Source organism: Vagococcus hydrophili (assembly GCF_011304195.1).
In the GTDB taxonomy this organism is placed as follows: Bacteria; Bacillota; Bacilli; order Lactobacillales; family Vagococcaceae; genus Vagococcus; species Vagococcus hydrophili.
Map to the genome: position 1 here is coordinate 1,153,426 of NZ_CP049887.1, position 115,343 is coordinate 1,268,768.

Below are 115,343 nucleotides of genomic sequence, written 5' to 3' on the forward strand. Positions count from 1 at the left end.
GAGAATCAGAGATTGAGAAGTTGGAACAAGGGCAGATTCATTATATTTTTACTGTGGATATTTTCAACGAGGGGATTGATATTCCTAAGGTGAACCAAGTTATTATGTTGAGGAATACAGAATCAAGTATTATTTTTATTCAGCAATTAGGACGTGGTTTACGTAAAGATGAGTCTAAGGACTTTGTGACTGTGATTGATTTTATTGGAAACTATAGAAATAATTACATGATACCTATGGCGTTATCGGGAGATCATTCTAGAAATAAAAATAATTTAAGACGAGATACGATTGACGCTTCATATATTTCGGGTTTATCGGCAATTAATTTTGAAAAAATCGCGAAGGAACGAATTTTTTCATCGATTGATCAAGCTAAATTGGATTCCATGGTTGAGTTAAAGAGGAATTTTTATTTATTGAAAAATCGTTTGAATCGAGTGCCGTACTTATTAGATTTTGAAGAAGCAGGAAGTGTTGATCCTTTACTGATTGCTGGGAAAACTAAAACCTTTTATCAATTTCTAGAAAAATTAGGAGAAACGGAAGGAAATATTTCTGATGAAGAATCACAGGCGTTAAGATTTGTTTCCTCAGAATTACTATCAGGTATCAGGCCACATGAGTTACTGATTTTAGCCAATTTTTTAAAAACCAAAAAAGAAGAGCTAACCATAAAGCAAATAGAAGCGCTGTTTGTTGAGCAATCAATTTTTTATACTCAGGATATATTAGAATCTTCTCTGAAAGTTTTGGATTTATCATTCTATGAATCAGGACTGAGAAAAAGATATTTACCTTCTCAGATGTTTACCTTTGAATCGGAAAAATTAGTGATAACTAATAATCTCAAAACATACTTGGAAAATCCTTATTTTGAAAAACTACTGGGAGATTCAGTTTTAACAGGCTTAAAAAAAGCAGAGAATTATGAAATCACTCAACCTCTGAACCTGTATAAAAAATATCGAAGAAAAGATGCCTTGCGTCAACTTAATATGATCTTTAATCAAAATGAACAGGGGATTGGTGGCTACACATCGAGTAACAATCACTTTACAATCTTTGTGACCTTAGATAAGGGAAAGGATTTTAAAGCGTCACTGATGGCATATGAAGATGAGTTTTTAGATGAGCGGACGTTTCGTTGGTTCACTAAAGCACCAAGAACATTAAATTCTAAGGAAGTAAAGGACATACGAGATTTAGACGATTTACATATCCATCTCTTTATTAAACGAAAGTACACTAATAAAGATAACGAAACCGATTTTTATTACATGGGTGAAATGAAACCAATTAAAGAATCGATTACTCAGAAGCAGAAAGCAACCTCTGATGGAAAAATGAAGAACGTTGTGGAGATAGATTTTAAATTGGGAACAGCAGTGGAATCTAATATGTATGAGTTTTTGACTAAGGTAGTGGAAGAGAAGAGGTCTTAAAAAATAGAATTTCTTATTCTATCGCATAGTTAATCAAAGTAGACTCAAAATTCGTATTGATAAAAAATAAAGATAGACTTGCCATCTTAGATAAAGTCTATCTTTATTTGGTGTGTATTCGGTGTATGTAAATATTAATTTTATTAAGTAATGGATTTAATTTGGAAAATAAGATAAAATGCTAGATATCAAGGTTTTAAGAGTTTTTAGATGCTGGAGGAATTTACTTGGAAAATAGGATGGATGAAAAAAGATTCCGAGAATTGTTAGCACAAAATGAATCGGAAGTTTTAGAATATAAAGGAAATAATAGCGATCCAGAAAAAATTGGCAAGTATATATCTGCCTTAGCAAATTCAGCAGCAATGTTAAGTAAACAATTTGCCTATATGATTTGGGGAGTATCAGATGAAAAAGAAGTCATAGGGACAAATTTTTATCCAGAATCGGAAAAAAAAGGTGGGGAACCTTTGATTTCATGGTTGGAAAGAATGATAGATCCTAGACTATTCATTGATTTTAAGAATTTAACTATTGATGGCAAACATATTGTAGCTTTAAGTATCCACATGACTGCAGGAAGACCAGTTGCATTTCGTGGTTCTAGATATATCAGAAGTGGATCATCATTAAAAAACTTAGGAGAGTATCCTGAAAAAGAACGAGAACTTTGGCGTTCTTTCGATGCAAAAACATTTGAACGAGAATTTGCCAAAACTTCTTGCTCACAAGAGGAAATTTTTAAGCTTTTGGATATACAAACATACATAGATATGTTGAACTATTCTAATATAAGTAGTACAGAGGAAATTCTCCTGAAAATGGAGGAAGATTTAATTATTGAAAAATCGAGTGATTGTTATAATATTACAAATTTAGGTGCTTATACTTTTGCGAAAGATTTAAAAATGTTTGAGGAATTAAGAACTCATGCTGTACGAGTTATTCGCTATAAAGGAGTAAATAAACTGTCGGCTTTATCAGATACTACAGCATCAAAAGGAGTTGTTGTTGGATTTGAAGGGCTACTTTCATATGTTAGACAATATTTACCAGTTCAAGAAGAGGAATATGAGGAGAGCGGAAGAAAGGTTCAAAAGACAGATTATCCTTCATTGGCTATTCGTGAATTGGTAGCAAATCAGATTGTTCACCAAGATTTTTCAGTTCGTGGTAGTAATCCTATGATTGAAATTTATGATAATCGGGTTGAAATTATTAATCCTGGAGCACCAATTAATGATGCTAATCGTTTATTAGATTTACCACCGATATCAAGAAATGAAGAATTAGCTAATTTATTTAAAAAAATGCATTTAGTTGAATCTAGGGGAAGTGGTATAGATAAGGTAGTAATTATTTTGGAAACAGAAAATTTACCTGCACCAACGATTGAAGCTAAAGAAAATAACACAATAGTTACACTTTATCAGCGAAAGTTAATTTCAGATATGAATGATCGTGAGCGAATTAATGCAATCTACTACCATGCTAGTAGACTATACTTAGAAAATTCTTTTATGACGAATAAGTCAGTGCGAGAACGCTTTGGATTAACACCAAAGCAATCAGGTATGGCTAGTAAAGTTATCACATTATCTGTCAAAAGTGGTATTGTAAAACCTTATGATGAGAATGCTGGTAATAAGTTTATGCAATACATACCATTTTGGGCTGATAGTTATAATGAACAATAATTTGTAAAATAAAAGTGTTACATTTTTGAATGGTATAAATTTTGCTAAAAAAGCACCAATCTAAAACTACTGGATTGGTGCTTTAACTTTTCCTATCTCCCTAAACCGCCATCTCAGCAGCCTTTTCTTGTTCTTCTTTCAGCAACTTATTATCATAAAACTTAATAAATGGTAACCAGATAAAGAAGGCTAGAATCGCACATAGCACTGCTAAAACTGCTGCTTTCCAGTCGCCACCACTACCAACGAAGGCACCAATTCCAACTGGGGAAGGCCAAGGCATTTGAGCGAGCATTGGTTTAACAATTTCTAACTTAATAGCAAAATAAGCAAGTGAAGCAGATGCCATTGGTGCTAAGAAGAAAGGTACTGCTAAGTAAGGGTTATAAACAATTGGCATACCGAAGATAATCGGTTCATTAATATTGAAAATACCAGGAACTAATGAAGCTTTTCCTAATACTTTGAGTTGATCTGATTTTGCCAAAAAGGCGATAAAGATGATTAAGCCAAGTGTGGCACCAGATCCACCAACTGTTACGTAAGAGTTATTAAATTCACCAGCAAGTGGAATTGAAGCACCATTCGCATTTGCTGCCATATTAGCTAAAACAATCGGTGTTAAGAATGAAGTAATGATATTAGCACCATGAATCCCAACAATCCAAAGGGCGTGAATTAAGAAGTAAATCACCATAACACCTAACCATGTGTTAGTTAAATTAGTAACGAAGCCAAAAGGAATAGAGATGATTTTGAAAATATCTGTTCCTAAAGCAACTAAAGTTCCATTGATGATCATCACCACAAAAGCAATGACAAAAGTTGGAATTAAGGCTGTAAATGAACGAGAAACACCTGGTGGCACAACGTCGGGCATTTTAATGACCCATTTTCTCTTAACACATAAAACGTAAAGTTCAACGGCAATATAAGACATGATAATACCAGTGAAGATTCCTGATGTTCCTAAACGTTCTACAAATCCACCCATTCGAATCCCGTTAACCACTGTTTCTGTGTCAGTGATACTTGAGATTAGAGAAATTTTACCGTCAGATAAAACAAGCTCTGGAATACACATAAAGAAGGCAAAAACAGCAAGTAGGGCACCAGTTAGTGGATTGACTGCCACTTCTTGTTCATCTCTTTCAATAGAAGTTAATTCATAAGCAAAAACAATAGCAAAATAAATCGATAAAATTCCCATAGTCATGGTGTTAACAATCATGTATAAATCGCTAACTTTAAAGAATGTGGCATTGAAAAAACCTTCAAGAGCTGGAAATGGTAAAGGTAAAATATTTAAAACTAAGAACATGGAACCAACAATGGTAAATGGAATAGACGCCATACCGGCTGCCATAACAGCTCTAACTATTTTTAACTGGGCAATTTTACTCATTGGTCCCATTAAATATTTTTGTAAAAAGTTAAACATTGTATTACTCCCTTCTTAAATCCCTAGTAATTTTTCGTATTTTTTAACGCGGTCATATTGTTTATCTTGGTTGTGTTTAATTTGATTTAAACGTTGAAGAATAAGTAAACATAAGATCATACCAACTAATAAAATAAAAATAATCGAAAATTTCCCTCCTTTGTCTTGATTCATAAAAAAGAATAGTTCTTTGAATAGCGGGGTGAAGCTGATCATCATTAAAACAAGGTTAGCTCCTAGTTGTATTTGGTAATATTTTTTAGTTAAGGGAGCTTTATTTGTCGGTTCTCGGTAGAGTTTGACTTGTTCAACGATTGGTAAAAGAGAAGTGCCTAATAATAATAAAGGAATCATAAATCCTGAACTCTTTTGGTAGAGTAAAAAAACGAGCCAATACAGATTAGAAAAGAAAAAGAGAGCAGTGGTATAACGAATCATCAAAAAGCGATTGTAAGCCATGACTTTAAGGCTCATTTTCTTTTTGTTAAGTTCAGCTGTGTTTTCCATAGTAGCTCCTCCTTTTAATGTCGATCTTGGTATAAAAATTCCATCTCTTTTGCGACTTCTAATAAAGTCATGGTTGTCATAAGATGATCTTGTGCATGAACCATGATGATTTCCATCTCAATTTTTTTCCCACCAGCATATTCTTTTAATAATTTAGTTTGGGATTGATGAGCGATTAGAATGCTGTCGTTAGCTTCGGTTAGTTTTTGGTCTGCTGTTTCAAAGTCTTTTAATCTCATAGCAGCAAAAGCCTCATGAATTAGTGTCCGGGCATTGCCACTGTTTAGTATAATTTCAAATGCTGTGACTTGCAGTTCTTCACTTGTGGTTATTTCTTCCATTTAATCTACCTCCTGTTGGTTCGCTATTTTTAGAAACTCAGTTTGAAAGTTATTGAAATTGGGATTATCTAAAATAGCTTGTTGTGTGTTTAAATCATCGACAAGTTTAACGATGGTTTTGGTTAAATAAGTAATTCCTTCGTTTTCGATATATGAGGGAGAAATCAGAAAAACAAACTGGATACGTTCGTTTTGTTCCCAAGTCATCCCTTCTGGAATAATTCCAACAGCCATTTTTGTTGTAATGCCTATGGGTTTGGCTGGATGAGGAACAACGATGCTATCACTAAAAATTGTTTGTCCCATATTTTCCCGTTGTTTCATTTGAATCGTCATTTGGTGAATATAATCAGGATCTTTTTCCTCATTCAATTGTTCTAATAAATCCAGTAATACCTGTTTTTTTGTAATCGGTTGTGTATAGACTTTAAAATGATCTTCTAAAAGATGTTCATTGATGTAATGAGTTCCTTTTTCGTTGATTAAAGTCGTTGAATTTTTTTCTTTGAGTGATGACTTAATATCGATTATCTTTGTTTCTTTTTTGATTTTTTCAATGTCTTGAGTGTTTAAAAAGACGCTAACATGGACGACTGGAACTTTGAATAAGACAGAAGATAGGTTGATTGAAGAGATAATTAAATCAATATTTGCCAAACTATCTTCATTGAGTTCGTAATATCCTAAAACATCCACAACATTGAGACTGTTACTAAATTCATTGTTGACGCGATTCCGTAAAAGTTGAGCACTTCCGTAACCAGTCGCACAAATGATGAGTACCTGTAATTTTCTAGTATTTCTATTTTTTTCAATGGCAGCCATCACATGGAGTGATAGATAGGCCCATTCGTCCTCATTAATCGCGTATACTTCGAAGATTTTCATTGATTGCATATGCTTTTTAGTTAAATCAAAAGCCTCTGAATAATTTTTTTTGATGTCTTCTTTTAACGGATTTTTTAAGCTGATATTTTTATCTAAGCGGACGAGCATTGGTTTGATATGTTCCAATAGTCCGTTATAAAGCTGATAGTCATCCATTAAATTAATACCAATGTCTAAAGATAATTCTTGAATCATTTGGATGAGTGCTTGATGAACTTTTTCATTCTTGTGGCTAGATGTTTGATTGGATTTTGCCATTAAATGGAGCGTGAGATAGCCAACTTCTTCTTTTGGGAATTGAATGTCTAAGTTGGCTTCGACTCGGTTCATAATTTTGGTTGCGACTTTATGTTCTTTTTGACTGGTTTCATCAACAACAATCCCTGAATGTTTGAGTTCAAACCCTTCCCTAATTCGTTTAATCGCAAGAGAGAGGTGGAGCACAAGATTTTGAATGATAATATCTGAGAGTTTCAATCGTTCCTCTCTGGCTTCATCTAGAATGATGATAGTGAGTTCTTCAAAAGAAATATCCTCAAATAAATTGCTACTACTTATCTGTTCTTTGAGTGGATTCCGATAGTTTTTACCAAAAAAATTATCCATAATGAAATGTCTTTTTTCTTGTTCAAGCCCTTCAACCCAAAAGCCAGTACCTGGTTTTGTTTGAATAATGAGATGGTAATCTTTTAGGCGTTCTCGAATTTCATTGACGTCTTTTGTGACACTAGATTGACTAATGAAGAGCCGTTCTGACAATCCTTCAAAAGTTAAAACGGCATCTTCAAGTAGTAATTTATTTAGAATATAATTTTGTCGGTCTTCAATTTCCATGACTTGAGGGCTATCGCCTCGAATAATAGAGCCGACTTCTTGTTGTTTTAGAAATAAATCAAAGGTTCCCCGGTGAGTTATTTCCAACTGATAACCATGACCTGTTTTTGAATGAATCCGCGCACCATGACTTACAAGTGTTGGTTTTAATTGATTGATATAGGTTCGAATGGTTCGATCAGATAGAGATAATTCTTCAGCGAGTTCTTGACTTGTGATATACGCCTCTTGGTTTTCCAATAAGTATTTGATAAGATGTTGTTCCTTTTGATTCATCAAATACACCATGTCTTCTACAGACTTTCTTCGATAAGTTCGGCCATTTTTTGAATGCCAGTTGGAATTGGCACGTAGGCTTGGAAAGGAATGCCGACTACAGGTTTATTGACAGCATCACCTAATTTTTTAAACTTATCGAAAAACATCGTTGTTTGAGGGCTGATTAAAAATAAATCAAAATCACTGGTTTTGATCATGTTATCACCTTCTGTTGCTGAAACGGCATCGACTTCAATCTCAAGTCCTTTATCCTTAAAGTAAGTCGTTGTTTTTGAAGCCATCATTGAAGATGACATTCCTGCGGCGCAAATAATTAATGCTTTTTTCATGTGTGTTTCCTCCTAGTTATAGTTGTTCGCCATTACTTTGAATGACTTGTTGATACCAATAAAATGAGTCTTTTCTACTACGTTCTAATGTTCCTTGTCCTTGATTGTCTTTATCAACAAAAATGAAACCATAGCGTTTTTCCATTTCTCCTGTTCCTGCTGAGACTAAGTCAATACAACCCCAAGGTGTGTAGCCTATTAAATCAACGCCATCTTCAATCACTGCTAGGCGCATTTGCTCGATATGAGCTTTTAGATAATTGATACGATAAGTGTCATGAACAGTACCATCAGCCTCCATTTTGTCATAGGCACCAAAACCATTTTCAACAATGAAGAGTGGCAAGCGGTAAACGTCAGTCAACCAATTTAAAATATATCTAAGACCGACTGGATCGATTTGCCAACCCCAATCTGATCTTTCCACAAACTCATTTTTAATCAAATCTTTTGTTTCATCGTAATCATAAAATGAATTTTCAGAGCGGTGTTTCGTGGCATGGGACATATAGTAACTAAGACCGATGTAATCAACTGTTCCTTTTTTTAGATCTGCCAAGTCTTCGTCTGTGATATCTAAAGCAATCTTATTTCTCTTCCAGTAATTGAGAATATGATTTGGGTAGCTTCCAAAACAATGAACATCTGCAAAATAATAACGTTTTTCCATAATTTTTAATGCCATTAAATTATTTTCAGGCTGACAACTTTCAGGATAAACAGGGGACATTGCCATCATACAACCAATTTCAAAATCAGGATTAATTGCTTTTCCGATTTGAACGGCTTTGGCACTGGCAACTAATTCATAATGAGCGGCTTGATACATGATGGCTTCGCGGTTTTCTCCTGATTGATAAAAAATACCTGAATTTGTAAAGGGTGCAAAATCTTCATTGAAGTTAGCCTGATTGTTAATTTCATTAAACGTCATCCAATATTTAACTTTTGATTGATAGCGTGTGAAACACGTTTCAGCAAACTTAACAAAGAAATCGATGAGTTTTCGATTTCTGAAACCACCATATTCTGTCACGAGATGATAAGGCATTTCAAAATGAGATAAGGTGACAATGGGTTCGATATTATGTTTTAGACACTCATCGAATAAGTCATCATAAAATTGTAAACCAGCTTCATTTGGTTTCTGTTCATCTCCTTTAGGAAAAATTCGTGTCCAAGCAATGGAAGTCCTAAAACATTTGAAGCCCATTTCAGCAAATAATTTGATATCTTCTTTATAGTGATGGTAAAAATCAATGGCTTCATGATTAGGATAATACTCGGAATCTAGAACACCTTCTGTAATAGATCGGTAACTAGTGGTACTACCAACAGTCATAACATCTGCCACACTGAGACCTTTTCCATCAACATTCCAAGCACCCTCTAGTTGATGAGCCGCCACAGCACCACCCCATAAAAAATTGTTTGGTAATTTATCAGTCATTTTATCACTCCTGTTTTTTATTTGACTTTATTATAGAATGTTAGCGTTTTCTTATCAAAAGTTAATTTTCCTTAAGATTAAGGAAATAAAGTGAAAGTTGCGTATATAAAAGTTATCTTTCACCGCCAAATACCCTCAAATGGCGGTGGAAAAATAAATTTGGCGGAGAAAAGTGAATAAATTTAAGAGTTTTTAACGAAATGTGTTAGAATAAACAAGAAATAAATGATGTTTAAGTTCAAAGAAAGCGAGTCAAACAATGGCAGAAAAAACTTCAAAAGAGAAAATGTTAGATTTAATTAAAAGTAAACAATCAGGCGGACGTTCTAAAACAATGGCTGATCCTAAAAATGACGTAAAAAACATGCGTAAAGGTCCAAAGATTTTTAATTAGAGATGAAATGAACTTCCAATTATTTGGGAGTTTTTTTATTTTAGCGAGTGATTTAATTATTATTTACGTATATTGTTAATGATATACTAGGAAAAGAGAAAAGCTAAGATGACATAATAAAAGAGGTGTGTGACAGTGCATGAAATACAATTTTTAATGTATGAGGCGGATAGGTCATCGATTTCACGTCATTTAAAACTATTTTTGAAACGCAGGAATTAGATAAAACAATGGTATGTGCAGAAATTGCACACACCACTCAACACGGAGCAATCGCAGGGAAAACTCAAACTAGTAAAGTTAAATACTACAATTTAGACGCAATTATTTCTATTGGCTACCAGGTTAACTCACAAAAAGCTACTAAATTCCGGATGTGGGCGACAGAAATTTTGAAAGAGTATATTCAAAAAGGTTACAAAATTGATGTTGGTCGAATGAAGCAAGGAGAAAAAATGTATAAAATATAGAATAAACTAGTTATTCGGTTTAAGAGATGTAAAGGCGCTTGAGAATAGCTGGCGGAACTGCACTAGTTTATTCATAAATATTCCTAACCAATGATGAACAAATTAAAATTGGAAACTTATTCAAACAACTTGATGAAATTATTATTCTTCAAGAGCACGAATTATCTTTATTGAGAAATCAACAGACAGTTTATTTAAGATACTGAGTGAGTTAGGAGGAACAACAGAAAAATCTACAAAATAATTAGAAGAGTTTATGCGGTTATTGGGGTAATAAATAAGTAGTTACACGAGTCCCTTTAATATTTTAAAATATGGATAGAATGTTAGTATGAGGAGTGTATGAATGAGAACATCAAAGTCATATTCAAAGTCAGTTTATTATTCAGGCACAGAAAAATTAAAAATGAAACAACGAGTTGAATTTGAAATATTGCCTAAAGTGAAGTTGAAGAAAGCTCTTACGGTGGATGAACAAATTAGTTATATGGAATATAAAGGCATCAAGTTTAATATGACGAGCAAGCAAGAAGCTAAGAAAATACTAGAAAATTTGAATTATTATTTTAAAGTATCTGTCTATAGAAAATTCTTTAATAAGAACAATGCTAGTGGATATGACTTGTTGGATTTCAAGATGCTGACGGATTTAGCTTCTATCGATATGGGAGTCAGGTACTTTTTATTGCAATTGACTTTGGATGTCGAACATGCTGCAAAGGTAGCTTTAATCAATGATTTAACTAAAAATTCTAGAGTAGATGAGTATTTAATTGTGACCCAGTTTAAAAATACGGACAAAAATTATTTTAAAATGATCTCAAAAAGATTTTCTGGAACGAAATATATGAAAGACTTTCATGATAAACGAAGAGATCAAATATCCTTTTGGGTTTTGATAGAGTTACTTGATATGGGTGGTTTAGTTAAATTTTTAAAATTCTATGTAAATAATCCAATATATAACACAAAGCCGATTGCGATAAATGTTAAAAATGCTAGTAGTCTATTGGTGTATACAAAAAATATAAGAAATTGTACAGCACATAGTAATCCTTTTATCTACAACATTTTTGAAAGACGAGTCCCTGCAAGTAATCAATTGGTATCCTATGCGAATGTGATGGGAATTGATAGTAATACAGTTAGATATGACAAGGTGAATGATTTGGTATCATTGTTTCATCTGCATAAGTATTTATGTAGTGAGGAGTTAAGTGGTAGAAGAAAAAGGGAAGGTTTAGAGTTAGTTAAACGAAGTAAACGACTAGGAGTCTATTATAAAGGAAATGTTAAACTAGAGAAAACAGTTGAAATTTTTAATATTTTACTTGATTGTTTAAATTGAGAGAGTTATGATTAGTAAACAATGAAACAACCTGTAATGGGTTGGCTCGCATAGTGATGTTTCACTGTGGGGTTAATAATTAACTAGTTAGATATACGTATTTAACAAAATGATCCCACTTCTAAGGAAGTGGGATTTATTTTTTGAGTCACTAAGTCGATATGAGTTAGAAATAGTGTGATAGATGAGAAACATCAGAAACACAAAAAAATTAGATATAATCAAAATGAGCACTATCTAAATTATTAGAGGTGCTTTTTATTGTGCTGTACATAATACTTAATGATTTGTTAGGAGAATAAAATAGAACATCTTTTAATAATTTGGAAGGTGTTTTTGTTTTATCTAGACTAAACTAGTCATCATTCACCTATCTTAGGTATGACACTAGTTAATTATCACATGTCAAAAGAACCAGTTGCCCTAAGTGATAGTCGCATCAAAAAGTTAAAAGGTGTCACAGATCCTATCCTATATAGTATTGCAGCAGAAATTAGTAAAACAGGAGAAGTTGCGTATCAAGAAGGTTTTTTAGAAGCATTGATTGAGGCGATTGAAATTAAATACTAATAAAAAAGAAGAAACCATAAAACTAATCACAGTTTTATGATTTCTCTTTTTTTGCGACATTAATGATGTTGTGGGTTTGTCAAGTTAAGTGTGTAAATTCCTTAAAAATAAAAATAGAAACTCAATTTGACAATGAGTCGTCCTGTGATAATCTCTAGGGATAAGAGGGTATTTTTAATAAACCTCTTGTCCCGATAAAAAATCGCAGGACGAGAGACTCGTTGTCAAATTTTATATGTCTCACTTATTTTGATTAGTAACGATTATATTTTTCGACACGTTTTGAAAAAGAGTCGTTGACCGTTAATTGGTTAAGCACCATAGCCCAATTATGAACATGCCCACCTTCCCATTTACTTTGAAGTTCTTTCACTCGAAGATATAATAGCTTAAGAAGGGCATTCTCATTAGGGAAAGCTCCTTTTTTAGTTACCTTGCGGAAACTAGAGTGAACACTTTCTACAGCATTTGTCGTGTACATTATTTTTCGAATAGCTGAGCCGTAATCAAATAATTGTTCGACATGGTGGAAATTTCTTTTCCAAACATCAATAGCTCCAGGATAGACTACCCACTTTGTTTGAAAGGTATCAAAAGCTGTTTGAGCCGCTTTTAAAGAGGAGGCACTGTAAAAAGACTTCATATCCTTACAAACCTCTTTATAACTTTTACTTGGCACATAACGAAGGGCATTTCTAACTAAATGGACCAGACAACGTTGAACAACAACACCTGGGAAAATAGCCTTGGCTCCATTCTCAAGCCCTGATACACCATCCATTGAAATAAAAAGAATATCTTCAACACCACGTTCTTTAATCTCATCAAAAATCTGCATCCATCTATTTTTCGATTCTGTTTGATTTAGCCAAATACCTAGAATTTCTTTATTTCCTTTTAAATCATAACCAAGAATTGTATACACCGCACATTCTTTCACTTCATAATTTTCTCTTAGAGTGACATACATACAATCGACGAACAAGAAAGCATAGCATTTGGCCAGAGGCCTGATTTGCCATTCCTCAAGTTCTGGTAATATTTGATCTGTGATATCCGACACCATATCATGAGAAATAGTAAAACCATAAATATCTTCAATTGTCGAGGCAATATCTCGTTGACTCATGCCTTTGGCATACATAGAAAGAACTTTTCCTTCAATACTTGAAACGTCTCTGCTTCTTTTAGGAATGATTTCTGGCTCAAAAGAAGCGTCTCTATCTCTAGGAACCTGAATGTCTAATTCACCAAAACTTGTTTTTAACTTTTTATTTCCATATCCATTCCGTCTGTTTTGAGTTTCTTTTTCTTGTCTTGACTGATTCTCATAACCTAAATGATTATCTAATTCTCCACGTAGCATTGCTTCAAACATCGGTCCGAAAACATCTTTTAGGGCTTCTTGCATGTCTTCAACCGATTCTGGTTGATAGGCATCAATAATTGATTGAGCTAACTTCGCTGATTTTTGATCTTTTTTCTTTTTCGTCACGACTTACCACTCCTTTAATCTATTGTAAAAAAAGAAAAACCGCGAAGCAACCCACTACCTAGGATGGTAGGTTACTTACACGGTTTATATTACACTCTCGATGTTGTTAAAAATAATCAACAGTTCGTCTTCATTAGCGACTAATGAGAGCTTGTTCATCAATTTCACTTTTTCATTTTCAGAACTATTAAAAGAAAAGAAAGTTATGTAATCAACATTTAATGACGTAATGATTTTATCTAATGTATCAACTTGTAAATTTGGATTTTGTCCTCTCTCAATACGCCCTAAAAAACTACTGTCAATTCCTGCCTTATTTGCTAGTGCTTCTTGTGTTATATTTTGTTGTATTCGCAACTCCCGTATTCGTTTTGCAATTTCTAAACCAAAGATCATAAATAATCCCCCTAATAAGTTTCACTCCCTTAATCGTACCGTTTACCATTAAAAAATATTAGTGCTTTTAATACCTGTTAAAAAATTAAGTAGGTATTGTGAGTCCTTACTCTCGGTGTTCCTACTCTGTATAATATAGGGTATATAAAAATAAAGTAGGAGGAGTTTTTTAATGAAAGAGACAAGAATGTCTAGACTGCACGGAACAGAAGAACCAAAGTATCGTGCTAAGATGTATAAATCAGGTAAGCACTGGGTTGTTAAAGGGATGTTATTTTCAGGGTTATTACTAGGTGGTTCAATGTTTGTTAACGCAGAAACTGTTAAGGCAGATGAATGGGTAGCAAACTCTGTGGAAACAATTCAAGCAAAATTAAAAGAAAATCAAACCTCATATACCTTTGAAGAAGGGGATACTTTTTATAATATTTCTTTAGCTGTTAATGTGAAATGGCAAACATTAATGGAAATCAATGGATTTGAAGAAGGTTCTCAATACAGCGTTCCTGTTGGGACAACAATTACGTTTGATGGGTCAAAAATTACCGTGACAGATAAAGATGGTAAAGTGGTTAACGAAGTTAAATTAACCAATGAAGATAAAGTTGATCAATCTAAAACATTTGCTAATCAAAAAAGTGATACACCGTCAAAAGAAGTAACTAATCAAAAAAATACAGCCACTAAACCAAACGTCAATCCTAACACAAACACTACTAACGGGAAAAAACCAGACAGTAAAGTGGATGACAAAGACGTAGAAAATGCTAAAAAAGAGAAAGAAAAAGCAGAAGAACAAAAGAGAAAAGAAGAAGAAGCTAAAAAAGAAGCAGAGCGCCAAAAAGTTGAAGCTGAAAAGAAATTAACAGCAGAATTGAATAAAACCAATTCAGACAAATTAAAAGATTTAGAAGCTAAAAGAGCTCAAACAGAGCAACAATTAGAAGAAGCTCAAAAAACAGTGGCAGATAAAACAGCAGCCATTGCGCCAGCTCAAGAAAAAGTGAATCAAGCACAAGTTGCTGTGAATCAAGCGCAAGATGCAGTGGATGCAGCAAATGGACGAGTGAGTAGCGCTCAAAGTAAAGTGGATGGGGCACAAGCTGAGTTAAATGCAGTAGATGCGGAGATTCAGGCACTGAAAACACAAGCAACAGAACTAGAAGACGCTACTTCCCAAGCTAAACTAGCAGAATTAAACACACGACGAGAACAAGCTCAAGCTAATTTAGGCACTTATCAAGCAGAATTAGATACAGCTAAAGCAGAATTTATGTCTTTATCAGCACAAGCGACAGCAGTAAATGCTAGTCTTGCCGCTTCTCAAGCGGAACTTAATCAAGTGTTACAAGACCTAGAAGCAGCGCAAGCTAATGTAAGCCAGGCTCAAAAAGATCTATCTAGTTTACCAACCAATGTAGAAGCCGCTAATAGTGAGGAAGCTAAAAAAATCCAAGCAGAATTAGCAGCACTTGATGCTAAAATCAAAAAAATTGATGCAGAAATTGCTAAATTAGAAGATAAGATTGAAGTATTAGATGCCCAAATTAAAGGTGTAGAAATAGACGCTGAAAACAGTCAAGAGTATGCAGAAAAGGTTAAAGAAAAAGCAGATAAAGTCGATGTTGACTCAAATGTTCCAGAAAAAACAAAAGAAGAAGCTAATGATATCAAAAATGAATTGCCAAAAGTAGAAGACAAACGTCCTGAAGTTCGTCGTGTGGAAAAAAATATTGATGAGGCAGGCAATGAATTAAATTCGTTAGATGGCTTTGTATTCGTATCAAAAGGTGAAGCTGTATTAGTTATTTCAGAAGAAAATGGGAAAACGATTCATACGTATACCACGACAAGTGTGTATCATAAAGTGATTAATACAGATAAAGAAGTGACGATTAATCAAGATACTGAAGGTAACGTGATTGAAGGCTCATTGAATAATTACGAGTTAGTTTCTACAAGTGAATCAGTTAAGACGGTAGAGACATTAGCAAATGGTGATACCGTAACGACTTACACAACAACGAACACTTACAAATTAAAAGAAGCAGTGAAACCAATTGAACGTCATGAAACAGTGAACAAAGATGAAGCAGGTAATGTGATAACAGGTTCGTTAGCTGGCTATACATTAGTAACACCAGGAACGCCAAACTTAGTTGTATCAGAAGAAAATGGCAAAGTCGTTCATACATATACAACAACCAATATTTACCATCAAAATGTTAATACAGACAAACACGTGACGATTAATAAAGATTCTGATGGCAATGTGATTGAAGGCTCATTGAATAGTTATGAGTTAGTCCATACAAATGAACCAGTTAAAACGGTTAAAACATTACCAAATGGAGATACCGTAACAACTTACACAACAGTCAAGACGTATAAACTAAAAGAAGCAGTGAAACCAATTGAACGTCATGAAACAATTAATAAAGATGAAGCAGGCAATGTGATAACAGGCTCGTTAACAGGCTATACGTTAGTAGAATCTGGAAATTCGGTCATAATTGTGTCAGAAGAAAACGGAAAAGTCGTTCATACGTATACAACAACCAATATTTATCACAAAAATGTTAATACAAATAAAGAAGTGACCGATAACAAAGATGAATCAGGAAATGTAATCACAGGTTCGTTGGATGGTTATAAATTAGTAACAAAAGGTGAAGCGGTAAAAACTATTGAAACGTTATCAAATGGAGATACTGTAACTACTTATACAACGACTAATGTATATCATAAATTGATGAATACAGATAAAGAAGTGACCGTTAACAAAGATGAATCAGGAAATGTTATAACAGGTTCGTTGAATGGTTATAAATTAGTTAAACAAGGTGAAGCGGTAAAAACTATTGAAACCTTAGCGAATGGAGATACTATAACAACGTATACCACGACTAATGTACACCACAAAATCGTTAATACAGATAAACAAGTAGTTATCAACAAAGACGATAAAGGAAACGTAATCACAGGTTCCTTAGCTGATTATGAATTAGTAACAAAAGGTCAGCCAGTAAAAACAGTAGAAACATTGGCAAATGGAGATACAGTTACAACTTACACAACAACCAATATTTACCGTAAAAAAGAAGTAACTGTAAAAGACCCAATCATTGAAAATATTAAAGGTAAAGATGATCAAGAAATTAAAGACATTAAAAATCAAGTTAAAGTAGATGATACTGGGGTGTCTATTGAACAAGGGGAACAATTAACAGATGCAGAATTGACGCAAAAGGTTGCTGATAATTTCATCCTTAAAGTACAAGCAGAACAAAACCAATATGGTGAGAATGAAATAAATATGACAAATGATGGTAAAGCTGGTGGCGTTTCAGGTGCTCGAGCAGTTGAAGTGATGTATTTATTTGACCATGAAACTCCAGGCGAAATGTTACTGGATGGTACATATGCTCCAATTTACAACGTAGGTGATGAACAAATGACATTCAATTCTGAAAATATCGCCCAACACAGAGTTTCAAAAAAACAAGTAGATGGTGATTCAGATAAACTAGCAGAATTAATTGCTGATCAAATGTTTGAACAATACATTGAAATGGAACGTGAAGCTGCTAGAAATGATGGACCTGGTCAATCAGAGCATTATGAAAATATCATCATGAGTGACTACTCTGATATGAGTATCGGTATCTTTGTTGTTGATATGGGATCACACTATGAAATTACATCTGTGGTTTATGTTGGTAATGCAACTGTCTACAGAGGATAAAACTTATAATTTAAATAATCCAACCATTAAAAAGAAGGGGAGAAACCTCCTTCTTTTTTAATGAGTTATCTTTATAAAGGAGTAGAAATTTATGGAATTTGAACCATGTGAAACACCCTTACTAGATGAAATTTGTAGTAAGTTTAGATATTTAGCCTTTTTAGAAGGTAGAAAAAATCATATTAATGAATTTGATCAGAAAATAGATAATAAAAAAAAGCAATACATGACATTTATGTTGAGTATGACAACCATTGTCCCATCAATTGTATTTGGATTTTTACTTTTTGGTATTGGAATTAATTTTCCAAATACACCTGAATTTTTATTTAATATTTTAGCAATATTATTTTTTGTTCCCTTTATCGTAACGTTTATTTTCTTCTGTCAATTTGTTTCGTATAATTCTAACAAAGGACATTTAAAATACAAAGGTTTTCCAGATTATAGTAACTCATTTTATTCAAAACTATTCGGTTTACAAAAAAGATGGGAAGCAAAATTAAAAAACGATCAGGAATTAAAATATTTAGTGGATGAAAGACAGTGTCTAGATTACATGCTATACACCGAAGAAGTCGTTAATAAAATTTATGATAACGGGGAGATTCATAAGAACTATGCCTCAGTATACACATTGACATGGTTATATATCTATTTAACAACTGGAAGAGCTAGCTCTGCTAAAGAAGCCATCAATTTATTTGAATCTGAAGAACAGCAAGCCAGGGCTAATGGCATGAAATCAAGAAATTATAAAAATTGGCAAAGTGTTCAGGAGACAATGAAAAAAACGTTAACTATGTATGATGAAATGTATCTATAAGGAGTAAAAATTAATGGATTATTTAAAAAGAATTTGGACAGCGTCAGGAGTATTAGAGAGAAAGGATTATTTGAAGCCTATCAGCATCATTTATTCAGTTATTTGGGGAAGTTTTATTTTGTATGGCACGTTTGAATTATTAACATATTTACTATTTAATATACCTCATATCTTTGATTCGTATACACGTTCATTTATTTTTTGGCGGCTAAAGAATGATTTGCCTATGATCATTTTTTTAATTGCTGGACTGTTATTGAATATTAGGTTTTATCCATTTGTCCAAGACTACTTGATGGTTAGAGTATTTAAAAAAGCAGACTTTAAAAAATCAATGACTCAGTTTAAAGAGAATTTTAAAGAAGCCTATAATCAACCAGCAAGAGTGACTAAAAAAACTTACAGTCGTACAGGAAATAAGAAAAATTTCTTTGGAGATGACGTGCAGGCGAGAAATAGGAATGGTATTAAAAAATATGATATTGAAGGTAAACCTATTTATGAGCAAGAAACAACTTTCCATGAAGTTTATGAAACAGAATCTAAGCTAGAAAAAGCTTTTTCTAATGAAAAAAATGAACGCTTGATAGAATCTGGTATTATTTATGTGTTTAAGCGTCTTGCGGGTATTCTGTTCTTTTTATTTGCTTGGAATATATCATTTATCATGGGTTGGTTTATCATAGGAAAATATATTGATTAAAAATAATGAAACACTCTCTAGTTATCTAGAGGGTGTTTTTTACACATAAAACAATAAAGTGTTATTAAATATCCTGTAATGATATAATAATTCATATAAAACAACAAAAAACGAAGAAATAAAAATAGCGTCAGTTATTTAAATGTCGCTTTAGAGGAGGGAAGAGATGATGAAAGATAACACATATAACAAAGAGGAAATGAAAAAATTAATCCAAAGAGCTCGCAATAAAGAACTTTTTACAATAGATGAGCAAATTACTTATTCCAGATACAAAGGAATTAAGATTTCACAAAAAGAAGAGCCAATTGTTCGTGACCTTTTAACCAATTGGACCTACTATTTTAAAGTGACGGCTTACCGCAAAAATTTTGGCAAGGACAGTTCAGGAAAATATGTGAACACCTCTTTTATTCAGTTAGCCGATTTAGCTTATATCGATCGCCATCTCAGGCAAATTCTCGGACGCATGATTTTTGAAATTGAGCATTTCCTAAAAACCTTGATTATCACCTCGATTACTAATTCCAAAGAAGAAGATGGCTATCAAATCGTGAAAGAATATGATGCGTACATGAAAGAAATATTTATTCAAAATGGGAAGAGACGATTTCCTCAAAAAACAGAAGCAGAGATCCTTACAGGTTATGTGAAGGCTTCAGAAAGAATCATGAGTAAACTCCAAGGGAAATTTAATTACGATCAAGAATTTTACGATTGTCATCACCAAAAATTATCCATTTGGGCTTTGTTGGAAGTGATGACCTTAGCAAATTTGGATCGCTTTATAGGATTTTACTGTAAAAAAATATTTTGGCTATCAAAAATTAAAGACAGCTTCCAATCTATTACGGTATGTAACTAATGTGAGGAATGCAGCAACCCATAGTCGACCACTTATTAGCAATGTGGTGGAACCATTTCAATATGGCAAAAAAAAGAACAGTTTAAAATATAAAAAATCGGCGATTCAGCTAACACAGTTTGCCGAACGGGCAGGAATTGATAGCGAGCTTAGAAATAAGGCCTTAACCAATATGAAAGTGAATGACATTGTCGCAACGATTTATCTTCATGAGCGTTACGTGAAGCACAAAGGTCTAAAAAATAGAAACGCTCAAGAATTGAAAAATTTACTTCAAGTGATTAAAAGAAATAAGCAAATGTATGCTAAAAACCATGAACTTAGAGAAATTTATTATTTCTTTGAGCTGATAATCGCTGAATATACCAGATAAAATTTGACGTCTAGAAACTTTTGGTGGTATTCTCAAATCAGATGAAATACCCCTTTGCCGAAAGGGTAGATAGGGATGGGTAAAAGCAAAACTATTTTAGGCAAAAAATGATGTTGAAAATGAGCACGGTATCTCGTGCCTGTTTTCAACATCATTTTTTTATTAATTATTTCTCAATCACAAAAATATCTGGATTTTTGTTAACTCGTTCTCCAGTATGAAGTTGATCGATAGCGTTCATCTCTTCAGGTGATAATTCAAAATCAAAAATATCAATGTTTGCAGCAATACGCTCGCTACTAACTGATTTCGGGATGACTGTGATTTTGTTTTGAATGTCCCAACGTAAAATGATTTGAGCCACTGATTTGTGGTGTTTTTTAGCTAATTCGATTAAAACAGGGTTTTCCAATGCGCCGCCGTGTCCTAATGGTGAATAAGCTGTAATGGCGATGTCCGTGTTATGACAATAAGCCACTAACTCTTTTTGATTTTGGTTTGGATGTAACTCGATTTGATTAATCATCGGTTTAATCTTCGCCGTTGTCATTAAATCTTCAATGTGTTGAGGGTGGAAGTTAGAAATACCGATAGCTTTAGCTTTTCCAGAAGCATAGATTTCTTCCATGGCGTGCCATGTGTCATGGTATTTTTCTGTAATTGGCCAGTGAATTAAATAAAGATCCACATAGTCTAATTGTAAACGTTCCAAACTTTCTTTAAATGATTGGTGTGTTTCTTCGTACCCTTGGCAATCATTGTAAACTTTTGTGGTAATAAATAAATCTTCTCGTTTAGTACCAGATTCTTTAATCCCTTTACCTACTGCTGCTTCGTTTTGATAAACAACCGCAGTGTCGATGGCTTTATAGCCTGCTTCAATGGCTGATTTTACTGCATTAATTCCCTCGGCTTCGTCTTTCACTTGCCAAGTACCTAAACCAACTAATGGCATCTTAACGCCATTACTTAGTGTGATTGTGTGAGTCATAAAAGTACCTCCTTATGTAATAAAATAAGTGTATCATAGGTTGCTTTATATAATGTAAGGAAAGGTTTCAGAGAATGAGAAAATACTAATGTCCAATCATTTGGGCATACATTCTCGGTGTCATGCCTTCAAATTTTTTAAAGACTTTAATAAAGTAGCTGACATCTGTAAAATTTAATAAGGAACTAATGGTACTCATGTCGTATTGATTGAAAGCCAGCAGTCGCTTACTTTCTTCAATTTTTTGCTTCATGACATAGTGATTGAGGGTCATGCCAACTTCTTCTTTAAAAAGAAGGGAGAGATGTGGTACGGAATAATTCACCGTTTCAGCAATCACGGGTACAGATAATTTACTATAGGTATTCTTTTGAATAAACTCACAGGTTTTTTTGATGGGAGTTGAGTAATTAAGATGTTGGTATTTAAGCACTTCATTGGTAAACAGCAGCATGATATCTAGTTCAGGTTGATCTGTTTTATTGAGAACAGTGGTTTTCTCAATTTTTTGAATCAGTTTATCGCTTAATGTATAAGCTCGCTCATTAGGAACACCGCCCCGAATGGCGTAACGAGTAGACACAGCCACGGTGACAATCAGGATGTTCTTTTGACTCCTCAACTCAGACTCAGTGGAAAGAGTTCCTGTCATAGAGTATTTTTGAAAGGCATAAAAACGGCGAAGTAAACCTTCTTTATTGCCATTCATTAATTCCAAGAAAAGAGCCTCTTCACTTTCGTAATCATGATGATAAATTTCTTGTTCTTTTTGCTGACTAATTGCTTCATCAATCACCGTTTCTTTCAAATAAAGAATGTTTTGATTAGTGGAAAGAACGTCTGCTTTACTTAAAGGTGCGCCTTTCAAAAAGAGATGAATCATCTCAGCAATTTTCAGTAGCTGATCATTATACGAAATAAATTGTTGAATATCATCATCGATAAATAAAAGTAAAAGCTGTTTTTCCTTTTCTAGAAGATAGCCAAAGACTAATAGCTTAGGTTCTTTTAGGTAGTAGGTGTGAATCAGTTTAGATTGGCTAGCTACATGTCGGATTTGTTTTTGAGTTAAATGGATATCGGTAATATTCTTCTGGGTAATGAACATCGTCTCTTGTTCCACCAAAAGATAAGAAAAATTAGTAATCGTCATTAAATGATCTAAAAAATTAATAAGTGGTTTCATTTTGTCACTTCTTTCATTGAAAAATACTATTAATCAGATAAATTTACTATAATATTTTTAACAAAAAAAGTAAACTGTTAATGAAAGCGCTATAATAATTATAGGGGGAATTACCATGACACAATCGACACATTATTTAAGTATTGATATTGGGGGAACCTTTATCAAACATGCCTTGATTAATCACAGTGGGCAAATTGTATTTGTAAAAAAAGAAGCGACACCTTCTAATTTATCTGAGTTTAAAGATGTTTTAAAAAATGTATTAAAAGAATATACGAATCAAGTGAAAGCTGTGGCAGTCAGTTGTCCAGGTAAAATTGATTCTGAAGCGGGAATTGTTTATCACGGAGGGGCTCTAACTTTTTTACACGAGTTTCCTTTAAAAGATTTTATTGAAAAAGAGATTAATTTACCTTGTGGTGTGATGAATGACGGAAAATCAGCAGCACTTGCTGAATTATGGTTAGGACAGTTAAAAGGTATTGAAAATGGTGGTGTCATGACACTTGGAACTGGTGTTGGTGGTGGTCTGATTTTAAATGGTAGCCTGCACTCAGGCGCTCATTTTCAAGCAGGTGAATTGAGTATGATGATGTTGACATCAGAAAGCCCAGTAGCGATGGACGCTATTGGTGGTGCGAGAGGATCAGCAGTTAATTTTGTGAAACAGGCGGCTGAGATGTTGGGACTAGATGACGTGTTAGATGGTCGTCATGTGTTCGAGGAATTAGAAAAGAAAAATGAGCTTATCTATCCACTATTTGAAAATTATTGCCAAGGGGTAGCCTTTATGATGATGAATGTTCAAGCGGTGGTGGATTTAGAGAAAATAGCAATTGGTGGGGGCATTAGCGCACAACCAATCTTAGTAGAAGAAATCAAACGTCAACATCAAAAAATTTTAGATGGTTTCCCAGTCTTTTCAAGTATGATGCCACCGATTGAAATCGTTGCTTGTCATTTTAGAAATGAAGCAGGACTTTTAGGGGCGCTCTATCATTTATTAGAAGAAATGGACCAACATTAATCAACGAGGAGGATTTTTTATGAAACGAAATTACGAAGCGGTATTAGCTGAAAAAATTAGAGAGCAACAATATCAAGTGACACATCGAGATGTGCCAGTGACGATTAAACCCATTCCAGATTGTGATATTACAGGTGCGATGGACCCAAGACTTTATCAGAATCAAAAGAAACTAAGTTTAATCATGAAATTTATGCCAAAGAGTTTGATGAAATTTGATGCGAGTCCCAAATCGATTAAACGCCTGAGAAAAATGTTTAATAGTGTGGATTCAACGCCAATGGTGGAAGAGAAAATTGAGGAAATGGCTTTTACCGTAACCGCTGAGGACGGTTATGAGATTCCAATGATTCGTTTCCAACAAGCTCAACCCATTGAAAATTCACCAGTTCTTTATTTTATTCACGGTGGTGGCTTCTTTGCGGGAAGTATTGATGTGGTTCGTGAGGCACTGCGTTTATTTGTTCATGAGACGAACATGATTGCAGTTAGCATTGATTACCGTTTAGCGCCAGAAAATCCATACCCAATTGGACACAAAGATTGTTATTCTGGTTTGAGATGGTTGGCGGATCATGTGAGTGAGTGGGGAGCTGATCCTCATAGTATTTTTGTAGCTGGAGACAGTGCGGGTGGTAACTTAACTGCCTATTGTAGTAATCGTGACATTGAGGAAAATCGCCAAGATGTGTGTGGTCAAATCTTACTTTATCCAACTCTTAACATGGGTGGCGTGAAAGATAAGTATACAGAGTTTAGCATCGACCGAGATGTTAAGATGTATAAGAAACATGAAAGTGTAATTCGTCCGTCGATTGAGATTTTCTCAGAGATGACAGGGGGCTTACAAGAAATTTTAGGCACAGATAATGTCCTGGTTCCGTACTTAACACCTTACATGTCAGTAAGTGAAAAAATGCCACCAACCATGATTACTTCAGGAGAGCACGATTTTCTGACCTTTGAAAGTTTGGCTTACGCTAAAAAGTTAATCGATTTAGGTGTTGATACGACAGTTACTTTGTATAACGGGATGGGGCATGCTTATATTGATCAAATCGGTAACTTCCCACAAGCAGAGGATTGTATTCGCGACATAAGTGACTTTGTTAGAAAGAATCGAAAATAATGAAGAAAAAAACATGGGCTTTGTTTATCTTATTCGCTATTTTATTAGTCAGTTTTACTTTTATGGATTTGGAAATATCACAAATTTTGTATAATCCAGAAAGTTTATTCGGTTGGTTTTTCGAGTCATTTGGTGAAGTGGTTCTGGCATTGATAGGTTGTTTTAGTGCCGCAAGTTTAATTCGGGTGAGTGGCAAAAAGTGGTCTATTGGAAACATCTTACTGGGAGTCTTATTCTTTTTTGATACGTTTATGGCGAGTTTCCTAATCACTCACTATTTGAAATTGCCCATGGTTGTGATGGGACTTTTAGCAGGCCTTTGTTTTGTGATTTTTCCTTTGATTGCTTTAAAGATTAAGGAAGCTGATTTTGAAGTGGTGAGAAGAATTGCTAAAGCAGGTGTTGTTATTTCCTTGGCACCGATTATTATTGTGACTGTTTTAAAAGTTCTTTGGGGCAGACAACGTTACCGTAGTATGGTCAACCCAGCAGCCGAATTTACACCTTGGTATGTGATTAATGGCTTCACTACAGATGACAACTTTATGTCATTTCCTTCTGGTCACTCAGCGAACAGTGCCACGATTATTTGGATTACGTGGTTACCTATGTGGTTAGAGAAACTAAAAGGCAAAGAAATGATGCTTTACGGAATTGTGGCGGCTTGGATTGTTTGTGTGATGTTGAGTCGTGTGATTATGGGAGCTCATTTTGCTAGTGATGTGTTAATGGGCGCTAGTATAACGATTGCTTTAAATTTATATTTGAAGAAAAAATGGGGTGGAAATCCTCTGAGAGAATGTTAAATCTTGAAGTTACTGTAGGATGAATTCATAAATAGACAGTGAAAACGAGGTTATACGAATGAAAAATTATTACTACAGCTGGGGGTTCACCCAAAGAATTATCAAATGAGAACTGGGAAGGAGAGGATAGAAAGACGAAAATTTAAGGAGCAAACAAAATATGTTAACAAGAAAAATAGCAACACCTAGTGATTATGAGATGATTTTAAAGATATGGAAATTATCGGTAAAGGCAACTCACCACTTTTTAAGTGATGAAGACCGTTTGTTTTATAAGGAACAAATTCCGAAATTTTTAGATGCTGTGGAGCTTTCTCTTTGGTTTGATGAGGAGCAGCTGATTGGTTTTAGTGGGGGAAATGGTTATGAATTAGACATGCTATTTCTAGACCCAAAGTTCATTGGTAAAGGATATGGTCATTCGATTTTAACCTGGTTAATTGAGAACAAGAACATTTCTTTTATTGATGTGAATAAGCAAAATGAAACAGCTAAAGACTTCTATTTGAAACATGGGTTTAAGGTAGAATCTGAAAGTCAGACAGATGGCTTTGGTAAGCTTTATCCGATATTACATTTGAAGAGATAATAGAAAAATCCAGATTCGGGAGACTGAACTGGCTTTTTTTTTGATTTTAACTATCGTCACTTTTTTTAATAAATAATTTTTATTATTAGCTGTGGCTATGGGAATAACTATAAAAAATAGTGGCGGATTTATTTAATGCTATAATTAAAATAAAAGGAGCGAGGTCATGGAAAGAAAAATCAATGCGTTTCATTTAAAAATTATTGCTATCGTCGCAATGCTAATAAATCATATAGGCCAAGGATTTAGTATATATGAATACAATCATTTTTTGTTTTTTTCTACAGAATTTATAGGAAAGCTTACTTTTCCCATAATGGCATATTTACTAGTAGAGGGATTTTATTATACTAAAAATTTAAAGAAATATATGTTGAGAATGGCATTGTTTTGGGTGATTTCAATCTACCCGTTTCATCTTTTACACGCCCAGGGAACACCATTTGAACCAATAGAATTAGTAAATAATATCTTTTTCACCTTACTAATGGGATTACTAATGCTTAGAGCAATAAAAAAAATAACGAATAAAGGCATACGGATCTTTATAGTCATAGTATTTTCCCTACTTACGGCGATGTCTGATTGGAGCGTAGTTGGAATTTTTATGATTTATGGCTTTTATATAATAAAAGATCCTAAGAGAAAAATCATATCACCATGTTTTCATACAACCTTTTTTTTATTTCTAATAATGCTTATGGGAGCTGTAGGTGCGCCTGACAATGTTATGTGGTACATGCCTATTACCGCATTAGGTATCTTTTTAGTTATACCACTTTTACTAAATTATAATGGAGAGCGGGGATTGAATAACAATTTTATCAAGTGGGGGTTTTATTTATTTTATCCATTACATACAATCGTATTAGTATTAATTAGAAATTTAATTTAGCTATTGATTCAAGAATAGCAGGCTTATAGGAATCCTTTTAAATGGGGATTCTTTTTTTTAAGAATCTAGTACCTACCTGTCATATTTTAAAAATAGTTGGTTTTTGAAAATTTTCAAGTTGATTTTCATTTAAGACATTCAAAACTTGCTTAAAAAGTGCTAAACTATGGTCAAGGTAAGCGAAAGGAAGATTACTTTTGAAAGTTATGAAGCAGTTATTCGTCATATTTTTATTTTCTTTTTTAGGAGAGATTGTCTCGAAGATTATTCCGATTCCAGGTAGTGTGATTGGGATGGTGCTTTTATTTTTTGCTCTTCATTTTAAATGGATTAAAATGGAGCAAGTGGAAGACACAGGACATTGGCTCATTAACAACATGGGATTGTTTTTCGTTCCAGCAGGAGTTGGACTGATGGCTAATTTTGAGATGTTAAAGGACATTTGGTGGCAGTTGCTGATTATTATGGTGATTACAACAGGTCTAATGATTGTCTTTGTGGGACGTGTGGTTCAACGAATCAAGCGTCGTTTCGATAAAAAAACTCTATTAAAAAAGGAATTAAAATCTCATGTTGAATGATATATTGAAAAATCCCTTACTTTGGATTACGGTGACGTTTGGTTTTTACTTACTATCTAGCCATTTAAAAGCTAAATATCCGTCGAACCCACTATTTACACCTTTATCTTTTACGATTATCGTGATTATTATTTTATTGATGGTCTTTGATGTGCCGTTAAATACCTATCAAGAGGGTGGTAAATATTTTAGTCTATTTATCACACCAGCAACGGTTTCTCTAGCGATTTCTTTAGAGAAAAATTTTGATTATCTCCGTCGCTATTTTCCAGCAATTTTAAGTGGGATCTTTTTAGGTGTTCTTTTCCACACGATTTTGATTTTCTTATTTGCGAAAGTCTTTAACTTTAATCAAGAAATGGTGGTAACCTTGATTCCTAAATCGATTACGACAGCGATTGCGGTTGGGGTTTCGGACTCTTTAGGTGGGATTGTTTCTTTAACGGTTGGTTTAGTGGTTATCACAGGTGTTTTAGGAGCGATGATAGGCCCAAGTGTGATGAAATGGTTTGGTGTGGATGATCCAGTGGCGCAGGGAATCGCTTTAGGTAGTGCTTCTCATGCGATTGGAACGTCTCGTGCGATTGAGATGGGAGAAGTTCAAGGAGCGATGGCAGGACTTGCGATTGTCGTGACGGGAATTACCGTTGTGGCATTGGCACCGATTGCAGCAATTGTTGCGGGTTGGGTGATTTAAAAAATGGTCAGTATTCAGAAGGCATCATGCACTGAATACTGACTATTTTTATATTAAATGTTGCAGTTCGTTTAATGTTCATCATTTAAATCGTTGATAAGACTTTCGATATTCGTAAAACATTTAACATCACCATTTTCAATATCTGATAAAGCATTTATGATTTCCGAGTTATTTAAAAAGTCTGATGCTTTTTCCTTTAAATATATTTGTACCATCATATCAGCCCTTTCTATTAATTAATAATAGCTTTTTTGTAATGAGTTGTATATAAATATTGAATTCTATGTAAGAATGAAATTTAAAAATCGACCTCTCTTTTGCTTCTTTTTTCATTTCTTAGTATAATTTATAAGATAAATCGTAAAAATGAAACGGAGATATAAATAATGACAACTAATTTTTGGGCAGAATTACCGAAGCCTTTTTTTGTTTTAGCACCAATGGAAGATGTAACAGATGTGGTTTTTCGCCATGTGGTAAAAGAAGCAGGCGCACCTGATGTTTTCTTTACGGAGTTCACAAATTCAGATAGTTACTGCCATCCAGAAGGTCGCGACAGCGTTCGTGGACGTTTGGTTTTTACTGAAGATGAACAGCCAATGGTGGCACACATTTGGGGAGATAAACCAGAATTTTTCCGTGAAATGAGTATTGGTTTAGCTGAAATGGGCTTTAAAGGAATCGATTTAAATATGGGCTGTCCAGTTCCCAACGTAGCTGATCGTGGTAAAGGAAGTGGCTTGATTTTAAGACCGGAAGTTGCAGCCGAGTTAATTCAAGCGGCTAAAGCAGGCGGTTTGCCTGTGAGTGTGAAGACACGTTTAGGTTTTAAAGAATTATCAGAAATGGAAGATTGGATTACTCACTTACTAAAACAAGACATTGCTAATTTGTCGATCCATTTGAGAACGCGAGATGAGATGAGTAAAGTGGATGCTCATTGGGATATGATTCCTGAGATTATGGCAATTCGTGATAAAGTCGCGCCTAACACGCTGATTACGATTAATGGAGATATCTTAGACCGTCAGCAAGGCTTAGAATTAGCTGAAAAATATGGCGTGGATGGGATTATGATTGGTCGTGGGATTTTTAAAAATCCTTATGCCTTTGAAAAAATCCCTAGAGAACATAGTTCAGAAGAGTTACTTGGGTTACTTCATATGCAAATTGATTTACAAGATGAATACGGCGAGTTAGTCCCTCGTTCAATCGTAGGATTGCACCGTTTCTTTAAAATTTATGTTAAAGGCTTCCCTGGAGCCAGTGATTTACGAGTGAAATTGATGAACACAAAATCAACAGCGGAAGTTAGAGCTATTTTAGCAGAGTTTGAGTTAAATAAATAATCCGAAACCTTTTAATGTGTGTTTTAAACACTCTTTAAAAGGTTTTTATAATTATTTTGTATAAACAAGAGTATGATGTTGTAATAAATGAAGTTTGTTAAACGAAGAATAGATTTAATAAAAAAACAGTTAGAATTAAGAACATTTTTTTGTTTTTAGAGTATATACCGTTATTTAAAATATCTTAAAAAGGACTAACTAAGTTTATAGAGGTGGTTTTATAGATAAAAATACTAATGATGTTCTGTTTGTCTCTCTATTTTTTAGTTATTAAAATCAGATGAGATGTTCGAAAAAATAATATTAAAAATATTACGTTATTTTATTCATAGTATAACGTTTTAAAAATAATGAATAGATTTTCTTTCTATTAGTAAGTTTGATAACGGATACACTTAGATATATGACGAAATTCACAAAAAGAACATATGTTATATTACGTATCATGATGCAAAAAGTGAAAATGTCTTTTAAAATAAAACCTCTATAATTGTATTTGCCGAATAAATAAAACGGTAAATAAGTACGATGTCTACCCAGGCGTCGTTTTTTTTACTAGTATTTTAGAAATAGGGGATGGGGAAAATTGAATAAGAAGTTTAATAAAATGTTAGTTTTATTTGTGACATTGTTATTTACCATGCAATCCTTTGTACCATTAATTGCATTGGCAAATGAAACAGATGGAGATTCAACTAAGTTAACAAGCTTAGACATTGTGTCTGAAAATGAAGAGGATGTTGTAGCAGATATATCAGCACACATTAGTAACACCACAGACACTGAACAAGTTTCACAGATTGATTTAAATCAAGGGGCAGAAATGTCACTTATAAATGTGGAAGGTATTAATCAAGAAGCAGTTTCGGTCAGTAGTGATCAAAAAATATTGATTAAAACAAATGCTAAAGAAGAAATAGATACGAAGATATCTTTCAATATTAAAAGAAAAAGTTTAGGACAAGCGAGTGAATTGATTGCTAAAACTACTACCCAAGTGGTGTCTGCTAAACTTAACCCGCAAGCTGTATTAGAGGAAGATACAACATCCGAAGTAACACAGGAAACAAAAAAACAAGTAGCACCAAGAAAAGAATTATCGAGCTCAGATCTATCATCAGGATTAGAAATGATGATTGAACTTAATGGGGAAAAATTCAATGGTGTTCCAGTTGTTAAAGAAAATGACGTCTTTACTTTTAGATTAGGTTACCAAGCAGGAACAACGAATCTAATCGGAAAAACAGTTCCAGTTGTCTTTCCAGAAGGTTTAGAAATTACTGACAGTGTTTTAAAAGTTCCAGCTGGAAATGAAAACATTGAAAGTATCACACGAGACGCTGAAAACCCTCAAAAATTATATATTAAATTTAAAGAACAAACGATTAACCAAAATGGTGAATTTACAATTTCTGGTAAATATAAATTAAGTCAAAATGTTAAGAATGAAGAGCGTACCGTTTCTTGGTCGGTTGATGGAGAAGAAGGGGAAATTAAAGTCATTGAAGGCGTGACTGAATTTCCAGGAAAAGAATACACTAATCAAACAGATAAAAGTGTGAATGCTCATGATAAATATAGTGTGTATCAAGATGCAGACGGCAAGATTACTTTAAACGAAAACAAAGATGTAGATGTTCGTTATAACTTGGTATGGGAAACAAAAGAAGGAATTGTCAATGGTACCATTACAGATGAGATGGATGCTGATTGGAAAATCAATCCAGATCTTGGAACCATCATTGCGAAAGTAACGACAACGACGATTATAGATGATTTGAATGCCAAAACGGAAACTAAGGAATATCCAATTTCTAGTGAAGATATAATAATTGTTGATAATAAATTAACCCTGAAAAATGTTAATTTACCGGCTAATACAAAATTGGAACTAAGTTATCAAGCGGATTTAACGGATCAAGGAAAAGAAAATCTGAAAGAATATGCTAGAAAAGGATTAGAAAAACCTTTTTCTGGGGATTATATCGTAAAAAATGTAGCGAGTTTTAATGGAAAAGAAGAACACGGTGATTTTCCAATCGGTTATTGGAAAGAAGATACAGGAACAGGTCCTGAGATGGGGGACCCAAACAAAGAGAAGGAAGATAAAATCATCAAAAAGAAAGTCGACAAAGACTTTATTAAACACCCAATCAATGATGAAGGTTATCTTTTAAATGACGAAGGTGAATTAACAACAACTGATTTAAATTATCAAGTTGATGTTAATTTGAATGAGTTTAAGACAGACGGCACGAATGCCTTGAAGGAGAATACTGTTTTAGAAGATATCTTACCTTATACCATTGAGTATGATATTACTAAAACAGCCTTAATGCATAACGGTGTTTCTATTGGTACAGATGTAAGTGATCAATTTAAAGAGGTTCACAGCTCAGAAATGGTTGGAAAAATAGCTGAAGCACCAGTCTATTCATATGCTATTAAAGATGGTCGTTTATATATGAATCTAGGTAAAAATAAAGACGATAGTTATCAATTAGAAATGACGTTAAGAGTGAAACGTGTTTTAGAGGCAGGAGAACCTGGGAATTACAAGCGCCCTACATGGAGTGTTTCCAATTGGGCAGTCCTTAATGATGGTAAAAATAGTTATCAAGCTTATACTGAAACGAAAATAGAGAAAAAAGATAAAAATGAGTTACCTGTTGATGATCAGCGTGCTTTTAGAAAAAATGGCGCGGAGAGCATTCAAGTTGAAAAAGGAGAATCAGCTACGATTGATTATGCTTTTGAAATCAATACATGGGATGCTCAAATCATGCAGTTTGATGATTTTGAATTAATTGATTGGGTTAATTTGGACTATTTCGATGAAGAGTCACTATCTCATTCAGTTATTTCAGGAGAACTGGGTTGGAATGAACGAAATTTAGCGGATTTATTAACTTTTTCTATTGGTGAAAAAAATGATAAGAACGAAATCCAATTAATTATTCGACCGAATGAAAAATTCAAAGAGATGGCTGCGTCATTTCCGAATGGCAAACGTTTGAAAATTAATTTGAGTTTGAAAACCAAAGTTTTTGATAAAAAAGTGTTGTTAAATATTAAAAACACAGCGACTTTCTCAGTGAAAGGTCACGATGAAATTTATACAAGTACCAAAGAAACAGAAGTGAATTCTTTTGGGGATGAGATGGCGTTAGATAAGCAAGTGGCTTCTATGGATGAGCAAGAATTCAAGAAAAATCTTGATTTTACGGCGAAAGAAAATCCTGAAGATAATATCGTAGTTTATCAAATTAAGCTATTACCGAATGGAAATTATACAGGAACTTTTGGTTTTAATGTCTTAGATGAATTACCGAAAGATGTTGAATTTTTAGGCTTTGTACCTGAGAGAGATTTATTTAAAGAAGTGCCAACTAAAGATAATCGTTTGACGGAAATGAACTTAGTCGATCAATCAGGTGAATACAAAGCAACATTTGAAAATAATAAAATTGAAATTCGCAATGAAAAAGGGAATAACATCAAAGGTCAATCAACCAGTGTTTATTTCTATGCTCGGATTAATTCTTTGGAGAATGAAGTCGTTAATACACTGAAAAATACAGATGTTGAAGCAGTGGTAGTACCTAATGTTACCAGTCTGTCAGTTGAAAAAATCTGGGAAGACTATAAAAATACCTTTAAAACTCGCCCAGGATCAATCGAAATAGCATTGTTCCAAAATGGTGAAGAGTTCAAAACAGTTTCTGTTGACAGTCAAGAGGGAGATATTTGGCACTATACATTTGCTAATCTACCGAAAAAAGACGCTGATGGAAATAACTATCAATATGAAGTAAAAGAAGTGAACGTGGATGAAAACTACACAAGTAAAGTAGAAGATACGACTATTACGAATACATATATTAATCAAGAAACAACGGAAGTACCAGTGACAAAAGTTTGGAATGACTACAGCAATCAATTCAATACAAGACCAGAAACAATCACAGTTGAATTACTTAAAAACGGAGAAGTAGTCGCAACAGAAAAAGTAACAGGTGACTCAGACAAGTGGAGCTACACCTTCAAAAATTTACCTAAGTATGACAACAAAGGTAAAGAATATAGCTACAGTGTAAAAGAAATCAAAGTACCAGAAAACTATATAAGTAAAGTAGAAGGTACAACGATTACGAACACGTACGTAAATAAAGAAACAACGGAATTACCAGTAACAAAAATCTGGAATGACTACAGCAACCAATTCAATACAAGACCAGAAACAATCACAGTTGAGTTATTAAAAAATGGTGAAGTAGTCGCAACAGAAAAAGTAACAGGTGACTCAGACAAGTGGAGCTACACCTTCAAAAATTTACCTAAGTATGACAACAAAGGTAAAGAATATAGCTACAGCGTAAAAGAAATCAAAGTACCAGAAAACTACACAAGTAAAGTAGAAGGCACAACGATTACAAATACTTACGTCAATAAAGAAACAACAGAATTACCAGTGACAAAAGTTTGGAATGACTACAGCAACCAATTCAATACAAGACCAGAAACAATCACAGTTGAGTTATTAAAAAATGGTGAAGTAGTCGCAACAGAAAAAGTAACAGGTGAAACAGACAAATGGAGTTATACATTCAAAGACTTACCGAAGTATGACAACAAAGGTAAAGAATACAGCTATAGCGTGAAAGAAATCAAAGTACCAGAAAACTATACAAGTAAAGTAGAAGGAACAACGATTACGAACACGTACGTAAATCAAGCAACAACGGAATTACCAGTAACAAAAATTTGGAATGACTACAGCAACCAATTCAATACAAGACCAGAAAAAATTACGGTTGAGTTATTGAAAAATGATGAAGTAGTCGCAACCGAAAAAGTAACGGGTGATTCAAATACATGGAGTTATATATTCAAAGACTTACCGAAGTATGACAACAAAGGTAAAGAGTTTAGCTACAGCGTGAAAGAAATCAAAGTACCATCTAACTACACAAGCAAAGTAGAAGGCACAACGATTACAAACACATACGTAAATAAAGAAACAACCGAATTACCAGTAACGAAAGTTTGGGAAGATTACAGCAACCAATTTAATACAAGGCCAGAAAACATCACGGTTGAGTTGTTAAAAAATGGAGAAGTAGTCGCGACAGAAAAAGTAACAGGTAAAACAAATACTTGGAACTACACGTTCAAAGACTTACCGAAGTATGACAACAAAGGTAAAGAGTTTAGCTACAGCGTGAAAGAAATCAAAGTACCATCTAACTACACAAGTAAAGTAGAAGGAACAACGATTACGAACACGTACGTAAATCAAGCAACAACGGAATTACCAGTAACGAAAGTTTGGAACGATTACAGTAATCAATTCAAAACTCGACCAAAAAACATCACAGTTGAGTTATTGAAAAATGGCGAAGTAGTCGCAACAGAAAAAGTAACAGGTGACTCAGACAAGTGGAGCTACACGTTCAAAGACTTACCTAAGTACGACAACAAAGGCAAAGAATTTAGCTATAGCGTCAAAGAAATCAAAGTACCATCTAACTACACAAGTAAAGTAGAAGGTACAACGATTACGAACACGTACGTAAATAAAGAAACAACCGAATTACCAGTAACTAAGGTTTGGGAAGATTACAGTAATCAATTCAAAATTCGACCAAAAAACATCACAGTTGAATTACTTAAAAACGGTAAATCGGAGATGATTCAAGAAATTAAAGGTGACTCAGACAAATGGGAATATACTTTCAAAAATCTACCGAAGTACGACAACAAAGGTAAAGAATTTAGCTACAGCGTGAAAGAAATCCAAGTACCATCTAACTACACAAGTAAAGTAGAAGGAACAACGATTACGAACACGTACGTAAATCAAGCAACAACGGAATTACCAGTAACGAAAGTTTGGAACGATTACAGTAATCAATTCAAAACTCGACCAAAAAACATCACAGTTGAGTTATTGAAAAATGGCGAAGTAGTCGCAACAGAAAAAGTAACAGGTGACTCAGACAAGTGGAGCTACACGTTCAAAGACTTACCTAAGTACGACAACAAAGGCAAAGAATTTAGCTATAGCGTCAAAGAAATCAAAGTACCATCTAACTACACAAGTAAAGTAGAAGGTACAACGATTACGAACACGTACGTAAATCAAGCAACAACCGAATTACCAGTAACTAAGGTTTGGGAAGATTACAGTAATCAATTCAAAATTCGACCAAAAAACATCACAGTTGAATTACTTAAAAACGGTAAATCGGAGATGATTCAAGAAATTAAAGGTGACTCAGACAAATGGGAATATACTTTCAAAAATCTACCGAAGTACGACAACAAAGGTAAAGAATTTAGCTACAGCGTGAAAGAAATCCAAGTACCATCTAACTACACAAGTAAAGTAGAAGGCACAACGATTACGAACACGTACGTAAATCAAGCAACAACCGAATTACCAGTAACTAAGGTTTGGGAAGATTACAGTAATCAATTCAAAATTCGACCAAAAAACATCACAGTTGAATTACTTAAAAACGGTAAATCGGAGATGATTCAAGAAATTAAAGGTGACTCAGACAAATGGGAATATACTTTCAAAAATCTACCGAAGTACGACAACAAAGGTAAAGAATTTAGCTACAGCGTGAAAGAAATCCAAGTACCATCTAACTACACAAGTAAAGTAGAAGGCACAACGATTACGAACACGTACGTAAATCAAGTAACAACGGAATTACCAGTAACAAAAATTTGGAATGACTACAGCAACCAATTTAATACAAGACCAAAAAACATCACAGTTGAGTTATTGAAAAATAGCGAAGTAGTCGCAACAGAAAAAGTAACAGGTGAAACAGACAAATGGAGTTATACATTCAAAGACTTACCGAAGTATGACAACAAAGGTAAAGAATACAGCTATAGCGTCAAAGAAATCAAAGTACCATCTAACTACGCAAGTAAAGTAGAAGGCACAACGATTACGAACACGTACGTAAATCAAGCAACAACGGAATTACCAGTAACAAAAATTTGGAATGACTACAGCAACCAATTTAATACAAGACCAGAAAACATCACGGTTGAGTTATTGAAAAATGGCGAAGTAGTCGCAACAGAAAAAGTAACAGGTGACTCAGACAAGTGGAGCTACACGTTCAAAGACTTACCGAAGTACGACAACAAAGGTAAAGAATTTAGCTACAGCGTGAAAGAAATCAAAGTACCAGAAAACTACACAAGTAAAGTAGAAGGTACAACGATTACAAACACATACGTAAATAAAGAAACAACGAAATTACCAGTGACGAAAATCTGGAACGACTACAGCAACAAGTTCAATACAAGACCAGAAACAATCACTATTGAACTATTGAAAAATGGTGAGTCAGAAAAAGTAGAAGAAATTAAAGGTGACTCAGATAAATGGGAATATACTTTCAAAAATCTACCGAAGTACGACAACAAAGGTAAAGAATTTAGCTACAGCGTGAAAGAAATCAAAGTACCAGAAAACTACACAAGTAAAGTAGAAGGTACAACGATTACAAACACATACGTAAATAAAGAAACAACGAAATTACCAGTGACGAAAATCTGGAACGACTACAGCAACAAGTTCAATACAAGACCAGAAACAATCACTATTGAACTATTGAAAAATGGTGAGTCAGAAAAAGTAGAAGAAATTAAAGGTGACTCAGATAAATGGGAATATACTTTCAAAAATCTGCCTAAGTATGACAACAAAGGTAAAGAATTTAGCTACAGCGTAAAAGAAATCAAAGTACCAGAGAACTACATAAGTAAAGTGGAAGGCACAACGATTACAAATACGTACATCAACAAAGAAACAACAGAAATCCCAATCGCAAAAATTTGGGAAGATAGCAGTAATGAATTTAAAACTCGTCCAGAAAACATCACAGTTGAGTTACTTAAAAATGGTGAAGTAGTCGCAACAGAAAAAGTAACAGGTGAAACAGATAAATGGAATTACATATTTAAAGATTTACCTAAGTATGATGAAAAAGGCGAATCATTTAGCTATAGCGTGAAAGAAATCGATGTACCAGAAGGATATGAAAGTCAGGTTGAAGGTTTTACGATTACGAATAAATTAATTAAAAAAGAAATCGTTCCAGAAAAACCAAGTAAACCGACAGAACCGTCAACAGAAGAAAAAGCACCAGAAAAACCAAAAGTACCATCATCTAAAAACGAGGTACCAACTAAATCGACGCAATCACCGTCTAAAGTTAAAGTAACTAGTAATCAAACAACAGGTAAAAAATTACCACAAACAAATGATCAAAGTAACTATGTAGTGATGATTATTGGTTTGATGTTACTAGGAGTACTGTTTATAGTACGATACTACAAAAAAGTACAAGATAAATAGAAGAAAAATTGGAAGCTGATTGTATAGTCAGTTTCCATTTTTTTATCTTCAATATTAAGTAGTAATCATTTCATGACCTCAAATCAAGGCGTTCACGATCTTTTTTTAGTTGTGGAGTTAACTTCGATATAATTTAAGTACCAAATAACAGAAAGGTTGATGATGATGCTAAAGAAGAAAGTAACTGAGAAAGACTTAAAGAAGATTAATGGAGGCACTTCACTTTATAAACTAGGTGAGTATAAAGGTAATGCTGTTCAATGTGTTCTTTCTTTATTTAAAAAATGTTAAACTTTTACCATTTTTTTGATATCCTTAGTTAAAGGATGTGTTTGATAGTGTTGATGGTAGATATTAAAGCGTTTATTTTGTCGTTATTTTTTTCGAATATTTTATTGTATGGAATCTTTTATTTCTTTATTGAGAGAAAAATAAAACTTCCTTTGATTAGTGTGATGCTTATTATTACTTTTTTTGGACAATTAGTTATGGGAAATTGGTTTGATGTATTGATAGCGGGAACAATCTACCTCTATGAAAGATATGTCATTAAGAGCAAAAAAAATTTTTTAGTGAATACTTATTTATTTTGTTTGCTAATAATGCTTTTTGCGTCTCTGATTACATCTAATATCATGTCACCCTGGGTATCTTTTCAAGGAACAAAAGGGTTTGATTATATTTTTATTGAAATGAGTATCATGAGTATCATTTTTCTTTTCTTAGTAGTTGCTTACCAAAAATTAAAAGTTACTTCATGGTTGAAAAATAACAATTCCACACTACTAACCATGTTACTGCTATACGTTTATTGTATTGCTCTTTTAGTAGTTGTTATATTAAAAACAATTGAAAAATACAGCTTATATATTAATATCATGTTAGTATTCGTCATACTACAGACGATGGTGATAACAATTTTATTTGTTCGAGATCGAAAGAAAAAAGCAGAAGAGTTTGAAAATTTACTTTATAAAAACCAACTAGACAGTCTAAAAAATTACACAGAACAATTAGAAAAAGATTACCAATCCACGCGGAAATTTAAGCATGATTATAAGAATATGCTGCTGAGTTTGAGAATTAATGTGGAGAATCAGAATTACGGTGAATTGACTTCTTTCTTAAACGAATTAGACGACTACTCTGAAAAATATTTTATTAATTCAGCCATGGAAGTTTTCAAAGATTTGACGTACATAAAAGACGGCTATTTAAAAAGTATTTTTATTAATAAATTGCAATTGATGCTGAACAAGGGGATAAATTGTCAGTTTGAATGCCGTGATCTGATTGATAAGCCTATGATCGATTTAGTGGATTTAATTAGAATACTGAGTATTTTTTTAGACAACGGTATCGAAGCTTCTTTAGAAACAGAGGAAAAAAGAATGGCCATTGGTTTATCAAAAACGGATACAGGTCTGACGATAATTATTGCGAACAGCTATTGTAATAATCAAGAGAGTGTCTCAAAATTAATGGAACAAGGTTACACTTCGAAGGCGAATCATTCAGGCTTAGGATTAACCAATGTTCAAGAGATTAAGAATAAATACCCGAATTTATTTATTCAGTACGAAAAAGAAGAACAGTTATTTACAGTAAAAATAATCATTGATGAAGGAGTGGCTAGATAAAATGAGTTATCCAATAATAATATGTGAAGACAACCTCACGCAATTGCAGCAAATGAGGACAATCATTGATAACTATATTTTGTTTCATGATGAATTGTTTGAAGTGAAAATAGCCACTCAAAGCCCGGACGAATTAATTAAATACATAAAAAAATTTGACATCAATAAAGGCATTTATTTCTTAGATATCGATTTAAGTCATCAACTGAATGGTATTGATATTGCTAAAATCATTCGCGGAATAGATGTCGAGGCGAAAATTATTTTTGTGACAACTCATAATGAGATGGCACCGATAACCTTTAAAGAAAAAGTAGAAGCTTTGGATTTTATTATGAAAGACCAACCCATTGAGGAGTTAAGGGCAGCTATTTACAGTGCCTTAGAAGAGTCTCAAAAGCGAATCGATTTGATGAATGATGTTAGAAAAAACAATTTCAGTTTTTCAATCGGCTCTCAAACCTATAATTTAGAATTATCAGAAGTTGTGTTAATCGAAACATCAACCATTCCCCATCGGCTTGATCTGTATAGTAAAAAAGGAAAATATGAATTTTATGGCAATCTGATTGACCTAGAATTAATGTATCCTAGTTTACTCAGATTGAATCGTTCTTGTCTGGTGAATCCCCAAAACATAAAACAAGTCGATTACTCAAAAAGAAGTGTGTGCTTGCAAGATGATATCTTGCGCACCTTTTCTCTCGGCAAAAGCAAAAAAATCAAAGAAGCGATGAAGACTATTTGAATCTTCATCGTTTTTTTGGTTCATGAGGTGGAAAAGGGGTGTTGGAGACAATTACCGAGATGGCGTGCTAAATAAGATTACACTGTAGGAAACAAAAGGAGCTGAACAACCACATGAAAGAAGCGAAAACATCAGTTTTTATAGGCATGCAAGTGATGAATCTATTATTGCTATTGACGGTGTTACTACCAAATGTCTCCACTAATTTTTATCTATCTGATTGGATGTACATTGTCTTAATAGTACTGATGCTAGTTAATGGAAGTTTGTATTTGTGGGTTCGAAGTAAACTAGAAAAGATAGAAGCAGATCGAAATCTTAAAGAAGTGATGAGACATATTGAGGAGTCGATATAGGGTGAACTTATGAAAATCGAAGAGAAGTTTATGATTTTTATTGGATTAGGGAGTATAGTCATGGGAATTGTACATGCTTTCTATATTAAAAATATTGGATTATCCGTAATTTTTTTATTACTAGGAATAATATTTTTAGTAGGTAGAAAAAAATAGTAATAATATAGGTTAGTTGTTACTAAAAGTTGTATATGAGATAAAAAGCGATTCTTCAATACTATAATCGCTTCTTTTTAATTGATAGCTTATTATATACATCTACATAAGTAGTATAATAATATGGAATAACAGTTGGGCTGCAGTTGAAAATATGAGGTGAATCAAAATAAACAAAGTTAATAGTTATCTTAAAAATAATTTCAAAAAAATACTAAATATGCTAATTCTATTTTTGATAGCTAATTTAAGTATCAGTTTCTTAGTCAGAATTCCATCAACAAATTGGATGGTTACTATCCTTATTTCGGTATTATTTTTATTCTTCAATTATAGAATTTTAAGGAAAAATAAGTATCTTAAAGAAATGACTATCAAAAAATCCCTATCATTAAGTGATGTAGGAGTAATTGTAGCTTATAGTATGTTTAATTTGATAGTGAGTTATCTTACGGCTGCTAGTTCATCAAAAGTCAGCAATGATGGGGGAACGATAGAATATCATTCTGGTTTTTTACTAATACTAGGAGTGATTATTTTAGCTCCAATATTAGAAGAAATTGTCTTTAGAGGGTTAATGAGGCAACTAATAGCCAATAAATATAACTACATAGTGATCAGCTCATTGTTGTTTTCACTGATCCACTCTCCAGAAAATAGCTATCTTTTTTTAGGTGTTTTTATTAGTGGCATCCTGTTTTCTCTATCATATATTAAAACGAACAACTTAGTGATTCCTATATGTATTCATCTTATTAACAACCTCGTCGCTATTTTTTTGAACTGATCTGAATTTGAAGATATATAACCGGTTATTTCAAGATGTTTTAATCTTGTAAAACCTGAAAGATGATATCTTATTATTACTTAATCAGTGAATGCGAGGGCAAAATAATGAATGGACTAAATTGGTTTATAAACGACAATAAACGTATGGAAGAAGCATTGTTTCTTATTGTAGAACTGTTAATTGATGTGAATCATAGCCAAGAAAATAAAGCGTTAAAATCAATCTTAATGGAGTATAAAGAAGTATTGGCTAATTCAAATCCTTCAGAAATTTTTATTTTAAATCAACTGACCAAGGATATTTCAATGGCTATAGAAAAAGATAATGTATTGTTGTCGGAATATCAAACCCCAAAAATGAGGCATTTAATAAGGATATCAAAAACTAAAGGTGTTTCTTTTGCTGAGAAATACCCCATCAGATACCACTAATTACTTAGTTTATCTGATGGGGTATTTTTAATTTTTTTCATCAACCTAATGAAATATGGATAAGCGTACCAAGTTAAATAAATTGTTGAAATCCCAATAATCGTATGAAGAATAAAACTGTCAATAAACTGTATAACAAAATCATTAATGATATCGCCAATGATAAGTCCTGCTACAGTAACTAAGGCAATTGTACTTTGTTTTTCGTAAGATAACCATGCTTGGATACTGTGTTTCTGTTTCATATTTTAGCCTCCTTTTTACTTGATCACTGTATAATGTTTGGTAAATTTTTTACTAGAAATTAATTGATGATTGGTCGCATCTAAAAAATCTCCCTCATATCCCATGGCGTACATACCGTAGCCACCACAATTTCCAACCACTGTCCCAACTGTTCCTGTTTTTAAGTTGTGAAGGACGGATGGATTTAATGCGGACATTAAAATACGAAGACGATTGTCTGACCAATACAGGTAATTCTTTTTAAAAGCTTCTTTTACCCAGTCAGGTTGCTCCCCTGTTCGACTAATTTCCCAAACATCAACGACTTTATTTTTGTATGTTGCTTTCATGAGACAATCACCTCTTATTATTTTGTTGCTTTATTGTAATAGGAAATAGTGAGATTTGGTAAAGAATATCATGAAGTGTGGAAAAAGAGGTCATGAACTAAACTAAAGGATAAAAATTTAAATTGAAATAAAGATATGATATGATTATATCAATGATTTAAGCTGATTCTGGTTTTATTTTATAATATAAAATATTGTCAAATTATTTTATGGTATAAAATAAAACCACAATAGTCTATAAAAGTTGTGATAGAGGGGGATATTCACGGTGAAGATGCTTGTAGAAAAATTTGAATATTTTTTTAAAAAAAGAATAGGAGATTTGGAGTATATTAAAAATATAACGGAAGATTTATACAAATTACCCAAATTTTACGTAAATAATTTTAATTTATATACTGCGCAATTGATTATTAACGATTCAAAAAAATCTCTAGAGATGACAATTTTAGAGATTAAGAATAATAATTTTACGGATATAAATTTTTTGAAAAAACAAATCTCAAACATTCTTGAATTAGGAGGTGGAAAAGTTGCTGAAAATAATTATGTATTAATTTTTTCTAGCTTGGAAGAAGCGTCACAGCGACTGTTAATCCAAAATAATATACCGTACTATTCTGAAAGAGATCAATCACTGTTTTTACCTTTTATGTATTTAGAATTACATTCTAAATTAGAAATCGAAAGAAGCTTTACACCATCTGAACAGTTGATTATTTGTTATGTAATAGCCAATATAAATGAAAAATTTACTCAAAAAAAATTGGAAACAAGATTAAATCTATCAAAATCAATTATCCAAAAAACGTTAAAAAAATTAGAACGTTTAGAAATACTGGAGAGATCGGGTTACACTCGCAATTTAGAATATAAAAGCATGATGAATCGAGAAGAAACATTCTCTAAAGTGGTAGACTACCTAAGCTCACCAATCAGAAAGAAAGTATACATAGAAAAAAATAATGTTGTCATGAAATTGTTAAAGCAACAAGTGATATCATCTGAATCTGCCCTCTCTCATTTAACATTATATTCCGAGGACAATATTGAGCATTATGCTTTGGAAAAAAATAAATTCAGAGAATTGGAATCTGAATTGAATGAAAATGATATGATTATATTTTCTAGAAAAAATGAAATTGAACTATTAGCTAAATCCATTCCTATAGTAAGTATTGAAGAATGGACGTATGATCCTAATCTAGTAAAGGATCGATTCAATAATATTGATGCTATTTCTTTGTACAAAATATTAGAGAACTCACTAAACCAAGAAGACGATGATTACAGATTGTCACAAGAATTAGAAAACATGATAGAGAGGTACTTAAATGAAGATAAATGAGCAGATCATAAAAAAATTTTCCCAGAAGTTTAATGCCAGTCAAGAAAATTTATCAACGAAGTATGTGTTTATAGGTGGGACAGCCCTAATGCTCTTATCATTAGACTCTGATTTTGAAGAAATTAGAGGAACAAGAGATTATGACATTGTTTTATTGGTCCAAGAAACAGAAGGAAATAAGGAACTATTTGAAAAAATCTGGGAGTATATAGACGAAGGCAGATATGATGTGTTCCAGTCTAAAGAAGGCGTTCCTCAATATTATAGATTCATTAATCCTCAAAATAAGAATGAATATCCTGAACAATTAGAATTTTTTTCTAATTCTCCAGAATTTATGAATGGTCGCAAAGAGAGGTTTACGCCACTACATGCAGATGATGATGTCCAAAGTCTGTCGAGCATTATTATGGATGAGGTTTATTACAATTTTATTTTAAGCCAATGTAAGGTCATTCAAAATGTTAACAGCGTGACAGAGCTAGGATTAATTGTATTAAAAGCTAAAGCTTATAATGATTTGCTGGAAAAGAAGAAAAGTGACAACAAAGTATCTTCAAAAAATATTGATAAACACAAAAAAGATGTGATTAGAGTTTTAGAATTTATTCATCCAGATAATAAATGTGATTTAGAATCGTTTCCAATGATTAAAAATGATATAGCTCTTTTTATCAATAATCTAGAAGCTAATTATACGGATGAAGAAACGATAAAAGTGGGAAGTAGTATTAAAACTAATTTAGAAGAAGTGAGGATAAGTTTAAGAAATCATTTTTATTTAGAGTAATAATAGTTAAATAATTGACTGAATACAAAAAAGAATCCTTATGTACAGGGATTCTTTTTTACTATTAATAAAATTGTACCTTTACCCCCAAACATAAACCTTATAAGGTCTCCCAACCTTCAAGTAAATATTCTCACTCTTCAGCTGTTCTTTCTTTTCCAAATAAGCGACATACTTCCGAATCGAAACATGAGATAACTTCGCTTCATCTGTTAATTCTTGAATCGTAAAAGGTTTATCCATTTGTTTAATGGTTTTAATCACAAAAGCTAGCGTCTCATGAGTGAGGCCTTTTTCTAATTCATCATCACAAGTTTCTTCTTCATATTTTGGTTGGAGAAAGGCGTCGATTTGGTCTTGATCCATCTCATGTTGCCCAAGTTGATCGATTTTTTTCTGATACAAATTCAAACTTTTTTCAAAACGATCATAAGTGAAAGGCTTGATTAAATAATCCAAAACACCAAGATGAAGGCTTTCCTTCACTAAAATCGCTTCTTTAGAGGCGGTAATCAAAATCACATCAATGTCACGTTTTTCTTTTCTTAAATCACTTAAAAGCTGTAGACCGTTCCCATCTTCTAGGTGGATATCAAGTAAAATTAAATCAATAGCCTCCGTTGCCAGAATGTTTCGGCTTTCAGCAATCGTTGAAGAAGCTGAAATGTTAAAAGCAGGGTTCACTTTTTTTAGGTAATTGTTATGAATAAATTGCACCATCGGATCGTCTTCGATAATTAAAATGTGGGTCATAATTAGTCCTCCTTAGAGTAGTCTACACTAAATGATAGGGTCTTGTCTGTAAAATGGAGCTCACTGTGGCGATCTTGGATGAGCTGCTTAAAGTAAAAGGATTGCAAAGTTTCTTGAATTTTCTCCCAATCTTCTCTTGAGAAAAGCTGTTCCTTAAATGAATAAGTAGAGGTTAGAACGTTGTCTTCCCATTCTAAGGATAACTGCAATTCATCAGGTAATTGTCGTTGTAAAAAAGCATGATGAATGTAGCGATAAATGGTAATTAGCTGCGTTCGTTCCTCACTATTATTTAACGGGATTTCTGGGAAAATTTCAATGTGTAAATGGGTTTTAATTTCGGAGAATTTCTGACGTTCTCCAATTAAAAAACTGGCCATCATGGGATCTTTAACTAAAAGAGCCACATAGCGGGAAAATTCTTTCTCAGGTTTTAATAAATCTTCTAAATATACGCCTAATTCTTCGTAAGCTTCTAAATCCACCAAACCGAAAATAACATGGAGTTTATTCATAAATTCGTGGGACTGACTTTGAAGAGCTGAAGCATAAGCTGTTGTATTCGCTAGTTGGTCGGTGACAAATAAAGCTTCTGTGGCATTTCGTAAGAATATAACATAGCCCGTTTTTTGCTCTCTGACCACAATCGGAGCGGCTGAAAACAGATAATCTTGCCCGTGTTGTTGATAGAGTTGTTCCACTTTTTTATCTAAATCGATTTGTTCGAAGTGATATAAAAAGTCTTGCACATCCTTACCGATTAAATTGGTTTGTTGGGTGGTGTATTGATACAAGGTTTGAGCTTGGGCGTTGGCTAAAAGCACTCGACTATTCAAATCAATGACCACAACCGCATCTTTGGTTTCTTCTAACATGGCATTTCTTTCTTCTAATAAAGAAGCAATTTCTCGTGGTTCTAAATTAAGTAAGATGCGTTTTAGGTAGAGAGATAAGGCAAATGCCACGAATAAGCTGACAACTAAACTAAGGATTAAGGAAATTTGATAATCTTTTTGAGATTGTTGAATCATGGTTGATAAAGACGTCATCTTAACACCTAAAGCAATAACCCCAATCTGTTTCTCATCTGAGAAGACAGGGACAAAGGCGCGTAATGACTGACCTAAAGTTCCTTCGTTAATTGAGATATGTTTTTCGCCTTTAAGAGAGGTGACTTCATCTCCTCCTTTAAAATGTCCCCCAATTTTACTTGGATCAGGGTGAGTGAGGCGAATCGCGTCCATATCAATGACAACAATAAAATCCAGTTGGTAATTTTTCGCTAATTGATTCGTGTATTCTTGAAGTTCTTGACTTGTTTCATCTTTTTTAAGTTGATTAATGACTAAGGGATCGCTGGCTAGCTGTTTTCCTGTGGCTAGGAGTAACTTTTCTTCATTATGCTTTACTCGCTTGGCGGCACTTTTCACCACTAAAAAATAAGAGACTGAAATTGATAAAATCAGTGTTGTGACAAATGCTAAGGAAAGTAATGTCCATAAACTAAGCTTTTTTTTCACGAGGATTCCTCCTTTTCGAGTACATTATAGCATTTTCTTTGTTAATTTAATTAGTTGTATTAACTTAAATTAATTAAAAAAAGTATATTTAGAAAAGCGCTTCCAATATAGTAAGGGTGTAAAGACAAAGGAGGAAAACAAATGGATACAAAAGAGCAAAAAGGGTGGAAGAATTTCCAAGTCGGATCTGTTCCATTACCAGTATATATCGTATTATCTTCAGTTATTCTAATAACAGCTTATTTACAACAATTACCAGTAAACATGCTAGGTGGTTTCGCTGTTATCTTAACAATGGGTTGGTTTCTAGGAACGTTAGGAGCAAATATTCCTTATTTAAAAAATTTCGGTGGTCCAGCAATTATGTCATTATTGGTCCCTTCGATCCTAGTATTTTTCAATTTAGTGAATGAGAACGTCTTAAAATCAGCAGATATGTTGATGAAACAAGCAAACTTCTTATACTTTTATATTGCCTGTTTAGTTTGTGGTAGTATCTTAGGTATGAACCGTAAAATCTTGGTTCAAGGTTTAATGAAAATGATTATCCCAATGTTAATCGGTATGATTTTAGCAATGGGTGTTGGTACTCTTGTAGGTGTGGCACTTGGTATGGATTGGAAACACGTTTTATTCTTTATCGTAACACCCGTTTTAGCAGGTGGAATTGGTGAGGGTATCTTACCACTATCACTTGGTTATAGTCAGATTACAGGTATGGGTAGTGAGCAATTAGTTGGTCAATTAATCCCAGCAACTATCATCGGTAACTTCTTTGCGATTGGTTGTTCAGCATTTATTAGTCGGTTAGGTGAGAAAAAACCTCACTTATCAGGTAAAGGTCAATTAGTAAAAGTAGCAGATGGCGTGGATTTAAGTGATGCTTTAGAAGAAGATAAATCACCAATTGATGTAAAATTAATGGGTGCAGGTGTCTTAACAGCATGTACTTTATTCATCATCGGTGGCTTATTACAATACTTAACAGGCTTCCCTGGACCAGTCTTAATGATCGTTGTCGCAGCACTTTTAAAATATATCAATGTTGTTCCAGAAGAAACACAACGTGGCTCTAAACAATTATACAAATTTATCGCAGGTAACTTCACTTTCCCATTAATGGCAGGATTAGGCTTATTATATATTCCGTTAAAAGACGTTGTGGGTGTGTTAACATGGCAATATTTCTTAGTTGTTATTAGTACCGTCTTAACAGTTATTACAACAGGTTTCTTCGTTTCACGTTTCATGAATATGTACCCAGTAGAAGCAGCAATTATCTCAGCGTGTCAAAGTGGAATGGGTGGAACAGGTGACGTTGCGATCCTTAGTACAACTAACCGTATGAACTTAATGCCATTTGCCCAAGTAGCAACAAGACTTGGTGGAGCAATTACCGTAATTACAATGACAGCTATTTTAAGAATGATTTTCTAAATATAAGGAGGAAATAATCATGACAAAAAAAGACGTAAAAGAATTAGCAATCGAGCAAGCAAGAGCAAACGGTGGAAAGCTATCTGTTGAATCAAAAGTTGAAATCAACAATCGTGAAGAATTAAGTATCGCTTATACACCAGGTGTAGCAGCAGTTTCTTCAGCCATTGCGGAAGATAAAAAATTAGCTTACGAATTAACAACTAAAAAGAACACAGTTGCCGTTATCAGTGACGGAACAGCGGTTCTTGGTTTAGGTGATATCGGTCCAGAAGCAGCAATGCCAGTTATGGAAGGAAAAGCAGCTTTATTCAAACGTTTTGCGAATGTGGATTCAGTGCCGATTGTTTTAGCAACAAAAGACACAGAAGAAATTATTCAAGCAGTAAAAATGATTGCTCCAACATTTGGTGGGATTAACTTAGAAGATATTAGTGCTCCACGTTGTTTCGAAATCGAAAAACGTTTAATCGAAGAATTAGATATTCCAGTATTCCACGATGATCAACACGGAACAGCAATCGTTGTTTTAGCAGCACTTTACAACTCATTAAAATTAATCGGTAAATCAATTGATGAAGTTAATGTGGTAGTGAATGGTGGCGGATCAGCTGGTCTTTCAGTAACTCGTAAATTCTTAGCGGCAGGTGTTAAAAATGTAACAGTGGTTGACCGTTTCGGTATTATTTCTGAATCACAAATCGCTGACTTAGCACCACATCATGCGGATATTTCTAAATTAACCAATAGAGAACTGCGTGAAGGCACACTGCAAGATGCTCTTAAAGGGGCAGATGTGTTTGTCGGCGTTTCAGCACCAGGCGTTCTAAATCCTGAGTGGATTAAAGACATGAACGCGAAACCAGTGATTTTCGCTATGGCAAACCCAACACCAGAAATCTTCCCTGACGAAGCATTAGCAGCAGGGGCTTATGTTGTGGGAACGGGACGTAGTGATTTCCCTAACCAAATCAACAACGTGTTAGCATTCCCTGGTATTTTCAGAGGCGCATTAGATTCACGTGCTCGCGATATTACGATTGAGATGCAAATTGCAGCAGCTAAAGGAATTGCTAGTTTGATTTCTGATGAAGAATTATCAACAACAAACATCATTCCAGATCCATTCCAAGAAGGCGTAGCAAAAGTTGTAGCAGAAAGCGTTAGCCAAGCAGTTAAATAAATAAAGAGGTTGTTATAGAAGTGCTCAGCTTCAAGAAATAAGAAGGAAATCACAGAAATTGTTTCTCAAATTTTTGTGATTTTCGGCTTATTTCCGCCGAAGCTACTTCTATAACACCGTTTGTTAATAATAAAGAGGTTGTGACTTATTTTTGTCACAACCTTTTTTTGTACGTTAATCATGCTATGATAAAGATAACTTAAAATAAGAAGGGAACGGATAATTATGAGTTTAGTCATCAATATTACGTATACAGGAGAAAAGGACAATGCTAGAAAATTTGCAGAAGAGATGGTGGCAAAGGGAATCGTTAAAGCGATAAGAGCAGAAGCAGGCAATGAAAAATATGAGTATTATTTTCCAATGGATGACCCAGAATCTGTTTTATTAATTGATAGTTGGTCAAATCAAGAAGCTTTGGATGTTCATCATAAAACAGAGATGATGACCCAAATTGCTGAGTTAAGAAAGAAATACCATTTGAAAATGAAGGTTGAACGTTTTGAACCTACTTTGTAGAATAGGTTAACATTTTTTAGAAATCGCTTTCTTTGGTACAATAAAATAAAAGGAGTGATGACATGAAAATAAGAAAACTTAGTTTGGTTGTGGTTGTCTATAGTTTCATTATTCTTTTAAGTGCTTGTGGGAGTAAACGACCAGAACCCAAAGAGGCTGTTAATGTTTTTATGAATGCTGAGGTTTATGGGAAAGATAAAGATAAGTATGGCGAGTATTTTGGGATGGAACCTGTGGATACGGAAGCTAGTTTGATTTATAGTGTCAAAGAAGGATTAAAACCTGACGTTAACGGCTTGAGCGACGCAGAGGTTAAAAAAATAGCTAATGAATTAAAAAAAGTTATTGAAAAAGAAACCCGTTTTGAGGTAATAGAAGTTAAAGATAAGAAGGATACCGCAACCGCTTATGTGGATGTGTACGGCCTAGATTTAACTGGACTTGATCCTAAAATAGATAAAGTCATGAATGAGGAGATGCAGCAATATTTCAAAGAAAAAGGGGTTAATGTGGCATCTCTAGAAGAGATTGAAAAACTAGAAGATGAGTCAGAGCTAGAAAAAATCGAAAAAATAGTGAAAGAGCCTGATTTTATGACGACTATGACCGAACGTACCTTGTTAAAAATCATTCCAGAATTAAAACAAACAAAAAAAGAGCAAACTGTAGAAATTGGGCTTAAAGTAAATGAAAAGAATAAAAATCAATGGGAAGTTATTGGAGTAGATCCTAAAGTTTTAGAAATTTATGAAAAACTGATGTATGAAAAGGAATAAATAGTAAAGAAACTAGGTTAAACAGAAGCATTTACCTAGTTTCTTTGCAAGTAAAAGCGGTTCATAAAACGTTCTTTATTAGTTCGGTTTAGGGTGATAAACTAGGACTATATTAAATTATTAATTTAACCTCATTATCTTTACAAATAAATTGCCAAAAACTTACAAAAAGTAAGTCTTTTGTTTTGACTAATAAAAAGTAAGTGTGTATAGTGTGATTATCAACAAGAATAAAGGGGAAAAGACAAATGGGATTATTTAAAAAGAAAGAGCCAGAAATCGTTATAAAAGAAGTTATCAAGGAAGTAAAAATTAAAGAAGAGAAAAAACAAGCAGATACATTCGGTATTATCGTAGGTAGTACAAGAGAAGGTCGTGTGAGTCCGCAAGTTGCTGAATATATTTTAAAATTAGCGAAAACACATAGCAATCGTCAATTTGAAATCATTGATATTGCAGATTACAACTTACCGTTTATGGGAGAAGGCGAAGCGAATCCAAAATGGAACGCTAAGATCTCAGAAATGGACGGATTTATCTTCATCGTTCAAGAGTACAATCATGGTATGTCAGCATCATTAAAAAATGCCGTGGATAGTGCTCGTGATGAGTGGTTCAATAAAGCTGCAGGAATTGTGAGTTATGGGTCAGCTGGTGGAATTCGTGCCAGTGAACAATTGAGATTAGTTTTAGCCGAGCAAAAAATTGCGGATGTTAGAACAAACCCAGCCTTTAACTTATTCACTGATTTTGAAAACTTCAGTACCTTCAAACCAGGTGAGCACATGGCTGCGGGTGTAAACGATATGTTAGATGAATTAGTTCTATGGGCAGATGCCTTGAAAAATATTGAAAAATAAAACAAACAACTATATTAGGAGGAAATTATCATGAAATTTGGAATTATTTTAGGAAGTACAAGAGAAGGACGCGTGAGTCCACAAGTTGGAGAATACATCAAAGGGATTGCTTCAAAAAGAGAACATGATTTTGAGATTGTTGACGTCAAAGAGTTTAACTTACCGTTTTTAGGAACAGGTGAAGGAAACCCAGCATGGAATGAAAAAATCAAAGAGTTAGATGGCTACATTATTATTGCCCAAGAGTACAATCACGGATTTTCAGCATCACTTAAAAACGCCATTGATAGTGCTCGTGAAGAGTGGTTCAACAAAGCAGCAGGAATTGTGAGTTACGGATCAGCTGGTGGAGTGCGTGCTAGCGAACAATTAAGACAAGTTTTTGCTGAACAAAAAGTGGCAACCGTTCGTACGAACCCAGCCTTTAACTTATTTACTGATTTTGAAAACTTTAGCACATTTAAACCAGGAGAACATATGGAAGCAGGCGTTAACGACATGTTAGACGAGCTTATTTTATGGTCAGAAGCGTTTAAAACAATTCGCTAATAGTCAGATTTATAATAGAATTATTTTAGAACAAGAGGATGTGATGATAGATATCAGATTCTCTTTTTTTTTTATTGGTTTTATAATGTGTTATCGATCAGTCTGTTTAAACGACAAAAAATAAAAAAAGATGAGTGACTTTTAAGGGTATACTTCATTCATCAGGTAAATAAAAAGAGTAAAAGGTAGGAGGAATAAACAAAAACTTAAAACCAGATATTGAATTTATGACAAGGGGAAAAATTCAAAAAAGCAAACATATTACTTTTAGATTTAATGTAAGTTATCAAATAAAGCCGAAAAAATTATTTAATAATAGACAGTGAACTTTTGGGACACAAAGGAAGGTTACCAAAAGACAAGAAACCAGATGTGGATCAACCAGTAGTGGGAAATCCGCTAGAAGTAAAGTATCAATATATGAATCAACTAGTAAATATGATATTCAGATGACAAAACCAATAGAATTATTATTTCATATAAAAGAAGATCAAGTCGAGATCACTACTTATAAAGAAGATGAAATAATGTCATAGAATTAGTAAATTTTTAATCCTTGGACTATTAAAGATTATTTGTATCAATAAGACAGAAGCTGACAGTTGGGTCAGTTTCTTTTTTTAGGAAGACTGGTGTAATCTAGTCATTTATTTTTATGAAAGATATGCTAAAATGAGTAGATAAATGAAATGTTGGTGATTGAATGAAAAATAAGTTTCATGAAGCTCGAATCGTAGGGTTACTTTTAACTTTTATTGGTGGCGCATTAGATGCCTATACTTACATCCATTATGATGTTTTTGCTTCAGCGCAAACCGGTAATATTATTTTAGCCATTATTCAAGCTTTTGACGGACAATGGGGAAGTGTTGGAAAAAAAGCTATTTCTACTTGCTTCTTTTTAGTAGGTATTATCCTAGCTAAGTTTTTAATTGATTATTTCTATCAAAAAAAAATTCACTATTGGCGACTGTTCGTCTTATATTACGAAGCCGTGTTTTTCTTTATTATTAGTTTACCTATGATTAATAAAAAACAGACACTAGTAACGATATTAATTGCATTCACTGCAGCAATCCAGTGGGTTGTTTTTGATAAAATTGATGGTCGAGCCTATACTAATCTTTTTACAACAGGTAATTTAAAAGGAATGGCAACTAATTTATATGAGTATTCAAAAACTAAGGAAACAAAAGATAAAGAAGCTTTCTTGCATTTTTTTAGAGTGGTTTTAGCATTTATTAGTGGTGCTGTGATCTCTATTTATAGCTATCAAATGCTAGGTGGCAAAGCCATATTGTTAGTCTCTGGTCTTTTTTTCTTATTAGCATTGTATGAATCCGTTCTGATGATTCATTTCTATCGTAGTAATCAATTATTTTAATAGTAGAATATGTAGAGTAAATAGGGTGGGGCAAAATTCGTTTTACCCCTGACTATTAGAGCGTATTCGTATAAATAAGACAGAGGCTGACATTTTGGTTAGTCTCTTTTTTTTGCTTACAAAAGATAAGTCTTTTTGGTTTACTTTTTGTAAGTAAGGATGTAAGATATAAACAAGTTAAGAGATTGAAATCTCTTTTAAAAAAAATAATTATCTCGAATTCGAGATAAAAAGGGTGATAGTCATGAATCGAAGAGATCAAGCATTAGGATCTTTCATTGGTTTAATGAGAGGTAGTAGTAAATTAGAAAAAATCGTTAAAAAAGATGTGGCGTGTTATCAATTGAACTTAACAGAGTTTTCTGTGATGGAATTATTGTTTCATAAAGGAAAGCAAACCACTCAAGGCATTAAAGAAAAAATATTAATAGCTAGTAGTAGTACAACATACGTGATTGATCAATTAGAAAAAAAATCATACGTCGATCGTCTAGTAGATAGTGAAGATAAGCGAGTGACTTTTGTAACTTTATCACAAAAAGGTCAGAAATTAATGGAAGAAATTTTTCCAACTCACGCTAAAACGATTGAAACAAGTTTTTCAGGATTGAATGATAACGAGTTAGAACAACTATTAAAACTGTTAGCTAAATTAAATCGAACACTAGATAAACAATAAATTAAAAGAAGAGGGATTTATTATGAGAAAACAAGATCAACCATTGGGAATTCACCATGTAACAGCAATGACAAGTGATGTCAAAAGAAATTATGATTTTTTTACTAAAATTCTAGGAATGAGATTGGTTAAAAAAACAGTCAATCAAGATGATATTCAAACTTATCATACTTATTACGCAGATGATTACGGTACACCAGGTACAACGATGACATTCTTTGATTTTCCTAACAATCCTAAAGGGGTGAAAGGAACAAATGCTATTACGAAGTCAGGGTTTAGAGTACCTAATGATGCCGCTTTAGTATATTACAAAAAACGCTTTGAAGAATTTAAAGTAAATCACGGGGAAATTAGTGAAGAGTTTGGTGTAAAAGTTTTACCATTCTGGGATGAAGATGAGCAAAGTTATCAATTGATTTCAGATGAAAATAATCAAGGGATGAAACCTGGTATTCCGTGGAAAAATGGACTAGTACCAGCTGAGTATGCTATCTATGGATTAGGTACAGCAGAAATGACAGTGAGCTATATGGATCAGTTTAAACCTTTGATGGAGAATATTTTTTCTTTCAAAGAAATTGCCCGAGAAGGTAATCGTTATTTAATGGAAGTTGGAGAAGGTGGTAACGGAGCTAGAGTTATCTTAGTGGATGATCAAGACTCTAAAGATGCTTTACAAGGGTACGGAGAAGTCCACCATATCGCTTTTAGAATGAAAGATAGAGAATCATTAAATGTTTGGCAAAAACTATTTGAAGAATTGGGTTTACCTAACTCAGGCTATGTGAATCGTTTTTATTTTGAATCACTTTATGTGAGAATAGGGCACATTTTAGTGGAGTTAGCAACAGACGAGCCAGGTTTTATGGAAGACGAACCTTATGAAACACTTGGAGAAAGTTTATCCCTACCACCATTTTTAGAAAACAAAAGAGACTATATCGAAGGAGCTATTAAACCTTTTGATACAAAAAGATAAGGAGAATGCAGTATGGAATCAATTAGAAGAATTCATCATATTTCAGCCATTGTAGGAGAACCAAAAGATAATGTTAGATTTTATGAAACCATATTAAAATTAAGACTAGTCAAACAAACTGTTAATTTTGATGAACCAGAAACGTATCATTTGTACTATGGTAACGATTTGGCAGAGCCAGGAACTTTAATCACATTCTTTCCTTGGTCAACAACGAGTCGAGGTCGAGTAGGTAGTGGTCAAGTTGGCAGAATTGCTTTTAGAATTCCTAAAGGAGCAATGAGTTATTGGAATGAGCGATTAACATCATTTGATATTAATTTCGAGATTAGTCAGATGTTTAATCGACCAACGATGTCATTTGAAGATAGTCACGGTTTAGCTATTGCCTTAGTAGAAGGTGAGGAAGAATCAAAAGATACTAGGATTTTAGGCTTTCACGGAACAGCTCTTTTATCAAGTCAACCAAAAGATACAATGGAGACGTTAAGAGATGACTTAGGATTACAATTAGTTTTAGAAAACGAAGATTCTTTTCATCTAGAAACAGTAGGGCCAGAAAAACATCATATTATTGTTCCAAAAGAAAAATTACCTAGAGGTCGCTTTGGCGTTGGAACAGTCCATCATATTGCTTGGTCTGTTCCAGATGATAACGCACATCGAGAATGGCAAACGTACCTTTTTGAAGAAAAATATGGCGTGACAGAAATCAAAGATCGTCAGTATTTCAAAGCTATTTACTTTGTTGAAAAAGGAAACGTCGTCTTTGAAATTGCAACAGACGGTCCAGGATTTACGATAAATGAATCTTTAGAAGAATTAGGTCAAAACTTAATGTTACCACCACAGTATGAGTACATGAGAGAAGCATTGGTGAAGAGTTTGTTACCACTTCGAGATGAGGAGTTAACCCATGATATCGATTAAACCCAGCGAGATGAGTGAACGAGATAATTACAAATTTTTGATTGGATCAATCATTCCACGCCCCGTTGCGGTTGTTAGTAGTGTATCTAGTGAGGGAGTGGTTAACATCGCTCCCTTTAGCTACTTTAATATTGTAACCTCTAATCCACCTATTATTTCTTTAGGAATTCAGAGAAAAAACGGTGTGATGAAGGATACGACAAGAAATATATTAGAAAATAAAGAAGCTGTTGTTCATATTGCTGATGAAGATAATATTGAAGACATTAATGAAACAGCTGCTAATTTAAAGCACGATGAAAGTGAACTAGACAGAACTAGATGGACGTTGTCTCCTGCTGAAGAAATAAAAGTACCACTACTGAATGAATTGAAAATAAAGATGGAAGTTAGTTTATATCAGCATATTCCTATTGATGATGAGGGTAGTGTGACAGCTGATTTATTATTATTAAGAGTAGAAAAGTATCATATTCAAGAAAATCTATATCAAGATGGACGAATTAATCCTGATCTACTAAAACCAATGAGTCGTTTAGCGGGAAATGACTATGGTAAGTTAGGCGAAAGAGTAAGGATAGCACGTCCAGAGTAAGGAGGTTACTATATGGAACACATTATTAAACAAGGCAAAAACCATGAACCCATTTTAGTTCTTTTACATGGAACAGGAGGTAATGAGCAGTCATTACTAGATGTAGGGAATGGTTTAAACGAACAAGCAACGTTAATAGGCGTTAGAGGAAACGTGTTAGAAAATGACTATCCTCGCTTTTTTAAACGGCTACAAGAAGGAATGTTTGATGAAGAAGATCTTGAAGAACGAGCAATTGAACTTCATGAATGGTTGCAAGAAACTTTAGAGAAAAATAACTATGACAAAGAACAAGTGGTGTTAGTAGGCTATTCTAACGGTGCAAATATCGGTGTTCGTTTGTTGCTAGATTATCCAAATTTTTATCAAAAGGCCATTTTGTTTCATCCGATGTATCCAGTGGTTGTTGACGATAAGCAAGACTTGAGTCAAACTCAAATTTTCATGACGATGGGTGAGAAAGATCCGATTGTTTCAATGTTTGAGAGTTATCGTGTGGCTGAGATGTTAAAGGATAGAGGAGCTCATATTATTGAAGAATGGACACTGAGTCATCAATTAACATACTTAGAAGTTGAACGAGCAAAAGAGTGGTTGAATAAAAAAGAGTGGTAAAAATAAGGAAGAGACTGACAAGGATTTTGTCAGTCTCTTTTAATTTTTTAGTAGTTAAAGAATAAGGGCAATAAAAAATCATTTTATTGTTTATTTAGTTGGGAACAAAGAAATGGGGAGTTTATTTGTATATCTAAATAAATAAAATGATTCATTTGTTTAACTTGTAACAAGTACAAGTTAGTAATAAGAGTTGATACTTATATTTTAATTGTATAGACATGAAATATAAGTCCTTTATTTTCTTATTTAGAACAAAATTCGTATTAATAAAATTATCAAACAAAAAAAGTTCGTTAATAGAACGTTTTAGTATATAATTAGAGAAACGTAGAGAGGTGAATGAGATGAGTCAAAATTATTTTGTATCTTATGAAAAAGTGACAAAACTTCAGAAGAAGAGTTTTAATAATCTGACATGTTTTTTTATTGCTAAAGGTAGTGCCATCATAGCGGTGAATAATAAGAAATTAACTATTCATCCAGGCGATTTTATTTTTATTAATATGCATGATATAGCTGAGGTAGTTACATTGCTAACACCAGAAGTTCAAACATTTAAGTTATCAGTTTCTAATATCTATCTATTAAATCGTTACGAAGGCTATCTTTCAAGTCGGTTTAATTGTCACTCACAATTAACAGGTGCAGATGATGAGTACTTTGTTAAACAATTAAAACAATCATTGTCTCAGTTAATTATTCACTATTTTAGTGCGGATAAAACCAAACATTTGAAAACTGGTATTCATCTCCAAGAAATGTTATTGATATTAATAGAACATTTTCAAGTTAATATTTTTACTAGTCAACATTTCAGGTATTCTGAGCAATTAAATGAAGCGATGGATTATATGAGATTAAATTTTAAAGAACCAATAAAGTTAGAAGATGTTGCCAAAATATGTTTTATGTCACCGTCTACTTTATCCAGGGTGTTTCAACAACAAATTGGTATTAAATTCAATACGTACTTAAATGAACTCAGAATACAAATGAGTTTAAATGATTTACTGTATGCACAGTACCCTATTGATAAGTTAGCTATAAATTACGGATTTTCAAACAGCAAAACATATCGAAGTCAATTTAAGCGATTGTTTGAAGTATCCCCTACAGAATATAAAAAAAGTTTTTTTAGTAAAGAAAAGACCAACAGTAATAGTCGTTACTTAAATACCAGCGAGGCTTCGTTAAAAAAAGAAGAGCTGGACATTTTATTAGAGTATGTTGATTTCCAACCAGAAACTTCTTATTTTACAGAATCAAGAGGGCAAAAGGCAACGCTTCAAATTGAGTCTGAACACGTAAAGGATCAAAGTCACTCTAATGTGATAGTGCATATTAATAGTTTAGAAGATTTGTTTTTTGATGAAATTAAGAACCAAGTGATGATGATTAAGAATGATATAGGATGCCATTATATTGGGGTAAGTAACTTATTTAAAATTGTTCCAAGTTCTTATACAGTATTTGAGCAAACTAAATTGGCGCAATTTTCGCCATTCAGTCGTTTTGATATGGCTATAGATTTTTTGAGACAAAATAATTTTGGTATATATTATCAGTTGTCATTACCTGACTATGAACAAGTTTCAAGTTTCTATAGTAAAGATCATCAAGAATTTTTTAAGTATATTGAATATATGACAAAAAATGAATTTTTACCGAGTTGGCGAATTGTTTTACAATTTGAAAAGACGGAAATAAGGAAAAGTGTTGGAACGTTTAAAAAATTATACGATAGAATAAAACGGATTAATCCTAAAATAAGTGTCGGTGTAGATTTACCTTTTGGCTACCCAGAATATAGTTTTGATAGTGAAGCTGAGGAACAACTCTTTCGGGAGGAAGTCCTAAAAAAAGCTGAATTTATTTCTTATAAATCAGAACCCAATTATTCAATTGATGAACCGGATTTAAGTCGTTTTGAATTGTTTTCAGCTAAAGATATTCAATCAGCTAAGAATCGATTGAAGAGCTGGGGCTTTGATTTGCCTTTTATATTGTCAGAGTGGAATACATTAACAGGAGACACGCGTTATAAAAATAGTTATTTTTTCAGGGGAGCATTAATTGTTCATGACTTAGCAAAAATAGAATCACTAGTGGATAGCTATGGTTTTTGGTTGAATACCTTCCTATTTGAAGAAAAACACCATAGTGCAGAATCAGTTAGATTTGATGGACTAGAATTATTGCATTATTATAATTGTCGCAGACCCGTTTATTTTGCTTTAAGCTTATACAGACGTTTAAGAGGGAAAGTGATTGCTACAGGGAGTCATTTTATTCTGACAACGTATAATGGTCATTATCAATTATTAACCTGGAATGCACAATATTTTTCTCCAAATTTAAGTTTAAATGAAAATTATTTAAAGGATAAAACATTATCACTAGAGATTACAAGTCCAAATGTTCCAAATGGATTGTATCAGGTAAAGAAATTAACTCTAAGTAAAGATCATGGAGCTGTGTCTTATTCTTATGATCGTTTCTCTAGTCAACAGATTTTAGATCAAGAGGCACATGAATACCTTTCACATGTGACCCATCCTAAAATGGATGTGTTTGATCAAAAATTTATTGATGGTTTGCATTTGAAATGTTTTCTAGAACCTAATGATGTTTGTTTATTTGAATTTTTAAAATTAGAAGAAGTGGACTGATAGGCAAGTTCACTTCTTTTTTGTAATTATTCGAAGGGTTAATGTATGTTATTATGTGTTTGTAGGTGCTAACGTTAATTTACTGACTATAAAAACACTTAGTATGAAAAATGAAAACGAAATTGTTTTTTTATGATGTGAAAAAGGGGGTATCATGAGGAAAATTGTTTGGATTTAGCAATTAATATTAAACTAATGAAATAGAAATGTTATTCTACACTTGTTTTAGAAAACAAAGGATGTTTTTTGTTAAAAAATTTAAAGGAGGAGTTAGAGGATGAATAAGAGAAGGTGGGTAGCTGTTGGTATTGCGGCAGCTTTGTTATTATTGTCATTGGTTACGGCGTTTATTCCTGGCAAAGATCTAAGTGAAGAAGAAGCTCCTAACACATTAAAAGGTTTAAACAAAGTGTTTTATGGATCCAATGAATTAACAGAGGAAGTTTTAGAAGAAGGTGTAAAGGGAGATAAAATAGTGAAACTCTCAGTAGAGGGTGGCATTATGGATTCTGGTGAAAGTAGTATATTTAGTAAAGAAACATACAATCACCAAAACTTCTTAACACAACTCAAAAAAATTCAGGAAGATAGAACAATCAAAGGTGTTTTATTAGAAGTCAATTCACCTGGTGGCGGAGTGTATGAAAGTGCAGAAATTGCCAAAGAATTAGATAAAATCAAAGCGAAAAAAATACCCATTTACGCATCATTTAAAAACATGGCTGCAAGTGGAGGCTATTATATTTCTGCTAATTCAGATAAAATATTTGCTACTGAAGAAACAACAACAGGTTCAATTGGTGTGATTATTTCAGGATTAAATATTTCAGGATTGCTTGATAAGTTAGGAATTGAAGATAGTACTCATAAGAGCGGGGCATTAAAAGATATGATGTCGTCAAACAGAAAGCCAACTGAAGAAGACAACAAAGTGATTCAAGATTTTGTGATGAGTTCTTATGAGAGGTTCGTAAATATTGTAGCTAAAGGTCGTAAGATGGATGTGGTAGAAGTGAAAAAAATAGCGGATGGTCGTATTTATGATGGTAATCAAGCGCTAAAAATTGGTTTAATTGATGAACTGGGTTATCCGGAAGATGCTTTAGCAGCACTAAAAAAGGATAAAAAATTAGAAGATGCGACGGTAGTTAGTTATAACAATGAAGTAAAGAGCTTTGCTTCGTCATGGCTAGGAGTCAAAGTCGCAGAGTGGCAAGGGTTAAAAGCGACACAGTCGAATGAGATTATTTCAGTCCTTGAAAAGATGGGGAGTTCTGAAGCACCAAAACCAATGTATTATTATGGAGGTTACTAAGATGGAAGAATTAGTAGAGTTTAATGAGCTTATTCAAGAAGAAGTTCCTCAAAAAATCAACGACTTTCCTAATTATTTCTATGCAGGATTTTGGACACGCTTATTGGCTTTTTGGGTGGATTTGATTTGCATAAGCATCGTAACAGGTGGGACAATTGGTTTAGTTTATAAAATTCAAGGATTTGAAACGAGTCATTCATTGATTACGATTTATGGAATTACTTCTTTAATCATCTACTTGGCGTATTTTACGTTATTGACCAAGTTAAATGATGGACAAACCCTAGGAAAAATGATTTTTGGTATCAAGGTAGTTAGTTTGGAAGAAGAAACATTAAGTTGGCAAACCGTATTAATTCGAGAAGGTGTCTGTCGGTTTATTCTACAAACGTTTATTTTGGGCTTAGGCTATCTAGTAGCAGCTTTTACGCCGAGAAAGCAACATGTGGGTGATTATTTTTCAGGGACAAGTGTGGTTATTATTAATATGGTCAAAGCTTCAAATAATGAAACAAAATAAAAGGAGATGAAGTGAATGAATCTAAGAAAAACAGAAAGTATTTTAACTTTAATTAGTGGGATTATTGGTGTACTTGTTAGTGGGCTAGCTTTATTAGGCGGTATGGTTTTATCTACTGTCGATTTAGATACACTTCCTGATATGGAAGCAACACCCGAAGAGCTAGAATTAGTTAAGGTTTTTATTGGAAGTATTAAAGTGCTAGCTGGTTTTGCTCTTGTAATAGCGATTGTATTAATTGTCTTATCTTTTATGATTAAGAAAAATAAAAATACGACGGTGTATGGGATTATTATGATTATCTTGGGAATTGTTCCATTTTTTATGGTTAGCTTTTTATGGGCAGTCTCAGGTATTTTAGCTGTGATTGCAGGTATTATGCTGTTAACTAGAAAAGTGGAGATACCAGAAGATCCGATGGCGTTTTAGGGAATAAAAAATCTATAAATATAAAAGCATTATGATTAAGTATCATTTAATCAAAATGCTTTTATTAGTTATTCACCATTTTTTTGAAGAATCTAAGTATAGAAAAAAGATGTTTCAGTCACTCAAGATGTAAATCAGCGATTATATGATGATTAGAACCATAGACTCTATTCTTTATTTATAATGGAACTATTAAAAGAATGTTGGTAAATTCAGTAGTATTTGCTGACTTAACTGAACAAGAAAGATAGGTGGAAATAAATGAATCGTAAAATAAATGTTATTAATGATATTCCAAATAAAGTAAAAATTGGAGTGTTGTTATACTTTGGAACTGATTCTTAAAAAATAATGTTTTGGAGGAACAATATGAAAAATAAATTTTATCATTTGATTGGTAATTTATTAACCTTTTTCGGATTAATGAGTGTTGATTTGATAGGTATAAATTTAATAAATCTTGGTGCTGGACCGTATGATTATATAATAATTCCTTTGTCAATTATCTCCTCAATATGGATAGTAGTCTTGGTATCAGAATATCTAGGGATTTTTACGATGAAGGATGTAAGTATTAATTGGCAAGACATTAAAAGAACGTTGAAATGGTTTTTGTTATCTATTTTAGCTACATCTTTAGGAGCAATCATTTTATATTTTGAAGGGGGAAATACGACAAATAATCAAGTGAGTTTAACTGAAAGTTTTTCATCAGTGTCGGTTTTCACGATTTTTTTATTGACCGCTATTGCTGCACCGGTTATGGAAGAGTTGATAATAAGAGGTTTTCTTATAAAGAAATGCTTTAACTTCAGTAAGGTTGGCGTTTTGGTAAGTAGTATTATATTTGGTATGCTACATCATCCTACTAGTTTAGGTGAGTTTACCACTTATTTCGGTATGGGATTAGTGCTAGGAATATATTATAAGAAAACTGAAAGAATTGAGTTAGTTATATTGTTACATGGAATACATAATTTTATAGGAGCATTTGCCTTTGTTTTTTAACGCAATTTGATAGGAGTGAATGGTATGAAAAAGTTGAAATATATATTAATAGTCATTTTATTTTTTTTTGATAGGAATGATACTTACTTATTGTTTGTTTAGTTTTTTACCTGGAATGAAAAGAATATAAAAATAACCCATTAGAAAAGTGGTTCTAATGGGCTTAATGATGTAAAGTTTGTTTAAACTCGGTACACCACTTCAAAATTCTCACAAATTAATTCCATTTGAGTATCAAAGCTGGTGCCTAAACTCTCAGCCTCATTAATAAAGAATTTTTTGTGTTCGTCGTACCAATACTGATAAGTTAAATCGCCTTCACCTTCACTTAAAGCAAACTCCTCAGTGACATCATCCATTTTAACTATTTCAATTTTTTTAATTTGAATCACAGCAACTGGTTCACTTTTACCATTTAAAACAATATCGTATTGTCCGATTTGTGGCAGTGGGTCGCCACTGATTCGGTAAAAATCAAAAACAGAACAAGTTCCCCGTTTTTTACCTTCTAAAACTAGATTGACTAAATCGTCTGCCATCTCAGTATTCGCGCCATCACCAAACATCCAAGCTTCTGGCATGCTAACATTTTTTAGTTTCTGATTTTTACAAAACTCTTCCCAAAACGTTTCAATCATGTATTCTCCTCCAAACATTAATTGATAGATTTATTTTAGCACAGATATTCAAACAACTTATTAATGAAATGAACTGTATTTGTGATAAAATGAACGTGACAACTAAAGAGAAGGTGCTAATATGAAAAAAACAAAAATTATTAAAACATCCGATTTAATTAATGGCGGTTGTAATGCGTGTCCTACAGTTAAAAGTGATGTCTATGTCTTAGTTTTAAATGACTTAAATCGTCCCTTAGAAAATTTAGATGTTAACTCATTAATTATGACAATCGCTTTAGCGAAGGGCTACAAACAACACCAAGAATATGATATGGCAGAAGATTACGATGTTTATAAAAATGGAACAAATGAAATTGCTATTATTCCAGAGTTTGATAAATTGATTCTTAAAAAAGGCTTTACACAACATAAAGTAGCTAATACTTACAAAGAAACGTCTGAATTGTTTTCAGTGGTTAATAATATTTTGACCCAGCTGTTTGATGTAGAAGGATTGGATTTTGAGATTGAAGTAGAAAACTAAAAAAATGAAACCAAAGTGTCAGAGGATGATACTTTGGTTTTTTTGCGCGGTAAAAGTTACTGTTGTTATGTAATCGCTTGCTTGAAGAGCTTTTTAATTGAATAATAAGCTCATAGGATAACGGAAGGAGCGGTAATTGTTTATGATGGAAAAAGTACAGCGCTTTGGTGGCGCAATGTTTACACCCGTTTTATTATTTTCTTTTTCAGGTATTATGGTTGCTTTATGTATTATTTTTAAAAATCCGATGTTAGTGGGGAGTATTGCCACAGAGGGAACAACGTGGTTTAGCGTTTGGTCGATAGTTGAGGATGGGGCGTGGACCGTATTTAATCAAATGGAGTTACTTTTTGTGATTGGGCTAGCGATTGGATTAGCTAAAAAAGCGAATGCTCGTGCAGCCATGGAAGCTTTTGTTGTGTATACCACATTCAATTATTTTGTGAGTGGGATGTTGAAACACTTTGGTTCATTCTTTGGTGTTGATTTCGCCCAAGAAGTTGGTGGCGAGAGTGGCCTTAAATTATTAGGTGGTATCAAAACGCTAGATACAGGAATTATCGGAGCGATTATTATTTCTGCTATTGTTGTTTATATTCATGATCGTTATTTCGATACAAAATTACCTGATTTTCTAGGGATTTTCCAAGGGTCATCATTTGTTGTAATTATTGGATTCTTCGTGATGTTACCAGTGGCATTTATTACAGCTCTTGTTTGGCCAAAAATTCAAATGGGAATTGGTTCAATGCAAGGTTTCTTAGCAAGTTCTGGTGTCTTTGGGGTTTGGCTATACACTTTCTTAGAACGAATTTTGATTCCAACGGGCTTACATCATTTCATTTATACGCCATTTGTGTTTGGACCAGCCGTTGTGGAAGAAGGGATTTCAAAATATTGGATGGCTCATTTAAACGAATTTTCTCAAAGCACAGAGCCGATGAAGAAACTATTCCCAGAAGGAGCGTTTGCTCTACATGGTAATTCGAAAATTTTTGCAGCACCTGGTATTTCGGCAGCTTTCTACTTTACAGCAAAACCAGAAAACCGCAAAAAAGTGTTGGCGATTTTAATTCCAACAACTTTAACTGCTGTTTTAGCGGGAATTACAGAACCTCTTGAATTTACCTTCTTATTTATTTCTCCACCATTGTTCGCTCTTCATGCAGTGTTAGCAGCGACAATGTCAGCAACAATGTATGCCTTTGGTGTGGTTGGAGATATGGGTGGTGGTTTTATCGATTTACTAGCGAAAAACTGGATTCCTTTATTTGCGAATCATAAAGGGATGATTTTCACTCAACTGATTATTGGTTTGTCATTTACAGTCATTTATTTCTTAATCTTTAGATTTATTATTTTGAAATTTAATATTCCAACACCAGGTCGTGAATTAGCTGGAGCAGATGTGAAATTATACAGTAAAAAAGAATTTAAAGAAAAACAAGCTCAAAAAGACGGGGGAACGGTAGAGGATGATGGCGTGTCAGTATACATGGATCGTGCCATTATTTTCTTAGAAGCCTTTGGCGGTTCAGAAAATATCGAAAAAGTCGCCAACTGTGCCACTCGTTTGAGAATTACCGTAAAAGATGAAACGAAAGTCCATGAGGATGCTGAATTTAAAGCAGGCGGTGCCCATGGTGTGGTTCGTAAAGGAAATGCCTTCCAAGTAATCGTTGGTTTAGATGTTCCACAAGTGAGAGAGCAGTTTGAAAAAATATTATAAATAGAGAAATGGAGTCTTTAAAATGAAGAAATTTTCAATTGTTATTGCAGGCGGAGGTAGTACATTTACCCCAGGAATCGTTTTAATGTTACTGGATAACTTGGACCGATTACCAATTAGACAAATTAAGTTTTACGATAACTTAGCAGAGAGACAAGATCATATTGCAGATGCTTGTCGTATTATTATTAATGAAAAAGCACCAGAAATTAATTTTGTATCAACAACTAATCCTAAAGAAGCTTTTACTGATGTTGATTTTGTCATGGCTCATATCCGTGTTGGGTTATATGCCATGAGAGAAAAAGATGAAAAAATTCCAATGAAACATGGCGTAGTAGGTCAAGAAACATGTGGACCTGGAGGAATCGCTTATGGAATGCGTTCAATTGGTGGCGTACTAGAATTAATTGATTACATGGAGCGCTATTCTCCAGATGCTTGGATGTTGAATTATTCAAATCCAGCTGCGATTGTAGCAGAAGCCACTAGAAAATTACGTCCTCATTCTAAAATTATCAATATTTGTGACATGCCTGTAGGAATCGAAGAACGGATGGCCCAATCCATTGGTTTGAAATCTCGTAAAGAAATGGTGGTTCGTTATTACGGATTGAATCACTTTGGTTGGTGGACTGACATTCGTGATTTAGAAGGTAATGATTTAATGCCACAAATCAAAAAACACGTCAGTCAACATGGTTATTCATTGTTAGAGGAAGTAGAAGCTTCTCAACATGTGGATGCTAGTTGGATGGATACCTTTGCCAAAGCGAAAGATTTATATGCTGTTGATCCAGAAACCTTACCAAACACGTATTTAAAATATTATTTATACCCACAAGATGCCATGGAACATGAAGATCCTGATTATACGCGTGCTAATCAAGTGATGGATGGTCGTGAAAAACATGTCTTTGGTGAATGTGACAAGATTGTTGAACGTGGGACATCAGAAGGGATGACTTTAGAGATTGATGAACATGCAAGTTATATTGTAGATTTAGCTCGTGCGATTGCTTATAACACCCATGAAAGAATGTTACTTATTGTTGAAAACAAAGGAGCTGTGGCTAATTTTGATGAAACAGCAATGGTGGAAGTGCCTTGTATTGTTGGTGTTAATGGTCCGGAACCACTTGTCCAAGGCGAAATTCCTCGCTTCCAAAAAGGCATGATGGAGCAACAAGTAGCCGTAGAAAAATTAGTAGTAGAAGCGTGGGCTGAAAACTCATATCAAAAATTATGGCAAGCTCTAACATTATCCAAAACAGTGCCTAATGCAAGAGTCGCAAAAGAGCTGTTGGATGATTTACTAGAAGCTAATCAAGAATTTTGGCCAGAGTTACATTAATCAAAGATACGTTTTAGCTATTCGATATTCTTTTGTTAATTCTTATTGAACGGTATAATAGGGCTATTATGTAAAAAGGGAAGATGCCTAGATGGAATTGACAGAATTGATTAATAAAAATTTTAAATTGTTAAGTGAATTGGATAAAGATTTTTTAGCTTATGTTTTAGAAAATCAAGAAAAAATTGATCAATTAACAATCGATGAATTAAGCAGACAAACCTATATTTCGAAATCAACCATTATTAGATTGATGAAGAAATTAGGTTTCTCTGGTTATTCAGAATTCAAGTTTTCGTTAAAGCGCAGTAAAGCAAACAAAAAATTGATTAAAGAAGACGTTGATTTGATGAAGTGTCAATCCGCTGACTTATCTAAAACGTTTAGTCAATTAGTCGAATACGATATGACCGGAATTATGGAAGCGTTAGCTAAAAGTCAAATTGTCTATTGTTACGGGACAGGATTTTCTCAGCGGAAATCAGTGGAAGAATTTTCTAAGCAACTAATTGGCTGTGGAAAAAAAGTGATCGTGATTCCCAATCAAACGGAATTAGAAATGACTCTTTCTATGATTACAGCACAAGATTGTATTTTTATTTCTTCTTTAAGTGGAGAAACAAAAGTGTTAAAAGATACAATTATCGAATTAAATATCAAGAAAGTACCAATTATTTCTGTCACAAGACCAGGTTATAATTTTCTCTCTCAGCATGCTAATTACAGTTTGTTTTACTATATGACAGGACTTGGGTCAAGAGATGGCATTGAGATGGTTTCTTTTTTAACCATGCACATGGTGTTTGATTATGTTTTAAGATCATATATGACCTATGATCATAATTTGGAGGGATTGGATGATACTGTTTAAAAGAAAAATAAATTATGAAAAAATTCTAGTGGGCTATTGGTTTTTCGTTCCAATTTTATTTGGAATATACTTTTTTATCATGAACCTAAAAAACAACAGCACCATAGAGCAAACACTAAAAACAGACAATCCACTACTTGCTATGGGAATGTTAGTTAGTTTTTTATTAGTGATTCAGGGAATGACGTTCATTCTATTGAATCGACAAGGAGAAAATTCAAATCAAGTTAAACGTTACTTTCTAACATTTTCAATTTTTCAGCAATTATTAATGTTTAATATCATAGGTAGTGCTTTGAGTTTTTTAGCCTATCGCCAATTACCAGAAAAAAATCAAACAAAACTAAATGTGAAACCTTGGTTACTGGGAATCATTACTTTTATCATCTTTTTATCAATTATCATAGCATGGATTCAAATCAGACAACTTATTCTTTAATACATAAAAAAACCAAACAGACTAAAAATCTGTTTGGTTTTGATTATAGAAATCGTTAGGACTGATTGGTTCTTTAGTTGGAAATTGGCAAAGGATGAAAACCACCAATGAACCAATGTAGGGAATAAGATTTAAGAAAATAAGCCCCCAATGAAATCCAGCGTCTCGTAAACGACGAACGACTAGCGAAATGTTTGGAATAATCGTCGCTAAAAAGAATAACCCTGATAGTATGACAACAATAAGTGACATTGGATTGAAGTCATCTGAAAGAGCATTAATGCCACCATAGGAGATAACAAGTAACATAAATAAAAGAATCCCCACAATAAAATTACATAAAACAACCCACCAATAATCTGCTAAAGTTGATCTACCACCAAAATCAACATATTTTTTCCAATAATCTTGATATGAATTTAACATCCAAAAAACCCCTTTTTTAATAAGTATGTCTTTAGTTTACCATGAAAACAAATTTACTTAAAATGTATTTTTGTTTCTTATTATCGTTTTTGTGTATATAAAAATGAAAACGGTTCTATAAAAAAGCTGGGAAAGTGCAATAAAAAAACCTCTAGCCTGTAGCTAGAGGTAAAAAGGAGTTGTTTATTTACTTTGGAGGAGTAAATAAAATGAAAAAGTTTATTTGTTAGGGTTGTTTTGTTGGTATACATATATAATAGCGATAAAAAGTGAACTAATTGTGACCAACTTTATTTCTTTTTATGAAAAAAATATTAAGGAAGATTAAAGGTAATCGCCTAAAATAAGAAAGAAGCTGAACCAACAAAAAGTATAGCAGCGCTGATTAAGAAAACAAGTTTATTATTTTGAATGTAATAAGCATAGAGATAGGCACCAATCGAGAAAACGATGAGTGGCGGAACGTAGTTAATTAAATTTAGTTTCAGAAACTGATTAACAATAAATAAAATGGGCAACGAAAAAACCAAGGTAAAAAAGACTGTTTTAATTCTGAATAATTGTTCTTTACTCATGGTTATCCCTCCTGTTAGTTGATTAAAAATATGATATATGTATTATATTAACATGATTTTATTTTTTTAATCAATTGATAGCTAATAATAGAGGTGTGCTTTTATTTTCTATATTTTTTGAGTCATGATTTTTAACTTCCCGTACTCGGTTAAAATAAATTGCCCCTTATCGATAAAACCAGTTTTTTCATATAGGTGAATAGCGGCTATATTTTTAGCATTAACGCCTAAAATAATCTCTGTAATATGAGGAAACTGTTGTCTGATGTATTCTGGTAAGAGCAGCAGGGCTGTTTTGGCATATCCTTTTCCTTGATAGTCATGATTGGTCGAAAAACTTCTTAATAAAATGGTATTTGGTTTGTTTGTATAGATTTTTGGACCTTCATTAATATGTAGTGTCAACGAAACAAGCAATTGCCGGTCATGAGTTAAAAAAATAGGATATCGATCTTTATCCACTTTAGCTTTTTCAATCGCATTCAAGGGTGAGTCTGAAAATTTGAGTTGTTCTGTAGATAATAAATAGTTATCTAATTGCTTCTTAGATATTAAATCGGGATGATAGGCTAATAGTTCCATGTTAACCTCCTAAAGTTAAAATTATTTAAATGCTATTTTTGATTTCAAAAAGTAAAAGATTAAAAATATTCCAGTTATCGCAAAAACGATTAATCCACCATAAAGCATGAAAATCCCTAAAGGATAATTAATAGCGACATCTTGTTGGATTTTTAAAAGATCTGATTCACTTAAGGCATTAAAATCTTGAGTAGGGATTAAAATGGTCTGTAAAAAGAAACCAATGATGAAGATAGGTAAGCTTAACCAAAATAACCACAGAATCATTTTTTTCATTATTTTCTCCTTGTGTTTTATTACTCTTATCATAGCAAATTATTATTCAAATGTAGACAAATTTTAAGTTAGGTGGTGGGATATGTATGGCAAAAGAAACAACATTTGTAGAAATTGGTCTGGATTTTGATCAGCATAAGTGGGGATTAGGTGTGAGTACTGAAATTGAGACGGTTGACCATGAAACTAGAAAGAAGGGTTTCTCAAAGATAGAGGTAAGAGAAGTTTATTTAAGAATTTGGCTCTTTAAAAAAGTATTGATTTTATCGAGTAAAGAAGGCATCAAAGTAAGCAAGAAAAAGAGAAGTAATTTCAAAGTTTTACTGGGGTTTTCAGACAAATAAAAAAATCTCAGAATCCTGAGATTTTTATTTATTTTTAGCGACACGTTTCATTTCTAAATATCTTTTTTGTGCTTCGTTTGCTTCATCCTTCATATTTGGGTAGGCGCGTTTGATATCTTTAGCGGTTAAAATGAAAAAGATAACCGCAGCCAGTTGAATGGCATAAGCAATCAGAAGCAATAAGTCATAGTTAAGAAGAATCCCATCAAAAGCAGCAAACATAATGATTAAAGTGTAAATCTCACCAAGATAAATTAAACAAGGAGCGACATATTTCTTTTTAGATAATAACGTTAGCTTTCTACCTTGAACATGGGCTAAAATCGTGAAGATCAAGGTTAGATGGCCCAGGCTTCCTAATGATATATTTAAAAGCAACATTCCATATAAAAGAATCATAACAATAGGAACAGATAGGTAGTAAGTATAGGCTCGGTAAGGTGCGCCTTTTTCTTTTGCATTTTGCTTAGCTCGTAATAGTTCATTATTCATTTTAAGTATCCTCCAATTTTTCGTCAAACCTTGATAATTAATCATATCATAAATGACTGAAATTTATAATTAGGATTCTAATTAATTTTTAAAACGAAATAAAAAACTAAATCACATAAAATGTTTCATATGAAACATTTTATGTTTTTGAAACACCATGTTTCATCAACGTAACCTGAACCGACTTCTCTTGAAACCATATTCATTTCATAAAAAACAATCTATAATAAAAAACAGAAGAGGCGATTGTCTAATCTGCTTCTTCTGTACTATGTTTTTTTAGATAAAGTTCTTTAGCTAATGTTTCGATAATATAAACAACCGGTAGCTGAGAGGACATATCCACACTGTAGGACTGACGATTGGATGGACTATCATAAGATAGAGAAAAATCGGCAGAAGTAGCTAAAGTATTAGCTTCTTTATTGGTGATGCTCACTGAATAAATTGACGTATCTGCCAATGCCTTAACGATATGAACCAAATCAGGTGTTTCACCAGAAACAGAAAACAGCAAACAAACCTCAGATGCTTCATCATTTGTTTGATTCATCTTGGTAGCAAGGTAAGGAATAAAACTTGAAATAGAAGAAATACTTCTAAAGCCAAGAGAGGCGAAACGCTGTTGGGCGTAATCAGCCATTGTTCCTGAAGAGCCTGTACCTAAACAGTGGATGAAACTTGCTTTTTCTAGTCGCTTAGCTAGTTCAATGATTTTTTGGTTGAAGTCGTCAGGTAATTGAGTGGTCGCTAAATAAGGATTGCTTTCATTACCATAAACAGATTGATCACGACGCTTTAGATCATGTTTTAAGGCTAAACGTAATTCAGGGAAACTGCCGTAGCCCATTTTCTGGGTGAAGCGTATGACCGTTGCTGGAGAGACATGTGTTTTCTCAGCTAATTCACGGACGCGCATAAAAGCAACGGATTCTTCATGCTCAGTAATATAGCGAGCAATTTGAAGATCAGTTTCCGTGGCTTGTCTTAATTTTTCAATATCAAACAACATGATTCACTCCTTTTATCTTTTATTTTACTTGATAGTGACAAGTGAGTAAAGAAGTGAGGGTGTCATGCTAATTTAAAACGAGAAGGGAAGTAATTTTTTATGGCAAACAAAGGATTTAGAAAAGATTTTCTATGGGGCGGGGCAACTGCTGCCAACCAAATGGAAGGTGCTTATAATGAGGGCGGTAAAGGATTAACGATTGCAGATATCTCACCAGGTGGGAAACAAAGAATGCCTTTAATGTTCTCAGGTATGCCTCTTGAAATTGATGAAAGTAAATATACCTATCCAAACCATAAAGGAATTGATTTTTATCACCGTTACAAAGAAGATATCGCTCTATTTGCAGAAATGGGATTCAAAACATTCCGTATGTCGATTTCTTGGGCGCGTATTTTCCCTAAAGGTAATGAAACAGAACCAAACGAAGCTGGTTTAGCTTACTATGAAAACGTGATTGATGAATTACTAAAACATGGGATTGAACCAACGATTACAATTTCTCATTATGAAACACCTCTACACTTGGTAAAAGAGTACGGTGGCTGGAAAAATAAAGAATTAATCGGATTCTTTGAAAAATATGCCCGTACTATTTTAGAGCGTTTTGGTAAGAAAGTAACTTACTGGATGACGTTTAACGAAATTAATACTGGTTTAATGGGTTCATTCTTCTCAACAGCAATGCGTGAAGCAACGGAGCAAGAAAACTACCAAGCCTTACACAATCAATTTGTGGCAAGTTCGCTAGCAACTAAAATTGCTAAAGAAGTAAATCCAGAAATTCAAATGGGATGTATGAGTATTTATGCAACGATGTATTCTTATGATTCTGATCCAGTGAATGTTCAAGCAACCCAAACTAAAAACCGCATGTTCAACTATTTCTGTAATGATTTACAAGTTCGTGGTGAATACCCATCTTACGCTTTAGCATACTTTGCTGAAAAAGGTATCGAAGTAGAAATGACTGAAGAAGAATTAGAAACAATCAGAAATTATACAGTGGATTATTTATCATTTAGCTACTATATGTCAGCGACTCTTTCAGTGAGTCCAGAACATCAAGATGAAAAAAGCCAAGGTAACTTCTTTGGTGGTGTGAAAAATCCATTCCTACAAGCCAGTGACTGGGGTTGGGAAATTGACCCAATTGGTTTAAGAGTGGCGTTAAGCGATTTATATGGTCGCTACGGTGTACCTTTATACATCTCTGAAAATGGCTTAGGCGCAGTGGACACACCAGATGAAAACTATGTAATCAATGATGATTATCGTATTGATTACTTAGAAAAACACATGGCTGAGATGAAAAAAGCGGTTGTTTTAGATGGTGTTGATTTAATGGCTTATACACCATGGGGCTGTATCGATTTAGTGAGTGCGTCAACAGGTGAAATGTCTAAACGTTACGGATTTATCTATGTTGATTTAGATGATGAAGGTAACGGAGACATGAGTCGTCATAAGAAAAAATCATTTGATTGGTATAAAGAAATTATCGCAACAAATGGTGAAACAATCTAAATATTAAGGCTGAAGTTCAAAATAAACTTCAGCCTTTTTTGTATAGTTTTGTTAGTTTGACTACATCTATATCTTCTGATAAATCAACAAAGTGTGGCAATTGCCACTTTTGCGTTTTAGTCGCAGTTGGGTTTAAGTCAGTTTCCCAAGAAGGATAAACACGAATCGCCATTTTTCCTTTTTGAGATTCTGAGCGAAGGATTTTTTGTTTATGTAAAACTTCTTTAGGAAATACAAACTGACCTTTTTTATTTTCGTCAATAATTGAGAGAATTAAAAAATCTGGACTTTCTGCATATGAAAAAGCTTGGTTAGTGTTGTTACTATCTTTCTCCCAAAACGCTACAAAATAGCCGTTTTTCTTTGGGGTTAATTTAGTCAGGCGACTCCGATAAGTGGTTTGATTGATTGAAAACACAGCACCCTCATAGTCTTCATTTTGTTTTTCTGTGGCTAAATTAGTAATATCTGGTAAATCAATTAGGTTAAGTATCTCTTTGATTTGTTCAATGGACTGCATGTAGTTTTCTCCTTAGAATTTCTAGTAAGCTTATTATACAATAGTAGGAGACGTATGACTAAAAGGAGCGATTGATAATGAAAGAAAGTTTTATTTGGTTGAATGAACCAAAACAGTTTGTTTTAGAAGAAAACAAGGTAGTCATCACAACAGAAGCAGATACAGATTTATGGGAGAAAACTCATTACGGATTTTCAAGACATAATACCCCAATGTGGGGTTATTCTTTACCTAGACCGAGATAATTGGGCAAAATTTTCTAGTGAATATGAAAATAGTGAGTTTCAACGTTTAGGTGGTGTGGTGACAAAAGAAAGTTATTCTGATTGGTCCACGCAAAATATTTCAACAACTAATGAAAAAATTACTTACCGAGTGAAACGTACAGGAAATGATTTTGAGATTTACGCCTTATTAGCAGATGGCAAGGAACATCAATTACGCATTTTTAACTTGAAACAAGATCAAGATTTAAGTCAGTTAAAGGTGGGAATCTATGCCTGTAGCCCACAAGAATCTTCATTTGAATCTTATTTTACTGGGATAGAGTTAGATGAGGAAAGAATAATTTAAGTAAAAGATTAAGTTGGAGCACTTTTATCTCTTTGATGTTAAAAACTACTTATACAAATAAGACAGAGGCTGATATTTTTAGTTCAGCCTCTGTCTTATTTAAATTGAAAACTCGTCTTTTCTTTGGCGGTTACTAAAAAGGTATAAAGCTCCAGCTAAGGCGCTTGTTCCTAGAGAAAGTGTGAGTAAATTATTTTTTGTTTCACCCGTTTTAGGCAATTGTTTAGTTGAAGAGATTGTTTTGTTAGTTGCCGGTACAAGTGTGTTTGTTGTTTTAATAGGTGTTACTTTCTGTGTAGTTATAGGCACGACAGGTTTAATTACGACCGGATTTTTCTTTTCTGGAAGGACGGTTAAAGTTATTTCTTTTAACGCAATAATAAAATCATCTTCTTCATCGGCCTCGGGATCAACAACAAAATATTCGATAGTATGTGTTCCTGTATTCAATAATAAGTCCCTGTTTGAAATTTCAATTTCTTCATCAAGGACATTAAATCCATAGAAGTATTCTTCTTTCAAATTATTAAATTTAGCCCAACTCATTACTAAATCTTCTGTTATTTTTTGACCAACGTACATTGTTTGATCAGAAACTTCAATCATATTTGTCGTGTCAATTGAACTTGAAGTAGAACTAGAAGAATCAGACGAGCTAGAGCTGCTAGAAGATTCAGAACTACTTGAAGTAGAACTAGAAGAATCAGATGAGCTAGAGCTGCTAGAAGATTCGGAACTACTTGAAGTAGAACTAGAAGAATCGGACGAACTAGAATTTGTTGTTGATGCATCTGTAGTACTTGATTGAGTCGATGAATGACTGGATTCAGAAGACTCTTTTGTAGATGTAGTTGTTGGAGCTAAGGGAGCATTCTTTACTAATTCGATATTATTTACAAGAATATTGTAATTATCTGTCCAAAATTTGACAAATGTACCATAATCTTCTCCTTTAGCAATATCTTCTTCAATTTGAGTAATAAAGAGTTGGAGTGTATCTACAAAACTGTTGTTGTATTTAGCGTAGTCAACGTAGGTTTTTGCTTCAGCTAATTTATCGATAACCTTATCTCTTTCAACTTTTACTGATGCGGTCTCCTCATTAGCTGAGGAAGTTGTTGTACCTACAGCGTGAGTTATGGCAGGTGAAGTCAACGGTGTTAGAATTAAAGAGCTAATTAAAGTGATACTGAATAATATTTTTCTTTTTTTCATATAAAAACATCTCCTTTTACTTGATATTGTATATTAAATAGGTTTATTGGTCAAATGAAACTATATATAGCTTATACATTGATTGATGTCCATTGAAACAATTTTTTGGCTAAAAACTATATACTATATTAATAAAGGTATACAATACTTTTAAAACCCGTTATAATGGTGAACAATATAATCAAATAACAATTAAATCTAGGAGGCGCTCCAACGTGTTAAAAAAATCAGACATTCAGATATTTCCAAAAGTAGAATTACATTGTCATCTTGACGGTTCTATTCATCCCGTAACATTACAAAAAATAGCGAAGTTACAAGGTTTATCCATTGAAGAAGATTTAGAAAAAATCACAAAAAAGATGCAAGCGCCAACAAGTTGTCAAAATTTAATGGAGTATTTAGCCTGTTTTGATTTTGTTTTGCCGTATTTACAAACAAAAGAAGCGTTGGAAATGGCAGCTTTTGATGTGATGGAACAAGCGGCAGAAGACGGGATTCGTTACATTGAAATTCGCTTTGCCCCAAGTCTTTCCATGGAAAAAGGTTTATCAATAGAAGAAACTATCAAAGCTGTCGCAAGTGGTATAGCAAAAGCAGAAAAAAAATACCCTATTTTTGGTAATCTTTTAGTTGTTGGGATGAGATCTGGCGATTTAGAGATGGTTACCTCAGTCTTTTTTAAAACGAATCAGTTAAATCATGAAAAAGTCGTTGGGTTTGATTTAGCGGGAGAAGAGAAAGATCACTTTGTTAAAGAGTATCAAGAGGTGTTGGAGGTTGGAACTAAGTCTGGGGCAGTTCCGTTAACTTTACATGCTGGCGAATGTGGCTGCGTTCACAACGTATTTCAAGCCGTTCAATCAGGAGCAACGAGAATTGGTCACGGGATTGCCTTAAAAGGTGATACAGTTAAACAAAGAGAATTTGGTCAGCTATCTGCCTGTATTGAAGGGTGCCCAACAAGCAACGTTCAAACGAGAGCGATTGATACAATTAAAGATTATCCTTTACGAGAGTGGTTTGAAAATAAGGTGACATTTTGCATTAACACGGATAATAAAACAGTATCAGATACAACCTTGACTAAAGAATATCAACTTTTATTAGAACATTTAAACTTGTCTCAAGAAGAATTCCGCTTGCTTAACCATAATGGGATGAGTTACTCATTTGCAGATAAGATGTTGAAAGAAACGATTATTTCAGAAATTGAAGGATTTGAATTTAGCTAGATGTATTAGAAAATCAGCCTTAGTACCCTATGAATCAAGTTCTCGTTTTGTTAAGATAAAGACACAAAATCGAAAGACGTGATGAAGATGCAATTATTAGGAAATATAATTTGGTTTATTTTTGGTGGTTTATGGGGAGCAATCTCTTGGTTTGTTGCAGGCTGTTTATGGTGTATCACCATCATTGGGATTCCAGTGGGCTTACAGTGTTTTAAAATAGCTGGTTTAAGTTTGTGGCCGTTTGGTAAACAAGTGGTGTATGGAACAAGTAGCATGTCGTTTCTTGTGAATATTATTTGGTTGATTTTCAGTGGTTGGGTCTTAGCGTTAGGTCACTTAATCAGTGGAATTCTCCTTTGTATTACAATCATCGGGATTCCATTTGGGAAACAAAGTTTTAAATTAGCACAACTTGCTTTGATGCCCTTTGGCGCTAGAGTTGTGTCGTCAGATAGTTATTATATGGATTAGGAAAAAGAACTGTTCGAACTGTATTAGTTTGTCAGTTCTTTTTATGTAGAGATAGATTTCAGCTGATTGATTACTATTAAGTCAATAAAGGGATGATTTATCAAAAAAAGTGTACCATTATAGAAAATAAGTGCTAGAATAATAAGTAATAAATAAAATTTTAGGAGTGTAAAGAATGAAAAAGAAACTTTTGACAACTTTATTGTTATCGACTCTAGTATTACCTTCGATAACTGGTGTGACACAAGTATTTGCGGAAACAGCAGCGACAGATACGTCTGTAAATGCAGAATATCTTGTTCAACCTGTTATTGTAAAATACGTTGATGAGTCGGGTGTAACTATCTCTGATGAAGAAAAATTAACAGGTGATTTAGGTGGACCATATGAAGTAAAACCTAAAACAATAGAGAATTACACGTATAAAAGTTCAGACACTGAATTAAAAGGAAAATACACGACAGAGAAGCAAATTATAATATTAACTTATTCTAAAATTGATGTTCCAGTAGAAAAAGGGTCTGTTCTTGTGAGTTATGTGGATGAAAAAGGGACAACGATTTCTACAGATGAAACAAAAACTGGGAATGTTGGAGCAGCGTATAATGTAGATAAAAAAGCGATATCTGGTTATTCATTCAATAAGGTAAAAGAAGGAAACCTAGTTGGAGAATTTACGAGTGAAGCACAACATGTTGTTCTAGAATATAAAGAAAATGCTAAAAAAAGTAACGTTACAGTAAAATATATTGATGATAAAAACATAGAAATTAAAAAACCAGTGACATTTGAAGGTGAAGTGGGGACTAAAGCACCTATCACTAAAGAAGTTATTTCAGGATACGAATTTGTCTCAGGCTCCTTAGATGTTAAGTATACAGAAGAGGCACAAACAATTACTCATACGTATAAGAGAGTGGGCCAGGGTCCATACATTGCAGACGGAAGTTATGTAAAAATAACTAAAAAAGGTTACGGTATCTACTCAAACTTTGACTGGAAACAAAAAAATACAAGTACTAATTTATATGGAGAAACCTTTGAAGCTCGCGGTAGATATGAACATTCAAATGGCTCAACTTACTACTCACTATTTAATGCTAAAAACGAGTGGCAAGGATACATTAACGCAGATGCAACAACTAAAACATCGCCACAAGGTCCTTACATTTCAGATGGAAGAATTGTTAAAGTAACTAAAAAAGGATACGATAGTTGGTCAAATTTTGATTGGAATAAAAAAGTTTCGAATGATCAATTATTAGGTAAAAATTTTAAAGCACAAGGTCGTTATGAACACTTTAACGGCAGTACATACTATTCATTATATGATGTGAAAGGTAATTGGTATGGCTATATTAATTCTAATGCTGTCTCAGATGGAAACCAAGAAGGTAACTACATTGCAGACGGAAGCTATGTTAAAGTAGCGAAAAAAGGTTATGGCGTGTGGTCAAATTTTGATTGGAAGAGAAAAAATTCTAGTGATAATTTATATGGACAAACATTACAAGCGCGTGGACGTTATGAACATTTTAATGGCGAAACATATTACTCTTTATATAATGTAAAAGGTGAATGGCAAGGCTATTTAAACGCAACAGCAACAATCAGTGCCAACCCACAAGGAGCTTATATTCCAGATGGTCGTTTTGTGACAGTTGATAAAATGGGGTATGACGTTTATTCAGATTTTAATTGGACAATCAGAAACTCAAGTAATGTGTTAAAAGGTAATACATTTACAGCAAAAGGTCGTTATGAGCATATCAATGGAAATACTTACTATTCTATTTATGATAATCAAGATAAATGGCAAGGGTACATTGATGCAAAAGCAGTTAGTGTTGTGAAAAATCCAGAAGGCAACTATATTCCAGATGGTAGGTATGTGAAAGTTAATCAACCTGGTTATAATGTGTGGTCAAACTTTGATTGGAAATTCCGTAACAAGAGTGATGAATTAATTGGTAAAACATTACAAGCGCGTGGACGTTATGAACACGCTAATGGTAGTACATACTTCTCATTATATGATTTAAACGGTGAGTGGCAAGGCTATATTAATAGTGAAGCAACAATGGATGCAAAAGCAGAAGGCAACTATATTCCAGACGGTGACTATGTAAAAGTTACTAAAAAAGGTGTTGACTTATATTCTAATTTTAGTTGGAATAAAAAAGGAACAACTGATTCAATGGTAGATAAATATTACCAAGCGCGTGGACGTTATGAACATGCTAATGGTAAAACTTATTATTCACTATTTGATAGTAACAATGTTTGGCAAGGTTATTTAGAATCTAGTGCGGCTGTTAAAATCACAAGCCCACAAGGACCATATATTTCAGATGGTCGTTACTTTAATGTAGTCAATAAAGGTATGGATGTTTGGGGATCATTTAAAGAAAATGTGATTAATTCGACAGACTCTTTATATGGTAATACTTACCAAATTCGTGGACGTTATGAGCATGTTAATGGTCGTACGTATTATTCTCTTTACGACAATAAAGGTAAATGGCAAGGGTATGTTGATTCTAAAGCAGGAACAGTTACGAAAGCAGAAGGTTCATATGTTAGTTCAAGTAAATATGTAATTGTATCAGTTAAGGGATATGATGTTTATTCAAACTTTGATTGGAAAGTTGTAACAAATAGTACTAAATTGTTAGGTAATACTTATAATGCTAAAGGTTACTATCAACATTTCAATGGTTATACTTACTATTCTCTATATGATGGAGACAAATGGATTGGTTATATCAATAGTAATGCAGTAACACAAAATAAATAAATTAAAAAGATTAACAAGAAACTAGCTATATTTCTTGTTAATCTTTTCTTTTATCTATATACTAAACTTAGTTTATAAACTAAGTTTAAAAAGAGGTGGGCAATGAAATCAAGTAAACCGCAAATGGTGAAGCAAAATAATTTAGCGTATTTAACACAACTTGTTAAAAATAATGCTCCACTATCGAAACGTGAATTAGCAGATTTGAGTAAGTTGAGTGTGGTAACCATTAATAAATTAATTCCTGAATTATTAGAAAAAAAAATGATCTATCCTTATTCGAATGAAGTGGTGACAGGTGGGCGTCATGCGGTATCTTATCGATTTAACGAACAGAAAAATACATTTCTAGTAATAAAAATTGTAGAAAATAGAAATGAGTTATCTTTCTTTTTTTATTTATGTGATTTGGTGGGTAAAATTATTAAAGAAGAAGAGCTCCCTATCGCAGATTTGAGTTGGGAAGATTTTGTAGAAGTTATTGGAGAATGGAAGAGGGATTATCCGGAGATTAATAGTATCGTATTAGGAATACCAGGTGTTGAGATGAATGGCATTGTGAAAGTAGTCGATCATCCTATGTTGCAAGGAAAGTCAGTTCAAGAAGAGCTAACAGAAAAATTTGATTGTCAGGTGACATTAGAAAATGACGTGAATGCAGCTGTTTTAGGTTATGCCATGAGAGAGCCAAAAGAAAAAATAATTTCAGGTATTTATTATCCAGTTGAATTTCCTCCTGGCGGTGGTGTGTCGATCTATCAGAAAATTTTAAAGGGTCGAAATAATTTCGTTGGAGAAGTTTCTGTACTACCATTAGAGGTCGATTGGTCCAAAGAGAATATCCTAAAAGTAGATTTGACGAAGCATTTATTAGATATGATGGAGGTTTTTATTAGTTTATATGATCCTCACGAGGTCGTTGTTTACGGTACTGATGAACGAATTAACGAAGAAGTAATTCATGAAGTTGGGAAAAAAATAGTAACTAAGTTTCCTCTGATAGAATTACCAACGATTCACTTGTCGAGATATTTTAAAGAAGATTACTTAGCAGGATTGATCCAAATCGGGTTAGAAGAAACTAACCGATTATTACTGAATGAATTTAAATAAGAAAGAGGATGGGTGTTAATGCGTACGGAAAAACAAAAAATGCTTCAAGAAGATTTATATATAGCAGGAGATGCTGAACTAAGAAGAGATGTAAAAAAAAGTCGACAGTTAACCCGCTTATTCAATCAAACAACAGAAGAACAAATTGATTATCGGAGTGAGTTGTTAAAAGAGTTATTCCAAGAAACCGGAGAGAATATCTATATGGAACCGCCATTTAGATGTGATTATGGCTCGAATATTTCAATTGGTAATAATTTTTATGCTAATTTTGATTGTTGTTTCTTGGATGTAGCGAGAATTTCAATTGGTGAAAATGTTATGTTTGGACCTAAAGTTAACTTATTAACACCAAGCCATCCACTAGATGCAGAGGTTAGAAATTCAGGACTGGAATTTGGGAAAGAAATCAAAATTGGCAATAATGTTTGGCTAGGTGGCAACGTGACAGTAAATCCAGGTGTAACCGTTGGAAATAACACCGTCATCGGATCAGGTTCCGTAGTAACAAAAAATATTCCTGATAATGTGGTTGCAGCAGGAAATCCTTGTAAAGTGATTCGCCCAATTGGGGAAGAAGATAGAATTTATTGGGAAAACAAACAAAAAGCATACTGGGAGGAAGTTGAGAATGATTAGATTAGTTGCAGTTGATATGGATGGAACTTTTTTATCATCTACAAAGGATTACAACCGAGAACGATTTGCTAAAATTTATAAAGAAATGAAAGAGCGAGATATTAAGTTTGTTGTAGCAAGCGGCAACCAGTACTATCAATTAAAGTCGTTTTTCCCTGAAATAGCTGAAGAAATATCCTTTGTTGCAGAAAATGGGGCGCTTGTTATTAGTGAAGAGGAAGAAATGTTTTGTGGTCGTATGTCAGATGATTTAGTTCAGGACGTTATCGCTTTTATTAAAGAGCATCCAGAAGTGTTTATGATCTTGTGCGGGCGAAAAAGTGCTTATACAAGTGAGAAAGAACCAGAAGAGCTAATCGCTTTAGGTCGATCGTATTATCATCGTTTAGAAGTTGTGGAAGAAATAACGAATAGTATTGAAGATGTATTCTTTAAAGTGGCCACCAATGTGCCAGTAGATGAAACAACTCATTTTTTAGAGTTCTTTAATGAAAGATTTAGTGGCAGATTAGAAGCAGTTTCTAGCGGTCACGGAGATATCGATTTGATTATTCCAGGCCTTCACAAAGCTAACGGTCTGCGAATACTCCAAGAAAAATGGGGAGTTCGGTCAGATGAAATGGTTGCTTTTGGAGATGGTGGCAATGATTTAGAGATGCTTCGTCACGTTAAATATAGCTATGCTATGGAAAATGGAAGTAAAGAATCTAAAGAAGCAGCTTCTCATATAGCGCCAAATAATGATGAAGAAGGAGTATTAGAAATACTAGAGCAATTACTAGAAATTAAATAAGAGGTAAAAACATGGAAACTATGGAATTAATTATCGGTGGATTAAGTAAAAAAGAAACGTTAGTCCAGTTGTATGATAAAAAAATTAAAATGAACCCACTAGCAGAAACGTACATCAATGACACTCGGTTTAAAGTAACTGAAACGCCTAGAAAAATTCAAATTATCATGTTGTCTGTAGCAGAGTTAGGATTAACTAAAGGAGCTAATTTATCGACAATTTATAAACAAGCAGCCGAGAAAGGGTTGTTATTGTGTCCAGAAGATACTGGGATATATTTAAGAATGGGGAATAGATATGAAAAAAATAGTCATGGGCTAGTGTCGAAAGGTAAAGCCCCCGACGATTCTCTAACAGTAGCTACAAAAAATATTACTTCAGACATTCATTTTCCTAAAGGCTTATATTTAAGGAAAATAGAAGGCGATTTGTGGTTGCGAGGTTACATATGTGATGATGAGCATTTATTTTCAAGTGAAGATCGTTTTGTTTTTTGTAAAAAATAATTTTGAGTACTATATAATAAATAAAAATGTTTTAGATTCAAAAAGATGCAAGGTGAAGAGAGATATATTAGAAAAACGACAAAAAATATATCTCCTCTTAATTTTATAGATGAATTGAATATTTTTTTGAATTGTGTAGGAAATAAAAATATTGAAAAGGTTAAAAATCAAGTAGACAGGACACGATTAAAGTGATATGATTCTTAATAGTTATTTCAAGCGCCCATAGCTCAATTGGATAGAGTGTCTGACTACGGATCAGAAGGTTAGGGGTTCGACTCCTCTTGGGCGCGTTTTTAAGAATGATACGGGAAGTAGCTCAGCTTGGTAGAGCACTTGGTTTGGGACCAAGGGGTCGCAGGTTCGAATCCTGTCTTCCCGATTTTAAAGAAAAAATTCTTTAAAAAAATATTTTTAAAAAGTGTTGACAAAACTTTGATAACTTGGTATGATATAAAAGTTGTTAAAGCAACACAGATTAGACCTTTGAAAACTAAACAAAGTAAGACAAACCAAATGTGATAGGGCGTTTCTACTTAGTAGAAACAAACCATATTTAGTGAAATAACATTCGCTAGCAAGTTTTAAAATTAATGAGCTAAACATCGCAAGATGTTAATCAACTTTTATTGAGAGTTTGATCCTGGCTCAGGACGAACGCTGGCGGCGTGCCTAATACATGCAAGTCGAACGCTTTGATTTTCACCGGAGCTTGCTCCACCGAAAATCAGAGAGTGGCGGACGGGTGAGTAACACGTGGGCAACCTGCCCAACAGAGGGGGATAACACTTGGAAACAGGTGCTAATACCGCATAATTTGTTTTCCCGCATGGGAGAATAATAAAAGACGCTTTCGGGTGTCACTGTTGGATGGGCCCGCGCTGCATTAGTTAGTTGGTGGGGTAATGGCCTACCAAGACCGTGATGCATAGCCGACCTGAGAGGGTGATCGGCCACACTGGGACTGAGACACGGCCCAGACTCCTACGGGAGGCAGCAGTAGGGAATCTTCGGCAATGGACGAAAGTCTGACCGAGCAACGCCGCGTGAGTGAAGAAGGTTTTCGGATCGTAAAACTCTGTTGTTAGAGAAGAACAAGTGGGAGAGTAACTGCTCCCGCCTTGACGGTATCTAACCAGAAAGCCACGGCTAACTACGTGCCAGCAGCCGCGGTAATACGTAGGTGGCAAGCGTTGTCCGGATTTATTGGGCGTAAAGCGAGCGCAGGCGGTCTTTTAAGTCTGATGTGAAAGCCCTCGGCTCAACCGAGGAAGGTCATTGGAAACTGGAGGACTTGAGTGCAGAAGAGGAGAGTGGAATTCCATGTGTAGCGGTGAAATGCGTAGATATATGGAGGAACACCAGTGGCGAAGGCGACTCTCTGGTCTGTAACTGACGCTGAGGCTCGAAAGCGTGGGGAGCAAACAGGATTAGATACCCTGGTAGTCCACGCCGTAAACGATGAGTGCTAAGTGTTGGAGGGTTTCCGCCCTTCAGTGCTGCAGTTAACGCATTAAGCACTCCGCCTGGGGAGTACGACCGCAAGGTTGAAACTCAAAGGAATTGACGGGGGCCCGCACAAGCGGTGGAGCATGTGGTTTAATTCGAAGCAACGCGAAGAACCTTACCAGGTCTTGACATCCTTTGACCACTCTAGAGATAGAGCTTTCCCTTCGGGGACAAAGTGACAGGTGGTGCATGGTTGTCGTCAGCTCGTGTCGTGAGATGTTGGGTTAAGTCCCGCAACGAGCGCAACCCTTATTGTTAGTTGCCATCATTTAGTTGGGCACTCTAGCAAGACTGCCGGTGACAAACCGGAGGAAGGTGGGGATGACGTCAAATCATCATGCCCCTTATGACCTGGGCTACACACGTGCTACAATGGACGGTACAATGAGTTGCGAGACCGCGAGGTTTAGCTAATCTCTTAAAGCCGTTCTCAGTTCGGATTGTAGGCTGCAACTCGCCTACATGAAGCCGGAATCGCTAGTAATCGTGGATCAGCATGCCACGGTGAATACGTTCCCGGGCCTTGTACACACCGCCCGTCACACCACGAGAGTTTGTAACACCCAAAGTCGGTGAGGTAACCTTTTAGGAGCCAGCCACCTAAGGTGGGATAGATGATTGGGGTGAAGTCGTAACAAGGTAGCCGTATCGGAAGGTGCGGCTGGATCACCTCCTTTCTAAGGAATATTACGGAAATCACATGGTTGTACTTACTTTGTTTAGTTTTGAGAGGTTTACTCTCAGAAACATTGTTCATTGAAAACTGGATAGTTGAAGTTAGACATCAACATTTTTTTAACACACCGAGTTGATCAGTTTTATTATTAAAATTGTGATACATAAAATATTATTTAAATTAGCTATCGCTAGTTGATTTAAATAAACAAAGTCTAACCATTAGGTTAGAAAAAGGTTAAGTGAATAAGGGCGCACGGTGGATGCCTTGGCACTAGAAGCCGATGAAGGACGGGACTAACTCCGATATGCTTTGGGGAGCTGTAAGTAAGCTATGATCCAGAGATTTCCGAATGGGGGAACCCAGCATCTTTTATAGGATGTTACTTTCAAGTGAATACATAGCTTGTTAGAGGTAGACGCAGAGAACTGAAACATCTAAGTACCTGCAGGAAGAGAAAGAAAAATCGATTTCCTTAGTAGCGGCGAGCGAAACGGAAACAGCCCAAACCAACAAGCTTGCTTGTTGGGGTTGTAGGACTCAGCTGTGGTAGCTGTTGTGGATAGTCGAATCGACCTGGAAAGGTCAGCCAGAGCGGGTAAAAGCCCCGTAGACGAAATTGACAACACACCTATGAGTATCCTGAGTACGGCGGAACACGAGAAATTCCGTCGGAATCCGGGAGGACCATCTCCCAAGGCTAAATACTCTCTAGTGACCGATAGTGTACCAGTACCGTGAGGGAAAGGTGAAAAGCACCCCGGAAGGGGAGTGAAATAGAACCTGAAACCGTGTGCCTACAAAAAGTCAGAGCCCGTTAATGGGTGATGGCGTGCCTTTTGCAGAATGAACCGGCGAGTTACGATTGCATGCGAGGTTAAGCTGAAGAAGCGGAGCCGTAGCGAAAGCGAGTCTGAATAGGGCGAGTGAGTATGTAGTCGTAGACCCGAAACCAAGTGACCTACCCATGTCCAGGTTGAAGGTGCGGTAAAACGCACTGGAGGACCGAACCCACGTACGTTGAAAAGTGCGGGGATGAGGTGTGGGTAGCGGAGAAATTCCAAACGAACTTGGAGATAGCTGGTTCTCTCCGAAATAGCTTTAGGGCTAGCCTCGGAATTAGAATGATGGAGGTAGAGCACTGTTTGGACTAGGGGCCCGTCTCGGGTTACCGAATTCAGATAAACTCCGAATGCCATTCATTTATGTCCGGGAGTCAGACAGTGAGTGATAAGATCCATTGTCGAAAGGGAAACAGCCCAGACCACCAGCTAAGGTCCCCAAATATATGTTAAGTGGAAAAGGATGTGAGGGTGCACAAACAACTAGGATGTTGGCTCAGAAGCAGCCACCATTTAAAGAGTGCGTAATAGCTCACTAGTCGAGTGCCCTTGCGCCGAAAATGTACCGGGGCTAAACATATTACCGAAGCTGTGGATAGAACTTAGGTTCTATGGTAGGAGAGCGTTCTAAGGGCGTTGAAGCTAGATCGTAAGGACTGGTGGAGCGCTTAGAAGTGAGAATGCCGGTATGAGTAGCGAAAGACAGGTGAGAATCCTGTCCACCGAATGACTAAGGTTTCCTGGGGAAGGCTCGTCCTCCCAGGGTTAGTCGGGACCTAAGCTGAGGCCGATAGGCGTAGGCGATGGATAACAGGTTGAGATTCCTGTACCCGTTTGTTTTGTTTGAACAATGGAGGGACGCAGTAGGTTACAAGATCGCACTGTTGGATATGTGCGTTCAAGCAACAAGTCTTGGTAAGAGTCAAATGCTTTTACCTCTAAGGACAAGTTGTGATGAGGAGGGAAATTTAGTACCGAAGTCTTAATATCACACTGCCAAGAAAAGCTTCTAGTTAGAAACAAACGGCCCGTACCGCAAACCGACACAGGTAGTCGAGGAGAGAATCCTAAGGTGAGCGAGAGAACTCTCGTTAAGGAACTCGGCAAAATGACCCCGTAACTTAGGGAGAAGGGGTGCTGAACGCAAGTTCAGCCGCAGTGAATAGGCCCAAGCGACTGTTTATCAAAAACACAGGTCTCTGCAAAATCGAAAGATGACGTATAGGGGCTGACGCCTGCCCGGTGCTGGAAGGTTAAGAGGATGGGTTAGCAATAGCGAAGCTCAGAATTGAAGCCCCAGTAAACGGCGGCCGTAACTATAACGGTCCTAAGGTAGCGAAATTCCTTGTCGGGTAAGTTCCGACCCGCACGAAAGGCGTAACGATTTGGGCACTGTCTCAACGAGAGACTCGGTGAAATTTTAGTACCTGTGAAGATGCAGGTTACCCGCGACAGGACGGAAAGACCCCATGGAGCTTTACTGTAGTTTGATATTGAATGTTTGTAACACATGTACAGGATAGGTAGGAGCCGTAGAGCTCGGGACGCTAGTCTCGAGGGAGGCATTGGTGGGATACTACCCTTGTGTTATGACCATTCTAACCCGCGCCACTTATCGTGGCGGGAGACAGTGTCAGATGGACAGTTTGACTGGGGCGGTCGCCTCCTAAAAAGTAACGGAGGCGCCCAAAGGTTCCCTCAGAATGGTTGGAAATCATTCGTAGAGTGCAAAGGCATAAGGGAGCTTGACTGCGAGAGCTACAACTCGAGCAGGGACGAAAGTCGGGCTTAGTGATCCGGTGGTTCCGCATGGAAGGGCCATCGCTCAACGGATAAAAGCTACCCTGGGGATAACAGGCTTATCTCCCCCAAGAGTTCACATCGACGGGGAGGTTTGGCACCTCGATGTCGGCTCGTCGCATCCTGGGGCTGTAGTCGGTCCCAAGGGTTGGGCTGTTCGCCCATTAAAGCGGCACGCGAGCTGGGTTCAGAACGTCGTGAGACAGTTCGGTCCCTATCCGTCGCGGGCGTTGGAAATTTGAGAGGAGCTGTCCTTAGTACGAGAGGACCGGGATGGACACACCTCTGGTGTACCAGTTGTTCTGCCAAGGGCATTGCTGGGTAGCTATGTGTGGAAGGGATAAACGCTGAAAGCATCTAAGCGTGAAGCCCCCCTCAAGATGAGATTTCCCATTTCTTTAAGAAAGTAAGATCCCTGAAAGATGATCAGGTAGATAGGCTAGGAGTGGAAGTGCAGTGATGTACGGAGCGGACTAGTACTAATCGATCGAGGACTTAACCAAAGAAAAACGGTGAAGTAAAAAAGATGTCTAACTAAAACATTCAGTTTTGAGTGAACAATCACTCAATTAAATAAAACGCACGTAAGTGTGGCGATGATGGCAAGAAGGATACACCTGTTCCCATGCCGAACACAGAAGTTAAGTTTCTTAGCGCCGAGGGTAGTGAGGGGTTTCCCCTTGTGAGAGTAGGACGTCGCCATGCTGTACGCGTTTTTTTTATTCGGAGGTTTAGCTCAGCTGGGAGAGCACCTGCCTTACAAGCAGGGGGTCAGCGGTTCGATCCCGTTAACCTCCATTTAAAGAATGACGACTCGTTAGCTCAGTTGGTAGAGCATCTGACTTTTAATCAGAGGGTCACTGGTTCGAGCCCAGTACGGGTCATTTTTTTTGTAAAAAATAAGCCGGCTTAGCTCAGTTGGTAGAGCATCTGATTTGTAATCAGAGGGTCGAGGGTTCAACTCCTTTAGCCGGCACTTTAAATAAGCGGAAGTAGTTCAGTGGTAGAACATCACCTTGCCAAGGTGGGGGTCGCGAGTTCGAACCTCGTCTTCCGCTTTTATGAGTTCTTAGCCGGGGTGGCGGAACTGGCAGACGCACAGGACTTAAAATCCTGCGGTGAGTGATCACCGTACCGGTTCGATTCCGGTCCTCGGCATTTTAATAATATTTTTACAAGCGCCCATAGCTCAATTGGATAGAGTGTCTGACTACGGATCAGAAGGTTAGGGGTTCGACTCCTCTTGGGCGCGTTTTTAAGAATGATACGGGAAGTAGCTCAGCTTGGTAGAGCACTTGGTTTGGGACCAAGGGGTCGCAGGTTCGAATCCTGTCTTCCCGATTTTAAAGAAAAAATTCTTTAAAAAAATATTTTTAAAAAGTGTTGACAAAACTTTGATAACTTGGTATGATATAAAAGTTGTTAAAGCAACACAGATTAGACCTTTGAAAACTAAACAAAGTAAGACAAACCAAATGTGATAGGGCGTTTCTACTTAGTAGAAACAAACCATATTTAGTGAAATAACATTCGCTAGCAAGTTTTAAAATTAATGAGCTAAACATCGCAAGATGTTAATCAACTTTTATTGAGAGTTTGATCCTGGCTCAGGACGAACGCTGGCGGCGTGCCTAATACATGCAAGTCGAACGCTTTGATTTTCACCGGAGCTTGCTCCACCGAAAATCAGAGAGTGGCGGACGGGTGAGTAACACGTGGGCAACCTGCCCAACAGAGGGGGATAACACTTGGAAACAGGTGCTAATACCGCATAATTTGTTTTCCCGCATGGGAGAATAATAAAAGACGCTTTCGGGTGTCACTGTTGGATGGGCCCGCGCTGCATTAGTTAGTTGGTGGGGTAATGGCCTACCAAGACCGTGATGCATAGCCGACCTGAGAGGGTGATCGGCCACACTGGGACTGAGACACGGCCCAGACTCCTACGGGAGGCAGCAGTAGGGAATCTTCGGCAATGGACGAAAGTCTGACCGAGCAACGCCGCGTGAGTGAAGAAGGTTTTCGGATCGTAAAACTCTGTTGTTAGAGAAGAACAAGTGGGAGAGTAACTGCTCCCGCCTTGACGGTATCTAACCAGAAAGCCACGGCTAACTACGTGCCAGCAGCCGCGGTAATACGTAGGTGGCAAGCGTTGTCCGGATTTATTGGGCGTAAAGCGAGCGCAGGCGGTCTTTTAAGTCTGATGTGAAAGCCCTCGGCTCAACCGAGGAAGGTCATTGGAAACTGGAGGACTTGAGTGCAGAAGAGGAGAGTGGAATTCCATGTGTAGCGGTGAAATGCGTAGATATATGGAGGAACACCAGTGGCGAAGGCGACTCTCTGGTCTGTAACTGACGCTGAGGCTCGAAAGCGTGGGGAGCAAACAGGATTAGATACCCTGGTAGTCCACGCCGTAAACGATGAGTGCTAAGTGTTGGAGGGTTTCCGCCCTTCAGTGCTGCAGTTAACGCATTAAGCACTCCGCCTGGGGAGTACGACCGCAAGGTTGAAACTCAAAGGAATTGACGGGGGCCCGCACAAGCGGTGGAGCATGTGGTTTAATTCGAAGCAACGCGAAGAACCTTACCAGGTCTTGACATCCTTTGACCACTCTAGAGATAGAGCTTTCCCTTCGGGGACAAAGTGACAGGTGGTGCATGGTTGTCGTCAGCTCGTGTCGTGAGATGTTGGGTTAAGTCCCGCAACGAGCGCAACCCTTATTGTTAGTTGCCATCATTTAGTTGGGCACTCTAGCAAGACTGCCGGTGACAAACCGGAGGAAGGTGGGGATGACGTCAAATCATCATGCCCCTTATGACCTGGGCTACACACGTGCTACAATGGACGGTACAATGAGTTGCGAGACCGCGAGGTTTAGCTAATCTCTTAAAGCCGTTCTCAGTTCGGATTGTAGGCTGCAACTCGCCTACATGAAGCCGGAATCGCTAGTAATCGTGGATCAGCATGCCACGGTGAATACGTTCCCGGGCCTTGTACACACCGCCCGTCACACCACGAGAGTTTGTAACACCCAAAGTCGGTGAGGTAACCTTTTAGGAGCCAGCCGCCTAAGGTGGGATAGATGATTGGGGTGAAGTCGTAACAAGGTAGCCGTATCGGAAGGTGCGGCTGGATCACCTCCTTTCTAAGGAATATTACGGAAATCACATGGTTGTACTTACTTTGTTTAGTTTTGAGAGGTTTACTCTCAGAAACATTGTTCATTGAAAACTGGATAGTTGAAGTTAGACATCAACATTTTTTTAACACACCGAGTTGATCAGTTTTATTATTAAAATTGTGATACATAAAATATTATTTAAATTAGCTATCGCTAGTTGATTTAAATAAACAAAGTCTAACCATTAGGTTAGAAAAAGGTTAAGTGAATAAGGGCGCACGGTGGATGCCTTGGCACTAGAAGCCGATGAAGGACGGGACTAACTCCGATATGCTTTGGGGAGCTGTAAGTAAGCTATGATCCAGAGATTTCCGAATGGGGGAACCCAGCATCTTTTATAGGATGTTACTTTCAAGTGAATACATAGCTTGTTAGAGGTAGACGCAGAGAACTGAAACATCTAAGTACCTGCAGGAAGAGAAAGAAAAATCGATTTCCTTAGTAGCGGCGAGCGAAACGGAAACAGCCCAAACCAACAAGCTTGCTTGTTGGGGTTGTAGGACTCAGCTGTGGTAGCTGTTGTGGATAGTCGAATCGACCTGGAAAGGTCAGCCGGAGCGGGTAAAAGCCCCGTAGACGAAATTGACAACACACCTATGAGTATCCTGAGTACGGCGGAACACGAGAAATTCCGTCGGAATCCGGGAGGACCATCTCCCAAGGCTAAATACTCTCTAGTGACCGATAGTGTACCAGTACCGTGAGGGAAAGGTGAAAAGCACCCCGGAAGGGGAGTGAAATAGAACCTGAAACCGTGTGCCTACAAAAAGTCAGAGCCCGTTAATGGGTGATGGCGTGCCTTTTGCAGAATGAACCGGCGAGTTACGATTGCATGCGAGGTTAAGCTGAAGAAGCGGAGCCGTAGCGAAAGCGAGTCTGAATAGGGCGAGTGAGTATGTAGTCGTAGACCCGAAACCAAGTGACCTACCCATGTCCAGGTTGAAGGTGCGGTAAAACGCACTGGAGGACCGAACCCACGTACGTTGAAAAGTGCGGGGATGAGGTGTGGGTAGCGGAGAAATTCCAAACGAACTTGGAGATAGCTGGTTCTCTCCGAAATAGCTTTAGGGCTAGCCTCGGAATTAGAATGATGGAGGTAGAGCACTGTTTGGACTAGGGGCCCGTCTCGGGTTACCGAATTCAGATAAACTCCGAATGCCATTCATTTATGTCCGGGAGTCAGACAGTGAGTGATAAGATCCATTGTCGAAAGGGAAACAGCCCAGACCACCAGCTAAGGTCCCCAAATATATGTTAAGTGGAAAAGGATGTGAGGGTGCACAAACAACTAGGATGTTGGCTCAGAAGCAGCCACCATTTAAAGAGTGCGTAATAGCTCACTAGTCGAGTGCCCTTGCGCCGAAAATGTACCGGGGCTAAACATATTACCGAAGCTGTGGATAGAACTTAGGTTCTATGGTAGGAGAGCGTTCTAAGGGCGTTGAAGCTAGATCGTAAGGACTGGTGGAGCGCTTAGAAGTGAGAATGCCGGTATGAGTAGCGAAAGACAGGTGAGAATCCTGTCCACCGAATGACTAAGGTTTCCTGGGGAAGGCTCGTCCTCCCAGGGTTAGTCGGGACCTAAGCTGAGGCCGATAGGCGTAGGCGATGGATAACAGGTTGAGATTCCTGTACCCGTTTGTTTTGTTTGAACAATGGAGGGACGCAGTAGGTTACAAGATCGCACTGTTGGATATGTGCGTTCAAGCAACAAGTCTTGGTAAGAGTCAAATGCTTTTACCTCTAAGGACAAGTTGTGATGAGGAGGGAAATTTAGTACCGAAGTCTTAATATCACACTGCCAAGAAAAGCTTCTAGTTAGAAACAAACGGCCCGTACCGCAAACCGACACAGGTAGTCGAGGAGAGAATCCTAAGGTGAGCGAGAGAACTCTCGTTAAGGAACTCGGCAAAATGACCCCGTAACTTAGGGAGAAGGGGTGCTGAACGCAAGTTCAGCCGCAGTGAATAGGCCCAAGCGACTGTTTATCAAAAACACAGGTCTCTGCAAAATCGAAAGATGACGTATAGGGGCTGACGCCTGCCCGGTGCTGGAAGGTTAAGAGGATGGGTTAGCAATAGCGAAGCTCAGAATTGAAGCCCCAGTAAACGGCGGCCGTAACTATAACGGTCCTAAGGTAGCGAAATTCCTTGTCGGGTAAGTTCCGACCCGCACGAAAGGCGTAACGATTTGGGCACTGTCTCAACGAGAGACTCGGTGAAATTTTAGTACCTGTGAAGATGCAGGTTACCCGCGACAGGACGGAAAGACCCCATGGAGCTTTACTGTAGTTTGATATTGAATGTTTGTAACACATGTACAGGATAGGTAGGAGCCGTAGAGCTCGGGACGCTAGTCTCGAGGGAGGCATTGGTGGGATACTACCCTTGTGTTATGACCATTCTAACCCGCGCCACTTATCGTGGCGGGAGACAGTGTCAGATGGACAGTTTGACTGGGGCGGTCGCCTCCTAAAAAGTAACGGAGGCGCCCAAAGGTTCCCTCAGAATGGTTGGAAATCATTCGTAGAGTGCAAAGGCATAAGGGAGCTTGACTGCGAGAGCTACAACTCGAGCAGGGACGAAAGTCGGGCTTAGTGATCCGGTGGTTCCGCATGGAAGGGCCATCGCTCAACGGATAAAAGCTACCCTGGGGATAACAGGCTTATCTCCCCCAAGAGTTCACATCGACGGGGAGGTTTGGCACCTCGATGTCGGCTCGTCGCATCCTGGGGCTGTAGTCGGTCCCAAGGGTTGGGCTGTTCGCCCATTAAAGCGGCACGCGAGCTGGGTTCAGAACGTCGTGAGACAGTTCGGTCCCTATCCGTCGCGGGCGTTGGAAATTTGAGAGGAGCTGTCCTTAGTACGAGAGGACCGGGATGGACACACCTCTGGTGTACCAGTTGTTCTGCCAAGGGCATTGCTGGGTAGCTATGTGTGGAAGGGATAAACGCTGAAAGCATCTAAGCGTGAAGCCCCCCTCAAGATGAGATTTCCCATTTCTTTAAGAAAGTAAGATCCCTGAAAGATGATCAGGTAGATAGGCTAGGAGTGGAAGTGCAGTGATGTACGGAGCGGACTAGTACTAATCGATCGAGGACTTAACCAAAGAAAAACGGTGAAGTAAAAAAGATGTCTAACTAAAACATTCAGTTTTGAGTGAACAATCACTCAATTAAATAAAACGCACGTAAGTGTGGCGATGATGGCAAGAAGGATACACCTGTTCCCATGCCGAACACAGAAGTTAAGTTTCTTAGCGCCGAGGGTAGTGAGGGGTTTCCCCTTGTGAGAGTAGGACGTCGCCATGCTGTACGCGTTTTTTTTATTCGGAGGTTTAGCTCAGCTGGGAGAGCACCTGCCTTACAAGCAGGGGGTCAGCGGTTCGATCCCGTTAACCTCCATTTAAAGAATGACGACTCGTTAGCTCAGTTGGTAGAGCATCTGACTTTTAATCAGAGGGTCACTGGTTCGAGCCCAGTACGGGTCATTTTTTTTGTAAAAAATAAGCCGGCTTAGCTCAGTTGGTAGAGCATCTGATTTGTAATCAGAGGGTCGAGGGTTCAACTCCTTTAGCCGGCACTTTAAATAAGCGGAAGTAGTTCAGTGGTAGAACATCACCTTGCCAAGGTGGGGGTCGCGAGTTCGAACCTCGTCTTCCGCTTTTATGAGTTCTTAGCCGGGGTGGCGGAACTGGCAGACGCACAGGACTTAAAATCCTGCGGTGAGTGATCACCGTACCGGTTCGATTCCGGTCCTCGGCATTTTAATAATATTTTTACAAGCGCCCATAGCTCAATTGGATAGAGTGTCTGACTACGGATCAGAAGGTTAGGGGTTCGACTCCTCTTGGGCGCGTTTTTAAGAATGATACGGGAAGTAGCTCAGCTTGGTAGAGCACTTGGTTTGGGACCAAGGGGTCGCAGGTTCGAATCCTGTCTTCCCGATTTTAAAGAAAAAATTCTTTAAAAAAATATTTTTAAAAAGTGTTGACAAAACTTTGATAACTTGGTATGATATAAAAGTTGTTAAAGCAACACAGATTAGACCTTTGAAAACTAAACAAAGTAAGACAAACCAAATGTGATAGGGCGTTTCTACTTAGTAGAAACAAACCATATTTAGTGAAATAACATTCGCTAGCAAGTTTTAAAATTAATGAGCTAAACATCGCAAGATGTTAATCAACTTTTATTGAGAGTTTGATCCTGGCTCAGGACGAACGCTGGCGGCGTGCCTAATACATGCAAGTCGAACGCTTTGATTTTCACCGGAGCTTGCTCCACCGAAAATCAGAGAGTGGCGGACGGGTGAGTAACACGTGGGCAACCTGCCCAACAGAGGGGGATAACACTTGGAAACAGGTGCTAATACCGCATAATTTGTTTTCCCGCATGGGAGAATAATAAAAGACGCTTTCGGGTGTCACTGTTGGATGGGCCCGCGCTGCATTAGTTAGTTGGTGGGGTAATGGCCTACCAAGACCGTGATGCATAGCCGACCTGAGAGGGTGATCGGCCACACTGGGACTGAGACACGGCCCAGACTCCTACGGGAGGCAGCAGTAGGGAATCTTCGGCAATGGACGAAAGTCTGACCGAGCAACGCCGCGTGAGTGAAGAAGGTTTTCGGATCGTAAAACTCTGTTGTTAGAGAAGAACAAGTGGGAGAGTAACTGCTCCCGCCTTGACGGTATCTAACCAGAAAGCCACGGCTAACTACGTGCCAGCAGCCGCGGTAATACGTAGGTGGCAAGCGTTGTCCGGATTTATTGGGCGTAAAGCGAGCGCAGGCGGTCTTTTAAGTCTGATGTGAAAGCCCTCGGCTCAACCGAGGAAGGTCATTGGAAACTGGAGGACTTGAGTGCAGAAGAGGAGAGTGGAATTCCATGTGTAGCGGTGAAATGCGTAGATATATGGAGGAACACCAGTGGCGAAGGCGACTCTCTGGTCTGTAACTGACGCTGAGGCTCGAAAGCGTGGGGAGCAAACAGGATTAGATACCCTGGTAGTCCACGCCGTAAACGATGAGTGCTAAGTGTTGGAGGGTTTCCGCCCTTCAGTGCTGCAGTTAACGCATTAAGCACTCCGCCTGGGGAGTACGACCGCAAGGTTGAAACTCAAAGGAATTGACGGGGGCCCGCACAAGCGGTGGAGCATGTGGTTTAATTCGAAGCAACGCGAAGAACCTTACCAGGTCTTGACATCCTTTGACCACTCTAGAGATAGAGCTTTCCCTTCGGGGACAAAGTGACAGGTGGTGCATGGTTGTCGTCAGCTCGTGTCGTGAGATGTTGGGTTAAGTCCCGCAACGAGCGCAACCCTTATTGTTAGTTGCCATCATTTAGTTGGGCACTCTAGCAAGACTGCCGGTGACAAACCGGAGGAAGGTGGGGATGACGTCAAATCATCATGCCCCTTATGACCTGGGCTACACACGTGCTACAATGGACGGTACAATGAGTTGCGAGACCGCGAGGTTTAGCTAATCTCTTAAAGCCGTTCTCAGTTCGGATTGTAGGCTGCAACTCGCCTACATGAAGCCGGAATCGCTAGTAATCGTGGATCAGCATGCCACGGTGAATACGTTCCCGGGCCTTGTACACACCGCCCGTCACACCACGAGAGTTTGTAACACCCAAAGTCGGTGAGGTAACCTTTTAGGAGCCAGCCGCCTAAGGTGGGATAGATGATTGGGGTGAAGTCGTAACAAGGTAGCCGTATCGGAAGGTGCGGCTGGATCACCTCCTTTCTAAGGAATATTACGGAAATCACATGGTTGTACTTACTTTGTTTAGTTTTGAGAGGTTTACTCTCAGAAACATTGTTCATTGAAAACTGGATAGTTGAAGTTAGACATCAACATTTTTTTAACACACCGAGTTGATCAGTTTTATTATTAAAATTGTGATACATAAAATATTATTTAAATTAGCTATCGCTAGTTGATTTAAATAAACAAAGTCTAACCATTAGGTTAGAAAAAGGTTAAGTGAATAAGGGCGCACGGTGGATGCCTTGGCACTAGAAGCCGATGAAGGACGGGACTAACTCCGATATGCTTTGGGGAGCTGTAAGTAAGCTATGATCCAGAGATTTCCGAATGGGGGAACCCAGCATCTTTTATAGGATGTTACTTTCAAGTGAATACATAGCTTGTTAGAGGTAGACGCAGAGAACTGAAACATCTAAGTACCTGCAGGAAGAGAAAGAAAAATCGATTTCCTTAGTAGCGGCGAGCGAAACGGAAACAGCCCAAACCAACAAGCTTGCTTGTTGGGGTTGTAGGACTCAGCTGTGGTAGCTGTTGTGGATAGTCGAATCGACCTGGAAAGGTCAGCCGGAGCGGGTAAAAGCCCCGTAGACGAAATTGACAACACACCTATGAGTATCCTGAGTACGGCGGAACACGAGAAATTCCGTCGGAATCCGGGAGGACCATCTCCCAAGGCTAAATACTCTCTAGTGACCGATAGTGTACCAGTACCGTGAGGGAAAGGTGAAAAGCACCCCGGAAGGGGAGTGAAATAGAACCTGAAACCGTGTGCCTACAAAAAGTCAGAGCCCGTTAATGGGTGATGGCGTGCCTTTTGCAGAATGAACCGGCGAGTTACGATTGCATGCGAGGTTAAGCTGAAGAAGCGGAGCCGTAGCGAAAGCGAGTCTGAATAGGGCGAGTGAGTATGTAGTCGTAGACCCGAAACCAAGTGACCTACCCATGTCCAGGTTGAAGGTGCGGTAAAACGCACTGGAGGACCGAACCCACGTACGTTGAAAAGTGCGGGGATGAGGTGTGGGTAGCGGAGAAATTCCAAACGAACTTGGAGATAGCTGGTTCTCTCCGAAATAGCTTTAGGGCTAGCCTCGGAATTAGAATGATGGAGGTAGAGCACTGTTTGGACTAGGGGCCCGTCTCGGGTTACCGAATTCAGATAAACTCCGAATGCCATTCATTTATGTCCGGGAGTCAGACAGTGAGTGATAAGATCCATTGTCGAAAGGGAAACAGCCCAGACCACCAGCTAAGGTCCCCAAATATATGTTAAGTGGAAAAGGATGTGAGGGTGCACAAACAACTAGGATGTTGGCTCAGAAGCAGCCACCATTTAAAGAGTGCGTAATAGCTCACTAGTCGAGTGCCCTTGCGCCGAAAATGTACCGGGGCTAAACATATTACCGAAGCTGTGGATAGAACTTAGGTTCTATGGTAGGAGAGCGTTCTAAGGGCGTTGAAGCTAGATCGTAAGGACTGGTGGAGCGCTTAGAAGTGAGAATGCCGGTATGAGTAGCGAAAGACAGGTGAGAATCCTGTCCACCGAATGACTAAGGTTTCCTGGGGAAGGCTCGTCCTCCCAGGGTTAGTCGGGACCTAAGCTGAGGCCGATAGGCGTAGGCGATGGATAACAGGTTGAGATTCCTGTACCCGTTTGTTTTGTTTGAACAATGGAGGGACGCAGTAGGTTACAAGATCGCACTGTTGGATATGTGCGTTCAAGCAACAAGTCTTGGTAAGAGTCAAATGCTTTTACCTCTAAGGACAAGTTGTGATGAGGAGGGAAATTTAGTACCGAAGTCTTAATATCACACTGCCAAGAAAAGCTTCTAGTTAGAAACAAACGGCCCGTACCGCAAACCGACACAGGTAGTCGAGGAGAGAATCCTAAGGTGAGCGAGAGAACTCTCGTTAAGGAACTCGGCAAAATGACCCCGTAACTTAGGGAGAAGGGGTGCTGAACGCAAGTTCAGCCGCAGTGAATAGGCCCAAGCGACTGTTTATCAAAAACACAGGTCTCTGCAAAATCGAAAGATGACGTATAGGGGCTGACGCCTGCCCGGTGCTGGAAGGTTAAGAGGATGGGTTAGCAATAGCGAAGCTCAGAATTGAAGCCCCAGTAAACGGCGGCCGTAACTATAACGGTCCTAAGGTAGCGAAATTCCTTGTCGGGTAAGTTCCGACCCGCACGAAAGGCGTAACGATTTGGGCACTGTCTCAACGAGAGACTCGGTGAAATTTTAGTACCTGTGAAGATGCAGGTTACCCGCGACAGGACGGAAAGACCCCATGGAGCTTTACTGTAGTTTGATATTGAATGTTTGTAACACATGTACAGGATAGGTAGGAGCCGTAGAGCTCGGGACGCTAGTCTCGAGGGAGGCATTGGTGGGATACTACCCTTGTGTTATGACCATTCTAACCCGCGCCACTTATCGTGGCGGGAGACAGTGTCAGATGGACAGTTTGACTGGGGCGGTCGCCTCCTAAAAAGTAACGGAGGCGCCCAAAGGTTCCCTCAGAATGGTTGGAAATCATTCGTAGAGTGCAAAGGCATAAGGGAGCTTGACTGCGAGAGCTACAACTCGAGCAGGGACGAAAGTCGGGCTTAGTGATCCGGTGGTTCCGCATGGAAGGGCCATCGCTCAACGGATAAAAGCTACCCTGGGGATAACAGGCTTATCTCCCCCAAGAGTTCACATCGACGGGGAGGTTTGGCACCTCGATGTCGGCTCGTCGCATCCTGGGGCTGTAGTCGGTCCCAAGGGTTGGGCTGTTCGCCCATTAAAGCGGCACGCGAGCTGGGTTCAGAACGTCGTGAGACAGTTCGGTCCCTATCCGTCGCGGGCGTTGGAAATTTGAGAGGAGCTGTCCTTAGTACGAGAGGACCGGGATGGACACACCTCTGGTGTACCAGTTGTTCTGCCAAGGGCATTGCTGGGTAGCTATGTGTGGAAGGGATAAACGCTGAAAGCATCTAAGCGTGAAGCCCCCCTCAAGATGAGATTTCCCATTTCTTTAAGAAAGTAAGATCCCTGAAAGATGATCAGGTAGATAGGCTAGGAGTGGAAGTGCAGTGATGTACGGAGCGGACTAGTACTAATCGATCGAGGACTTAACCAAAGAAAAACGGTGAAGTAAAAAAGATGTCTAACTAAAACATTCAGTTTTGAGTGAACAATCACTCAATTAAATAAAACGCACGTAAGTGTGGCGATGATGGCAAGAAGGATACACCTGTTCCCATGCCGAACACAGAAGTTAAGTTTCTTAGCGCCGAGGGTAGTGAGGGGTTTCCCCTTGTGAGAGTAGGACGTCGCCATGCTGTACGCGTTTTTTTTATTCGGAGGTTTAGCTCAGCTGGGAGAGCACCTGCCTTACAAGCAGGGGGTCAGCGGTTCGATCCCGTTAACCTCCATTTAAAGAATGACGACTCGTTAGCTCAGTTGGTAGAGCATCTGACTTTTAATCAGAGGGTCACTGGTTCGAGCCCAGTACGGGTCATTTTTTTTGTAAAAAATAAGCCGGCTTAGCTCAGTTGGTAGAGCATCTGATTTGTAATCAGAGGGTCGAGGGTTCAACTCCTTTAGCCGGCACTTTAAATAAGCGGAAGTAGTTCAGTGGTAGAACATCACCTTGCCAAGGTGGGGGTCGCGAGTTCGAACCTCGTCTTCCGCTTTTATGAGTTCTTAGCCGGGGTGGCGGAACTGGCAGACGCACAGGACTTAAAATCCTGCGGTGAGTGATCACCGTACCGGTTCGATTCCGGTCCTCGGCATTTTAATAGTAATTCAGATAAGAAAGTCAGAAATGGCTTTTTTTTTATACCAAAAATTTTTGGAACCTTTTAATGTATTATTGAGGCATACTTTTGTATAATAAAGGTCAGAGATAGTCAATTGACGATAAAGGTGGTGTTTCAATTGGATAATCGAAATATGTCAGATATTATTGAGGCATATTTAAAAGAAATATTGGAAATCAATCAAATGGTTGAAATTCGTCGTTCTGAAATGGCTGATTTGTTTGATTGTGTGCCGTCACAAATAAATTATGTGATAAAGACACGTTTCACAGTGCCACAAGGATACCAAGTGGAGAGTAAGCGTGGTGGTGGTGGCTATATTAGAATTGTGAAGGTTGATTTACTTCAACATGGTGACTATTTGATTCGTGTGTCAGAATCTGTAGGCTCTAGTTTGACAGAAAGTGATGCGTTTGCTATCTTAAAACAATTATACCTAAACGATGTGATTGAATTGAGGGAAAAGGAAATCATAAGCACGTTATTATGTAATAAACCGTTACTTAGTGTGAGTGATAATAATAAATTAAGAGCACATATGATGGTCGAGTTATTAGAACGTTTAACATATGACGAGAAGGAGTGAATAGTATGAGTGAATTATTTACAGACAAGGCGAAGCTTGCTTTGGAGATTGCAGAAATACAAGCTAAATATTTTAGACAGAAGGCTATTTCAACTGAGCATCTGTTATTAGGTTTAATTAATGAACAAAAAGGAATTGCTGGGAAAGTTTTAAGAAGTTTTAATTTGGATGAAAAAATGGTTTTTGAGGAAGTTGAACATATTACTCAATATGGACAAAAACCTGCGAATGTTTCAGAGCTATTGCCATATTCACCTAGGGCAAAACAAGTTTTATCTTTTGCTAGTGCAGAGGCTAAGCGAGTGGGAGCGCCTAGCGTTGGGACTGAACATATTTTACTTGCTTTAATCAAGGATGAGGAAGTTTTGGCTGCTCGTGTTTTGACTAACTTAGATGTGGATTTAGGAAAGGTTCGTCAGCTGATTTATAAAAAAATTGGCTTGGTAGAACCGGCTAATAAGCAAAATCAAAGAAAACAACCCAATGCCTCTCGTCAACAGGTGGAAGAAGGAACACCGACGCTTGATTCTTTAGCTCGTGATTTGACTCAATCTGCCCGAGATAATCGTTTAGATCCTTTAGTGGGACGTGATAAAGAGGTTCAGCGTTTAATCCAGATTTTAAGTCGTAGAACGAAAAATAATCCTGTTTTAGTAGGAGAACCTGGTGTGGGGAAAACGGCGATTGCTGAAGGCTTAGCTCAACGCATTATTCAAGGTCGTGTTCCTAAAGAAATGTTGTCTAAACGTTTGATGATGTTAGATATGGGAGCAGTGGTTGCTGGAACGAAGTATCGTGGTGAGTTTGAGGACCGCATGAAGAAAGTAGTAGATGAAATTTATCGTGACGGTGAAGTGATTCTCTTTATTGATGAGCTTCATACGTTAATTGGTGCTGGTGGGGCAGAAGGGGCAATTGATGCTTCGAATATTTTAAAGCCGGCTCTTGCTCGTGGTGAGCTTCAAACAATTGGTGCGACGACTTTAGATGAGTATCAAAAATATATCGAAAAAGATTCGGCTTTAGAACGTCGTTTTGCAAAAATTCAAGTGGATGAGCCAACAGCTGAGGAAGCGGAGCAGATTTTACTTGGTTTACGTTCTCGTTATGAGGATCATCATAAGGTTCGAATTACGGATGAGGCGGTGTTTGCGGCGGTGAATTTATCGACACGCTATATTAGTGATCGTCAATTGCCGGACAAAGCCATTGATTTGATTGATGAGTCTGCGGCTCGCGCCAGATTAGAAGTGGCAGATAAGCGTTCACCAATTGCTTTGCAACGTGAAAAAGTTGAAGAAATTATTCAAGAAAAAGAAGATGCTATTTTAAGACAAGACTTTAAAGATGCGGCAAATGCTCGTAAAAAAGAAAAAGCGGCTTATAAAAAATTGGATAAATTAATTGAAACTGAAAAGAAGAAAGACACTGTATATAAAACGAAAGTAACAGAAGAAGCGATTGTTTCGGTTGTGGCGCAGTGGACTGGAATTCCTTTAGAGCAATTAGAGAAAAAAGAGACAGAACGATTGCTAGAGCTTGAAAAAGTGTTACATGAGCGTGTGGTTGGTCAAGAGGAAGCTGTTGAGTCTGTTTCTCGTGCGATTCGTCGTGCTAGAAGTGGTTTGAAAGATCCGAATCGTCCGATTGGTTCATTTATGTTCTTAGGACCAACAGGTGTGGGTAAAACTGAGCTTGCTAAAACCTTGGCTTCTGTGATGTTTGGTTCTGAGGATGCCTTGATTCGTGTGGACATGTCTGAATTTATGGAGAAACATAGTACAAGTCGTTTAGTGGGTTCTCCTCCTGGTTATGTGGGTTATGATGAAGGTGGTCAGTTAACTGAGCGCATTCGTCAAAAACCTTATTCAGTGGTTTTACTGGATGAAGTGGAAAAAGCACATCCAGATGTTTTCAATATTTTACTTCAAGTATTAGATGATGGTCATTTAACAGATTCTAAGGGCCGCAAAGTAGATTTTAAAAATACGATTTTGATCATGACATCAAATATTGGAGCCACAGCTTTACGTGATGAGAAAACAGTTGGTTTTGGTTCAACTGGTGGGGAAAAAGATTATAAAGCCATGAAATCTCGTATTTTAGAAGAGCTTAAGAAAAGTTTCCGTCCAGAATTCTTAAACCGTGTGGATGAATTACTTGTTTTCCATTCATTGGATAAAAAAGAATTAAATCAAATTGTTAAGATTATGAGTCAATCTGTGGTTGAACGATTGAAAGAGCAAAAAATTAACTTGAAATTAACACCTTCTGCTATTGAAGTGATTAGTAAGGAAGGGTTTGATCCAGAATACGGAGCAAGACCGATTAGACGAGCGATTCAAAAAGAAATCGAAGATCGTTTAAGTGAATTACTCCTTTCTGGTGAGATTACGCCAGGTAGTAAAGTAGTAATGGGAGCTAAAAAAGGTAAAATTAATGTGAAGGTTACGAAAGAAAAAGATTTGCAAAAAGTCTAACAAACTTTAGCGCTAGTTTAATAACTAGCGCTTTTTTATTTGTGATAACATTGTCAAAGTTGGGGTGATTGTGGTAGGATTATGCTGATTACTCACAATTAAGGAGATTAGAACATGATAGAAATTACAGCAACCGTTGAATCCTTTCAACAAGCTGAAAAATTAGTAGATTTAAATATTGATTATTTGTATTTTGGGGATGCGACATTTGGTTTACGCTTGCCAACGCACTTTAATATTGAAGAAATGAAGCAGTTAGTTAACCTGGCACACTCAAAAGGGAAAAAGGTAAGGATAGCAGTCAACGCGATCATGCATCCTGATAAGATGTTACTAATTCCTGATTACTTAGGATTTTTAGAAAATTTATCAGTCGATGAGATTGTTGTAGGAGACCCTGGCGTGATTCATGTCATTAGACGTGATGGCTACAACCTTCCTTATGTTTACGATGCAGCAACAATGGTGACAAGCTCTCGTCAGATTAATTTTTGGGGAAACCGTGGCGCGATTGGTGCTGTCTTATCTCGTGAAATTCCGTACTTGGAATTAGTAGATTTATCAGGAAATCTGGATATTTTCGGAGAGATGCTTGTGTATGGTGCTACATGTATCCATCAATCGAAACGTCCTTTGGTTCAAAATTATTTTAATTTCACCAAGCAAGAGAAAAATACAGACAAAACAAGTCAATTGTTTATCTCTGAACCTAAAGCCGAAGAAACTCATTATTCGATTTATGAGGATGAACACGGCACACATATTTTTGCGACCAATGATGTGAACTTAATGACTGAGTTAGGTGAATTAGAAAAAATTGGTTTAACTCATTGGAAATTAGACGGTATTTACACACAAGGAGAAGCTTACCTTCAAATTGTTTCTTACTTTGTAGAGGCTAAGGAATTGATTCAAGCCGGAAAATGGAACGAAACAGAAGCTAAACGGTTAACGGAATTAGTGATGGCAGCTCATCCTAAAGAACGCACGCTTGATGCTGGCTTTTATTACTTTGATCCAGACGATATTAAATAAGGAGTCCATAGATAATGATGACAAAAGAATTGAAACGACCCGAGGTGCTAGCGCCAGCGGGTACCTTAGAAAAATTAAAAACAGCGATTAGTTACGGAGCCGATGCAGTTTATATTGGTGGGAATGCTTATGGTTTAAGAAGTCGTGCGGGTAACTTTACTTATGAAGAAATGGCAGAAGGTGTGGCATTTGCAAAAGCGCATAATGCCAAAGTTTATGTGGCAGCCAACATGGTGACTCATGAGTTTGATGCAAAAGGTGCGGGAGAATTTTTCTGTGAATTACGAGACATTGGGATTAGTGCGGTGATTGTTTCTGATCCGGCTTTGATTGAAATTTGTATTACTGAAGCACCTGGTTTACCTGTTCATTTATCAACCCAATCTTCAGCGACGAATTTTGAAACCTTAGAATTTTGGAAAAATGAAGGTTTGGAGCGTGTGGTATTAGGACGTGAAGTATCGATGGCAGAGGTTAAAGCGATTCGTGAGAATACAGATATTGAAATTGAAGCTTTTATTCACGGGGCGATGTGTATTTCTTATTCTGGTCGTTGTACCTTATCGAATCATATGTCACATCGAGATGCTAACCGCGGAGGCTGTTCTCAGTCTTGTCGTTGGAAATATGATTTGTTTGAGATGAATTTGGATAAAGAGCGTCAATCATTAATTGATGCAGGAGAAGTGGAAGAGCCTTTTTCAATGAGTGCGGTGGATATGTCGATGATCGAGCACATTCCTGATTTGGTTCAAAATGGTGTGGACAGTTTAAAAATCGAAGGACGTATGAAGTCGATTCATTATGTTTCAACGGTTTCTAATGTGTATAAAAAAGCGGTAGATAGTTATATGGAAGATCCTGAGAATTATGTTTGTAAGCAAGAATGGATTGACGAGTTGTGGAAAGTGGCTCAGCGTGAGTTGGCGACTGGTTTTTATTACGGAGTACCTAGTGACGAGGAGCAGTTATTTGGTAAACGTCGTAAAATCCCTGTCTTTAAATTTATTGGCGAGGTCTTATCCTATGATGAAGAGACAAAAATTGCTACAATTAGACAACGGAATCATTTTAGAATCAATGATGATATTGAATTTTATGGTCCTGGCTTTACCCATTCCCATCAAATAATTACAGAAATGTGGAATGAACTGGATGAACCGATTGAAAAGGCACCAAATGCTATGATGATCGTGAAAATGCCAGTAGAAAATCCAGTGAAACCAGGAGATATGATCCGAAAACGAAAATAAGGATGGTAGTTATGGAGTCTTTTGATTATATTGTGATCGGTGGCGGTAGTGGCGGGATTGCTTCTGCTAATCGTGCCGGAATGCGCGGAGCGAAAGTTTTATTAATAGAAGGATCAGACATTGGAGGAACCTGTGTCAATGTTGGCTGTGTGCCTAAAAAGGTGATGTGGTCAGCTTCTGAAATGCGTTCGATGATGTTAAAACAAGCCAAAGAATATGGCTTTGATGTAACGCTCGAAGATGTGGATTTCTCTAGATTAGTGGCTAATCGTCAAACGTACATTGAGCGTCTTCATGGTTTATATATGAAAGGTTTAGCAAGTAATGGGGTAACGGTTATTCACGGCTTTGCTAAATTTACGGCTGAAAAGACCGTTGAAGTAGGTGGGGAAAGCTACACAGCTAAACACATTTTAATCGCTACAGGTGGTAAAATTATTAGACCTAATATTCCTGGTTCTGAGTACGGAATTGATTCAAATGGCTTCTTTGAATTAACAGAGATGCCAAAATCAGTGGCAGTGGTTGGTGCTGGTTATATTGCAGTGGAAATTGCGGGTGTGTTAAATGGTTTAGGATCTGACACTCACTTAGCTTTTAGAAAAGAAAGTTTTTTAAGAGAGTTTGATGATTTAGTAATTTCAGGCTTAACCGAAAGTTATGAAAAACAAGGGATTCATTTACATGCTCATTCAGTGCCACAAAAAGTGGAGCAGACTGATTCAGGCTATGAGTTATTCTTTGAAAATGGTCAATCTCTTAAAGTGGATGAAATTATTTGGGCGATTGGAAGAGTTCCTAATCTAGATCAACTTGGTTTAGAAAATACCCAAGTGAAGTTGACTGATAAAAAAGCGATTAAAGTGGATGACTATCAAAATACAACTCAAACAGGGATTTATGCTGTGGGGGATGTGATTGATAAAATCAACTTAACGCCAGTGGCAATTGCCGCCGGACGTCGTTTGTCAGAACGATTATTCAACGGGCAAACCACAGCACGCTTAGATTATGAAACTGTTCCGACAGTTGTTTTCTCTCATCCAACGATCGGTACAGTTGGTTTAACCGAAAAAGAGGCACGTGAAATGTATCCTGGTGAAAAAATCACAATTTATACGTCAACCTTTACACCAATGCAGTATGCAATCACGGAAATTAGAGAAAAATGTCACATGAAGCTAGTTTGTTTAGGAGATGATGAAAAAGTCATTGGATTACACGGACTTGGTCTAGGTGTTGATGAGATGTTACAAGGGTTTGCCGTGGCAATAAAAATGGGCGCAACTAAAGCCGATTTTGATAACACTGTAGCCATTCACCCGACTGGGGCAGAAGAATTTGTAACCATGCGCTAAGCTTATAAAATGTAATGATTATCATTTTATAGACATTCGAAGTTTGCTTTGAATGTCTATTAAATATGTTGTATAATATAGGGTGATAATTATAAATAAGGAGGACAATAAACATGATGGATTTAGTTACATTAGCAAGATTCCAATTTGGGATGACAACCGTCTTTCACTTTTTCTTTGTACCATTATCTATTGGTATGGCATTTTCTGTTGCAATTTTAGAAACATTATACGTTGTGAAAAAAGATGAAATGTACAAAGATATGGCAAAATTCTGGGGAAATATTTTCTTACTAAGTTTTGCAGTAGGGGTTGTAACAGGGATTATCCAAGAATTCCAATTTGGGATGAACTGGTCTGAGTATTCTCGTTTTATGGGGGATATCTTTGGCGCACCACTTGCAGTAGAGGCATTATTAGCATTCTTTATGGAATCAACATTTATTGGATTATGGATCTTTGGTTGGGACAAATTCAATAAAAAATTACACGCAGCATTTATTTGGTTAGTATCACTAGGTACGATTTTATCAGCATTATGGATTTTAGCAGCCAACTCATTTATGCAAAATCCTGTAGCTTATCAAATTAATGAAGCAACAAACAGAGCGGAATTAACAAGTTTCTTCGGATTACTTAAAAACCACCAATTATGGTTAGAATTCCCACACGTTATTTTCGGAGCATTTGTAACAGGTGGCTTTGTTATCGCCGGTTGTTCAGCTTGGAAATTAATGAAAAAACAAGACACAAAATTCTTCAAAAAATCAATGCAATTTGGTTTAATTATCGGATTAATTGGTTCAGTCTTAACAATGGGTGCAGGACATGCGCAAATGAACGCTGTTGCCAATGACCACCCAATGAAATTTGCAGCAATGGAAGGTATCTATGATGACACGACTGGGGACTCAGCGCCTTGGAACATCATTGCCGGAATTGACACTAAAAATCAAAAAACAGACTGGGAAATTGCAGTACCAGCGATGTTAAGTATTTTAGGTGGAAAAGATAAATTCCAAGGGATGGATTCAGTGAATGCAGACCTACACAAAGAACATGACGAAAAATTCGGTAAAGAAATGGATTACTATTTACCAGTTAAAACATTATTCTGGGGCTTCCGTTTCATGGCAGGATTTGGAACGTTAATGGCTTTAATGGCTGTTATTGGTCTGTTCTTACTTAGAAATGATAAATTACAAAAAATGAACTGGTTAATGGGATTATTTGTGGCAGGTATTGCCTTCCCATTCATTTCAAATTCAACTGGTTGGATTATTACAGAAATGGGACGTGCACCTTGGACTGTTTATGGATTATTTACTATCGAAGACAGTGTTTCACCAAGTGTGACTCAAGGATCATTAATCTTCAGTAATATTGTCTATTTCCTTTTATTCTTATTCTTAGGATTTGTGATGGTTCTTTACTCAAAACGTTACTTGAAAAAAGGTCCTTACTATGTGAGTCCTTCAGAAGCGCGTAAAGAATCAATCGATCCGTTTTCAAAGGAGGCATTCTAATATGAGTAACTTACAATTATTGTGGTTCTTCTTAATTGGTGTTTTATTTACAGGCTTCTTCTTCTTAGAAGGCTTTGACTTAGGTGTTGGGATGTCAGTTAAAACGTTGGCTAAAAACAAACGCGAACGTGATCAAATTATTCAAACCATTGGACCTGTTTGGGAATCAAACTTGGTTTGGTTAATTACAGCAGGGGGAGCAATGTTTGCTTCATTCCCAGAATGGTACGCATCATTATTTAGTGGTTTTTATATTTTCTTATTACTTGTTTTAGTTGGGTTGATTATCCGCGGGGTATCATTCAAATTTAGATCAAGTTCTGAAAGTGCCAGAGAACGTAATCTTTGGGAATGGACACTATGTATTGGTAGCTTTTTAACAACTTTCTTCTTAGGTATGATGTTTGTGGACTTAGTTCGCGGTATGCCTCTTGATGAAACTAAAAACGTGATGAACGCAGGTTTCACTGATTATGTTAACTTGTTCTCTATCGTTGGTGGTGTGGCAGTAACTTTAATTTCTTACTTACACGGTTTAAACTACTTACGTTTAAAAACTGACGGTAAAGTTAGAGAACGTGCCAACGCTCAAGCTAAAAAATTATACCCAGTATTATTTGCAGGTTTAGTAGCATTTGCAGTTCTTTCATTTATCGATACTGATTTCTTTAAAGAAAGAATGATTTCTTCATTAATTATCTTAGTTTTAATCGTTGTCTTTGCAGCAATGGCAGCATATGGAACTTACAAAGATAAAGAAGGATTCTCATTTATTTCAACTGGTTTGGTGTTTGTTGGGGTTGTTGTTTTCTTATTCAACGGATTATTCCCACGAGTAATGGTAGCAACCGATTCAAAATTCCACTTACTAATTGAAAATGCTTCAAGTACACCTTATACATTAAAAGTAATGACAATCGTTACAGCTTGTTTATTACCAATTGTTTTAATTTACATTATCTGGATGTACAAACAATTTACTAAACGTGTGTCAGTTGACGTATTAGATAATTATTAATATGAAGGAGACGTGCCGAGTTTGATTGATAAGAATTTATTTCGTATTGATAAAATGAGGTCTGTCTTAATAGGGCTTGCAGGACTTGGTGTTCTGCAAGCTTTATTAATTATCGGACAGGCTTATTTTTTATCCAGTGCGATTAGTGAGCTTTGGAATGGGGAGAGTGTTTCTTCTCAAATCAAGCCAATGAGCATCTTTTTTATTTGTTTCTTATTGAGACAAGTTCTCAATTTCTTTAGGGATCGTTTCTTAGATACCTATGCTTATGAACAAGCCAAAATCGTTAGACAACAGTTGCTAGATAAAGTGTTTCGCTTAGGTCCTAATTTTGTTCAAAAAGAAGGAACTGGGAACATGGTAACCATGGCGATTGAAGGTGTGAGTCAAATCGAAAATTATTTGACGCTGATTTTACCTAAAATTACCAATATGATGGTGATTCCTTGGGTTATTTTACTGTTTGTATTTACGCAAGATGTGCGTTCAGGCGTCATCTTATTGTTAGTTTTTCCAATTATCATTTTATTTATGATTATTTTGGGATATGCCGCTAGAGCCAAAGCTGATCGTCAGTATGAAGGCTATCAATTACTTAGTAACCATTTCTTAGATTCTTTAAGAGGTCTTGAAACGCTTAATTTTTTAGGATTAAGCAAAAAATATGAAAAAAATGTTTATGGCATTAGTGAAGACTACCGAAAAGCAACCATGAGCACGTTAAAAATTGCGATATTATCAACGTTTGCTTTGGATTTCTTTACCACCTTATCGGTAGCGATTGTGGCTGTATTCTTAGGCTTTAAATTAATGAATGGGGAGATGTTGTTATTTCCAGCGTTAACAGCACTGGTTTTAGCTCCTGATTTCTTTTTACCTTTACGAGATTTTTCAAGTGACTATCACGCAACGCTTGATGGTGGGAACACATTGAAGTCGATTTTTTCAATCTTGGATAAAAAAGAGTTTGAAGAAGTAGAAGAAGTTTCAGTTGGTAAGTGGAGTGACTCAGATCAAGTGACATTGACTGATCTTTCTCTTAAGTATGATGAGACTTCAGAGCGTCACACCTTAGAGGATATTAATTTTTCTTGGCAAGGGTATGGAAAAATTGGGGTGGTTGGTTTATCTGGTTCAGGAAAATCAACCTTGATTAAAACTTTAGGTGGCTTTTTGGAGGCTGATCAGGCAAGTATCGATATTAATGGTCAGTTAACAAGCCATCTACGAATGAAAGAATGGCAAGATCAATTACTTTACGTGCCTCAAGATCCTTATATTTTCCATGCAACCTTACGTGAAAATATTAGTTTCTATGACCCAGAAGCAAGTGAGCGTGATATTTTACTTGCTGTGGATCGTGCAGGGCTTTTAGAAGTGGTTCAAGAGTTGCCGGAAGGATTAGAAACGGTAATTGGAGATGCCGCTCACATGTTGAGTGGGGGACAATTACAACGTGTTGCCTTGGCTCGTGCCTTTCTGGATAGTGGTCGTCAAGTTTTACTATTTGATGAACCGACTGCTCATTTGGATGTGGAAACAGAAGCTGAGTTAAAAGCAACCATGTTACCTTTATTTGAAGAAAAGCTAGTCTTTTTTGCCACTCATCGTCTGCACTGGATGAAAGAGATGGATTATATTATTGTCATGAAAGATGGGCAAATTACTGAACAGGGAACTTACGAAGAACTACGTCAAAAAAATGGTGCTTACAGTGAATTTGTAGAGCAATTGAAAGGGGAGTAATATGAAGACGAAATATTTATTACTTTCAAAAGAAGATCACTGGGTTCGCCCTTTTTTCAAGAAATACAAAGGCTTACTCGCTTTAGTTTTATTTTTAGGTTTTTTAACTTTTTTTGCGGCATCAGCCTTAATGTTTACCTCTGGTTACTTAATTAGTCGCTCAGCTGCGAAACCTGAAAATATTTTAATGGTGTATGTGCCGATTGTTTTAACCCGTGCTTTTGGGATTGCTAGACCGACCTTACGTTATGTGGAACGTCTAGGCAGCCACAATTGGGTTTTAAAAATGACTTCGGATATCCGATTGAAATTGTATCAATCTATGGAAACAAGAGCAGCAAAATCGAAATCTGAATACCAAACAGGTAATATCTTAGGGATTTTAGCTGAAGATATTGAGCATATTCAAAATCTGTACTTAAGAACGATTTTCCCTGCGATTGTGGCGATTATTTTATATGTGGCGATTGTGATTGCTTTAGGTGTCTTTTCACTGCCTTTAGCTTTGTTAATGTTTCTTTTAATAGGTGTGATTTTGATTGTCTTACCTTTAACGTCAGTTCTCGTGAATAACGCTCGTGTTTACCGCCAAAAAGCGAAAAAACACGTGTTGTATAACCAATTAACAGATGCTGTTTTAGGAGTTGGTGATTGGCAATATAGTGGTCGTTATCAAGAATTTTTAACAGGCTATAATGAAGCAGAAGGAGACGTGCGTAAGGAAGACAAAGTCATGAAGCAATATTCAAGACGTGAAAGTCTACTTAAACAAGTCATCTTTGGGTTGATCGTGATCGTTCTATTCGTTTGGGCCGGCAATTACTTTGGTGCAACAGGGGAGGTGAAATACCTTAACTGGATCGCAGCTTTTGTTTTAGCCTTTTTCCCATTGATTGACGCTTTTGCGCCTGTGAGTGATTCCTTGAAAGAATTGCCTCTTTATGAAGACACTGTTAGACGCTTGTCTGAATTACCAAGTGTTGAGGTGCAAGAAGAGAACCACGAACCATTAGATATTTTGACTGAAGACATGTCGATTGAATTTAAGGATGTTGACTTTAGATATGAAGAAAATCAAAAATTGATTTTAGAGTCCTTTAATTTAGTTATTCCAACAGGGAAAGTGACGGCTATTTTAGGGAAAAGTGGTGTAGGTAAGACAACTCTTTCTAAATTGTTAAGAGGCGATCTTATTCCAGAAAAAGGGCAAGTGTTGATTAATGATTATTTGACTTCTGAGTTAAAAGAGCAACAATCAGAAATAATTGGCGTTCTAAACCAAAGTCCCCATATTTTTAACACATCGATTAGAAATAATATTCGTTTGGGTAATTTAGAAGCGACAGAAGAGGAAATTGAGTTAGCAGCAAAACAAGCTGGTTTAGAATCTGTTTACGAAAAATTACCGTTAGGACTAGATACTTTAGTTGAGGAAAGTGGTAAACGTTTCTCAGGTGGAGAACAGCAACGGATTGCCTTAGCCAGAATTTTACTTCAAGATGCCCCGATTATTATTATTGATGAACCAACGATAGGATTAGATCCTATTACGGAAAAACAATTATTAGAAACAGTCTTTAATGTGTTAAAAGATAAAACTGTTTTATGGATTACCCATCATTTAGTGGGAACTCACTATGCTGACTCAATTGTCTTTTTAGAAAATGGACACATCAGCATGTCAGGCACGCAAAAAGAATTACTAACAACGAACAGTAAATTCAAAGAATTATACCAATTAGATTTGTATGAATAAAAGGTGTTGTTTTGAGCGATTTGCTCCGAGCTACTGGAATCCTTCTTTTCAAACTGCTTTTTAGTTTGAAGAAGAAGGGTGAAGTAGCCGAAGGAGCAGCTCAAAAGAACCCGCTAAATAAAGGTGTTGTTTTGAGCGATTTGCTCTGATTGGTTAACGAATACAACTAAAATTATCTCTGCAGCAAGTGCTGTAGGGATAATTTTTTTACCAAAAAAAGATTCTTAAAAAAACAAGCAATGAGAATTCAATTAATTTTAGGTTCCTTGTCCGAGTATTTTCATCATTTGTGTTTAAAACAGCTTTACACAGCTTAATTAAAAGGGTAATATTAATATGATCAGTATAGAAAAAAACGAAACTATACAGGAGAGAGTTAACCATTGAAAGGGGGACAGTATCTATGTTTTCAAATGAATTAAACATAGATGTTCAGATATATCAAGAAGAGGTTAAAAAACCATCAAGTACAAGCCAAGTTCTTGTACCAGTACAAAATAAAAGTGAAGTAACAAATCAATTATTGTTAAAATGGTCTGACAAAGAACGTAAATTAACAAATAAAAACATTGATGACGTAACTAGCATCGTATTTAGAGAGTGGGAAACAACATTCCCTCTTTATAAAATCGAACGTGCTTTTTCAGACGTTTCTTCACGTGGATCAATTGAGATTTATGTGACATTTGATTCTAAAAATATTTTCTCAAACACACAAATTAGAAACATTAAAAAAACAGTGACTGA

General features: G+C 36.1%; 93 protein-coding genes, 21 tRNA genes, 9 rRNA genes and 1 pseudogene (2 of these 124 only partly in view). 100 read left to right on the forward strand and 24 right to left on the reverse strand.

Translation table 11 applies throughout. The annotated features are described in order from the left end of the window. Positions 1 to 1,445 carry the 3' portion of a DEAD/DEAH box helicase gene (locus G7082_RS05790; protein WP_166034204.1) on the forward strand. The gene continues 1,444 nt to the left of window position 1, outside the view, so 1,445 of the gene's 2,889 nt are visible here — the last part of the coding sequence; the start codon falls outside the window, past its left edge; it ends in the stop codon at positions 1,443 to 1,445. 227 nt (positions 1,446 to 1,672) lie between these two features. Continuing rightward, positions 1,673 to 3,142: an ATP-binding protein gene (locus G7082_RS05795; RefSeq protein WP_238842696.1), complete on the forward strand. Its 1,470-nt coding sequence runs from the start codon at positions 1,673 to 1,675 to the stop codon at positions 3,140 to 3,142. A gap of 100 nt (positions 3,143 to 3,242) precedes the next feature. Here the strand turns inward: G7082_RS05795 and celB are convergent, their stop codons facing one another. Genes celB through G7082_RS05825 form a run of 6 tightly spaced genes read right to left on the reverse strand, consistent with a single transcriptional unit; the run spans position 3,243 to position 9,211 of the window. Then, positions 3,243 to 4,583, reverse strand: coding sequence for a PTS cellobiose transporter subunit IIC (gene celB, locus G7082_RS05800; RefSeq protein ID WP_166034205.1), 1,341 nt, complete (start codon positions 4,581 to 4,583; stop codon positions 3,243 to 3,245). A 15-nt stretch (positions 4,584 to 4,598) separates the two neighbouring features. After that, positions 4,599 to 5,090 (reverse strand): hypothetical protein, encoded by a 492-nt coding sequence (locus tag G7082_RS05805; protein WP_166034206.1) that lies wholly within the window; start codon positions 5,088 to 5,090, stop codon positions 4,599 to 4,601. Between the two features lie 14 nt (positions 5,091 to 5,104). Continuing rightward, complete coding sequence (locus G7082_RS05810; RefSeq protein ID WP_166034207.1) at positions 5,105 to 5,431, reverse strand: PTS cellobiose transporter subunit IIA; 327 nt, start codon at positions 5,429 to 5,431, stop codon at positions 5,105 to 5,107. After that, positions 5,432 to 7,429 carry a BglG family transcription antiterminator gene (locus G7082_RS05815; RefSeq protein WP_166034208.1) on the reverse strand — a complete coding sequence of 666 codons (1,998 nt, stop codon included), beginning with the start codon at positions 7,427 to 7,429 and terminating at the stop codon, positions 5,432 to 5,434. A gap of 17 nt (positions 7,430 to 7,446) precedes the next feature. Next, the gene (locus G7082_RS05820) at positions 7,447 to 7,761 is read right to left on the reverse strand and encodes a PTS cellobiose transporter subunit IIB (RefSeq protein WP_166034209.1); all 315 of its coding nucleotides are present in this window, start codon (positions 7,759 to 7,761) and stop codon (positions 7,447 to 7,449) included. Between the two features lie 16 nt (positions 7,762 to 7,777). Continuing rightward, positions 7,778 to 9,211, reverse strand: coding sequence for a 6-phospho-beta-glucosidase (locus tag G7082_RS05825; protein WP_166034210.1), 1,434 nt, complete (start codon positions 9,209 to 9,211; stop codon positions 7,778 to 7,780). A gap of 259 nt (positions 9,212 to 9,470) precedes the next feature. Here G7082_RS05825 and G7082_RS15115 point away from each other — a divergent pair, with 259 nt between their 5' ends. The 4 genes from G7082_RS15115 (at position 9,471) to G7082_RS05840 (ending at position 11,993) form a co-directional block, all read left to right on the forward strand. After that, positions 9,471 to 9,605, forward strand: a complete 135-nt coding sequence (locus tag G7082_RS15115; RefSeq protein ID WP_275115401.1) for a hypothetical protein — start codon at positions 9,471 to 9,473, stop codon at positions 9,603 to 9,605. A gap of 230 nt (positions 9,606 to 9,835) precedes the next feature. Beyond that, complete coding sequence (gene rhuM / locus G7082_RS05830; RefSeq protein ID WP_238842697.1) at positions 9,836 to 10,075, forward strand: RhuM family protein; 240 nt, start codon at positions 9,836 to 9,838, stop codon at positions 10,073 to 10,075. A gap of 346 nt (positions 10,076 to 10,421) precedes the next feature. Further along, a complete protein-coding gene (locus G7082_RS05835; protein ID WP_166034211.1) occupies positions 10,422 to 11,423 on the forward strand; it encodes an Abi family protein in 1,002 nt (333 codons plus the stop codon). 402 nt (positions 11,424 to 11,825) lie between these two features. Then, positions 11,826 to 11,993 (forward strand): hypothetical protein, encoded by a 168-nt coding sequence (locus G7082_RS05840; RefSeq protein WP_166034212.1) that lies wholly within the window; start codon positions 11,826 to 11,828, stop codon positions 11,991 to 11,993. 253 nt (positions 11,994 to 12,246) lie between these two features. Here G7082_RS05840 and G7082_RS05845 read toward each other — a convergent pair whose 3' ends face one another. Together G7082_RS05845 and G7082_RS05850 are read right to left on the reverse strand one after the other, a co-directional pair. Next, complete coding sequence (locus G7082_RS05845) at positions 12,247 to 13,488, reverse strand: IS256 family transposase (protein WP_166034213.1); 1,242 nt, start codon at positions 13,486 to 13,488, stop codon at positions 12,247 to 12,249. An 84-nt stretch (positions 13,489 to 13,572) separates the two neighbouring features. Continuing rightward, positions 13,573 to 13,884 (reverse strand): helix-turn-helix domain-containing protein, encoded by a 312-nt coding sequence (locus G7082_RS05850; RefSeq protein WP_166034214.1) that lies wholly within the window; start codon positions 13,882 to 13,884, stop codon positions 13,573 to 13,575. 172 nt (positions 13,885 to 14,056) lie between these two features. Between G7082_RS05850 and G7082_RS05855 the strand changes: the two genes are divergently transcribed. The 5 genes from G7082_RS05855 to G7082_RS05875 all read left to right on the forward strand — a co-directional run bounded on the left by G7082_RS05855 (position 14,057) and on the right by G7082_RS05875 (position 20,396). Continuing rightward, positions 14,057 to 17,629 carry a LysM peptidoglycan-binding domain-containing protein gene (locus G7082_RS05855; protein WP_166034215.1) on the forward strand — a complete coding sequence of 1,191 codons (3,573 nt, stop codon included), beginning with the start codon at positions 14,057 to 14,059 and terminating at the stop codon, positions 17,627 to 17,629. 91 nt (positions 17,630 to 17,720) lie between these two features. Next, positions 17,721 to 18,455: a hypothetical protein gene (locus G7082_RS05860; RefSeq protein ID WP_166034216.1), complete on the forward strand. Its 735-nt coding sequence runs from the start codon at positions 17,721 to 17,723 to the stop codon at positions 18,453 to 18,455. 13 nt (positions 18,456 to 18,468) lie between these two features. Then, the gene (locus tag G7082_RS05865; protein ID WP_166034217.1) at positions 18,469 to 19,158 is read left to right on the forward strand and encodes a hypothetical protein; all 690 of its coding nucleotides are present in this window, start codon (positions 18,469 to 18,471) and stop codon (positions 19,156 to 19,158) included. A gap of 166 nt (positions 19,159 to 19,324) precedes the next feature. Then, entirely contained in the window at positions 19,325 to 20,023 is a 699-nt protein-coding gene (locus tag G7082_RS05870; protein ID WP_166034218.1) for an Abi family protein, read from the forward strand. A 1-nt stretch (position 20,024) separates the two neighbouring features. Further along, entirely contained in the window at positions 20,025 to 20,396 is a 372-nt protein-coding gene (locus tag G7082_RS05875; RefSeq protein ID WP_166034219.1) for a hypothetical protein, read from the forward strand. Positions 20,397 to 20,562: 166 nt separating this feature from the next. On the opposite strand, the gene G7082_RS05880 is transcribed toward G7082_RS05875, so the two are convergent. Continuing rightward, positions 20,563 to 21,387: an aldo/keto reductase gene (locus tag G7082_RS05880; RefSeq protein WP_166034220.1), complete on the reverse strand. Its 825-nt coding sequence runs from the start codon at positions 21,385 to 21,387 to the stop codon at positions 20,563 to 20,565. A gap of 85 nt (positions 21,388 to 21,472) precedes the next feature. After that, positions 21,473 to 22,573, reverse strand: a complete 1,101-nt coding sequence (locus G7082_RS05885; protein ID WP_166034221.1) for a helix-turn-helix transcriptional regulator — start codon at positions 22,571 to 22,573, stop codon at positions 21,473 to 21,475. 115 nt (positions 22,574 to 22,688) lie between these two features. On the opposite strand from G7082_RS05885, the gene G7082_RS05890 reads away from it, so the two are divergent. The 7 genes from G7082_RS05890 (at position 22,689) to G7082_RS05920 (ending at position 28,300) form a co-directional block, all read left to right on the forward strand. Then, positions 22,689 to 23,603 (forward strand): ROK family protein, encoded by a 915-nt coding sequence (locus G7082_RS05890; protein WP_166034222.1) that lies wholly within the window; start codon positions 22,689 to 22,691, stop codon positions 23,601 to 23,603. A gap of 19 nt (positions 23,604 to 23,622) precedes the next feature. Continuing rightward, on the forward strand, positions 23,623 to 24,732 hold the full coding sequence (locus G7082_RS05895) for an alpha/beta hydrolase (RefSeq protein ID WP_166034223.1): 1,110 nt from the start codon (positions 23,623 to 23,625) through the stop codon (positions 24,730 to 24,732). Continuing rightward, complete coding sequence (locus G7082_RS05900; protein ID WP_166034224.1) at positions 24,732 to 25,538, forward strand: phosphatase PAP2 family protein; 807 nt, start codon at positions 24,732 to 24,734, stop codon at positions 25,536 to 25,538. The genes G7082_RS05895 and G7082_RS05900 overlap by 1 nt, the downstream gene beginning before the upstream one ends. A gap of 160 nt (positions 25,539 to 25,698) precedes the next feature. Beyond that, the gene (locus G7082_RS05905) at positions 25,699 to 26,127 is read left to right on the forward strand and encodes a GNAT family N-acetyltransferase (RefSeq protein WP_166034225.1); all 429 of its coding nucleotides are present in this window, start codon (positions 25,699 to 25,701) and stop codon (positions 26,125 to 26,127) included. Positions 26,128 to 26,293: 166 nt separating this feature from the next. After that, positions 26,294 to 27,022, forward strand: a complete 729-nt coding sequence (locus G7082_RS05910) for a TraX family protein (protein ID WP_166034226.1) — start codon at positions 26,294 to 26,296, stop codon at positions 27,020 to 27,022. A 206-nt stretch (positions 27,023 to 27,228) separates the two neighbouring features. Beyond that, complete coding sequence (locus G7082_RS05915) at positions 27,229 to 27,603, forward strand: CidA/LrgA family protein (RefSeq protein ID WP_238842718.1); 375 nt, start codon at positions 27,229 to 27,231, stop codon at positions 27,601 to 27,603. After that, on the forward strand, positions 27,593 to 28,300 hold the full coding sequence (locus G7082_RS05920) for an LrgB family protein (RefSeq protein WP_166034228.1): 708 nt from the start codon (positions 27,593 to 27,595) through the stop codon (positions 28,298 to 28,300). The genes G7082_RS05915 and G7082_RS05920 overlap by 11 nt, the downstream gene beginning before the upstream one ends. Before the next feature lie 71 nt (positions 28,301 to 28,371). On the opposite strand, the gene G7082_RS05925 is transcribed toward G7082_RS05920, so the two are convergent. Then, positions 28,372 to 28,521: a hypothetical protein gene (locus G7082_RS05925; RefSeq protein WP_166034229.1), complete on the reverse strand. Its 150-nt coding sequence runs from the start codon at positions 28,519 to 28,521 to the stop codon at positions 28,372 to 28,374. A 168-nt stretch (positions 28,522 to 28,689) separates the two neighbouring features. On the opposite strand from G7082_RS05925, the gene G7082_RS05930 reads away from it, so the two are divergent. The 8 genes from G7082_RS05930 (at position 28,690) to G7082_RS05965 (ending at position 42,162) form a co-directional block, all read left to right on the forward strand. Next, positions 28,690 to 29,652: a tRNA dihydrouridine synthase gene (locus G7082_RS05930; RefSeq protein WP_166034230.1), complete on the forward strand. Its 963-nt coding sequence runs from the start codon at positions 28,690 to 28,692 to the stop codon at positions 29,650 to 29,652. Positions 29,653 to 30,238: 586 nt separating this feature from the next. Then, positions 30,239 to 38,041: a Cna B-type domain-containing protein gene (locus tag G7082_RS05935; protein WP_166034231.1), complete on the forward strand. Its 7,803-nt coding sequence runs from the start codon at positions 30,239 to 30,241 to the stop codon at positions 38,039 to 38,041. A gap of 165 nt (positions 38,042 to 38,206) precedes the next feature. Then, positions 38,207 to 38,332: an EntF family bacteriocin induction factor gene (locus tag G7082_RS15215; protein ID WP_166034232.1), complete on the forward strand. Its 126-nt coding sequence runs from the start codon at positions 38,207 to 38,209 to the stop codon at positions 38,330 to 38,332. Between the two features lie 53 nt (positions 38,333 to 38,385). Then, positions 38,386 to 39,681, forward strand: coding sequence for a sensor histidine kinase (locus G7082_RS05945; protein ID WP_238842719.1), 1,296 nt, complete (start codon positions 38,386 to 38,388; stop codon positions 39,679 to 39,681). Position 39,682: 1 nt separating this feature from the next. After that, a complete protein-coding gene (locus tag G7082_RS05950; RefSeq protein WP_166034234.1) occupies positions 39,683 to 40,429 on the forward strand; it encodes a LytR/AlgR family response regulator transcription factor in 747 nt (248 codons plus the stop codon). Positions 40,430 to 40,542: 113 nt separating this feature from the next. Then, complete coding sequence (locus tag G7082_RS05955) at positions 40,543 to 40,785, forward strand: hypothetical protein (protein WP_166034235.1); 243 nt, start codon at positions 40,543 to 40,545, stop codon at positions 40,783 to 40,785. Positions 40,786 to 41,365: 580 nt separating this feature from the next. After that, a complete protein-coding gene (locus G7082_RS15220; protein WP_166034236.1) occupies positions 41,366 to 41,728 on the forward strand; it encodes a CPBP family intramembrane glutamic endopeptidase in 363 nt (120 codons plus the stop codon). 107 nt (positions 41,729 to 41,835) lie between these two features. After that, complete coding sequence (locus G7082_RS05965; RefSeq protein ID WP_166034237.1) at positions 41,836 to 42,162, forward strand: bacteriocin immunity family protein; 327 nt, start codon at positions 41,836 to 41,838, stop codon at positions 42,160 to 42,162. Here G7082_RS05965 and G7082_RS05970 read toward each other — a convergent pair. Both G7082_RS05970 and G7082_RS05975 read right to left on the reverse strand, forming a co-directional pair. Continuing rightward, positions 42,159 to 42,407 carry a hypothetical protein gene (locus G7082_RS05970; RefSeq protein WP_166034238.1) on the reverse strand — a complete coding sequence of 83 codons (249 nt, stop codon included), beginning with the start codon at positions 42,405 to 42,407 and terminating at the stop codon, positions 42,159 to 42,161. The two genes, G7082_RS05965 and G7082_RS05970, sit on opposite strands and share 4 nt — an antisense overlap. Positions 42,408 to 42,422: 15 nt before the next feature. Beyond that, positions 42,423 to 42,737 (reverse strand): hypothetical protein, encoded by a 315-nt coding sequence (locus G7082_RS05975; protein ID WP_166034239.1) that lies wholly within the window; start codon positions 42,735 to 42,737, stop codon positions 42,423 to 42,425. 268 nt (positions 42,738 to 43,005) lie between these two features. Here G7082_RS05975 and G7082_RS05980 point away from each other — a divergent pair, with 268 nt between their 5' ends. Both G7082_RS05980 and G7082_RS05985 read left to right on the forward strand, forming a co-directional pair. After that, positions 43,006 to 44,085: a MarR family transcriptional regulator gene (locus G7082_RS05980; protein WP_166034240.1), complete on the forward strand. Its 1,080-nt coding sequence runs from the start codon at positions 43,006 to 43,008 to the stop codon at positions 44,083 to 44,085. Then, positions 44,072 to 44,875 carry a hypothetical protein gene (locus G7082_RS05985; protein WP_166034241.1) on the forward strand — a complete coding sequence of 268 codons (804 nt, stop codon included), beginning with the start codon at positions 44,072 to 44,074 and terminating at the stop codon, positions 44,873 to 44,875. The genes G7082_RS05980 and G7082_RS05985 overlap by 14 nt, the downstream gene beginning before the upstream one ends. An 81-nt stretch (positions 44,876 to 44,956) precedes the next feature. Here the strand turns inward: G7082_RS05985 and G7082_RS05990 are convergent, their stop codons facing one another. Together G7082_RS05990 and G7082_RS05995 are read right to left on the reverse strand one after the other, a co-directional pair. Then, positions 44,957 to 45,628, reverse strand: a complete 672-nt coding sequence (locus G7082_RS05990) for a response regulator (RefSeq protein WP_166034242.1) — start codon at positions 45,626 to 45,628, stop codon at positions 44,957 to 44,959. 2 nt (positions 45,629 to 45,630) lie between these two features. Further along, entirely contained in the window at positions 45,631 to 47,148 is a 1,518-nt protein-coding gene (locus G7082_RS05995) for a Spo0B domain-containing protein (RefSeq protein WP_166034243.1), read from the reverse strand. A gap of 141 nt (positions 47,149 to 47,289) precedes the next feature. Here G7082_RS05995 and G7082_RS06000 point away from each other — a divergent pair, with 141 nt between their 5' ends. From G7082_RS06000 to G7082_RS06080, 17 genes are all read left to right on the forward strand, one after another. Further along, on the forward strand, positions 47,290 to 48,585 hold the full coding sequence (locus G7082_RS06000) for a 2-hydroxycarboxylate transporter family protein (protein WP_166034244.1): 1,296 nt from the start codon (positions 47,290 to 47,292) through the stop codon (positions 48,583 to 48,585). A gap of 19 nt (positions 48,586 to 48,604) precedes the next feature. Beyond that, the gene (locus G7082_RS06005) at positions 48,605 to 49,768 is read left to right on the forward strand and encodes an NAD(P)-dependent malic enzyme (protein ID WP_166034245.1); all 1,164 of its coding nucleotides are present in this window, start codon (positions 48,605 to 48,607) and stop codon (positions 49,766 to 49,768) included. A 225-nt stretch (positions 49,769 to 49,993) separates the two neighbouring features. Beyond that, entirely contained in the window at positions 49,994 to 50,287 is a 294-nt protein-coding gene (locus tag G7082_RS06010) for a putative quinol monooxygenase (protein WP_166034246.1), read from the forward strand. Between the two features lie 62 nt (positions 50,288 to 50,349). Then, positions 50,350 to 51,063 (forward strand): DUF5105 domain-containing protein, encoded by a 714-nt coding sequence (locus G7082_RS06015; RefSeq protein ID WP_166034247.1) that lies wholly within the window; start codon positions 50,350 to 50,352, stop codon positions 51,061 to 51,063. Between the two features lie 248 nt (positions 51,064 to 51,311). Continuing rightward, positions 51,312 to 51,923 carry an NADPH-dependent FMN reductase gene (locus G7082_RS06020; RefSeq protein WP_166034248.1) on the forward strand — a complete coding sequence of 204 codons (612 nt, stop codon included), beginning with the start codon at positions 51,312 to 51,314 and terminating at the stop codon, positions 51,921 to 51,923. Between the two features lie 30 nt (positions 51,924 to 51,953). Continuing rightward, positions 51,954 to 52,472, forward strand: a complete 519-nt coding sequence (locus G7082_RS06025) for an NADPH-dependent FMN reductase (protein ID WP_166034249.1) — start codon at positions 51,954 to 51,956, stop codon at positions 52,470 to 52,472. A 703-nt stretch (positions 52,473 to 53,175) separates the two neighbouring features. Then, positions 53,176 to 53,856, forward strand: coding sequence for a YoaK family protein (locus G7082_RS06030; protein WP_166034250.1), 681 nt, complete (start codon positions 53,176 to 53,178; stop codon positions 53,854 to 53,856). A gap of 244 nt (positions 53,857 to 54,100) precedes the next feature. Then, positions 54,101 to 54,535 (forward strand): MarR family winged helix-turn-helix transcriptional regulator, encoded by a 435-nt coding sequence (locus G7082_RS06035; RefSeq protein WP_166034251.1) that lies wholly within the window; start codon positions 54,101 to 54,103, stop codon positions 54,533 to 54,535. Positions 54,536 to 54,557: 22 nt separating this feature from the next. Continuing rightward, positions 54,558 to 55,517 carry a ring-cleaving dioxygenase gene (locus tag G7082_RS06040; protein ID WP_166034252.1) on the forward strand — a complete coding sequence of 320 codons (960 nt, stop codon included), beginning with the start codon at positions 54,558 to 54,560 and terminating at the stop codon, positions 55,515 to 55,517. A 12-nt stretch (positions 55,518 to 55,529) separates the two neighbouring features. Further along, entirely contained in the window at positions 55,530 to 56,447 is a 918-nt protein-coding gene (locus tag G7082_RS06045) for a VOC family protein (RefSeq protein WP_166034253.1), read from the forward strand. Continuing rightward, positions 56,434 to 57,042, forward strand: coding sequence for a flavin reductase family protein (locus G7082_RS06050; protein WP_166034254.1), 609 nt, complete (start codon positions 56,434 to 56,436; stop codon positions 57,040 to 57,042). The genes G7082_RS06045 and G7082_RS06050 overlap by 14 nt, the downstream gene beginning before the upstream one ends. 12 nt (positions 57,043 to 57,054) lie before the next feature. Beyond that, positions 57,055 to 57,657, forward strand: coding sequence for an alpha/beta hydrolase (locus G7082_RS06055; protein ID WP_166034255.1), 603 nt, complete (start codon positions 57,055 to 57,057; stop codon positions 57,655 to 57,657). 347 nt (positions 57,658 to 58,004) lie between these two features. After that, positions 58,005 to 60,329: a helix-turn-helix domain-containing protein gene (locus tag G7082_RS06060; RefSeq protein ID WP_166034256.1), complete on the forward strand. Its 2,325-nt coding sequence runs from the start codon at positions 58,005 to 58,007 to the stop codon at positions 60,327 to 60,329. Between the two features lie 277 nt (positions 60,330 to 60,606). Then, entirely contained in the window at positions 60,607 to 61,644 is a 1,038-nt protein-coding gene (gene sppA, locus G7082_RS06065; RefSeq protein ID WP_166034257.1) for a signal peptide peptidase SppA, read from the forward strand. 1 nt (position 61,645) lies between these two features. After that, positions 61,646 to 62,164 carry an RDD family protein gene (locus tag G7082_RS06070; RefSeq protein WP_166034258.1) on the forward strand — a complete coding sequence of 173 codons (519 nt, stop codon included), beginning with the start codon at positions 61,646 to 61,648 and terminating at the stop codon, positions 62,162 to 62,164. 15 nt (positions 62,165 to 62,179) lie between these two features. Beyond that, positions 62,180 to 62,593 (forward strand): DUF4064 domain-containing protein, encoded by a 414-nt coding sequence (locus G7082_RS06075; RefSeq protein WP_166034259.1) that lies wholly within the window; start codon positions 62,180 to 62,182, stop codon positions 62,591 to 62,593. Between the two features lie 369 nt (positions 62,594 to 62,962). Continuing rightward, positions 62,963 to 63,601, forward strand: a complete 639-nt coding sequence (locus tag G7082_RS06080; protein ID WP_166034260.1) for a CPBP family intramembrane glutamic endopeptidase — start codon at positions 62,963 to 62,965, stop codon at positions 63,599 to 63,601. A gap of 182 nt (positions 63,602 to 63,783) precedes the next feature. Here the strand turns inward: G7082_RS06080 and G7082_RS06085 are convergent, their stop codons facing one another. Further along, the gene (locus tag G7082_RS06085) at positions 63,784 to 64,239 is read right to left on the reverse strand and encodes an ASCH domain-containing protein (RefSeq protein WP_166034261.1); all 456 of its coding nucleotides are present in this window, start codon (positions 64,237 to 64,239) and stop codon (positions 63,784 to 63,786) included. 121 nt (positions 64,240 to 64,360) lie between these two features. Here G7082_RS06085 and G7082_RS06090 point away from each other — a divergent pair, with 121 nt between their 5' ends. From G7082_RS06090 to G7082_RS06110, 5 genes are all read left to right on the forward strand, one after another. Then, positions 64,361 to 64,765 (forward strand): DUF4809 family protein, encoded by a 405-nt coding sequence (locus G7082_RS06090; RefSeq protein WP_166034262.1) that lies wholly within the window; start codon positions 64,361 to 64,363, stop codon positions 64,763 to 64,765. Between the two features lie 142 nt (positions 64,766 to 64,907). Further along, the gene (locus tag G7082_RS06095) at positions 64,908 to 66,494 is read left to right on the forward strand and encodes an alpha-glucoside-specific PTS transporter subunit IIBC (RefSeq protein WP_166034263.1); all 1,587 of its coding nucleotides are present in this window, start codon (positions 64,908 to 64,910) and stop codon (positions 66,492 to 66,494) included. A gap of 22 nt (positions 66,495 to 66,516) precedes the next feature. Next, entirely contained in the window at positions 66,517 to 67,848 is a 1,332-nt protein-coding gene (locus tag G7082_RS06100; protein ID WP_166034264.1) for a 6-phospho-alpha-glucosidase, read from the forward strand. 91 nt (positions 67,849 to 67,939) lie between these two features. Continuing rightward, positions 67,940 to 68,719 (forward strand): MurR/RpiR family transcriptional regulator, encoded by a 780-nt coding sequence (locus tag G7082_RS06105; protein WP_166034265.1) that lies wholly within the window; start codon positions 67,940 to 67,942, stop codon positions 68,717 to 68,719. Then, on the forward strand, positions 68,706 to 69,158 hold the full coding sequence (locus tag G7082_RS06110) for a hypothetical protein (RefSeq protein ID WP_166034266.1): 453 nt from the start codon (positions 68,706 to 68,708) through the stop codon (positions 69,156 to 69,158). The genes G7082_RS06105 and G7082_RS06110 overlap by 14 nt, the downstream gene beginning before the upstream one ends. A 21-nt stretch (positions 69,159 to 69,179) precedes the next feature. Here the strand turns inward: G7082_RS06110 and G7082_RS06115 are convergent, their stop codons facing one another. The 4 genes from G7082_RS06115 to G7082_RS06130 all read right to left on the reverse strand — a co-directional run bounded on the left by G7082_RS06115 (position 69,180) and on the right by G7082_RS06130 (position 71,017). After that, positions 69,180 to 69,584: a DUF805 domain-containing protein gene (locus G7082_RS06115; protein ID WP_166034267.1), complete on the reverse strand. Its 405-nt coding sequence runs from the start codon at positions 69,582 to 69,584 to the stop codon at positions 69,180 to 69,182. 338 nt (positions 69,585 to 69,922) lie between these two features. Continuing rightward, positions 69,923 to 70,159, reverse strand: a complete 237-nt coding sequence (locus tag G7082_RS06120) for a hypothetical protein (protein WP_166034268.1) — start codon at positions 70,157 to 70,159, stop codon at positions 69,923 to 69,925. Positions 70,160 to 70,267: 108 nt separating this feature from the next. Beyond that, positions 70,268 to 70,741 carry a GNAT family N-acetyltransferase gene (locus tag G7082_RS06125; RefSeq protein WP_166034269.1) on the reverse strand — a complete coding sequence of 158 codons (474 nt, stop codon included), beginning with the start codon at positions 70,739 to 70,741 and terminating at the stop codon, positions 70,268 to 70,270. A gap of 21 nt (positions 70,742 to 70,762) precedes the next feature. Then, entirely contained in the window at positions 70,763 to 71,017 is a 255-nt protein-coding gene (locus G7082_RS06130) for a hypothetical protein (protein WP_166034270.1), read from the reverse strand. Positions 71,018 to 71,103: 86 nt separating this feature from the next. On the opposite strand from G7082_RS06130, the gene G7082_RS06135 reads away from it, so the two are divergent. Further along, the gene (locus tag G7082_RS06135; protein ID WP_166034271.1) at positions 71,104 to 71,361 is read left to right on the forward strand and encodes a DUF3977 family protein; all 258 of its coding nucleotides are present in this window, start codon (positions 71,104 to 71,106) and stop codon (positions 71,359 to 71,361) included. A 24-nt stretch (positions 71,362 to 71,385) separates the two neighbouring features. Here G7082_RS06135 and G7082_RS06140 read toward each other — a convergent pair whose 3' ends face one another. Next, on the reverse strand, positions 71,386 to 71,853 hold the full coding sequence (locus tag G7082_RS06140; protein ID WP_166034272.1) for a hypothetical protein: 468 nt from the start codon (positions 71,851 to 71,853) through the stop codon (positions 71,386 to 71,388). Between the two features lie 250 nt (positions 71,854 to 72,103). Beyond that, positions 72,104 to 72,865 (reverse strand): MurR/RpiR family transcriptional regulator, encoded by a 762-nt coding sequence (locus G7082_RS06145; protein ID WP_166034273.1) that lies wholly within the window; start codon positions 72,863 to 72,865, stop codon positions 72,104 to 72,106. Between the two features lie 99 nt (positions 72,866 to 72,964). On the opposite strand from G7082_RS06145, the gene G7082_RS06150 reads away from it, so the two are divergent. Then, complete coding sequence (locus tag G7082_RS06150) at positions 72,965 to 74,392, forward strand: glycoside hydrolase family 1 protein (protein WP_166034274.1); 1,428 nt, start codon at positions 72,965 to 72,967, stop codon at positions 74,390 to 74,392. Positions 74,393 to 74,420: 28 nt separating this feature from the next. Here G7082_RS06150 and G7082_RS06155 read toward each other — a convergent pair whose 3' ends face one another. Further along, positions 74,421 to 74,912, reverse strand: a complete 492-nt coding sequence (locus tag G7082_RS06155) for a MepB family protein (protein WP_166034275.1) — start codon at positions 74,910 to 74,912, stop codon at positions 74,421 to 74,423. A 77-nt stretch (positions 74,913 to 74,989) separates the two neighbouring features. Between G7082_RS06155 and G7082_RS06160 the strand changes: the two are divergent. Beyond that, positions 74,990 to 75,485: pseudogene (locus G7082_RS06160) on the forward strand (DUF1349 domain-containing protein). 99 nt (positions 75,486 to 75,584) lie between these two features. Here G7082_RS06160 and G7082_RS06165 read toward each other — a convergent pair. Further along, complete coding sequence (locus G7082_RS06165; RefSeq protein ID WP_166034276.1) at positions 75,585 to 76,700, reverse strand: LPXTG cell wall anchor domain-containing protein; 1,116 nt, start codon at positions 76,698 to 76,700, stop codon at positions 75,585 to 75,587. 215 nt (positions 76,701 to 76,915) lie between these two features. Between G7082_RS06165 and add the strand changes: the two genes are divergently transcribed. The 47 genes from add to G7082_RS06400 form a co-directional block, all read left to right on the forward strand. Next, the gene (add, locus tag G7082_RS06170) at positions 76,916 to 77,935 is read left to right on the forward strand and encodes an adenosine deaminase (RefSeq protein ID WP_166034277.1); all 1,020 of its coding nucleotides are present in this window, start codon (positions 76,916 to 76,918) and stop codon (positions 77,933 to 77,935) included. Positions 77,936 to 78,022: 87 nt separating this feature from the next. After that, complete coding sequence (locus G7082_RS06175; RefSeq protein WP_166034278.1) at positions 78,023 to 78,406, forward strand: YccF domain-containing protein; 384 nt, start codon at positions 78,023 to 78,025, stop codon at positions 78,404 to 78,406. 175 nt (positions 78,407 to 78,581) lie between these two features. Continuing rightward, complete coding sequence (locus tag G7082_RS06180; RefSeq protein WP_166034279.1) at positions 78,582 to 81,203, forward strand: MucBP domain-containing protein; 2,622 nt, start codon at positions 78,582 to 78,584, stop codon at positions 81,201 to 81,203. Between the two features lie 102 nt (positions 81,204 to 81,305). Continuing rightward, on the forward strand, positions 81,306 to 82,316 hold the full coding sequence (locus tag G7082_RS06185) for an ROK family protein (protein WP_166034280.1): 1,011 nt from the start codon (positions 81,306 to 81,308) through the stop codon (positions 82,314 to 82,316). 18 nt (positions 82,317 to 82,334) lie between these two features. Then, positions 82,335 to 82,955 carry a sugar O-acetyltransferase gene (locus G7082_RS06190; RefSeq protein ID WP_166034281.1) on the forward strand — a complete coding sequence of 207 codons (621 nt, stop codon included), beginning with the start codon at positions 82,335 to 82,337 and terminating at the stop codon, positions 82,953 to 82,955. Next, positions 82,948 to 83,748 (forward strand): Cof-type HAD-IIB family hydrolase, encoded by an 801-nt coding sequence (locus G7082_RS06195; protein WP_166034282.1) that lies wholly within the window; start codon positions 82,948 to 82,950, stop codon positions 83,746 to 83,748. Before G7082_RS06190 ends, G7082_RS06195 begins: the two co-directional genes overlap by 8 nt. Positions 83,749 to 83,759: 11 nt before the next feature. Then, the gene (locus tag G7082_RS15005) at positions 83,760 to 84,254 is read left to right on the forward strand and encodes a helicase (protein ID WP_166034283.1); all 495 of its coding nucleotides are present in this window, start codon (positions 83,760 to 83,762) and stop codon (positions 84,252 to 84,254) included. Positions 84,255 to 84,473: 219 nt separating this feature from the next. Beyond that, positions 84,474 to 84,547: transfer RNA gene (locus G7082_RS06205), tRNA-Arg, on the forward strand. A gap of 15 nt (positions 84,548 to 84,562) precedes the next feature. Continuing rightward, positions 84,563 to 84,636: transfer RNA gene (locus G7082_RS06210), tRNA-Pro, on the forward strand. Positions 84,637 to 84,879: 243 nt separating this feature from the next. Beyond that, positions 84,880 to 86,440 (forward strand): 16S ribosomal RNA (locus tag G7082_RS06215). Positions 86,441 to 86,674: 234 nt separating this feature from the next. Further along, positions 86,675 to 89,584, forward strand: a 23S ribosomal RNA gene (locus tag G7082_RS06220). A gap of 86 nt (positions 89,585 to 89,670) precedes the next feature. Continuing rightward, a 5S ribosomal RNA gene (rrf, locus tag G7082_RS06225) occupies positions 89,671 to 89,786 on the forward strand. Positions 89,787 to 89,806: 20 nt separating this feature from the next. Then, positions 89,807 to 89,879: transfer RNA gene (locus G7082_RS06230), tRNA-Val, on the forward strand. Between the two features lie 13 nt (positions 89,880 to 89,892). Then, positions 89,893 to 89,965, forward strand: a tRNA-Lys gene (locus G7082_RS06235). Positions 89,966 to 89,984: 19 nt separating this feature from the next. Further along, a tRNA-Thr gene (locus tag G7082_RS06240) sits at positions 89,985 to 90,057 on the forward strand. Positions 90,058 to 90,067: 10 nt separating this feature from the next. Further along, positions 90,068 to 90,139: transfer RNA gene (locus G7082_RS06245), tRNA-Gly, on the forward strand. A 14-nt stretch (positions 90,140 to 90,153) separates the two neighbouring features. Further along, positions 90,154 to 90,239, forward strand: a tRNA-Leu gene (locus G7082_RS06250). 20 nt (positions 90,240 to 90,259) lie between these two features. Then, positions 90,260 to 90,333: transfer RNA gene (locus G7082_RS06255), tRNA-Arg, on the forward strand. 15 nt (positions 90,334 to 90,348) lie between these two features. After that, positions 90,349 to 90,422, forward strand: a tRNA-Pro gene (locus G7082_RS06260). Between the two features lie 243 nt (positions 90,423 to 90,665). Next, positions 90,666 to 92,226 (forward strand): 16S ribosomal RNA (locus G7082_RS06265). A gap of 234 nt (positions 92,227 to 92,460) precedes the next feature. Next, positions 92,461 to 95,370: ribosomal RNA gene (locus G7082_RS06270) — 23S ribosomal RNA — on the forward strand. A gap of 86 nt (positions 95,371 to 95,456) precedes the next feature. Further along, positions 95,457 to 95,572: ribosomal RNA gene (gene rrf / locus G7082_RS06275) — 5S ribosomal RNA — on the forward strand. Positions 95,573 to 95,592: 20 nt separating this feature from the next. Next, positions 95,593 to 95,665: transfer RNA gene (locus G7082_RS06280), tRNA-Val, on the forward strand. 13 nt (positions 95,666 to 95,678) lie between these two features. Then, positions 95,679 to 95,751: transfer RNA gene (locus G7082_RS06285), tRNA-Lys, on the forward strand. Between the two features lie 19 nt (positions 95,752 to 95,770). Beyond that, a tRNA-Thr gene (locus G7082_RS06290) sits at positions 95,771 to 95,843 on the forward strand. A 10-nt stretch (positions 95,844 to 95,853) separates the two neighbouring features. After that, positions 95,854 to 95,925 (forward strand) — tRNA-Gly (locus G7082_RS06295). Positions 95,926 to 95,939: 14 nt separating this feature from the next. Beyond that, positions 95,940 to 96,025 (forward strand) — tRNA-Leu (locus G7082_RS06300). Between the two features lie 20 nt (positions 96,026 to 96,045). Next, positions 96,046 to 96,119: transfer RNA gene (locus G7082_RS06305), tRNA-Arg, on the forward strand. A gap of 15 nt (positions 96,120 to 96,134) precedes the next feature. After that, positions 96,135 to 96,208 (forward strand) — tRNA-Pro (locus tag G7082_RS06310). Positions 96,209 to 96,451: 243 nt separating this feature from the next. Beyond that, positions 96,452 to 98,012, forward strand: a 16S ribosomal RNA gene (locus G7082_RS06315). Positions 98,013 to 98,246: 234 nt separating this feature from the next. Further along, a 23S ribosomal RNA gene (locus G7082_RS06320) occupies positions 98,247 to 101,156 on the forward strand. Positions 101,157 to 101,242: 86 nt separating this feature from the next. Next, positions 101,243 to 101,358: ribosomal RNA gene (rrf, locus tag G7082_RS06325) — 5S ribosomal RNA — on the forward strand. The 16S, 23S and 5S rRNA genes sit together here with 21 tRNA genes alongside, the layout of an rRNA operon. A 20-nt stretch (positions 101,359 to 101,378) precedes the next feature. Next, positions 101,379 to 101,451 (forward strand) — tRNA-Val (locus tag G7082_RS06330). A gap of 13 nt (positions 101,452 to 101,464) precedes the next feature. Beyond that, positions 101,465 to 101,537 (forward strand) — tRNA-Lys (locus tag G7082_RS06335). 19 nt (positions 101,538 to 101,556) lie between these two features. Beyond that, a tRNA-Thr gene (locus G7082_RS06340) sits at positions 101,557 to 101,629 on the forward strand. Between the two features lie 10 nt (positions 101,630 to 101,639). Next, positions 101,640 to 101,711 (forward strand) — tRNA-Gly (locus G7082_RS06345). Between the two features lie 14 nt (positions 101,712 to 101,725). After that, positions 101,726 to 101,811 (forward strand) — tRNA-Leu (locus G7082_RS06350). A gap of 145 nt (positions 101,812 to 101,956) precedes the next feature. Continuing rightward, entirely contained in the window at positions 101,957 to 102,424 is a 468-nt protein-coding gene (locus G7082_RS06355; protein WP_166034284.1) for a CtsR family transcriptional regulator, read from the forward strand. Between the two features lie 5 nt (positions 102,425 to 102,429). Continuing rightward, positions 102,430 to 104,904, forward strand: coding sequence for an ATP-dependent Clp protease ATP-binding subunit (locus tag G7082_RS06360; protein ID WP_166034285.1), 2,475 nt, complete (start codon positions 102,430 to 102,432; stop codon positions 104,902 to 104,904). A gap of 114 nt (positions 104,905 to 105,018) precedes the next feature. Then, positions 105,019 to 105,939, forward strand: a complete 921-nt coding sequence (locus tag G7082_RS06365; RefSeq protein ID WP_166034286.1) for a peptidase U32 family protein — start codon at positions 105,019 to 105,021, stop codon at positions 105,937 to 105,939. Positions 105,940 to 105,953: 14 nt separating this feature from the next. Then, positions 105,954 to 107,192, forward strand: coding sequence for a peptidase U32 family protein (locus G7082_RS06370; protein ID WP_166034287.1), 1,239 nt, complete (start codon positions 105,954 to 105,956; stop codon positions 107,190 to 107,192). Positions 107,193 to 107,203: 11 nt separating this feature from the next. Next, positions 107,204 to 108,550, forward strand: coding sequence for a glutathione-disulfide reductase (gene gor, locus G7082_RS06375; RefSeq protein WP_166034288.1), 1,347 nt, complete (start codon positions 107,204 to 107,206; stop codon positions 108,548 to 108,550). Between the two features lie 116 nt (positions 108,551 to 108,666). Beyond that, positions 108,667 to 110,076, forward strand: coding sequence for a cytochrome ubiquinol oxidase subunit I (locus G7082_RS06380; RefSeq protein WP_166036030.1), 1,410 nt, complete (start codon positions 108,667 to 108,669; stop codon positions 110,074 to 110,076). Position 110,077: 1 nt separating this feature from the next. Continuing rightward, positions 110,078 to 111,094 (forward strand): cytochrome d ubiquinol oxidase subunit II, encoded by a 1,017-nt coding sequence (gene cydB, locus G7082_RS06385; protein ID WP_166034289.1) that lies wholly within the window; start codon positions 110,078 to 110,080, stop codon positions 111,092 to 111,094. Between the two features lie 21 nt (positions 111,095 to 111,115). Then, a complete protein-coding gene (gene cydD, locus G7082_RS06390) occupies positions 111,116 to 112,840 on the forward strand; it encodes a thiol reductant ABC exporter subunit CydD (RefSeq protein ID WP_166034290.1) in 1,725 nt (574 codons plus the stop codon). Position 112,841: 1 nt separating this feature from the next. Further along, entirely contained in the window at positions 112,842 to 114,596 is a 1,755-nt protein-coding gene (gene cydC, locus G7082_RS06395) for a thiol reductant ABC exporter subunit CydC (RefSeq protein WP_166034291.1), read from the forward strand. 403 nt (positions 114,597 to 114,999) lie between these two features. Then, positions 115,000 to 115,343, forward strand: the beginning of a protein-coding gene (locus G7082_RS06400; protein ID WP_166034292.1) for a coiled-coil domain-containing protein. 2,068 nt of this gene lie beyond the right edge of the window; only the first 344 of its 2,412 coding nucleotides appear in the window; the start codon lies at positions 115,000 to 115,002; the stop codon falls past the right edge of the window.

Coding starts and splice junctions, on each gene's coding strand:
- celB (WP_166034205.1), bottom strand. CDS start 4,583: ATGTTTAACTTTTTACAAAAATATTTAATGGGACCAATGAGTAAAATT.
- G7082_RS05805 (WP_166034206.1), bottom strand. CDS start 5,090: ATGGAAAACACAGCTGAACTTAACAAAAAGAAAATGAGCCTTAAAGTC.
- G7082_RS05810 (WP_166034207.1), bottom strand. CDS start 5,431: ATGGAAGAAATAACCACAAGTGAAGAACTGCAAGTCACAGCATTTGAA.
- G7082_RS05815 (WP_166034208.1), bottom strand. CDS start 7,429: ATGAATCAAAAGGAACAACATCTTATCAAATACTTATTGGAAAACCAA.
- G7082_RS05820 (WP_166034209.1), bottom strand. CDS start 7,761: ATGAAAAAAGCATTAATTATTTGCGCCGCAGGAATGTCATCTTCAATG.
- G7082_RS05825 (WP_166034210.1), bottom strand. CDS start 9,211: ATGACTGATAAATTACCAAACAATTTTTTATGGGGTGGTGCTGTGGCG.
- G7082_RS15115 (WP_275115401.1), top strand. CDS start 9,471: ATGGCAGAAAAAACTTCAAAAGAGAAAATGTTAGATTTAATTAAAAGT.
- rhuM (WP_238842697.1), top strand. CDS start 9,836: ATGGTATGTGCAGAAATTGCACACACCACTCAACACGGAGCAATCGCA.
- G7082_RS05835 (WP_166034211.1), top strand. CDS start 10,422: ATGAGAACATCAAAGTCATATTCAAAGTCAGTTTATTATTCAGGCACA.
- G7082_RS05840 (WP_166034212.1), top strand. CDS start 11,826: ATGTCAAAAGAACCAGTTGCCCTAAGTGATAGTCGCATCAAAAAGTTA.
- G7082_RS05850 (WP_166034214.1), bottom strand. CDS start 13,884: ATGATCTTTGGTTTAGAAATTGCAAAACGAATACGGGAGTTGCGAATA.
- G7082_RS05855 (WP_166034215.1), top strand. CDS start 14,057: ATGAAAGAGACAAGAATGTCTAGACTGCACGGAACAGAAGAACCAAAG.
- G7082_RS05860 (WP_166034216.1), top strand. CDS start 17,721: ATGGAATTTGAACCATGTGAAACACCCTTACTAGATGAAATTTGTAGT.
- G7082_RS05865 (WP_166034217.1), top strand. CDS start 18,469: ATGGATTATTTAAAAAGAATTTGGACAGCGTCAGGAGTATTAGAGAGA.
- G7082_RS05870 (WP_166034218.1), top strand. CDS start 19,325: ATGATGAAAGATAACACATATAACAAAGAGGAAATGAAAAAATTAATC.
- G7082_RS05880 (WP_166034220.1), bottom strand. CDS start 21,387: ATGACTCACACAATCACACTAAGTAATGGCGTTAAGATGCCATTAGTT.
- G7082_RS05885 (WP_166034221.1), bottom strand. CDS start 22,573: ATGAAACCACTTATTAATTTTTTAGATCATTTAATGACGATTACTAAT.
- G7082_RS05890 (WP_166034222.1), top strand. CDS start 22,689: ATGACACAATCGACACATTATTTAAGTATTGATATTGGGGGAACCTTT.
- G7082_RS05895 (WP_166034223.1), top strand. CDS start 23,623: ATGAAACGAAATTACGAAGCGGTATTAGCTGAAAAAATTAGAGAGCAA.
- G7082_RS05900 (WP_166034224.1), top strand. CDS start 24,732: ATGAAGAAAAAAACATGGGCTTTGTTTATCTTATTCGCTATTTTATTA.
- G7082_RS05905 (WP_166034225.1), top strand. CDS start 25,699: ATGTTAACAAGAAAAATAGCAACACCTAGTGATTATGAGATGATTTTA.
- G7082_RS05910 (WP_166034226.1), top strand. CDS start 26,294: ATGGAAAGAAAAATCAATGCGTTTCATTTAAAAATTATTGCTATCGTC.
- G7082_RS05915 (WP_238842718.1), top strand. CDS start 27,229: ATGAAGCAGTTATTCGTCATATTTTTATTTTCTTTTTTAGGAGAGATT.
- G7082_RS05920 (WP_166034228.1), top strand. CDS start 27,593: ATGTTGAATGATATATTGAAAAATCCCTTACTTTGGATTACGGTGACG.
- G7082_RS05925 (WP_166034229.1), bottom strand. CDS start 28,521: ATGATGGTACAAATATATTTAAAGGAAAAAGCATCAGACTTTTTAAAT.
- G7082_RS05930 (WP_166034230.1), top strand. CDS start 28,690: ATGACAACTAATTTTTGGGCAGAATTACCGAAGCCTTTTTTTGTTTTA.
- G7082_RS15215 (WP_166034232.1), top strand. CDS start 38,207: ATGCTAAAGAAGAAAGTAACTGAGAAAGACTTAAAGAAGATTAATGGA.
- G7082_RS05945 (WP_238842719.1), top strand. CDS start 38,386: ATGGTAGATATTAAAGCGTTTATTTTGTCGTTATTTTTTTCGAATATT.
- G7082_RS05950 (WP_166034234.1), top strand. CDS start 39,683: ATGAGTTATCCAATAATAATATGTGAAGACAACCTCACGCAATTGCAG.
- G7082_RS05955 (WP_166034235.1), top strand. CDS start 40,543: ATGAAAGAAGCGAAAACATCAGTTTTTATAGGCATGCAAGTGATGAAT.
- G7082_RS15220 (WP_166034236.1), top strand. CDS start 41,366: ATGTTTAATTTGATAGTGAGTTATCTTACGGCTGCTAGTTCATCAAAA.
- G7082_RS05965 (WP_166034237.1), top strand. CDS start 41,836: ATGAATGGACTAAATTGGTTTATAAACGACAATAAACGTATGGAAGAA.
- G7082_RS05970 (WP_166034238.1), bottom strand. CDS start 42,407: ATGAAACAGAAACACAGTATCCAAGCATGGTTATCTTACGAAAAACAA.
- G7082_RS05975 (WP_166034239.1), bottom strand. CDS start 42,737: ATGAAAGCAACATACAAAAATAAAGTCGTTGATGTTTGGGAAATTAGT.
- G7082_RS05985 (WP_166034241.1), top strand. CDS start 44,072: ATGAAGATAAATGAGCAGATCATAAAAAAATTTTCCCAGAAGTTTAAT.
- G7082_RS05990 (WP_166034242.1), bottom strand. CDS start 45,628: ATGACCCACATTTTAATTATCGAAGACGATCCGATGGTGCAATTTATT.
- G7082_RS06000 (WP_166034244.1), top strand. CDS start 47,290: ATGGATACAAAAGAGCAAAAAGGGTGGAAGAATTTCCAAGTCGGATCT.
- G7082_RS06005 (WP_166034245.1), top strand. CDS start 48,605: ATGACAAAAAAAGACGTAAAAGAATTAGCAATCGAGCAAGCAAGAGCA.
- G7082_RS06010 (WP_166034246.1), top strand. CDS start 49,994: ATGAGTTTAGTCATCAATATTACGTATACAGGAGAAAAGGACAATGCT.
- G7082_RS06015 (WP_166034247.1), top strand. CDS start 50,350: ATGAAAATAAGAAAACTTAGTTTGGTTGTGGTTGTCTATAGTTTCATT.
- G7082_RS06020 (WP_166034248.1), top strand. CDS start 51,312: ATGGGATTATTTAAAAAGAAAGAGCCAGAAATCGTTATAAAAGAAGTT.
- G7082_RS06025 (WP_166034249.1), top strand. CDS start 51,954: ATGAAATTTGGAATTATTTTAGGAAGTACAAGAGAAGGACGCGTGAGT.
- G7082_RS06030 (WP_166034250.1), top strand. CDS start 53,176: ATGAAAAATAAGTTTCATGAAGCTCGAATCGTAGGGTTACTTTTAACT.
- G7082_RS06035 (WP_166034251.1), top strand. CDS start 54,101: ATGAATCGAAGAGATCAAGCATTAGGATCTTTCATTGGTTTAATGAGA.
- G7082_RS06040 (WP_166034252.1), top strand. CDS start 54,558: ATGAGAAAACAAGATCAACCATTGGGAATTCACCATGTAACAGCAATG.
- G7082_RS06045 (WP_166034253.1), top strand. CDS start 55,530: ATGGAATCAATTAGAAGAATTCATCATATTTCAGCCATTGTAGGAGAA.
- G7082_RS06050 (WP_166034254.1), top strand. CDS start 56,434: ATGATATCGATTAAACCCAGCGAGATGAGTGAACGAGATAATTACAAA.
- G7082_RS06055 (WP_166034255.1), top strand. CDS start 57,055: ATGGAACACATTATTAAACAAGGCAAAAACCATGAACCCATTTTAGTT.
- G7082_RS06060 (WP_166034256.1), top strand. CDS start 58,005: ATGAGTCAAAATTATTTTGTATCTTATGAAAAAGTGACAAAACTTCAG.
- sppA (WP_166034257.1), top strand. CDS start 60,607: ATGAATAAGAGAAGGTGGGTAGCTGTTGGTATTGCGGCAGCTTTGTTA.
- G7082_RS06070 (WP_166034258.1), top strand. CDS start 61,646: ATGGAAGAATTAGTAGAGTTTAATGAGCTTATTCAAGAAGAAGTTCCT.
- G7082_RS06075 (WP_166034259.1), top strand. CDS start 62,180: ATGAATCTAAGAAAAACAGAAAGTATTTTAACTTTAATTAGTGGGATT.
- G7082_RS06080 (WP_166034260.1), top strand. CDS start 62,963: ATGAAAAATAAATTTTATCATTTGATTGGTAATTTATTAACCTTTTTC.
- G7082_RS06085 (WP_166034261.1), bottom strand. CDS start 64,239: ATGATTGAAACGTTTTGGGAAGAGTTTTGTAAAAATCAGAAACTAAAA.
- G7082_RS06090 (WP_166034262.1), top strand. CDS start 64,361: ATGAAAAAAACAAAAATTATTAAAACATCCGATTTAATTAATGGCGGT.
- G7082_RS06095 (WP_166034263.1), top strand. CDS start 64,908: ATGATGGAAAAAGTACAGCGCTTTGGTGGCGCAATGTTTACACCCGTT.
- G7082_RS06100 (WP_166034264.1), top strand. CDS start 66,517: ATGAAGAAATTTTCAATTGTTATTGCAGGCGGAGGTAGTACATTTACC.
- G7082_RS06105 (WP_166034265.1), top strand. CDS start 67,940: ATGGAATTGACAGAATTGATTAATAAAAATTTTAAATTGTTAAGTGAA.
- G7082_RS06110 (WP_166034266.1), top strand. CDS start 68,706: ATGATACTGTTTAAAAGAAAAATAAATTATGAAAAAATTCTAGTGGGC.
- G7082_RS06115 (WP_166034267.1), bottom strand. CDS start 69,584: ATGTTAAATTCATATCAAGATTATTGGAAAAAATATGTTGATTTTGGT.
- G7082_RS06120 (WP_166034268.1), bottom strand. CDS start 70,159: ATGAGTAAAGAACAATTATTCAGAATTAAAACAGTCTTTTTTACCTTG.
- G7082_RS06125 (WP_166034269.1), bottom strand. CDS start 70,741: ATGGAACTATTAGCCTATCATCCCGATTTAATATCTAAGAAGCAATTA.
- G7082_RS06130 (WP_166034270.1), bottom strand. CDS start 71,017: ATGAAAAAAATGATTCTGTGGTTATTTTGGTTAAGCTTACCTATCTTC.
- G7082_RS06135 (WP_166034271.1), top strand. CDS start 71,104: ATGGCAAAAGAAACAACATTTGTAGAAATTGGTCTGGATTTTGATCAG.
- G7082_RS06140 (WP_166034272.1), bottom strand. CDS start 71,853: ATGAATAATGAACTATTACGAGCTAAGCAAAATGCAAAAGAAAAAGGC.
- G7082_RS06145 (WP_166034273.1), bottom strand. CDS start 72,865: ATGTTGTTTGATATTGAAAAATTAAGACAAGCCACGGAAACTGATCTT.
- G7082_RS06150 (WP_166034274.1), top strand. CDS start 72,965: ATGGCAAACAAAGGATTTAGAAAAGATTTTCTATGGGGCGGGGCAACT.
- G7082_RS06155 (WP_166034275.1), bottom strand. CDS start 74,912: ATGCAGTCCATTGAACAAATCAAAGAGATACTTAACCTAATTGATTTA.
- G7082_RS06165 (WP_166034276.1), bottom strand. CDS start 76,700: ATGAAAAAAAGAAAAATATTATTCAGTATCACTTTAATTAGCTCTTTA.
- G7082_RS06175 (WP_166034278.1), top strand. CDS start 78,023: ATGCAATTATTAGGAAATATAATTTGGTTTATTTTTGGTGGTTTATGG.
- G7082_RS06180 (WP_166034279.1), top strand. CDS start 78,582: ATGAAAAAGAAACTTTTGACAACTTTATTGTTATCGACTCTAGTATTA.
- G7082_RS06185 (WP_166034280.1), top strand. CDS start 81,306: ATGAAATCAAGTAAACCGCAAATGGTGAAGCAAAATAATTTAGCGTAT.
- G7082_RS06190 (WP_166034281.1), top strand. CDS start 82,335: ATGCGTACGGAAAAACAAAAAATGCTTCAAGAAGATTTATATATAGCA.
- G7082_RS06195 (WP_166034282.1), top strand. CDS start 82,948: ATGATTAGATTAGTTGCAGTTGATATGGATGGAACTTTTTTATCATCT.
- G7082_RS15005 (WP_166034283.1), top strand. CDS start 83,760: ATGGAAACTATGGAATTAATTATCGGTGGATTAAGTAAAAAAGAAACG.
- G7082_RS06360 (WP_166034285.1), top strand. CDS start 102,430: ATGAGTGAATTATTTACAGACAAGGCGAAGCTTGCTTTGGAGATTGCA.
- G7082_RS06365 (WP_166034286.1), top strand. CDS start 105,019: ATGATAGAAATTACAGCAACCGTTGAATCCTTTCAACAAGCTGAAAAA.
- G7082_RS06370 (WP_166034287.1), top strand. CDS start 105,954: ATGATGACAAAAGAATTGAAACGACCCGAGGTGCTAGCGCCAGCGGGT.
- gor (WP_166034288.1), top strand. CDS start 107,204: ATGGAGTCTTTTGATTATATTGTGATCGGTGGCGGTAGTGGCGGGATT.
- G7082_RS06380 (WP_166036030.1), top strand. CDS start 108,667: ATGGATTTAGTTACATTAGCAAGATTCCAATTTGGGATGACAACCGTC.
- cydB (WP_166034289.1), top strand. CDS start 110,078: ATGAGTAACTTACAATTATTGTGGTTCTTCTTAATTGGTGTTTTATTT.
- cydC (WP_166034291.1), top strand. CDS start 112,842: ATGAAGACGAAATATTTATTACTTTCAAAAGAAGATCACTGGGTTCGC.